Annotated in this window: 56 protein-coding genes and 1 riboswitch; of the genes, 8 read left to right on the top strand and 48 right to left on the bottom strand. The window is 74.2% G+C overall.

The window, feature by feature from the left end:
* From ACFTWP_RS02675 to ACFTWP_RS02710, 8 genes are all read right to left on the bottom strand, one after another.
* Positions 1-3,703: tetratricopeptide repeat protein (locus ACFTWP_RS02675; RefSeq protein ID WP_380261880.1), on the bottom strand; the 3,703-nt coding region annotated here is incomplete at its 3' end.
* A 312-nt stretch (positions 3,704-4,015) separates the two neighbouring features.
* On the bottom strand, positions 4,016-5,167 hold the full coding sequence (locus ACFTWP_RS02680; protein WP_380261882.1) for an FAD-dependent oxidoreductase: 1,152 nt from the start codon (positions 5,165-5,167) through the stop codon (positions 4,016-4,018).
* Between the two features lie 80 nt (positions 5,168-5,247).
* A complete protein-coding gene (locus ACFTWP_RS02685; RefSeq protein WP_380261884.1) occupies positions 5,248-5,958 on the bottom strand; it encodes a TetR/AcrR family transcriptional regulator in 711 nt (236 codons plus the stop codon).
* A gap of 171 nt (positions 5,959-6,129) precedes the next feature.
* Positions 6,130-6,660 carry an HPP family protein gene (locus ACFTWP_RS02690; protein WP_380261886.1) on the bottom strand — a complete coding sequence of 177 codons (531 nt, stop codon included), beginning with the start codon at positions 6,658-6,660 and terminating at the stop codon, positions 6,130-6,132.
* Between the two features lie 219 nt (positions 6,661-6,879).
* Positions 6,880-7,047 carry a hypothetical protein gene (locus ACFTWP_RS02695; RefSeq protein WP_380261888.1) on the bottom strand — a complete coding sequence of 56 codons (168 nt, stop codon included), beginning with the start codon at positions 7,045-7,047 and terminating at the stop codon, positions 6,880-6,882.
* A gap of 41 nt (positions 7,048-7,088) precedes the next feature.
* The gene (locus tag ACFTWP_RS02700; protein WP_380261890.1) at positions 7,089-7,295 is read right to left on the bottom strand and encodes a DUF397 domain-containing protein; all 207 of its coding nucleotides are present in this window, start codon (positions 7,293-7,295) and stop codon (positions 7,089-7,091) included.
* A gap of 25 nt (positions 7,296-7,320) precedes the next feature.
* Positions 7,321-7,527 (bottom strand): DUF397 domain-containing protein, encoded by a 207-nt coding sequence (locus ACFTWP_RS02705; RefSeq protein WP_380261892.1) that lies wholly within the window; start codon positions 7,525-7,527, stop codon positions 7,321-7,323.
* Positions 7,524-8,390, bottom strand: coding sequence for a helix-turn-helix domain-containing protein (locus ACFTWP_RS02710; RefSeq protein ID WP_380262146.1), 867 nt, complete (start codon positions 8,388-8,390; stop codon positions 7,524-7,526). The genes ACFTWP_RS02705 and ACFTWP_RS02710 overlap by 4 nt, the downstream gene beginning before the upstream one ends.
* A 228-nt stretch (positions 8,391-8,618) precedes the next feature.
* Between ACFTWP_RS02710 and ACFTWP_RS02715 the strand changes: the two genes are divergently transcribed.
* Positions 8,619-9,173 carry an ATP-binding protein gene (locus ACFTWP_RS02715; RefSeq protein ID WP_380261894.1) on the top strand — a complete coding sequence of 185 codons (555 nt, stop codon included), beginning with the start codon at positions 8,619-8,621 and terminating at the stop codon, positions 9,171-9,173.
* A gap of 38 nt (positions 9,174-9,211) precedes the next feature.
* On the opposite strand, the gene ACFTWP_RS02720 is transcribed toward ACFTWP_RS02715, so the two are convergent.
* Together ACFTWP_RS02720 and ACFTWP_RS02725 are read right to left on the bottom strand one after the other, a co-directional pair.
* On the bottom strand, positions 9,212-9,694 hold the full coding sequence (locus ACFTWP_RS02720) for a cupredoxin domain-containing protein (RefSeq protein WP_380261896.1): 483 nt from the start codon (positions 9,692-9,694) through the stop codon (positions 9,212-9,214).
* Between the two features lie 156 nt (positions 9,695-9,850).
* Entirely contained in the window at positions 9,851-11,986 is a 2,136-nt protein-coding gene (locus tag ACFTWP_RS02725; protein ID WP_380261898.1) for a SpoIIE family protein phosphatase, read from the bottom strand.
* 354 nt (positions 11,987-12,340) lie between these two features.
* Here ACFTWP_RS02725 and ACFTWP_RS02730 point away from each other — a divergent pair, with 354 nt between their 5' ends.
* The 3 genes from ACFTWP_RS02730 to ACFTWP_RS02740 all read left to right on the top strand — a co-directional run bounded on the left by ACFTWP_RS02730 (position 12,341) and on the right by ACFTWP_RS02740 (position 17,459).
* Positions 12,341-13,921 (top strand): leucyl aminopeptidase family protein, encoded by a 1,581-nt coding sequence (locus ACFTWP_RS02730; protein WP_380261900.1) that lies wholly within the window; start codon positions 12,341-12,343, stop codon positions 13,919-13,921.
* Positions 13,911-15,566, top strand: a complete 1,656-nt coding sequence (locus tag ACFTWP_RS02735; RefSeq protein WP_380261902.1) for an AbgT family transporter — start codon at positions 13,911-13,913, stop codon at positions 15,564-15,566. The genes ACFTWP_RS02730 and ACFTWP_RS02735 overlap by 11 nt, the downstream gene beginning before the upstream one ends.
* Positions 15,567-15,650: 84 nt before the next feature.
* Positions 15,651-17,459, top strand: a complete 1,809-nt coding sequence (locus ACFTWP_RS02740; RefSeq protein ID WP_380261904.1) for an SLC13 family permease — start codon at positions 15,651-15,653, stop codon at positions 17,457-17,459.
* Here ACFTWP_RS02740 and ACFTWP_RS02745 read toward each other — a convergent pair.
* The 10 genes from ACFTWP_RS02745 to ACFTWP_RS02790 all read right to left on the bottom strand — a co-directional run bounded on the left by ACFTWP_RS02745 (position 17,422) and on the right by ACFTWP_RS02790 (position 33,741).
* Positions 17,422-20,220 carry a GH92 family glycosyl hydrolase gene (locus ACFTWP_RS02745; RefSeq protein WP_380261906.1) on the bottom strand — a complete coding sequence of 933 codons (2,799 nt, stop codon included), beginning with the start codon at positions 20,218-20,220 and terminating at the stop codon, positions 17,422-17,424. The two genes, ACFTWP_RS02740 and ACFTWP_RS02745, sit on opposite strands and share 38 nt — an antisense overlap.
* 195 nt (positions 20,221-20,415) lie before the next feature.
* Positions 20,416-21,747, bottom strand: coding sequence for a glutaminase A (gene glsA, locus ACFTWP_RS02750; RefSeq protein WP_380261908.1), 1,332 nt, complete (start codon positions 21,745-21,747; stop codon positions 20,416-20,418).
* 2 nt (positions 21,748-21,749) lie between these two features.
* A complete protein-coding gene (locus tag ACFTWP_RS02755) occupies positions 21,750-23,570 on the bottom strand; it encodes an alkyl/aryl-sulfatase (RefSeq protein ID WP_380261910.1) in 1,821 nt (606 codons plus the stop codon).
* 106 nt (positions 23,571-23,676) lie between these two features.
* Positions 23,677-24,657 (bottom strand): PrsW family intramembrane metalloprotease, encoded by a 981-nt coding sequence (locus ACFTWP_RS02760; RefSeq protein ID WP_380261912.1) that lies wholly within the window; start codon positions 24,655-24,657, stop codon positions 23,677-23,679.
* Positions 24,658-24,825: 168 nt separating this feature from the next.
* Positions 24,826-26,820: a beta-galactosidase gene (locus ACFTWP_RS02765; protein ID WP_380261914.1), complete on the bottom strand. Its 1,995-nt coding sequence runs from the start codon at positions 26,818-26,820 to the stop codon at positions 24,826-24,828.
* An 11-nt stretch (positions 26,821-26,831) separates the two neighbouring features.
* The gene (locus ACFTWP_RS02770) at positions 26,832-28,856 is read right to left on the bottom strand and encodes a TIM-barrel domain-containing protein (RefSeq protein WP_380261916.1); all 2,025 of its coding nucleotides are present in this window, start codon (positions 28,854-28,856) and stop codon (positions 26,832-26,834) included.
* Complete coding sequence (locus ACFTWP_RS02775; protein WP_380261918.1) at positions 28,837-29,922, bottom strand: LacI family DNA-binding transcriptional regulator; 1,086 nt, start codon at positions 29,920-29,922, stop codon at positions 28,837-28,839. The genes ACFTWP_RS02770 and ACFTWP_RS02775 overlap by 20 nt, the downstream gene beginning before the upstream one ends.
* Before the next feature lie 150 nt (positions 29,923-30,072).
* The gene (locus ACFTWP_RS02780; protein WP_380261920.1) at positions 30,073-31,002 is read right to left on the bottom strand and encodes a carbohydrate ABC transporter permease; all 930 of its coding nucleotides are present in this window, start codon (positions 31,000-31,002) and stop codon (positions 30,073-30,075) included.
* A complete protein-coding gene (locus ACFTWP_RS02785) occupies positions 30,999-32,018 on the bottom strand; it encodes an ABC transporter permease (RefSeq protein WP_380261922.1) in 1,020 nt (339 codons plus the stop codon). Before ACFTWP_RS02785 ends, ACFTWP_RS02780 begins: the two co-directional genes overlap by 4 nt.
* A 43-nt stretch (positions 32,019-32,061) precedes the next feature.
* Positions 32,062-33,741: an ABC transporter substrate-binding protein gene (locus ACFTWP_RS02790; RefSeq protein WP_380261924.1), complete on the bottom strand. Its 1,680-nt coding sequence runs from the start codon at positions 33,739-33,741 to the stop codon at positions 32,062-32,064.
* Between the two features lie 347 nt (positions 33,742-34,088).
* Between ACFTWP_RS02790 and ACFTWP_RS02795 the strand changes: the two genes are divergently transcribed.
* Positions 34,089-37,004 (top strand): glycoside hydrolase family 3 C-terminal domain-containing protein, encoded by a 2,916-nt coding sequence (locus ACFTWP_RS02795; protein WP_380261926.1) that lies wholly within the window; start codon positions 34,089-34,091, stop codon positions 37,002-37,004.
* A 97-nt stretch (positions 37,005-37,101) separates the two neighbouring features.
* Here ACFTWP_RS02795 and ACFTWP_RS02800 read toward each other — a convergent pair whose 3' ends face one another.
* Complete coding sequence (locus ACFTWP_RS02800; RefSeq protein WP_380261928.1) at positions 37,102-37,749, bottom strand: MOSC domain-containing protein; 648 nt, start codon at positions 37,747-37,749, stop codon at positions 37,102-37,104.
* A 65-nt stretch (positions 37,750-37,814) separates the two neighbouring features.
* Complete coding sequence (locus ACFTWP_RS02805) at positions 37,815-40,169, bottom strand: glycoside hydrolase N-terminal domain-containing protein (RefSeq protein ID WP_380261930.1); 2,355 nt, start codon at positions 40,167-40,169, stop codon at positions 37,815-37,817.
* Positions 40,170-40,444: 275 nt separating this feature from the next.
* Between ACFTWP_RS02805 and ACFTWP_RS02810 the strand changes: the two genes are divergently transcribed.
* Complete coding sequence (locus ACFTWP_RS02810) at positions 40,445-43,243, top strand: cellulose binding domain-containing protein (protein WP_380261932.1); 2,799 nt, start codon at positions 40,445-40,447, stop codon at positions 43,241-43,243.
* A gap of 113 nt (positions 43,244-43,356) precedes the next feature.
* Here the strand turns inward: ACFTWP_RS02810 and ACFTWP_RS02815 are convergent, their stop codons facing one another.
* The 4 genes from ACFTWP_RS02815 to ACFTWP_RS02830 all read right to left on the bottom strand — a co-directional run bounded on the left by ACFTWP_RS02815 (position 43,357) and on the right by ACFTWP_RS02830 (position 47,430).
* Positions 43,357-44,646, bottom strand: a complete 1,290-nt coding sequence (locus tag ACFTWP_RS02815) for a serine hydrolase domain-containing protein (RefSeq protein ID WP_380261934.1) — start codon at positions 44,644-44,646, stop codon at positions 43,357-43,359.
* Between the two features lie 275 nt (positions 44,647-44,921).
* A complete protein-coding gene (locus ACFTWP_RS02820; protein WP_380261936.1) occupies positions 44,922-45,710 on the bottom strand; it encodes an ABC transporter permease in 789 nt (262 codons plus the stop codon).
* Entirely contained in the window at positions 45,707-46,729 is a 1,023-nt protein-coding gene (locus ACFTWP_RS02825) for an ATP-binding cassette domain-containing protein (protein ID WP_380261938.1), read from the bottom strand. Before ACFTWP_RS02825 ends, ACFTWP_RS02820 begins: the two co-directional genes overlap by 4 nt.
* 32 nt (positions 46,730-46,761) lie before the next feature.
* Positions 46,762-47,430, bottom strand: a complete 669-nt coding sequence (locus ACFTWP_RS02830; protein WP_380261940.1) for a DUF4097 family beta strand repeat-containing protein — start codon at positions 47,428-47,430, stop codon at positions 46,762-46,764.
* 245 nt (positions 47,431-47,675) lie between these two features.
* Here ACFTWP_RS02830 and ACFTWP_RS02835 point away from each other — a divergent pair, with 245 nt between their 5' ends.
* Positions 47,676-48,431, top strand: coding sequence for a helix-turn-helix domain-containing protein (locus ACFTWP_RS02835; RefSeq protein ID WP_380261942.1), 756 nt, complete (start codon positions 47,676-47,678; stop codon positions 48,429-48,431).
* Positions 48,432-48,695: 264 nt separating this feature from the next.
* Here ACFTWP_RS02835 and xylA read toward each other — a convergent pair whose 3' ends face one another.
* Entirely contained in the window at positions 48,696-49,889 is a 1,194-nt protein-coding gene (xylA, locus tag ACFTWP_RS02840; protein ID WP_380261944.1) for a xylose isomerase, read from the bottom strand.
* Positions 49,890-50,211: 322 nt separating this feature from the next.
* Between xylA and xylB the strand changes: the two genes are divergently transcribed.
* On the top strand, positions 50,212-51,648 hold the full coding sequence (gene xylB, locus ACFTWP_RS02845; RefSeq protein WP_380261946.1) for a xylulokinase: 1,437 nt from the start codon (positions 50,212-50,214) through the stop codon (positions 51,646-51,648).
* Between the two features lie 208 nt (positions 51,649-51,856).
* On the opposite strand, the gene ACFTWP_RS02850 is transcribed toward xylB, so the two are convergent.
* The 21 genes from ACFTWP_RS02850 to ACFTWP_RS02950 all read right to left on the bottom strand — a co-directional run.
* Positions 51,857-52,915: a YhjD/YihY/BrkB family envelope integrity protein gene (locus ACFTWP_RS02850; protein ID WP_380261948.1), complete on the bottom strand. Its 1,059-nt coding sequence runs from the start codon at positions 52,913-52,915 to the stop codon at positions 51,857-51,859.
* 327 nt (positions 52,916-53,242) lie between these two features.
* Positions 53,243-53,650: an ASCH domain-containing protein gene (locus tag ACFTWP_RS02855; protein WP_380261950.1), complete on the bottom strand. Its 408-nt coding sequence runs from the start codon at positions 53,648-53,650 to the stop codon at positions 53,243-53,245.
* A gap of 136 nt (positions 53,651-53,786) precedes the next feature.
* Entirely contained in the window at positions 53,787-54,431 is a 645-nt protein-coding gene (locus ACFTWP_RS02860; RefSeq protein ID WP_380261952.1) for a 4'-phosphopantetheinyl transferase, read from the bottom strand.
* A complete protein-coding gene (locus ACFTWP_RS02865) occupies positions 54,428-55,315 on the bottom strand; it encodes a metallophosphoesterase family protein (protein WP_380261954.1) in 888 nt (295 codons plus the stop codon). Before ACFTWP_RS02865 ends, ACFTWP_RS02860 begins: the two co-directional genes overlap by 4 nt.
* Positions 55,316-55,317: 2 nt before the next feature.
* Positions 55,318-57,090 (bottom strand): dipeptide ABC transporter ATP-binding protein, encoded by a 1,773-nt coding sequence (locus ACFTWP_RS02870; RefSeq protein WP_380261956.1) that lies wholly within the window; start codon positions 57,088-57,090, stop codon positions 55,318-55,320.
* Positions 57,087-58,055 (bottom strand): ABC transporter permease, encoded by a 969-nt coding sequence (locus ACFTWP_RS02875; protein ID WP_380261958.1) that lies wholly within the window; start codon positions 58,053-58,055, stop codon positions 57,087-57,089. Before ACFTWP_RS02875 ends, ACFTWP_RS02870 begins: the two co-directional genes overlap by 4 nt.
* 4 nt (positions 58,056-58,059) lie before the next feature.
* Positions 58,060-58,998, bottom strand: a complete 939-nt coding sequence (locus tag ACFTWP_RS02880) for an ABC transporter permease (protein WP_380261960.1) — start codon at positions 58,996-58,998, stop codon at positions 58,060-58,062.
* Between the two features lies 1 nt (position 58,999).
* Positions 59,000-60,661: an ABC transporter substrate-binding protein gene (locus ACFTWP_RS02885; RefSeq protein ID WP_380261962.1), complete on the bottom strand. Its 1,662-nt coding sequence runs from the start codon at positions 60,659-60,661 to the stop codon at positions 59,000-59,002.
* 128 nt (positions 60,662-60,789) lie between these two features.
* A complete protein-coding gene (locus ACFTWP_RS02890; protein ID WP_380261964.1) occupies positions 60,790-61,194 on the bottom strand; it encodes a nuclear transport factor 2 family protein in 405 nt (134 codons plus the stop codon).
* Between the two features lie 167 nt (positions 61,195-61,361).
* Positions 61,362-61,784 (bottom strand): ester cyclase, encoded by a 423-nt coding sequence (locus tag ACFTWP_RS02895; protein WP_380261966.1) that lies wholly within the window; start codon positions 61,782-61,784, stop codon positions 61,362-61,364.
* Positions 61,785-61,914: 130 nt separating this feature from the next.
* Positions 61,915-62,682, bottom strand: coding sequence for an SDR family NAD(P)-dependent oxidoreductase (locus tag ACFTWP_RS02900; protein ID WP_380261968.1), 768 nt, complete (start codon positions 62,680-62,682; stop codon positions 61,915-61,917).
* On the bottom strand, positions 62,667-68,768 hold the full coding sequence (locus ACFTWP_RS02905; RefSeq protein ID WP_380262148.1) for a type I polyketide synthase: 6,102 nt from the start codon (positions 68,766-68,768) through the stop codon (positions 62,667-62,669). The genes ACFTWP_RS02900 and ACFTWP_RS02905 overlap by 16 nt, the downstream gene beginning before the upstream one ends.
* A gap of 173 nt (positions 68,769-68,941) precedes the next feature.
* A complete protein-coding gene (locus ACFTWP_RS02910) occupies positions 68,942-82,009 on the bottom strand; it encodes a type I polyketide synthase (RefSeq protein ID WP_380261970.1) in 13,068 nt (4,355 codons plus the stop codon).
* 15 nt (positions 82,010-82,024) lie between these two features.
* The gene (locus ACFTWP_RS02915) at positions 82,025-91,468 is read right to left on the bottom strand and encodes an SDR family NAD(P)-dependent oxidoreductase (RefSeq protein WP_380261972.1); all 9,444 of its coding nucleotides are present in this window, start codon (positions 91,466-91,468) and stop codon (positions 82,025-82,027) included.
* Positions 91,469-91,746: 278 nt separating this feature from the next.
* Positions 91,747-94,902 carry an AAA family ATPase gene (locus tag ACFTWP_RS02920; RefSeq protein ID WP_380261974.1) on the bottom strand — a complete coding sequence of 1,052 codons (3,156 nt, stop codon included), beginning with the start codon at positions 94,900-94,902 and terminating at the stop codon, positions 91,747-91,749.
* A gap of 157 nt (positions 94,903-95,059) precedes the next feature.
* Positions 95,060-95,155, bottom strand: coding sequence for a putative leader peptide (locus ACFTWP_RS02925; RefSeq protein ID WP_380261976.1), 96 nt, complete (start codon positions 95,153-95,155; stop codon positions 95,060-95,062).
* Positions 95,156-95,185: 30 nt separating this feature from the next.
* A riboswitch (SAM riboswitch) is annotated at positions 95,186-95,298 on the bottom strand.
* A 254-nt stretch (positions 95,299-95,552) separates the two neighbouring features.
* Entirely contained in the window at positions 95,553-95,753 is a 201-nt protein-coding gene (locus ACFTWP_RS02930; RefSeq protein ID WP_380261978.1) for an antitoxin, read from the bottom strand.
* A gap of 197 nt (positions 95,754-95,950) precedes the next feature.
* Positions 95,951-97,003 (bottom strand): LacI family DNA-binding transcriptional regulator, encoded by a 1,053-nt coding sequence (locus ACFTWP_RS02935; protein ID WP_380261980.1) that lies wholly within the window; start codon positions 97,001-97,003, stop codon positions 95,951-95,953.
* A 165-nt stretch (positions 97,004-97,168) separates the two neighbouring features.
* Positions 97,169-97,750, bottom strand: a complete 582-nt coding sequence (locus ACFTWP_RS02940; RefSeq protein ID WP_380261982.1) for a hypothetical protein — start codon at positions 97,748-97,750, stop codon at positions 97,169-97,171.
* 103 nt (positions 97,751-97,853) lie between these two features.
* Positions 97,854-99,248: a DUF1996 domain-containing protein gene (locus ACFTWP_RS02945; protein ID WP_380261984.1), complete on the bottom strand. Its 1,395-nt coding sequence runs from the start codon at positions 99,246-99,248 to the stop codon at positions 97,854-97,856.
* 108 nt (positions 99,249-99,356) lie between these two features.
* Positions 99,357-102,509 (bottom strand): discoidin domain-containing protein (locus ACFTWP_RS02950; RefSeq protein ID WP_380261986.1); only part of this gene is annotated, 3,153 nt, incomplete at its 5' end.

Consider the following 102,509-nt stretch of genomic DNA (forward strand, 5'->3'; position numbering starts at 1 on the left):
ACAGCGGGATGGCAAGAGCCAGATTCCCGTCCTCGTAGTGGGCACTGGCGAGGTTGTTACGAGTGGTCATGCTGTCGGGGTGATCGGAGCCAAGCACTCGCTCCAGGTCCGCGAGGGTCTGCTGGAACAGCGGGATGGCAAGAGCCAGATTCCCGTCCTCGTAGTGGGCACTGGCGAGGTTGTTACGAGTGGTCATGCTGTCGGGGTGATCGGAGCCAAGCACCCATTCCTGGGCCGCGAGGACCTGTTCGAACAGCGGGATGGCGAGAGCCAGATTCCCGTCCTCGTAGTGGGCACCGGCGAGGTTGTTACGAGTGGCCGTGGTGTCGGGGTGATCAGAACCCAGTACCCGATCCTGGGCCGCGAGGACCTGTTCGAACAGCGGGATGGCGAGAGCCAGGTCGCCGTTCTTCCGGTGAGCGCCGGCGAGATTGTTGCGGGTGGCCATGGTGCTGAGGTGATCAGGGCCCAGCACCCGTTCCAGGTCACCGAGGGTTTGCTGGAACAGTGAGAAGGCGAGAGCCAGATTCCCGTCCTCATAGTGGGCACCGGCGAGATTGTTGCGGGTGGCCATGGTGTCGGGGTGATCAGAACCCAGCACCCGTTCCAGGTCCGCGAGGACCTGTTCGAACAGCGCGATGGCAAGAGCCAGATTCCCGTCCTCGAAGTGGGCGCCGGCCAGATTGTTGCGAGTGACCCTGACATCGGGGTGATCAGAACCCAGCACCCGATCCTGACCCACGAGGATCTGTTCGAACAGTCCGATGGCAAGAGCCAGGTCACCGTTCTTCCGGCGAGCGCCGGCGAGATTGTTGCGGGTGGCCATGGTGTCGGGGTGGTCAGGGCCAAGCTTCCGTTCCTGGTCACCGAGGATCTGTTCGAACAGTCCGATGGCGAGAGCCAGGTCGCCGTTCTTGCGGTGCGCGCTGGCGAGATTGTTGCGGGTGGCCCTCGCGTCGGCGTGCTCAGGGCCCAGCACCCGTTCCTGGTCCGCGAGGGTCTGCTGGAACAGTGCGATGGCGAGAGCCAGGTTCCCGTTCTCGTAGTGGGCGCCGGCCAGATTGTTGCGGGCGTTCATGGTGCCGGGGTGGTCTGGGCCCAGCACCCGTTCCTGATCCGCGAGGGTCTGCTGGAACAGCGGGATGGCGAGATCCGAGTTCCCGCCCTCGTAGTGGGCGCCGGCAAGGTTGCCGCGGGTGGTCATGGTGTTGGGGTGGTCGGGACCCAGCACCCGTTCCTGGTCCGCGAGGGTTTGCTCCAGCAATCGGACGGCAAGGTCGAGGTTGCCCCTTTCCCGGTGGGTGCCCCCGAGGTAACCACGGGTGGCCAAGGTATCGGGGTGCTCAGGACCCAGCACCCGATCCAGATCGACGAGGATCTGCTCGAACAATGCGATCGCATGGGCCAGGTCACCTCTCTCCCGGTGGGCACTGGCGAGGTTGCGGCGGGAGGCCAAGGTGTTGGGGTGGTCGGGACCCAGCACCCGTTCCAGGTCAGCGAGGATCTGCTCGAACAAGGGGATCGCGTCGCCCAGATTTCCTCCTTCCTTGCGGGCCATGACGAGATTGTTACGGGCGGTCATGGTGTGGGGATGGTCGGGGCCCAGCACCCGTTCCAGGTCGGCGAAGCTCTGTTCCAGCAATTGGATCGCGTGGGCCAGATTGCCTCGGTCCTGGTGGGCGCCGGCGAGGTTGCTCCGGGTGGCCAAGGTGTCGGGGTGGTCGAAGCCCAGCACCCGTTCCTCGTCGGCGAGGGCTTGCTCGAACAGTGCGATGGCGAGGGCAAGGTCGCCCTTCTCCCGCTGGGCGCCGGCGAGGTCGCCGCGGGAGGCCAAGGTGTCGGGGTGGTCAGGACCCAGAATGCCTTGGAATCCGTCCAGCTGTTGTTGGTAGTGCTTTGCAGCGGCAGCGGGCCGGCCGGTCTTCCTGTCGTAGCGAGCAACGGCACCGAGCAGGTGAAGGGCGTCGAGGGTTCGGGGGTCTGTCGTGAGAGCGCGGGCGTGCGGGGCGATGTCGTCGAGATGGAGGCGCCCGGGCGTGTAGACGGCCTGCATGAGGCGGGTGGTGACGGCGATGGCGATTTTTCGCAGTGCGAGGGCGTGTTCGTCGGTGAGTTGGAGTCTCAGGGTGCGGCTGACGAGCGCGTGGAGAAACCAGGCTGGGTTCTCACCGCCCGTGTCGCGAAGGAGCGAGCGGCGTTTGGCGGCACTGAGTGTCTTGCGGTTGGTGCGGCGCGCGGTCTTCTCGTCGATGCCCTTCAGGGTCGCGGTGAGGTTGGTGAGGAGGCGTTCGGGTAGAGGCGCGGCGGCGAGCAGTGCTGCGGTGAGCAAGAGGAGAAGAGCGTCCACGTCGAGGTGGCGCAGGCTGCGGGTGAAGGTTGCGGCGATGTTGCGGGTGTGGCCGGTGGGGACCTGGGTGACGAGGTCGTCGACGAGTTGCTGGAAGGCGTCGCCGCTCTGGGAATCCGCGAGTTCGTCGAGGAGCTCGCTGTAGGTCAGGCTGGGATCCTCGGCCAGGCAGCCGCGGGCGAGGTCGATGGCCAGGGCGTGGCAGCCGAGGTTGTCGACCAAGGCGTGGGCGGCCTGCTGCTCGACCGCGTCCGTCGCAGGGTTACGGACGCGGGCCGAGGTGAGCAGGTGATGGGCCTCGCGATGGTGCAGGACGTCGACATCGACGATGGGCAGGTGGTCGTAGTTGCGCCAGCGGGTGGTGAACAGGGTGCGGGCGAGTGGGTGGGGTGCGGCGAGTTCTCGCAGGAACTCCGGGGCCAGGCCGCCGGGGATGTCGTCGACCACCCACAGGCACGTCCTGCCGGCCTGTTCGAGGTGTTCGGCGGCGGCCCGGCGGAGGTCGTTCGAGTCGTGCTGCTTGGGGTCGAGGCCGAAGGCGGTCGCGACCTGTTGGTGATGTTGGACGAGGGTCTCGTCGCGGATGTCGTCGGTGACCGCGTCGCCGGGCGTGTGGCTGGCCGCGGCGGTGAACCAGTAGACGCCGCCGGGGTAGTAGTGCGCGAAACGGCGGGCGTAGTGTTCGGCGAGGAGGGTCTTGCCGACACCTCCCAAGCCGATCACCACGGCCTGTCCCGGGCCGGCTTCATCGTGGGTCGCGGGGTACTCGAAGGCGTGCAGGGCACTGTGGATCTGCCAGAACTCGTCGACCCGGCCGACGAAGCGGGTCGATCCGGTGTGTTCGGCCGTATGCCAGCGCGGACGTGCGGTAGGGAGTGCATCGCCGAGCAGCCCTTGTGTGGTCGTGATTCGCTCCCTCACGCGTTCGACGACGTGACCGGTGCTGCCGGGGCCGGTCGGGGCCGTGTAGCGGGCGTCCCGCAACTCGACCGGTTGGACGTGGTCGGGTCCCGCTTCGGGGTTGACGACCAGGATCCGGCGGCGCGGATCACCCAGGGAGGTCGCGGCCCGGTAGGCGGTCAGCAGCTCCCACTGACAGGCCGGGCGCGTCGGGTAGGCCAGCGAGTAGTACGCGACGAACAGCCGGGAGACCGCCAGCGCGTCCCGGATGACCTGGGTGATCCCGTCGAACTCGTCGATCTCGCCCTCGTCGAGGAAGACCCGGAGGCCGGCCTGCGTCAATGCCTGCACCAGCGGTAGGGCATCGGCCCGGTCCGCCCGCGCGTAGCTGAAGAACACGTCATACGAATCCGGTGTCCCGCCGCCTGGCACACCGTGCTGGTCGAAAACTGTCATGGCCTACCCTCCACACGCCCCTGCCTCGTCAGGCGCTCTATCTCACGGCCAGATCAGGCTAGCGAGCGAGGCCGTCCGCAAGGCGACGAACAGTCAGATTCCGTTCCCGGCAGGCGATACGGCTTGGAGTGCGGGCATCCACGCCGGGTGAAGCCCGGCATCCGTGCGGACGGTCGGTGCGCTCCCGGCGAGGGGGGTGGCGTGCAGGCTCGGCGGTCTCGGGTCGAGATCGCCACAGCGTCGGTGGAGGAGATCAGCAGGGAGTGGGAGCCGGACGATGCCGAGCGCAGGGCGGCCTCCGGGCCCTGAAGGTCAGACGGCCCGGTCGGCGTGTCCGGCGAACTGGTCCAGCAGGCCCTGCGGTGCGTCCTCGCGGAAGCAGACCACCAGGCTGTCGGCGGAGGCGGCGGCGGAGAACTCGCTGCGCGGGAAGAGCGCCTTCTCGTAGGCGGCGAGGGCGGCCTCGGTGTCACCGGGGTGGGCGGCCAGCGCCTCGCCGAGCTCGGCCCCGTCGAGCATGGCCAGGTTGGCGCCCTCGCCCGCGAAGGGGGACATCAGGTGGGCGGCGTCGCCGAGCAGGGTGACGCCGGGGGTCCGGTCCCAGCGGTGGCCGACCGGCAGCGCGTGCACCGGCCGGGCGACCAGCGGGCCGTCGGCATCGGTGACCAGCGCGCGCAGTCGCTCGTCCCAGCCGGTGAAGTGCTCCAGCACGGCGGCCTTGGCGGCCGTGGTGTCCGGGTCGGCGAAGTCGACGCCGGAGCCCCACTCGACCGGCACCCGCAGCGCCACGTAGACGTGCAGGCTGCCGTCCGGCTCGCGGTGGGCGAGGAAGCCCCGGTCGGCGCCGAGGGCGAAGAACATGCCGCCGCCGATCAGGGCCGCGCTCCGCGGGTGGCGGCGGTCGGCCTCACGCAGGTCCAGCTCGACGAAGGACACCCCGGAGTAGGCGGGGACGGCGTCGGAGACCAGCGGACGGATCCGCGACCACGCGCCGTCCGCGCCGACCAGCAGGTCGGTGGTGAAGCGCGAGCCGTCCGCGAGCTCCACCTCGTGGCGGCCGTCGCCGAGCGGACGGGCCGCGGTGACCTTCGCGCCCCAGCGGACGGTGCCCTCGGGCAGCGAACCGAGCAGGAGGTCGCGCAGGTCGCCGCGCTCGACCTCGGGGCGGTCGCCGGCGCCGTCGTCCTCCTCGGACATCCGGACCTCGGCGTGCCGGTCCAGGATCCGCATGGCCTGGCCGCCGGGGTGGACGAGCCCGCGGAACTCCTCGTGCAGGCCGGCCGCGGTCAGCGCGACCTGGCCGGAGTCCTCGTGGATGTCGAGCATGCCGCCCTGGGCGCGGGCGTCCGGCGAGGCGTCCAGGTCGAGGACGACGGCCTCGATGCCGTGGACGTGCAGGACCCGGGCCAGGGTGAGGCCGCCGAGGCCGGCGCCGACGACGGTGACGGGGTGGTGGGTGTTCATGGCTGGTCTCCTTGCGGCTGCACGCCCGGGCGGGGCGGGGAAGAGGGAAAGGGAGGGGATGGTGCCGGGGCGGCCGGCGTTCAGTCGAGGGGCCCGGCCGCCGGGCCCGCGGGCGGGACGGGGGTGTGCAGGATGCCGTTGATCAGCATCTGGATGCCCCAGGAACGGCGCTCCGCGGGAGCCCCGGAGACGAGTCCGGTACCGAGGGCCGCGATGTGCGGATGCGTCTTCGCGGAGGTCTCCCGCAGCACCCGGGCCAGGGTGTCCATCTCCTGTCGGGCATCCGGCGCGTCGACCCGGCCGGCGTGTTCGGCGGCGGACGCGGTGGCCTGCTGCAACAGGACGTCGACGCCCCAGGCGGCCTGCCCGGCGGGGACGCCGCCCTCCGCCAGCAGGGCGAGCATCCCCTCGATCAGGTCGAGGTAGTGCGCGCCGCTGGGCCGGGCCACCAGGGCGGCCCGGGCCAGGCTCGGGTGGGCGAAGAGCACCTCGCTGTACGAGGTGAGCAGCTGCTCCAGCCGCTCCCGCCAGGACCCCTCCGCGGTGGGCGGCCCGACCGTCCCGAGGATCTCGTCCAGGATCGCCGCGTGCAGTTCGTCGGCGTTGCGGACGTAGACGTAGAGCGAGGCCGGTCCGGTGTCCAGCTCCTGCGCCACCCGGCGCATGGTGACCTTCTGCAGGCCCTCGGCCCGCATGATCTCCACGGCGGCCGCCACCACGCCCTCCCTGGTGAGGGCGGGCTTCGCCGGGCGCTCGCGGCGACTGCGGGGGGCGTCGGGGTGCGGTGTCATGTCTCCAAGGTAACGAACATGTTCGTTGCGAACAAGGTCGTAGCGAACACAATCGTCACGAACATGTTCGCCCGACGGTGCACGACACCCCGGACTCCACCGTCAGGAATGCCGTTCTCGCAGGTCAGAGACCCTCGGGCAGCGCGCCGCCCGCCACTGCGGACCCCGCCCTCACCACCAGTAGGACGGGTACGCGGGTACGCCGCGCTTCGCCCGGGTGGCCGCCATCGCCGCCAGCACGATCAGGACGTTCGCCGCCAGCAGCAGCGGAAGGAACCGGACCGCCCTCGGCGCCTGGAGCACCACGATCACGGCGGTCGCCACCGCGGGCGTGTGCTGGGTCCGGGTCGCCATCATCACGGCCAGCGCCAGCCCGCCCGCCAGCGCCGCCACCCAGGTCGCACTGCCCAGCACCGCCAGCACCCCGAAGCCGGTCAGCGCCGCCAGCAGGTGCCCGCCGACCAGACTGCGCGGCTGCGCCAGCGGCAGCGCCGGCGTGCTGTGGACCAGGGCCGCACTGGCCGCCAACGGCGGGATCAGCATCGGCTGGTGCAGCAGCGCACCGGCCGCGACGATCAGCAGCAGCACGGATATCGACGAGGTGGTCGCGTGCAGCATCGTGCCGATGCTCGGCGATGCGGGGGCCCGACTCGCCGGCGGCCGCAGGGCGGGGCGCGGACGGGTGGCCTGGTCGGTGCTCATGCGCGGTACTCCGGAGTGCCCGGACGCGAGGGGCCCGGTGGTGGACGGGGATCGGGAAAGGCCCGGCGCCACCGCGACAACGCCCGGCAACACGACCACGTGATCGACACGGTGGGGCCATACGCTCGGCTCCGGATCCCGGACGGCGCAGTCCATTACCGGACAATCTACCCGTACCCCCCGCCTGACCTGCGGCCGGGGTCCCCTCACCCACCACCGCTACCGCTGCGGCAGCTCGGCTCCGCAGCGGTGGCACACCGTGGGCGGCGCGGCATCCAGCACCGCGTCGCACTCCGGGCAGACCCTGTTCAGCCAGCACGCGGCCTCGCCACCCGCCGGCTCCGGCAGCCCGCCCGGACCGTCGCCCGGGCCGTCCTCATCCGTCACACCGCCACCGTACGCCCCGCCACCGGCCCACCACCGGGCCGTCAGGCCTCGGCCGCGAACCGCACGAACGCGGCCCACTCCTCGCGGGCGAACGCGAACTGCGGCCCCTGCCGGTCCTTGGAGTCCCGCACGTGTACGAGCCCGGACCCGACCGCGACCTCCACGCACTCGCCGCCGTCGCCGGCGCTGTAGCTGCTCTTCGTCCACCTGAGTTCGGTGATGCCGTCCGAGGACTTGTCGGCGTTCATCGCTCTCCCAGCGTCTCCTCGGCCCTCACACCTCGGCCGCGAACCGCACGAAGGCGGCCCACTCCTCGCGGGCGAACGCGAACTGCGGCCCCTGCCGGTCCTTGGAATCCCGCACGTGTACGAGCCCGGACCCGACCGCGACCTCCACGCACTCGCCACCCTCACCACCGCTGTGGCTGCTCTTCGTCCACCTGAGTTCGGTGATGCTGTCCGAGGACTTGTCGGCGTTCATCGCTCTCCCAGCGTCTTCTCGATCAGGACCAGGGACTCCCGAGGCGAGAGGGCCTGCCCCCGGATACTTCCGTACCGTGCAGACAGAATACGAACCTCCTCGGGGTCGGTGATGAGGCGGCTGACATTCTGCACCTCCACATACGCCACCTGCGGTCTCCCCTTGGGTGTGAGCAGGATGAACGGCCCGTCCATGCCTGCGTGGTCCTCACAGGCCAGCGGCAGCACCTGAATTGTCGTACTCCGCAGGCCGCCGAGGTAGAGCAGGTGCTTCAACTGGCCCTGATGGACGTCCGGACCACCGATCAGCCGGCGCAGCACGGATTCCTCGATGACCGCACACACCATGGGGGCAGGCCAGCGAGTCAGGATCTGCTGCCTTGCCAGCCGCGCGGCGACCCGCTGCTCAATGGTCTCCTCGTCGAACAGCGGCTGTCGCACCGTGAAGGTGGTGCGCGCGTACTCCTCCGTCTGCAACAACCCGGGAACCGTCAAGGTGCTGTAGAAGTTCAGCTCCACAGCCTCCAGTTCCAGCCGCGCGTAGTCCCGGAACCACTCGGGGTGCTTCACCCTGGCCTTCGCCTTCGCCCGGGCGACGTCCTCCTTCGCCGCCTTCAAGAGGCCGCCCGCGCCGAGGAGTTCGTCCGCCGCGTCGAGGAACTCCGGCTGCGGGGTGCGCCGGCCGCGTTCCAGGGAGGAGATCTGGTCCTCGCCGTATCCGAGCCGGTCGCCGAGTTCCTTCTGCGTCAGCCCGGCGCGCTCCCTGAGCAGCTTCACCTGCTTGCCGATCGCGCGCAGGAAGTCCGTGGCGCCCTCGGGGTCGTCGGGCGGCTCGGGCCGCTGGTCCGGGGTGCGGTCCCGCAGTCCGCCCGCCGCCTGCGCGAACGGGTCCGACCGCTCCACGTCGTCACCGCCGCCCGCCAGTACCACCATCAGCGACCACCGCCTCACAGGCCCAGGGCGAGCCCTCCGTGCCGTCGAACTCCGGTAGGACCGCCGGGCCGGACCGTCAACCGTCCGCGCCCGTACAGTGACGTTCCGTACCGGATCACCTGCTCGCCAGGGTATGCCGACGCGGGCACGCTCTGTGACATGAAGTCCGAAATCGCTCCCGTCAGACCGACCACCACCACGGCTCCCCGCAGCTGGCAGTTCACCTCCAGCTGGCGCGGTGTCCGGCTGGCCCGACTGACCGTCACGGAGCAACTGGCTCAGTGGGGTTGGCCGGTCGAGACCGACACCGCCCAGAACGCGGCCCTGATCGTCGCCGAACTCGCCGCCAACGCCGTCCTGCACGGACGCCTGCCCGGCCGGGACTTCGGGGTGCGAGTGGGCGTCGTCGCTCCGCTCCCGGGCCGGCCGGGCCCGAGCACGGTCCGGATCGAGGTGTCCGACTCCCGCGGCGACCGCCTCCCCGCTCCGCGTACCGGCCCCGCCCCGGACCCGGACCCCGGTGCCGAGTCCGGGCGGGGCCTGGTGCTCGTGGACGCACTGGCCGCCCGGTGGGGCAGCGTCCCGCGCCCGCCCTCGGGCAAGACCGTCTGGGCCGAACTCCACCCGGCCCACCCGCACCCCGCCGACGCCCGTCCCACCGACACCCGGCCCGCCGACACCCGTTTCACCGGAGCCCGCCCCGCCGGGGCGTGACCCGCCGCCGTCGCCCACGGCCGCCCACGGCCCACGGCCTACTGCACCGTCAGGGTGCCGTGCATGTAGGTGTGGATGCTGCAGATGTAGCGGTACTCGCCCGGCTGGGTGGGGGCGGTGAAGGTGGTGGTCTTCCCGGCCGCGATGTCACCGGTGTCGAAGGCGCCGTCCGTGACGGAGGTGACGGTGTGCGTGGTGTCGTCCTGGTTGATCACGGTGACGGTCGCGCCGGGGGCCACCGTCACCGAGACCGGGCTGTAGGCGAAGTCCTTGATGGTGACCGTGACGGCGGTGCTCGGCGAGCCGCTCGGCGAGGCCCCGGCGGTCGTGCTCGCCGAGCCGGCGGAGGGTGACGGCGACCCGGAGGAGCCGGGAGAGGCCGCGCCGGACGGCGAGACCGCGGCCGGCGAGGGGGTGCTCGGCGTGCTCGGCTTGCTGGAGGAGCAGCCCGCCAGGGCCAGCAGGGCCAGGACGGCACCGACCGTGAGGAGGGTCTGCCGGCGGTGGTGGGTGGGCGGCATGGTCGCTCCGGCCTCTCGGATTCCGGGCCCGCCGGGTGAACGGGCCGTCGGCCCAGGCTGCCGCAGGCCGGTCGCTGCGGGCGTCGCCACACACCCGTACGGCGCGGGGGTCACCCGTACGGAGGGCCGCGGGTGGTGCGGGTCGCGCCGATCGGTTCAGCGGGCGGACCGGTCGTGCTCCTCGGGCGGGAGCGGCTGGTCGGACGGCAGCGGCTGTTCGGACCAGATCGTCTTGCCCTCGCGCAGGTAGCGGGTGCCCCAGTGGGTGCTGAGCTGCATGACGATGAACAGGCCGCGGCCACCCTCGTCGGTGCTGCGGGCCTGCCGCAGGTGCGGCGCCGTGGTGGTGTGGTCGGAGACCTCGCAGATCAGGTTGCGGTCGCGGATCATGCGCAGCTGCACGGATCCCTTGCCGTAGCGGATCGCGTTGGTGACGAGCTCGCTGACGATCAGCTGGGTGCTGTACACGAGGTCGTCCAGGCCCCAGGCGACGAGCTGGCGCTCGGCCAGGCGCCGGGCGCTGGAGACGACCGCGAGGTCGTCGGGGAAGGTCCAGACGGCGATGTTCTCCTCGCCCAGGTGGTGGGTGCGGGCGAGCAGCAGGACGGCGTCGTCGCCCGGCCGTTCGGGTACCAGGACGTAGACGGCGGCGTCGCAGAGCTCCCGCAGGGTGCGTCCGGGCTGCGCGATCACCTGGCGCAGGCGCCCGAGGGAGGTGTCGGTGTCGCGATCGCGGCCGGAGACCAGGCCGTCGGTGTAGAGCGCGATGACGCTGCCCTCGGGCAGTTCGACGCCGGCGCTCTCGAAGCCGGCTCCGCCGATCCCGAGGTGCGGGCCGGCGGGCACCTCGAAGGGGATCTCCTCCCCGCTCGGGCCGGTGATCAGGGGCTCGGGGTGGCCGGCCCGGGCGGCGGTGCAGCGGCGCGTCACCGGGTCGTAGATGACGACCAGGCAGGAGGCGAGGAACTCGGAGGCGGCGTCGGGGACGGCCAGCGCGCCGTCCTGGGCGAGCCGGCCGGCGATCGGGTCGAGCCGCTCCAGCAGTTCGTCGGGCGCGAGGTCGAGGACGGCCAGGGTGCGGACGGCGGTGCGCAGCTGCCCCATGGTGGCGGCGGCCTCGACGCCGCGTCCGGCCACGTCGCCGACGACCAGGGCCACCCGCGTGCCGGAGAGCGGGATGACGTCGTACCAGTCGCTGCCGGCGCCGCCGGCGATGTACAGGTGGGCCGCGTCCACGGCGGAGACCGAGGGGGGCTGCTGGGGCAGCAGGTAGCGCTGCAGGGCGGCGGCGACGGTGCGCTCGCGGGCGTAGCTGCGGGCCTTGTCGATGCTCAGGGCGGCGCGGTCGGTGAGTTGGCGGGCGAGGTCCTGGTCGTCCTCGTCGAAGGGTTCGGGCCGGTCGTAGCGGTAGTAGGCGGCCAGGCCGAGGACGTCGTCCTGCACCATGATCGGAATGATCATCATCGAGTGCACGCCGGCGGTCCGCAGCCGTTCGCCGAAGGCCGGGTCGGCCTCCAGCCAGGGCGCGTCGGGGCGCAGCCGGGTGATCAGCCGGGGCCGGGAGTCGGCGAGGCTCTGGGTGAACGGGGTGGGGAACCGGAAGGTCTTGAGCCGGCCGACGGGCACCGGCAGGGTGCCGCCGCGCAGGAGCCGGTAGGCGGCCCGGCGCAGCGGGTGGTCCGGGGAGACCGGCCCCTGGTGGGTGTGGCCGGCCCGCCAGGTCTCGTCCAGCAGGTCGACCGTCATGGCGTCGGCGAAGCGCGGTACGGCGACGTCGGCGAGTTCCTGCGCGGTGGCGGCGATGTCGAAGGTGGAGCCGATGCTCTGGTGCGCGTCGTGCAGCACGGCGAGCCGCTCCGCGGCGGCCTCCCGGTCGGTGACGTCCTCCACGGTCAGGGCGACGCCGAGCGGCCCGCCGGCGGCGGGCCGGGCCGGCGTCCCGTCCTCCGGGGCGGGGAGGTCCTCCAGCCGGTAGACCGAGACGGCGTAGATGCGGGTCCGGCCGGTGCGGGAGGCGGGGCGCCCGCGGACCAGGCGGCCCTTCACGGTGACGCCGGTGGCGAGCACTTCGCCGGCCAGCGCGGTGATCTCCTCCGCCGGGTAGCCCGGGGCGACGTCGCCGAGGCGCTTGCCGAGCGCCTCCTCGCCGGGGAAGGACGGGGCGGCGCGGGCCCTGCGGTTGAGCCGGACCAGCCGGAGGTCCCGGTCCAGGACGTACCAGCGGCGCGGTGCCCCGCCGAAGACCGCTCGCAGCAGCGCGGTCACACCCGCCTCGCGATCCGAGTCCCGCACCGTGGTACCTCCGGGCTGCCGTCCGTGATCGGTCCTGGTCCTTGCTCCACGATGGCAGAGCGGGCCTTCGCGGCAAGTCGCGTACCCCGGGCGCGTCGGCCGTCGAACGGGCCGGCCCGGCACCCGGTGGCAGGCCGCCGACCAGCCGGGATGCCGGGAAGGGCCGGCCGGGCGGGCGGGAGGGTCCGGCGCGGGGGCGGGACGCGGCGACCGGATGCCGGCTCACCCGTCCGGCCCAGCCGGGTGACGTTCCGGCATGCGGGCGGCCCGGGAGTGTGGGGAGTCTGGGTTCTCCTCCTGCTGAAGACGCGTCAGCCCGGAACGGCCGGACCGGGGAGGGCGAGAGGAGCCGCAATGGCAGACCTGCGGGAACGATTCGACCCGATCCCGTCCTGGGAGCGGCCGCCGGAGGTGTCGGTGGCCGCTCCCCCTGCCGGTGGCGGCGCCCTGGACGCGGGGGGCCACGGCCTGCTGGGCGTACCGGTGGCGCCCGACGGCGCTCTCCCCCCGGGCCTGGGGTTGAGCCGCGAACAGCTGGCGGCGGCGGGCCTCACCGGCGCGCCGGGCACCGCGGGAGTCTGCCTGCGCCCCGACGGCGGACCGGTGGTGGTGTTCGGCACCGGTGAGCGGGAGGCCCTGGACGCCGCGGCCCTGCGGGACGCGGCGGCGGCCTTCGCCGGCGCCGCCGCGCGGGAGGGCCGGCTCGCCCTGTTGTTCCCGTCCGGCACCGGGGTGGCACCCGCCGAGGCCGCGCAGGCCCTGGTCGAGGGCGTCCTGCTGGCGCGGTACCGCTTCGAGGTGCTCAAGCGCGAGCCGCAGGCCGTCCCGGTCGAGGCGCTGACGCTGCTGGTGGCGGAGCCGGAGCGGGCCGAGGCCGAGCGCGGCCTGCGGCGCGGCCTGCTGTTCGCGCGGGCCGCCATGCTGGCGCGCGACCTGGCGAACTCGCCGCCGAGCCTGCTGACCGCGGCCGTGCTGGCAGAGTCGGCGACCGGTCTGGCGGCGCGGACCGGTCTGGCGATCGAGGTCTTCGACCAGGCGCAGCTGGTGGCGATGGGCTGCGGCGGGCTGCTCGGCGTCAACGCGGGCAGCGCGGACCCGGCGCGGATGATCAGGTTGCGCTACACCCCCGACGGCGCGGCCGGGAGCGCGCCGGCCCGGGTGACGCTGGTCGGCAAGGGCGTGATGTACGACTCCGGCGGGATCAGCCTCAAGCCGGCCGACGCGGTGCACGCCACCATGAAGAACGACATGTCCGGCGCCGGCGCGATCCTGGCGGCGATGTCGGTGCTCCGGGAGCTGGGCTGCCCGACGGCCGTGACCGGCTACCTGATGTGCACGGACAACATGCCCTCGGGCACCGCGACCAAGCTCGGCGACCTGCTGCAGATCCGCGGCGGCACCACCGTCGAGGTGATCAACACCGATGCGGAGGGGCGCTTGATCATGGCGGACGCCCTGGTGCTGGCCACCGAGGAGCCCACCGACGCGATCGTGGACATCGCCACCCTGACCGGCGCCGCGATGCGGGCGCTGGGCGCGGAGATCGCCGGGGTCTTCGGCAACCGGCAGCCGCTGGTGGAGCAGGTGCTGGCGGCGGCCCGGGCGACCGACGAACCGGCCTGGCAGCTGCCGCTGTCGCGCCGCTACCGCGCCGAGCTGGACTCGGAGGTGGCGGACATCAAGAACATGGGCGGTCCGAACGGCGGCGCCATCCACGCCGCACTGTTCCTGGAGGACTTCGTCGACGGGCGGCCGTGGGCGCACCTCGACATCGCCGGGCCGGCGCAGAACGACTCCGCGTCCTCCTGGCGGCCCAAGGGCTGCACCGGCTTCGGCGCCCGGCTGCTGGCCGAGTTCCTGCTCGGCTTCACCCCGCCCGGCAGCCCCCGGCCGGGCTCCGGCGAGGGCGGCGAGGGGGCCCGCCGTGAGCGGTGAGGCGGCAGCGGCCGACCGGCCCCTGGGGCAGCGGATCCTCGACGGCATCGAGAGGTTCGGCAACCGGGTCCCGCACCCCGCGATGATCTTCCTGTGGCTCTGCGCCCTGGTGATCGTGCTGTCGGCGATCCTGGCGGCGTTCGACGTCTCGGTCACCTACGACGCCGCCGAGCCGCTGCCCGTACCGGTGCACGAGACCTACGAGGGCGGCACCGACTACCCGTCCACCGAGGTCCCGCCGGCCTCCAACTACGAGCACCCCTACGAGGTCCGCCAGGAGACCACGCGGATCGAGAGCCTGCTGACGGGTGACGGCATCAGGTTCATCTTCACGTCCTCGACCAGCAACTTCAACAACTTCGGCGTGGTCGCGGTGATCCTGGTCGCGATGGTCGGGGTCGGCCTGGCCGAGGAGGCCGGCCTGGTCGCCGCCCTGGTCCGCAAGCTGGTGCGGGTCACCCCGCCCGGCAGCCTCACCTTCGTCATCGTGCTGCTCGGCGTCCTGTCCAGCGTGGCCTCGGACGCGGGCTACCTGGTGCTGATCCCGCTGGGGGCGGTGGCCTTCATGAGCGTCGGGCGCCATCCGCTGGCGGGCATCGCCGCCGCCTTCGCCGGCGTCGGCGCGGCCTTCGGCGTCAACGTGCTGATCACGCCGGTGGACGGGATCGTCACCGAGATCACCAACGAGGCGATCGCCCTGGTCGACCCCACCGAGTCGATCAACCTCACCGCCAACCTCTACTTCAGCATCGCCTCGACGCTGTTCCTCGCCGTGGTGATCACCGTCGTCACCGAGAAGCTGGTGGAGCCCCGGCTCGGGGCCTTCACCCAGGCGGTCGAGGCCGAACAGCCCGACGAGGCCGACGAGGCCGGGGTCAGCCCCGAGCGCGAGAGCCGGGGCCTGCGATTCGCGCTCTACGGCCTGCTGGTGGTGGCGGTCGCGGTCGCGCTGCTCTCGTTCCTGCCCGGCTCCCCGCTGCGGAACCCGCAGACCGGCAGCCTCTTCGACGACTCGCCCTTCATGGACGCGCTGATCTTCATCATCATGCTGCTGTTCCTGGTCGCCGGCCTCTGCTACGGGCGCGGGGCCGGGACCCTGAAGGGCACCTCCGCCGCGATGGAGGCCATCACCAAGACCTTCTCCGGCCTCGGCGGGCTGATCTTCCTGCTGCTGATCATCAGTCAGTTCATCGCGTACTTCAACTACAGCAACATGGCCACGATCGTGGCCGTCAAGCTGGCGGACGTGCTGGAGGGGATCGACGTCGGACCGCTCTGGCTGCTGCTCGGGCTGATCCTGGTGACCATCATCCTGGACCTGATCATCCCCGGGGTGATCCCCAAGTGGGCCATCCTGGCCCCGGTGTTCGTCCCGCTGTTCCTGCGGCTGGGCGTCGCACCGCAGACCGTCCTGGCCGCCTACCGGGTCGGCGACTCCCCCGCCAACGTCATCACCCCGCTGATGGTCTACCTGCCCTTCATCGTGCTGCTCACCCAGAAGTACAAGAAGACGTCGGGCGTGGGCACGGTGGTGTCGCTGATGATGCCCTACACGATCGTGGTGGCCGTCGCGTGGGTGCTGTTCTTCGTGGCCTGGTACCTGATCGGCATCCCGCTGGGGCCGGGCGCGCCGGTCGGGACCTGACGCCGGTGCCCGACCGCGCCGCCGCTCCGGCGCCCCCGGTCCGACGCCGCCACCCGTGCCGGCGGCGGGCTCCGGCGGCGCGCCATGAGTGACGCCGCCGTCTGCCTGACCGTCCTCGCGGCCGTGGTGGTGCTGTTCGTCTGGAACCGGCTGCCGGTGGAGGTCGTCGTCTTCGGCTCGGCCCTCGTCCTGTACGCCACCGGCGTGCTGGACGCCGGGCAGGTGTTCGCCGGGTTCGGCGACCCGGTGGTGGCCTTCGTCGCCGCGCTGTTCGTGCTCAGCGCGGCGCTGCAGGCCACCGGGCTGACCGCCTGGGCCGGGCGGCGCCTCGCCGGGCAGGCGGGCGGCGGCCCGGGCCGGCTGGTCGTCCTCACCATGCTGCTCGCCGCCGGCCTGACCTCGCTGATCACCGTCACCGGCGCGGTGGCCGCACTGCTGCCGCTGGTGGTGCTGCTGGCCGCCGGGGCCGGACTGCCGCCCTCCCGGCTGGTCCTCCCGCTCGCCTACGCCGGACACGCCGGGTCGTTGCTGCTGCTGATCGGCTCCCCGATCAACGTGATCGCCTCGGAGGCGGCGGCCGAGGCCGGTGGACACCCCTTCGGCTTCTTCGACTTCACCGTGGTCGGCGTGCCCGTGCTGGCCGGGACGATCGCCCTGACCGTCCTGACCGGGCACCGTCTGCTGCCGGGCCGCACCCCGACCAGCATCCCCGCCGACCTCACCCGGCACGCCCGGACCCTGATCGCCCACTACGGACTGGCGAGCGGCTCGGCGAGCCTCCAGGTCCCGGCCGGTTCGACGGCCGTCGGGCAGGCCGCCGAGGCGCTCGCCGCGAGCGCGCCGCCCGGGCTCGCCGTGGTCGGGGCGCTCACCGCCGACGGTCACGACCCGCGCGGGGACGCCGCCCTGCAGGCCGGCGACATCCTGATCGTCCGCGGGGAGCGGACGGCCACCGAGGAGTTCGCCGCGGCGCACCGCCTCGACCACCTGCCCCCGCCGATGCGCGAGCACCTGGCGGACGTCCTGGTCAACCGGGACGCGGGGCTGGTCGAGGTGGTCGTCAGCCCCCGCTCGACGCTGGTCGGAGCGCGGGTCTTCCCCGGCATGGCCACCGCCGACGGCGACCTCGCGATCCTCGCCGTCCACCGCGCCGGACACGAGGCCGGCCCCGAACCGGTCGTCCTGCGCCCCGGGGACACCCTGCTGGTGCAGGGCGGCTGGCAGGCCCTGCACCGGAAGGCGGAACGCGCGGACGTCCTGGTGGTGGACTCCCCCCGCGAGCTCAGGGCCCAGCTCGCACCGCCCGGGCCGGCCGCCTGGAAGGCGCTGGCGGTCCTGGCCGGCATGGTCGCCCTGCTGGCCAGCGGCGCCGTGCCGGCCGCCGTGGCGGGGCTGCTGGCGGCGCTCGCCATCGTGCTGCTGCGGGTGCTGACGCCGGACCAGGCCTACGAGGGCGTCTCCTGGACCACCGTCGTCATCGTCGGCGGTCTCTTCCCGCTCTCGGTCGCCATCCAGCGGTCCGGCGCCGCCGACGACGTCGCCCACCTGGTCGTCCGGGCCGCCGGCGGCAACGGCCACCTGCTGCTGCTCGGCGTCTTCCTGCTCACCGCCGTCCTCGGCCAGTTCGTCTCCAACACGGCCACCGCCCTGATCGTGGTGCCGATCGCGGTCTCCGCCGCGCACGACGCCGGGATCTCCGTGCAGCCCGTCCTGATGTGCGTGGCGGTCGCCGCGGCCGCCGCCGTCCTCACCCCGGTGGCCACCCCCGCCAACATGATGGTGATGGGCGCCGGCGGCTACCGCTTCGGCGACTACTGGCGCTACGGGCTGCCGGTGCTCGGCTGGTTCCTGGTCGTCACCCTGACGGTGGTGCCGCTGGTGTGGCGGTTCTGAGGCCGGGGGCGACCGCCGCGTCCGGCTCCCCGTAGACCTCCAGCTCGTGGATCCGGGCCGGCTCCGGGCCGTCGGGGGCCAGGTCGGCGGCGGTGTCGACGAGGAGGCGGACGTAGCGGGCCGGCCGGGGGGCGACGGGGTGTTCGGTGCGGCTGGCGCGGGATCCGGTGACGGCGACCGCCGCGTCCCAGGTGACGCCGTCGGTGCTGGTCTCGATCCGGAAGGCCGCGGTGTTGCGGCCGGTGCTCTCGCCGCCGAGCCCGGCGTGCTCGACCACGAACGAGCTGACCGTACGGGTGGCGCCGAGGTCGACCCGCAGCCAGGCGTCCGGCTCGGCGGAGCACCAGCGACCGGTGCTCCCGAGCAGGCCGTCGAAGGCGCGGTCCGCGGCCGTGTCGGCGGAGCAGGGCGCGGATCCGGCCGCGGCCCCGCCCGCCGCCAGGTTCGGTCCGCGCTCGGGTGCGGCGGGCAGCGCGGCCCCGGCGCCGTCGGTGAACGAGGGCGGCACGTCGGCGGCGCCGGTGCCCCAGGCCGCTCCCGGCGCCTCGCCCATCGAGTACTGGAGGACGGCGCCGCCGGCCAGGTCCGGGTAGCGCAGGTGGCTGCGGGTGGTGGCCGCCCCGTCGACCCGCAGGCCCTGGACGTACCGGCCGGTGCCGGTGGCGAGGATCGCGATGTCACCGCCGGGGCGGTGGATCTGCACCGAGGGGAAGAACGGCCCGTGCAGGGCGAGGGTGTCGGCGCCCGGGGTGACGGGGTACATGCCGAGCGCCGCCCAGACGTACCAGGCCGAGGTGGCGCCCAGGTCGTCGTTGCCCGGCAGCCCGCCGGGGCCGGTGGTGAAGGCCCGCGCCGCCCGGCGGACGGCGTCCGCGGCGCCGGCCGGGTGGCGGGCGAAGTCGTACGCCCAGGGGACGCCGTGCTCCGGCTCGTTGCCGATGTAGTAGTACGGCCGGCTCTGCCCGGCGTTGAGCTCGCGGAAGTGGTGGTCCAGGCGCTGCACGGCCGTGTGCCGGCCGCCCATCGCGTCGATCAGGCCGGCGTAGTCGTACGGGACCATCCAGGTGTACTGCGCGGCGTTGCCCTCGGTGAAGCCGGATCCGCTCGCCGGGTCCAGTGGCCAGGCCCAGGTTCCGGCGGCGTCCCGCGGCTGCACGTAGCCGGACTCGGGGCCGTAGGTGTGGCGCCACCACTGCGCGCGGGCCAGGTGCGCGGCGGACGCGGCGGTGTCCCCGAGGGCCGCGGCGAACCGGGCCACCGCGAAGTCCGAGGCGGAGTACTCCAGCGAGTCGGAGGGATCGCCGGCGATGTACTGCAGGCGGACGTACGAGGCCTGCCGGCCGCGGATCGGACCGCCCTGGGTCGTGCCCCCGGCGGAGGACTTCTCCATCAGGGCGAGCGCGGCGGCGGTGTCGAAGTCGCGTGCCCCGAACGCGTACAGGCTGGCGACGACGATCGGCCCCGGGTCGCCGTTCATCACGAAGTCCTCGTTGGTCTGCTGCGACCACTTGGGCAGCAGCCCGCCCTGCTGCCCGTCCAGCACCATCGACCGGGCGATGTCGCTCGCCTCGGCCGGTGCGAGCAGGGCCACCAGGGCGGCCCAGGAGCGGTAGATGTCCCAACCCGAGTAGTTCTGGTAGACGGGGTGGTCCGCGTGGTGCACCGCGCCGTCGAACCCGCGGTAGTCGCCGTCGACGTCGCTGGACACGTTCGGGCTCTGGAACACGTGGTACAGGGCCGTGTAGAAGGTCCGCAGCAGGCTCTCCCCGCCCTCGCCGGCGCCGCCGTCGTCGCCACCGCCGACCCGCACCCGGCCGAGCGCCGCGTTCCAGGCGGTGTCCGCGGCGGCCCGCACCGCGTCGAAGTCCCAGCCGGGGTTCTCCGCCGCGAGGTTGCGCCGCGCGCCCTCGACGCTGACGTAGCTGAGCCCGACCTTGAATCGGACGCTCCGCCCGTCCGTGGTGTCGAAGGTGAGGTAGGCGCCGGTGCCGGTGCCGGTGCCCGCGGCGCTCGCCGAGCCGGGCGCGAGGTCCGCCCCGGACCAGGTGCCGAAGCCGGTCGGCTCCCGGTCGAAGCGCAGGTCGAAGTAGATCCGGTAGGTCTTCGAGGAGCCGCAGAAGCCGCCGGCGGTGACGCTGCCGCTGACCTCGGACCCGTCGATCCGGACGGTGCCGGCCCGGTCGCCGGTGGCGCTGCGGCCGGTGGCGACCAGCAGCCGGGCGGTGTCGGTGGACGGGTAGGTCAGTCGGCCCATGCCGGTCCGGGTGGTGGCGGTCAGCTCGACGTCCGTGCCGTAGCGGTCGAGCCTGGTCCGGTACTGCCCGGGGGATGCGGACTCCTCGGCCTTGCGGTAGCCGGAGGCGTAGTCCGTCCAGGACGTCCCCGGCGAGGCGGCCAGGGCGCCGGTCACCGGGAGCAGCGGGAGGTCCTCGTTGTTGGGGCAGCCGGCCCCGTCGAAGTGCGTCAGGCTGAAGGACTCCACCGAGGTGTCGGAGTAGCGGTACCCGGACGGCGAGGCGGTGGGGGTGTCGGGGCTGAACTGCACCCCGCCGAAGGGCACCACCGCGCCGGGGTAGGTGCTGCCGCCGGCCCCGCCGGGCACCGGGTCGGGGGCGGTGCTGTCGTCGCTGCCGACGAAGGGGTCGACGTACCGGGTGAGCGGGAGGTCGGCCGCCTGCACCGGAGCGGCGACGGTGCCGGCGGGGCCGAGGGCGGCCAGGAGCGCGGCGCTGACCGCGCGGGCGATGCGTGAGCGGAGCACGGCGGACCGCAATCTCGTGAGGACCCGTCACATCGCCCGCAGGGAGGGCCCTGTGGCACGCGGCGGGGCGCTCGGCGTGCGTGTGCACACTAAGCACGGCGGCGGCGGGCCGTCGCGGCGGCGCTCGCCGGCGGGCCGGCAAGTGCAGGCGGATGGCGCAACACGGGCGCCCCGGCCGGGGCCCGGTGCCGTGCGTCAGTCGCCGTACGGCTGCGCGCCGCCCGCCCCGCCCCCGGGCTTCCCGGCACCGGCGTCCGCGGTGCGGTCGGCGCGGGCCGCCGCGCGGGAGCCGAAACGCTCCCAGGGCGCGTCCGGCCGCTCGGGCAGGGCGTCGCCGACCACCGCCACCCGGCGGCCGCGGGCCGCCAGCCGGGCCAGCGTGGCGGTGATCATCGCCTCCGCGACGGCGTCCAGCCGGGTGACCAGGCCGAGGTCGAGCAGGACCGGGCCGCCGGACCCGGCCTCCAGCTCGAACAGCACCCGCTCGGCGGCGGTGAAGTCCAGCGCACCCTGCGCCGCGACCACCGCGAAGGCCCCGGCCCGCGGAGCCGCGTCCAGCGGCGGCTCCCCCACGATCGTCGGGGCGGCCGGGGCCGGACTGAGCATCAGGTGCAGGCCGAAGCGCTCGGACAGCTCCCGCAGCGCGGCCGTGCCCCGGACGGGATTGCCGGCCCCGTCCAGCGGCGGGCTCCAGCAGGCGGCGCCGAACCGGGCCGGGCTCACCGCGATCAACCCGCCCGACACCCCGCTCTTCGCGGGCAGTCCGACCCGCAGCAGCCACTCGCCGGAGGCGTCGTACATCCCGCAGGTGGCCATCACCGACAGCACCTGGACGGCGACCGCCTCGCTCACCGCGCGCCGGCCGGTCACCGGGTTGACCCCGCCGTTGCCGAGCGTCGCCGCCATCACGGCGAGGTCGGCCGTGGTCGCCCGGACGGCGCACTGCCGGAAGTACAGGTCGGTGGCGGCGAGCGGGTCACAGGCCAGCGAGCCGGCCCCGCGCATCAGGTAGGCCAGGGCCCGGTTGCGGTCACCGGTGGCGGCCTCGGAGGCGTACACCGCCTCGTCGACGTCCAGGCGCCGGCCGGCGAAGGCGCTCAGCCGGTCGAGGATCCGCTCGAACCGCTCGTCGGCACCGGCCCCGGGCACCAGCGCGGTGGTCGCGATCGCGCCGGCGTTGATCATCGCGTTGGACGGCCGGCCGGTGCCGTCCTCCAGGCTGATCGCGTTGAAGGCCTCGCCGCTGGGCTCGGCGCCGACCCACCGGCTGACCTCGTCCAGGCCGAGCTCCGAGAGCGCCAGGGCGTAGACGAAGGGCTTGGACACCGACTGCAGGGTGAACGGCTCCTGCGCGTCGCCGGCCGCGTAGCGGTGCCCGTCCATGCTGACCAGGGCCAGCCCGAAGCCGCCCGGGTCGGCCCGGGCGAGCTCGGGGATGTACGAGGCCGGCTCGCCCCCGTCCAGCGAGCCGAGGCGCCGGTGGATGTCCGCCAGCGCCTCGGTGACCACGTCGGGCCCGACCGCCACCGTCAGGGGGTCACGATCGGGAAGGCGCGGTCGGGCTCGGTGAGCAGCCCGAACAGGGTGGCCAGCACGGCCGGGTCGCCCTCGACGGTGACGCCCTCCAGCCCCCGGCCCGCCAGCACACCGAGCAGCCGGGGCTTGGTGAGGGTCAGGGTGAGGGCGGCGGGCTCGCGCGGGGCGGCGTCGAGCGGGTGGGCCAGCTGGGTCAGCGCGCCGTTGCGCAGGGTCAGCCGGAAGCGCCGCCGCTCGTCGGTGACGACCAGGTCCACCACCAGGTGCTCGTGCCAGGCCCGCGGGCCGTCGATCCGGATGGCGATCGAGTCGACCAGCTGCTCGACCGTCAGTGCCGTCACCATCTCCGGGTTCGCCGCGTCCAGCAGGGCGGTGCCCGGGCCCTCCCGCAGCTCCTGCGCCGCCATCAGGTAGAAGTTGCGCCAGGTGCCGTTCTCGCTGCCCTGGCCGAGCAGGTCGTAGACGTGGGCGAGCCGGTCGCGGGCCCGGGCGTTGTCCGGGTCGGCGAAGACCAGGTGGTTGAGCACGGTCGCGGCGAACCGCAGGTCGCCGTCGTCGAGGTACCCGACGGCCTTGACCAGCGCGGCGTCCGGGCCGCCGGCCAGGTCGACGTAGCGCTTCGCCAGCTCCACCGGCGGGTGTTCCCAGAGGTGCGCCGGGTTCCCGTCGAACCAGCCCAGGTAGCGCTGGTAGACGGCCTTCACGTTGTGGCTGAGCGAACCGTAGTAGCCGCGCGCGTGCCAGGCGCCCTCCAGGGCGGGCGGCAGCTGGATCTCCTCGGCGATCTCGGGCCCGGTCAGCCCGGCGTTCAGCATCCGCAGCGTCTGGTCGTGCAGGTAGGCGTAGAGGTCGCGCTGCTCGGACACCAGCTTGACGACGTTCTCCCGGCCCCAGGTGGGCCAGTGGTGGGAGGCGAAGGCGACGTCCGTGGAGTCGCCGAAGAACTCGATCGCCTCGTCCAGGTAGCGCGACCAGATCCGGGCGTCGCGCACCACGGCGCCGCGCAGCGTCAGGATGTTGTGCATGTTGTGGGTGCAGTTCTCCGCCAGGCACAGGGCCCGGCGGTCGGGGAAGAGGAAGTTCATCTCCGAGGGCGCCTCGGTGCCCGGGGTGAGCTGGAAGACGATCCGCACCCCGTCCACCGTCTCCTCCTGCCCGGTGCGGGTGACGTCCACGGTCGGCGGGATCAGCGTGACGGTGCCGGTGGAGGTCGTCATGCCGAGGCCGGCGCCGATCTGGCCGTGCGGGGCCTTCGGCAGCCGGTCCCCGTACATGAACATCGCCCGGCGGGTCATCGCGTTGCCGGCGTAGACGTTCTCGCTGACCGCGTGCTCCAGGAAGCCCTCGGGGGCGATCACCGGGACGGGGGCGTGGCCCTCGGGCAGCACGCCGCGCGCGCCGCCGAAGTGGTCGCCGTGCGAGTGGGTGTAGATCAGGCCGGTGACCGGGCGGGGGCCGCGGTGCTCCCGGTAGAGCTCCAGGGCGGCCGCCGCGCACTCGGCGGAGATCAGCGGGTCGATCACGATGACCCCGCTGTCGCCCTCGACCAGCGTCATGTTGGAGAGGTCGAGGCCGCGGACCTGGTAGATGCCGTCGGTGACCTCGTACAGGCCCTGCTTCGCCACCAGTTGGCCCTGCCGCCACAGGCTCGGGTGCGCGGTGGGCGGGCAGTCGGCCTTCAGGAAGTCGTAGGCGTCGTTGTCCCAGATCACCCGGCCGTCGGCGGCCTTCACGACGGCGGGCGACAGGGCTCCGACGAACCCGCGGTCGGCGTTCTCGAAGTCGGTGGTGTCCTCGAACGGGAGGGTGCTCATGCTGCGCCTTTCGGAGGTGGCGGGAACAGGCGGTGCAGGGGAACAGGCGGTACGGGGGCGGACGGCTCGGGGTGCGGGCTGCCCACGGCTCCGGCGCGGGGCGGCTTCAGCGCCGGGACGGTGCGGCGTGCGCCGCGCCGGGCACGGGGGCCGGCTGCGGACGGCCGGCCAGGGCGCGCAGCCAGAGCACGGCGACGGCGGAGACGACGATCCAGCCGACCACCTGGAGCGCCAGGATCAGGTTGACCTGCGCCTGGCTGGGCTGCGGCAGGTAGCCGGTGTCGATCAGCCTCCACTGCCAGGCCGTACCGGTGAGGTTCAGCGCCACGGCGATGGCGATGCCGTGCATGGAGTCCCAGAGCGCGTGCAGCACCGAGACCCCGAGGAAGGCGCCGACCAGGCCGCCGGTGAGCCGCGGGCGCCCGCCGCGGGCCGCGGTGGAGAACAGGACGGCGCCGATGATCGCCGTCCACAGCCCGTGGCCGAAGGGGGCGAGCAGCCCGCGCAGGACCTCGGTCTGCACCAGGCTGGTCAGCGACAGGCCCTTCACCGTGACCAGTGCCGTCAGTGCGTAGCCCGAGGACTCCAGGGCCGCGAAACCGAAGCCGACGGCGGCGCCGAGCACCATGCCGTCGCGCCGGGTGTAGTGGGTCAGGTGCAGGGCCATCAGCCAGAGGGCGGCCAGCTTCACGCCCTCCTCGATCAGGCCGACGCCGACGTACATCCACACCGAGGGGTGCAGGAAGTAGCTCTCCAGCACGGAGGCGCCGAGCACCCCGAGGGTGCCGCCGACCATGAAGGCCGCGAGTATTCGGCGCGGCGTCAGCGCCGTCGAGGGGCCGAGCCGGTCGTACGCCCAGGCCACGAAGGTGACCGGGACGAGGAAGCTGCCCAGCAGGACGAGGGTGGGCAGCAGGTTGGCGTTGCCGGTGGCGAAGGTGACCAGCACGGTCAGGCCCCACAGGGCGAGCCCGACGAAGAAGACCACCAGCCAGGAGCGGTCGGGCGCCGGCCGGGCGCCGACCCGGGCGGTCGCGGGTGCCGGGCCGTCCGCGGGATCTCCGGTCGGGGACGGGTGGGTCGTCATCTGGCTCCTCCGCACGCCGGGGAGGCCCGTACCGACGGTACGGGCCATGAACCAGAACAAACCTATAGAAATGCCCGTGATTCGGCATGTTGGCGAGCGAAACGGCCGGGGCTCGGGGCCCCGACCGCCGGACGAGCACTCAGGTGGTGAGCACGACGAGCGCTCGGCTCAGGAAGCCGCCTCCGGCGCCTCCCGGACCACGGCCGCGCAACCCGCCGGCACGCACAACCCCTCCGCCGGAACGGGCCGGGCCGCCAGCAGCTCGTGGCCCACCGCGGGCAGCCGCACCTCCGTGTCCGTGTTGTTGATGACGAACAGCCAGCTGCGGCCGTCCGCCGAACGCCGTCGGACCGCCTCCACCCCGGGCGGCAGGCCCGGCACCTCCGGTCGCACGCCGCTCTCCTCCAGGATCCGGCCGACCAGCGCCCGGTACGCCGGGTCGTCCAGTCGGGTCGAGACGTACCAACCGGTGCCCGCGCCGAAGCCGTACCGGGTGACGGCGGGCGCACCGGCGAGCGGCCCCGCCGCGTACGAGACGACGGTCTCGGCGCCCTCGGTGCGCAGCAGCTCGCTCCAGACCCGGCCGGTGGAGCCGTCGGACAGTGCCAGCCCGGCGCCAGCGGCGAGCGGGCGGTGCTCCTCGCCGCGGATGCCCAGCACCTCGCGCAGCGCCCCCGGGTGGCCGCCGGTGCGGACCCGGTGGTGCTCGTCGACCACGCCGCTGAAGTACTGCACCAGCAGCGTGCCGCCGCCCTCGACGTAGCGGCGCAGCGAGGCGGCGCCCGCGTCCGAGACCAGGTACAGGCTGGGCGCCAGGACGAGGCGGTAGCGGGACAGGTCCGACTCCGGGTGGGCGAAGTCGGTCGTGACACCGGCGTCCCACAGCGCGCGGTGGGCGCGCCTGAGGGTGGCCGGGTAGTCCAGTTCGGAGGACGGCAGGCCGTCGGTGTCCAGCGCCCACCAGGCGTCGGCGTCGTGCAGGACGGCCACGGCGGCCGTGACGGTGGAGCCGGCGATCTCGTCCAGTGCGGCGACGGCCTCCCCGGTGGCGGCGGTCTCCCGGAAGATCCGGGTGTCGGGCCCGGCGTGCGGCACCATCGCCGAGTGCCACATCTCGGCGCCCGCCCGGGACTGCCGCCACTGGAAGAACAGCGCGCCGTCCGAGCCGCGGGCGATGTGCGCGAGCGAGCTGCGCAGGATCCGGCCCGGATCCTTGGGGAGCACCCGGTCGGGGAGGTAGACGGTGTTGGTGCCCTGCTCGATCAGCAGCCAGGGCTTGCCGCCGCCGAAGGAGCGGGCCCGGTCGGCGCCGAAGGCGGTGTCGGCGTCGCCGTCGACACCGGGGGCGTCCATGTAGTGGTCGATGCCGACGAAGTCGACCTCCCGGCCGAACGCCCACAGGTCCAGGTTCTGGTAGCCGGGCAGCATCAGGTTGGTGGTGACGGGCACGGTGGACGGGATGTGGCGGCGCACGACGTCGCGCTGCTCGCGGTACGCCGCGAGCGCCTCGTCCGACCAGAACCGGCGGAAGTCCAGGGTGTGGCCGGGGTTCGGGTGCCACTGGGTGGCGCGCGGGGGCGTGATCTGCTCCCACGAGCCGTAGCGCTGGCTCCAGAACGCCGTGCCCCAGGCCTCGTTGAGCGCCTCCAGGCTCCCGTGCCGAGCCCGCAGCCAGACCCGGAAGGCCGCCGCGGACTGCTCGCAGTGGCACACGGTCGCGTACTCGTTGTGGATGTGCCACATCGCCACCGCCGGGTGGTCGCCGTAGCGCTCGGCCAGCGCCCCGGCGATCCGGGCCGCCGCCCGGCGGTAGGCCGGGGCGGCCAGGCAGTAGGTGTCGCGGCTGCCGTGGGTCAGCCGGGTGCCGTCGGCCGTCACCGGCATCGCCTCGGGGTGGGCGAGGGTGAACCAGGGCGGCGGCGAGGCGGTGGGCGTGGCCAGGTCGACCCGGACGCCGTTCGCGTGCAGCCGCTCCAGCTGGGCGTCCAGCCAGCCGAACTCGTAGCGGCCCTCCTCGGGTTCGAGCAGCGCCCAGGAGAAGACGCCCACGGTGACGAGGTTGACGCGGGCCCGCCGCATCAGCTCGTCGTCCTCCTTCCAGGTCTCCTCGTCCCACTGCTCGGGGTTGTAGTCCCCGCCGAAGGCCATGCCGGTCAGGGGCATCCGTTCGTCCCTCACGCTCGGATCGGGAGGTCGGCGCCGTCCCGCAGGAAGAGCGGGATCCGCTCCAGCGGGGCGTCCACCCGCACCGTCCGGCCGCCGCGGTGGCGCTCGCCCGTCCAGGCGTCCGTCCAGTCGGCGCCGGCCGGCAGGTGGACCTCGCGCTCGCGGGCGCCGGCCTCGGTGACGGGGGCGACCAGCAGGTCCGGGCCGAGCAGGAAGGCGTCGTCCACCTGCCAGGCGGCCGGATCCGCCGGGAACTCCACGAACAGCGGGCGCATCGGCGGCAGACCCTCGGCGGCGGCCGTCTCCATCTGCCGCATCAGGTACGGGCGCAGGCGCTCGCGCAGGTGCAGGTATCCGCTCAGGATGCCGTAGGCCTCCTCGCCGTACGACCAGACCTCGTTCGGCAGGCCGGTCATCGCCGGCTCCAACTTCTGTTCCGGGCCCCGGAATCCGTGCAGCCGGAAGAGCGGGCAGAACGCGCCGTACTGGAACCAGCGGACGAGCACCTCGCGGTAGGCCGGGTCGTCCGGGTCCCCGCCGTGGAAACCGCCGATGTCGGTGGTCCACCACGGGATGCCGGAGACGGCGACGTTCAGCCCCGCCTTGATCTGGGTGCGCAGGCTGGCGAAGTCGGTGCCGATGTCGCCCGACCACAGGGCCGCGCCGTAGCGCTGCGCCCCCGCCCAGCTGGAGCGGTTGAGCGAGATGATCTCGCTCTCCCCCTCCGCCGTCATGCCCTCGTGGATCATGCGGGCGTTCTCGCGGGGGTAGAGGTTGCCGACCTCCAGGCCGGGGCCGGCGTGGTAGCGCAGGTTGGCCGGGTACCCGGGCTTGAGTTCGGGCTCGCAGGCGTCCAGCCACCACACCCTGACGCCGAGGGCGTGGTAGTTGCGCCTGATCCGGTCCCAGACGAAGGAGCGGGCGTCGGGGTTGGTGGCGTCGTAGAAGGCGACCTGCGCGGAGTAGGCGTCCAGGCCCTTGTCCGGCCAGTCGGCGTGGGCCACCGGCCCGTACTCGGTGTTGATCAGGAGGCCCTCGTTGAGCAGCTCGTGGTAGTTCTCGCTGAGCGGGCTGACCGACGGCCAGACCGACACCATCAACTTGACGCCCATCTCCTCCAGTTCGGCGTTCATCGCGGCCGGGTCGGGCCACTCGGCCGGGTCGAACCGCCAGTCCCCCAGGTGCGTCCAGTGGAAGAAGTCGCTGACGATGACGGAGAGCGGCAGGCCCCGGCGGCGGTACTCCCGGGCGACCTCCAGCAGTTCGGCCTGGGTGCGGTAGCGCAGCTTGCACTGCCAGAACCCCGAGGCCCAGGACGGCAGGACGGGCGCGTGGCCGGTGGCGTCGGCGTAGTGGCGCAGGACGTCGGCGGGCTCGCCCGCCGTCACCCAGTAGTCCAGCTGCCGTGCGCTGTCGGCCACCCAGCGGGTGCCGGTCTCCGCCAGCTCGACCCGGCCGATCGCCGGGGAGTTCCACAGCAGGCCGTAGCCGCGGTCCGAGAGCAGGAAGGGGATGGTCACCTCGCCGTTGCGCTGGACCAGGTCGATCACCGCGCCCTTCTGGTCGAGCAGGCCGTGGGTGTGCTGGCCCAGCCCGTACATCCGCTCACCGGGGTAGCTGCGGAAGCGCTGCTCCAGGCGGTGGTAGCCGTTGCCGGTCGCGGTGTACAGCCGCGGCCCGGGCCACCAGAAGTGGTGCGGCTCCTCGGCCAGCAGCTCGACTCCGTCGGCCGTCCGCAGGAAGGTGATCCGGCCGGCGGCCGGGTGCAGCTGCGGGTCGCTCGCGTCGAGGGCGTTGCCGTCGATCCGGACGGTGATCGCGCCGTTCACCAGGGTGGCGGCACTGCCCTCGATCTTGACCACGGCCCCGCCCGGCGGCCGCTCCAGCAGGGCGCCGGGCAGGTCCTCCAGCAGCGGGCCGCCGGGCGTCGCCCTGACCCGGACCGAGTCGCGGCCCCACGGTTCCACCCGCAGGGTCTCACCCCGGGCGCGCCATTCGAGGGCGCCGCCGAGGTCATGGAAGTGGTTGGGCATGGCTGTTCTCCACGTCTGCGGGGGTCTGCGGGGCGGGAAGGCGCGGGGAGGGGGCCGCCGCGAGGGGGGCGGGGCCCGTGCTCTCCCTGGGGGTCAGGACGGGGGTGAGCAGGGTGACCTCGGGGGTCGAGCCGCCGTCGATGCGGCCCAGCACCAGCTCGACGGCCCGCCGGCCGAGGTCCTGGGCCGGGCCGGTCACGGCGGTCAGGCGCGGCGAGCTCTGCTCGGCCAGCTGCTCCGGGCAGAGCGCGACCACCGAGGCGTCCTCCGGCACGATCCGCCCGGAGGTGCGCAGCAGGCTGAGCAGCGGACCGAGCGCGCCCTCGTTCTGGACCACGAAACCGGTGGTGGCCGGCCGGTCGTCCAGGATCCGGCCGAGGACACCGGCGGTGCTCTCGAAGGTGCCCTCGCACGGCCGGTGCAGGATCCGCAGGCCGCGCTCCCGGGCCCGCTCGCGAAAGCCCGTGAGCGTGCGCTCGGCGTAGCCGGCGTGCCGCAGGTAGACCTGCGGCGCGTAGCCGACGAACGCCACGTCGCGGTGGCCGAGGTCGGCGAGGTGGTCGGCGCACAGGGCGCCGGCGGTGGCGAAGTCGTGGTCCACGCAGGAGAGTCCGGTGGTGTCGGCGGGCAGCCCGATCAGCGCGGCGTGGCTGCCGAGCTCGCGCAGGACGGGGATGCGCTCGTCGTCCAGCTCGACGTCCATCAGGATCACGCCGTCGGCGAGCCCGCTGGCGGCGACCCGGCGCACGCCGTCCGGGCCCTCGTCGTTGGTGACGAGCAGGACGTCGTAGCCGTAGCTGCGGGCCGTCATGGTCACCGCGATGGCGATCTCCATCATGATCGGGACGTAGACGTCGGTGCGCAGCGGCACGACCAGCGCGATGATGTGCGAGCGCTTGCCGGCCAGCGCCCGGGCGCCGGCGTTGGGGTGGTACCCGAGGTCGCTGATGGCGCGTTCCACCCGGCGGCGGGTGGGCTCCGAGATGCTGCGCTTGCCACTGAGGACGTAGCTGACCGTGCTCGGGGACACGTTTGCGCGCCGGGCCACTTCGGCGAGTGTCACCATTGGATCGGTATCCCCCTGTGCGGTGTCGGACGTTGGTGGTGCTGGGCGGTACTGGGTGGTGCTGGGCGGTACTGGGTGGTGCTGGGTGTGCTGTGCCGGGTGTGCTGTGCAGGGCCGGAGCCCGCGGGCGTCAGCACAGCGTAGAGAGTGTCAGCCCTTGACGGCGCCGGTCAGCACGCCCTTCGCGAAGTGCTTCTGCACGAACGGGAACGCGATCACCACCGGCACCAGGGTCAGGACCACGACGGCCATCTGCAGCGAGAGCGGCGCGGTGGCGTTGGCGGCGTTGCCGAAGCCGGAGTTGACCTGGCCGGGCATGTTGGTGCCGAGGTTGACGTACTGGTAGAGCACGTACTGCAGCGGCCACTTCTGGCTGCTGGTCGGCATGTAGAGCATGACGTTGAAGAACGAGTTCCAGTAGCCGACCGCGTAGAACAGCGTGGTCACCGCGGTGACCGCCCGGGAGGTGGGCAGCACCACCGACCAGAGGATGCGCCAGTCGCCCGCGCCGTCCATCCGGGCGGCGTCGATCAGCTCCCCGGCGGTGCTGCCGTAGAAGGACCGCAGGACGAGGATGTTGAACACGCTCACCGCGCTGGGCAGGATCAGCGCCCAGTACTGGTCGAAGCCGCCGAGGCCGGTGACCACCAGGTACGAGGGGATCAGGCCGCCGCTGACGAACATGGTGACCACCAGCAGCATCAGCAGGAAGCGGTGGCCGAGCGAGCGCGAGCGCGACAGGCCGTAGGCGCAGAGGACCGAGACCACCATCGAGAAGACGGTGCCGACCACGGTGACCCCCAGGCTGACGAACAGCGCCCGGGTGACCGGGCCGTCGCCGAGCATCGTCCGGTAGGCGTTGAGGGTCAGCCCGTGCGGCACGATCACCAGGCCGCCGGCCCGGTTGATCGACCCCTGGGTGGAGAAGCTGGTGATCACCACGCACCAGAGCGGCCCCAGGACGAGGACCAGGATGCCGGCCAGCGTGACGCCCTTGACGCCCTGCCCCACGGCGGTCGGCTGCTCCTCCCAGACGGGGCGCGCGGACGGGCGGCGGGCCTTCAGGGTGACGTCGCTCATTTCCGGTACAACCCGTCCTCGCCGAAGGAGTGCGCCAGCTTGTTGGCCCCGTAGATCAGGAGCAGCGAGATGACGCTCTTGAAGATGCCGGCCGCGGCGCCGTAGCCGTAGTTGTTGGTGCCGATGCCGTAGAAGTACGAGAAGGTGTCCAGGACGTCGGCCGCGTCGTGGCCCACCGCGTATCGCTGGATGAGCAGTTGCTCGAAGCCGACGTTCAGGACGTTGCCGAGCCGGAGCACCAGCATCAGCACGATGACGCCGCGCAGGCCCGGCAGCGTGATGTGCCACGTCCGGCGCCACCGGCCGGCACCGTCCATCGCGGCGGCCTCGTAGAGGTTCTCGTCGATGGCGGCCAGAGCCGCCAGGAAGACGATGATCCCCCAGCCGGCGTCCTTCCAGATCACCTGGGAGGTCACCAGCAGTTTGAAGATCGACGGATCCGTCATGATGTTCCACGGCGTCATGTCGTGCTGGCGCAGGAACTGGTTGAGCAGCCCCGCGCCGCCGATCATCTGCTGGAACAGGGTGATGACCAGCACCCAGGAGAAGAAGTGCGGGATCAGCGTCACCGACTGGACGAAGCTGCGGATCCGCGGGCTGAGCACCGAGTTGAGCAGCAGCGCCAGGGCGATGGGGACGGGGAAGAACAGCACCAGCTGGACGGCCGCCAGCTCCAGGGTGTTCCACACCGATCCCCAGAACAGCGGGTCCCCGAGCAGCTGGCGGAAGTTCTCCAGCCCGATCCACTCGCTGTTCACCACCCCGACGATGGGGTCGTAGTACTCGAAGGCGGTGACCGTGCCGAACAACGGCAGGTAGTTGAAGACCAGCAGCAGGACGACGACCGGGACGGTCATCAGCAGCAGCGAGCGGTCCCGGCGCAGCCGGATCCGCCGGTTCAGCCGCCGCGGGCTCGGCTCGGGCCCGCCGGGCGGCGGGGGTGTCCCCGGGAGTCCGGGGGGTGCCTCTTCCGCTCGGCCGGGCACGTCGGCGCTGTTCGTGGTGACTGCCGCCACGACCACCGCACCTCCTAGGTAGGTCGGACTGGGAGCGGTCGGGCTACTGGCCGGAGCCCTGCTTGTCGTAGATCTCGCTCTGGTACCAGGCGGTGAGCTCGTCGCCGCCGCTGCGCTTCCACGAGGTCAGCGCGTTCTGGTAGTCGGCGACGGTCTTCAGGCCGTGCTGGACGTCCTTGACGGTGTCCTCCAGCGCCTGGGCGGCGCTGGCGGTGGCGAGCCGGCTCGGCACGGTGATGTTCATGTTCCAGAACACCGGCTTGTAGGCGTACTTGACGGCCTGCGCCTCCCATGCCGTGCGGTCCTTGGTGATCTGGTCGAAGCCGGGGTTGCTGGTCGCCTGCGGGCTGGAGACCAGGAAGGGGTAGGTCTGCTGCTGGACGGACTTCTGGCCGGCCGCGGTGAAGGTCGGCGTGCCGCTGACCCGGGTGTGGTCGACGCCCTCGACGCCGTAGTTGATCAGCGTGTACTCGGCCGAACCCCACGGGGCCGCGAGGTAGTTGGCGACCGCGAGGAGCTCCTTGATCTGCTCCGGCTTCAGCTTGGCGTTGAGGTAGCTGACCAGGCTGGTGGAGGAGCCGAGGAAGATGCTCGGGGCGGACTTGCCGTCCGCGGCGAACAGCGGCAGCGCGCCGCGCCGGTACTTCGGGTCGGCCGCCTGGCCGGCCTGGGCGTCGGCCATGTTCCACGAGCCGGTGCCGTCACCGGTGACGAGCACCTTGCCGGCGTAGAACCGGGCCTTGGCGTCGTTGTTGTTGCCGGCCAACGCGTCCGGGTGGATGTAGCCGGACTTGGCCAGCCGGTACGCCCAGTTGAGCGCCTCCAGGTACTCCGGCTGCTCGTACTTGTGGACGAGCTTGCCGTCCTTGGCGGTGAACAGCTGCGCGATCCCGAAGGGCTGCGTGAGGTACGTCCACATGTCGTCGAAGGCCCAGACGCCGGCGCTCGCGCTGGTCAGCTCCTTGCCGAGGTTCATCAGGTCGTCGGCGGACCTCACGCTGTCCGCGGCGATGCCCTTGGCCTCGAAGACGTCCTGGCGGTAGTAGAAGGCGCCGGCGAAGGCGGTGCCGGAGGCGAAGGACGGGATCCCGTAGAGCTTGTCGCCCCAGACGCCGGCCTGCCACGCACCGGTCGGCAGGGCCGCCAGGTTCGGGTACTCCTTGATCTTGTCGCCGGCCAGGTACGGCGTGAGGTCCGCCAGTTGGGTGCCGACCAGGCCGCCGACGTTGAACAGCGCGTTCCACCAGGTGGGCAGCTGCACCCAGTCGGGGAGCTTCTGGGCCGCGGTCAGGGTGGGGATCGCGGTGTTGTAGGTGGTGCCGTTGGCCGGCTGCATGGTGAGCTTGACGCCCAGTGCGGCGTTCACGGCCTGGTAGAACGGGTTGTCGGCCGCCGGGATCGTCCCCCAGAGCGGCGTCACGGCGGAGTAGCTCCCGCCGGAGCCGGGCGTCTTGGTGACGGTCTTCACCGGGGCGGCCGGATAGGTCAGGAAGCCCGGGTCGCTGAACCCGCCGCTGGGGCCGGTCACCGAGGGGATGTCCGCGGTGACCGCCGTGCTGGCGACGTAGGCGGGCAGGGCGCCGGCCAGGCCGGCCTTGCTGTTGGAGCCGCTCTTCGCGGCGCCGCCGCTGCCGCAGGCACTGAGCAGCGGAGCCGCCACGGCGGCTCCGGCGACGGTGACGGCGGTTCTGAGCAACGTTCGGCGGCTGATCTGGGAGCTCATGGTCGGTGCGGCCCTTCATCGTTGAGGATCCGGTTCGTCGAATCGCTTCGATGTTGCGGTGACACTAGCGGCGGGTCACCTGTTCGACAAGGGGATGAACAAATCATTTCCGCGGGATCACCAGGGCCCGTCACAGGGCCTCCCAGGGCTCAACCACCCTGCCCACAAGCCCTGATGAGGGAGGAAGCCGGTCTCATGGTTGACAGCCCCCACCCGGCGTGCGACTTTCGAAGCGTTTCACCACGCGGCCCGCCGGGATGCCCGTCCCTGCCGTCGACGGACCGGATCTCCCCCCTCCCCGCGCCGCGCCACTACCTCCGCACGCCCATCCCCAAGGGGTTTCCCAGGTGACGACCACCGCTGTGCCCGCCGAATCGCCCATCGAGCCGCTGCCCTTCCTCGACACCACGCTCGCGCTGCGGATACGCGTCGGGGACCTGCTCGCCCGGCTCACCCGGGAGGAGCGGATCGCCATGCTGCACCAGTACTCCCCCGCCGTCCCCCGGCTCGGGGTGGCGGCCTTCCGCACCGGCACCGAGGCCCTGCACGGGGTGGGCTGGCTGGGAGCCGCCACCGTCTTCCCCCAGGCCGTCGGCCTCGGCGCGACCTGGGACGAGGAGCTGGTCCACGAGGTCGCCACCGCGACAGGCACCGAACTGCGCGCCTTCCACCACCACCGCGCACCGGCCGCCGGGGAGGGCCGGATCAGCCTCCAGGCCTGGGCCCCCGTGGTGAACCTGCTCCGCGACCCGCGCTGGGGCCGCAACGAGGAGGGCTACGCGGAGGACCCGCTGCTCACCGCCCGACTGGCCGACACCTTCTGCCGGGGCCTCGCCGGCGACGACCCCGAACACCTGCGCACCGCGCCGATCCTCAAGCACTTCCTCGCCTACAACAACGAGGACGAGCGCTGCCTCACCTCCTCCGGGCTGCGCCCGCGCGTCCTGCACGAGTACGACCTGGCGGCGTTCCGCACCGCCATCGCCAGCGGCTCGGCGACCGGCGTGATGCCGGCGTACAACCTGGTCAACGGCCGCCCCTGCCACGTCAGTCCGCTGATCGAGGCCGAGCTGCGGCGCTGGGCCCGGCCGACCGGCCACGAGCTGTTCGTCTGCAGCGACGCCGAGGCGCCGTCCAACCTGGTCGACCCGGAGGAGTACTTCGACGACCACGCGCAGTCGCACGCCGCCGCGCTGAGGGCCGGCGTCGACAGCTTCACCGACCACGCGGACGACCCCGGCACCACGATCGCCCGGATCACCGAGGCGCTGGAGCGCGGCCTGCTCACCGAGGCGGACATCGACCGCGCGGTCGGCCGCCAGCTCTCGATCCGGTTCCGGCTGGGCGAGTTCGACCCCGCGCAGGACCCGTACGCCGGCACCGGGTGGAGCGTCGTCGACTCCCCCGCGCACCGCCGGCTCGCGCTGCGCGCGGCCACCGAGTCCGTCGTCCTGCTCCGCAACGAGCGGCGGCTGCTGCCGCTGGCCCCCGCCGAGGGCCGCCGCGTCGCCGTGCTCGGCCCGCTCGCCGACTCGCTCTTCGAGGACTGGTACAGCGGCACCATGCCGTACCGGGTCACCGTCGCCGCCGGACTCGGCGCCGCCCTCGGTGCCCGCGGCGGTGAGGTGGTCCGCACCGAGGGCGTGGACCGCGTCGCGCTGCGCGCCGCCTCCACCGGCGGACTGCTCGCCGTGCCCGCCGGTGACCCGACCGGGCCGATCCACGCCGCCGAGGCCGACGGCAAGCCCGTTGACGAGGCCTGCTTCGACCTGTTCGACTGGGGGAACGGCGTCCTGACGCTGCGCAACGCCGCCTCCGGCCGCTACGTCACCCTCAAGGACGCCGACCTCGGCCTCGCCGCCGACCAGACCCAGCCGAACGGCTGGGACGTCCACGAGACCTTCCGGCTGGAGCCGCAGGAGGACGGCAGCGAGCTGCTCCGCAACGTGCACAACGGCGCGTACGCGGTCGTCGACCCGGCCACCGGGCTGGTCACCGTCTCGGCCGCCGAGCCGGCCGCCGCCGAGCGCTGGACCAGGACCGTCGTCCGCGACGGCGCGGCCGACGCGCTGGCCGCCGTCCGCGCGGCCGACACCGCCGTCGTCGTCCTCGGCAACGACCCGCACATCAACGGCCGGGAGACCCAGGACCGCGCCGACCTGCGGCTCCCGCCCGCCCAGGAGGCGCTGCTGCGAGCCGTCGCCGCCGAGTGCCCCGACACCGTGCTGGTGCTGATGAGCAGCTACCCGTACGCCGTCGACTGGGCGCAGGCCAACCTGCCGGCCGTGCTCTGGACCTCGCACGGCGGCCAGGAGACCGGCCGCGCGCTGGCCGCCGTCCTGCTCGGCGACAGCGACCCCGCCGGGCGGCTGCCGCAGACCTGGTACCGCGGCGACGAAGCGCTGCCGGAACGCCTGGACTACGACATCATCAAGGCCGGCTGGACGTACCAGTACCACCGGGGCGCACCGCTCTACCCGTTCGGGCACGGGCTCTCCTACACGTCCTTCGACTACCGCGCCCTCACGGCCGAGCTGGTCGGCGAGCAGATCACCGGCAGCGTGGAGGTCGCCAACTCCGGCCCGCGGGCAGGGGTCGAGACCCTGCAGCTGTACACCCGGGCGCTCGACGCCCGGTACGAGGCGCCGTCGTTGCGGCTGGCCGACTACCGCAAGCTGCGGCTGGCACCCGGCGAGAGCCGGCGGGTGGAGTTCACCGTTCCGCTGTCGGCACTGGCGCACTGGGACGTGGCCGAGGGCCGGTTCACCGTCGACCCGGGTGCGTACGAGATCCTGGCGGCCCGCTCGGCCGGGGCGGTCGAGCTGTCCGTACCGATCACCGTCGGCGGAGCGACGCCGGGGCCGCGCCGGGTGACCGGCCGGAGCGTCCGGGCGGCCGACTTCGACGACCACGCCGGCGTCACCCTGGTGGACGCCCGCCGGGAGGACGGCGACGCCGTCAGCCCGCTGGCGGGTACGACCGGCCGGCTGCTCTTCCGGGCGGCCGAACTGCCGGGCGGACCCGTCCTCTTCAGCGCCGAGGTGTCACGCACCGAGCCCGGCGCGGCGGTGCTGGAGCTGCGCACCGGGGACCCGGAGAGCGGCCCGCTGCTGGCGAGCCTCTCCGTGCCGTCCACCGGCGGGCGCTACGCCTGGACCACGGTCTCCACCGAGGTGCCGGACAGCCCGGGCGGCGTGCACGACCTCTACCTGGTGCTGCGCGGCGAGCAGCGGCTGGCGGCGTTCACGGTGGACCGCGCCTGATCCCGGCCCCGGCAGGAGGGTGCCCCGGCCGGTGACCGGCGGGGCGCCCTCCTACCGACGCCTGGCCTGCCGGGGCCCCGCCACTGCGGGTACCCCGTCAGGCCAGGCGTCGGCGGATCAGTTCCAGGTCCTCCGCCGGGAGCGCGTCGGCGACCGGCAGCAGGGGCAGCAACTCGGGTTCGAGGGTCAGTGCGCGGAAGGCGAGGGCCACCGTGACCCGGTGGTCCGGACGCCGGACGATCGCCACCGGGTCGCCCGCGGCGATCTCGCCGGGCTCGATCACCCGCAGATAGGCCCCCGGCCGGACGGCCCGGGTGAACTCCTTGATCCAGCCGGCGCGTTCCAGCCGGCCCTGGAAGGTCGCACAGGGGATCCGCGGGCAGGATACCTCCAGGACGACGTCCGCGCCGATCCGCCAACGCTCCCCGATCAGCGCCCCGTTGACGTCCAGGCCGGTCGTGGTGAGGTTCTCGCCGAAGAGTCCGTCCGCCAACGGCCGGCCCAACTCCCCCTCCCAGTGGTCGAGATCCTCCCGCGCGTAGGCGTACACGGCCTGGTCGGCGCCGCCGTGGTGCTTCACGTCGTACGCCCGGTCGCCGGCCAGGCCGACCGCCCCGGTGCCCTTGGGGCCGGGCGCCGAGACGGCGACCGGGCCGGCCACCGGGCGCTTGTCGATGCCGGTCGCCCGCAGGCCCTTCCACGGGTTGGGCACGGGTACGCCGACGTTCACGGAGAGCAGCTGCATGCGGCGACGGTACGCCGCCGCCCGGGGCCGGGCCAGGCGATTTCCGCCCGGCCCCGGCCGCGGCGTCAGACCCCGTCGAAGACCACCGCCTCCGCCGTCCCGGCCACCAGGGGGACGCTGCGCCGGGCGCCCCGGCAGTGCACGGCGAGGGTCTGGTCGACCGCGGAGCGGAGCACCGCCCGTACCGTGCCGGCCGCCGAGTCCCAGGCCAACTCCTCGACGGTGACCCGGCCCTGGCAGGTGACGCCGCGTACCGCGCCCCGGGCCAGCTCCGCCGGCAGCGCCGGGAGCAGGTCGAGCCGGCCGGGCCGGGCGTCGACCAGGAGCTCCAGGACCAGGCCCGGAAGGGCGATGGCGGCGTCCGCGTTGTAGATCTCCAGGCCCGGGTTGTGGGAGGACATCAGCGAGCGGAACAGCATGTCGCCGCCGAGGACCTTCAGCAGGTTGGCGCGGGCCAGTCCGGCGTCCCGCAGCCGGGCCGCGGCCAGCGCGCGGTGCAGGCTGCCGTGGGCGGAGAGGTTCTCGTCGCCGCGGTCGACCAGCGCGCGGTGGGCCGCCTCGGCCAGCTCCGGGGCGGAGTCGCGGGTGATCTCGTGCAGCGGCCAGACCGGGTACAGGTGGCTGACGTGGCGGTGGTCGAGGTTCCCGTCCAGGCCGGGCCAGGCCCATTCGGTCAGCCGGCCGGCCGAGTTGACCAGGTACGGCGGGAACCGCAGCAGCAGGGCCCGCCAGCGGGCGACGGCCGCCGGCTCGACGGCGAGGTGCTCGCAGACCTCGATGGCGCTCTCCAGCGCGTGCCGGCCGGCCGACACGTCCATCACGGCGTTCACGGTGGCGGACCCGGCCACACCCTCGGGAGCGATCTCCGGGGAGTAGGAGGGGACGAAGACGACGTGGCCCCGGTCGTCGGTGCGGGTCAGGAAGTCCTCGAAGAACTCGGCGGCCTCGACCAGCCAGCCGGCCAGCTCCGCGCGCAGGAACGCGTCGTCGCCGGTGGTGCGCCAGTACTCGTGCAGCGGGTGCAGCAGCCAGTCCGCGCCGGCCAGCCAGGCGGGCCACGGCCAGTCGTCGTCGAGGTGGAACAGGTGGCCGTGCTCGCCGTCCGTCCGGCCGGGGGCGAGCAGGCCCCGGACGCCGTACAGGGCGCGGGCGTTGGCCCGCCAGTCGGCGACCTGTCCGCGGACCAGCGCGGCGTGGGCGTGCACCGCCTCGGGCAGGGCGGCCAGATTGGCGCCGGCCAGTTGGAGGTTGAGGTTGGCGTCGGTGGTGAAGTCACCGCACCAGGCAACCCCCCAGGCGGCGATCCAGAGCCCGGTGAGGCGCGGCGGCAGCACGCCGCTGGCGGAGAGCAGCAGGTAACGGCCGCTGTGGAAGAGGAGTTCGAGCAGGGCCGGATCCAGGGCGTCCGGTGACTTCCGCTGGCGTTCGACGAGGTCCGCGGCCGATGCGCCCGCGGGGGCGGTGGACGGTGGGGCGGCCTCGGCCGGGGCGGTGGCGGTGGACGGCCGGGCGGCTTCGGCGGACCCGGCGCCGGTGAGGTCCAGCGCGGCGCGGCGGTAGGCGGGGGTGTGCAGGGCGGTGTGGGCCGCCAGCAGGGTGTCGTAGTCGGCGGGGAGCCGGTCGAGCGATCCGTGCAGCGCGCCGGTCTGCCAGCCGGGCCGCTCGTGGCGGTCGAGCCTGCCGAGCAGCAGGACGCGGCGGGCTCCGCGCAGGATCAGCACGTCGCCGTCGGTGTCGATCCGGGCGCCGGGCGCGTGCACCAGCAGCACCGCCTCGAATCCGTACGCGCCGAGCCCCGGCGGGTACGTGGCACGGGCGTTGAGCAGTGCCCGCTCGGGGTCGAGGCCGGCGGCGGTGCACGTGTGCAGGACGTCGTCCGGGCAGTCGGGGAGGTCGCCGGTGAGGCGCAGTCGCAGTTCGGCGGGCGGGCCGGTGAGCTCGTGGACCAGGACGGCGTCCGCGCGGGAGACGAAGGAGCGGCGGCGGTGCGCGCCGGCGTCGTCCTGCCATACGACGATGATCTCGCCGGTGTCGAAGTCGGTGCGGCGCAGGTAGTCACGGACGGGTCCGCGGGCGGGGTCGCCGATCTCCAGGGCGTGGCCGGGGTGGAACGACTGGGTCCAGCGGAGTTCCTCGCCGCGCGCCCAGATCCGTTGGGCCTCGGGGGCGCGGCCGGCCAGGACGAGGTCGCGGATCTCCTCCAGCCGGTCGGCGGTCTCGGCGGCGCGGAGGTGGCGGGTGCCGTTCGGCAGGACGTAGCGGTGGTGGGTGAGCACGATGCGCTCGCGCTGCGGGCCGCCCTCGACCATGATCCCGTACTCGCCGTTCCCGGCGAGGAAGGCGTCCTCCCAGCGGGCCGCGGGGGCGGTGTCGTGGATCGCGTGGCTGCCGCGAACGTCGTTGGTGTGCAGGGGATTCACGGATGCTGCTCCTTCTGCGGCTCTCCCGGCGGGCTCACGGCGGGGCTCATCGCGGGGCTCGCGGCATCCTAGTTTGTTGCCCGCCCGTCCGAATAGATGTCGAAGCGCGTCGAAGCCTGTCACCGCCCTTGACGGGCGCCTGCGGCCGGTCAACCATGGGAGCGCTCCCACCGCTGTGCCCCGTTCCGCGCCCCCTTCCGTACCCACCTCCGTGCTCCCACCTCCCCACCCGACCGGCCCCCACCCGCCGGCCCGCCCCGAGGAGTTCACCCCCCATGCTCACCACCCGTTCCAGAGCCGCCCTCACCGCCGTGGCGGTCAGTTGCGGTCTGGCGCTGACCTCGCTGACCGGCCTCGGCGGCACGGCCGCCGCCTCCACCGACGCGGCCACCGCCGACACCTACAGCTGGAGCAACGCCAGGATCGACGGCGGCGGCTTCGTCCCCGGCATCGTCTTCAACCAGACCGAGAAGAACCTGGTCTACGCCCGCACCGACATCGGCGGCGCCTACCGGCAGGACCCGGCCACCAAGAAGTGGATCCCCCTGCTCGACTCGGTCGGCTGGGACGACTGGAACCTGACCGGCGTGGCCAGCCTCGCCACCGACCCGGTGCAGACCAACCGGGTGTACGTCGCCGCGGGCATGTACACCAACAGCTGGGACCCCAACAACGGCGCCATCCTGCGCTCCACCGACAAGGGCGCCACCTGGGCGCGCACCGCCCTGCCGTTCAAGATCGGCGGCAACATGCCGGGCCGCGGCATGGGCGAACGCCTGGCGATCGACCCGAACAACGACAAGGTGCTGTACTTCGGCGCGCCCAGCGGCAACGGCCTCTGGCGCAGCACCGACTACGGCGTCACCTGGGCGCAGGTCACCGCCTTCCCCAACGTCGGCCACTACGCGCCGGATCCGAGCGACACCAACGGGTACCTGAGCGCCGAGCAGGGCGTGCTCTGGGTGACCTTCGACAAGACCTCGGCAGCCGCCGGCTCGACCACCCAGACCATCTACGTCGGCGTCGCCGACAAGGACAACAGCGTCTACAAGTCGGCCGACGGCGGCGCCACCTGGACCCGCCTGGCCGGCCAGCCCACCGGCTTCCTGCCGCACAAGGGCGTCCTGGACCCGGTCAACGGCTACCTCTACATCGCGACCAGTGACACCGGCGGCCCGTACGACGGCGGCAAGGGCGACATCTGGCGCTACGCCACCGCGACCGGCGTCTGGACCAGGATCAGCCCGCTGCCCTCCACCGACTCCGGCGCCTACTTCGGCTACAGCGGCCTGAGCATCGACCGCCAGCACCCCAACGTCCTGATGGCGACGGGCTACAGCTCCTGGTGGCCGGACACCCAGATGTACCGGAGCACCGACTTCGGGGCGACCTGGAAGCCGATCTGGGAGTACAGCTCCTACCCGACCCGGGTCGACCACTACACCATGGACGTCTCCAGCTCCCCCTGGCTGACCTGGGGCGCCAACCCGAGCCCGCCGGAGGAGACCCCGAAGCTCGGCTGGATGACCGAGGCCCTGGAGATCGACCCGTTCAACTCCGACCGGATGATGTACGGCACCGGCGCCACGCTCTACGGCACCGACAATCTCACCGCCTGGGACGCCGGCACCAAGGTCACCATCAAGCCGGTCGTCCAGGGGCTGGAGGAGACCGCGGTCAACGACCTGATCAGCCCGCCGACCGGCGCCAACCTGCTCAGCGCGCTGGGTGACATCGGCGGGTTCCGGCACACCTCGCTGACCACCGTGCCGGCGATGATGTACACCTCCCCCAACTTCACCACCAGCACCAGCCTGGACTACGCACAGTCCAACGCGAACATGGTGGTGCGCTCCGGGAACCTCGACAGCGGCAGCACCGCCAAGCGGATCGCCTTCTCCAACGACAACGGCGCCAACTGGTACCAGGCGAACAGCGAACCGGCCGGCACCACCGGCGGCGGCACCGTGGCACTGGCGGCGGACGGCAGCCGGGTGCTCTGGGCACCGGACGGCGGCGCGGTCTCCAGCTCCACCTTCGGCGGCAACTCCTGGACGGCCGCCACCGGCGTGCCGGCGGGCGCCCGGGTCGCCTCCGACCGGGTCAACCCGAAGAAGTTCTACGCCTTCTCGGCGGGCAGGTTCTACACCTCCACCGACGGCGGCCTGACCTTCACCGCCAGTGCGGCCACCGGCCTGCCGGCCACCGGCAACGTCCGCTTCAAGGCGCTGACCACGACCGAGGGCGACGTCTGGTTCGCGGGCGGCACCACCGGCGCCGGCGCGGCGTACGGCCTGTGGCACTCCACCGACTCGGGTGCGACCTTCACCCGCGTCGCGGCGGCCGACCAGGCCGACAGCATCGGCTTCGGCAAGCCCGCCCCCGGCCGGACGTACCCCGCGCTCTACACCAGCGCGAAGATCGGCGGCGTCCGGGGCGTCTTCCGCTCGGACGACGCCGGGGCCAGCTGGGTGCGGATCAACAACGACGCCCAGCAGTGGGGTTGGACCGGCGCCACGATCACCGGCGACCCGCGGGTGTACGGCCGGGTGTACATCGGCACCAACGGGCGGGGCATCATCGTCGGCGACACCAGCGCCACCCCGCCGAGCCCGACCGCCACCGCCTCCCCGTCCGCCACGGCGACCCCGACCGGGACGGCCTCACCCACCGCGACGAGTTCGCCGACCGCCACCACCAGCCCGACGGCCACCACCAGCCCGACCGCCACCACCAGCCCGACGGCCGGCGGGAGTTGCGAGATCACTTACGCGGTCTCCAGCCAGTGGGGCGGGGGCTTCGGCGCCAACGTGACGGTGAAGAACACCGGCGCCACCGCGGTCAACGGCTGGACGGTCAAGTGGTCCTTCGCCAACGGCCAGCAGGTCACCTCGCTGTGGAACGGCGCGTACACCCAGTCCGGGGCCAACGTCACGGTGAGCAGTCTGGGGTACAACGGCTCGCTGCCCGCCGGCGGCGGCAGCACGTCCTTCGGCTTCAACGGCAGCTGGTCGGGCACCAACACCAACCCGACGGCGGCCACCCTGAACGGCACCGCCTGCACGGTGAAGTGACCGGGCCCGCCCGACCGGACCGGCCGAGAGGTCCGGCTGACCGGCCCGACGGGTGACCCGTGACCCCTGCACCGCACCCGCGGCGCAGGGGTCACGGTCGTCGCGCCGTACGGTCAGATCCGGGTGTCCTCCACCACGGGGACCTCGACGCGGCCGGTGTCCGCGCCGTTCTCCTGCTGCGCACCGGCCCCCGGCGAGGTCAGGCTGCGGGGCGTGGCGGCGGGAGCGGGCTTCTTGCCGCAGAAGGCCGGCTCCAGCGCACCCATCAGCCCCGCGGTCACGCTGCCGTTGTTGGAGGCGTTGGCGAAGACGACGACGCTGCGCCGGCCGTCCGGCGTGGTGAACGACTGGGTCTGGTAGCCCTGGACGATCCCGCCGTGACCGAAGACCTTGCCGCAGGACAGCGTGATCTGCCGGAGCCCGAGTCCGTAGCTGACCGTCGCGGACGGCGTGGGGAGCACGCTGGTCATCTGCTTCAGCGAGTCGTCCGACACCAGGCCGCCGGCGCTGCCCGCCATCAGCGCGGTGAGGAAGCGGTCCATGTCGCGGGCGGAGGAGGTGACCCCGCCGGCGCTCCACAGCCAGGAGGCGGTCTGCTCGGTGGAGTCCAGCAGCGGCTTCGAGCGGTCGTCGTTGGTCAGGTACCCGGTGACGTGCCGGCCCGCGATCTCCTGCTCCGGCACCACGAAGGACGTCCGGCGAAGGTCCAGGGGATCGATGATCCCGTCGCGCAGCACCTCCGCGTACGGCCGGCCGGTGAGGTGCTCGACCGCCATGCCCATCAGCACGAAGTCGGTGTTGGAGTACGCGTAGCGCGTCCCCGGCGGGTACTGCTGGCCGTGCGCGACCGACATCGCCACCAGCTGGGCGGGGTCGTAGACCTTGGTGCGGATGCGGGCCTCGAAGGCGCTGGTGGTCTCCTCGCCGGCCTGCTCCAGAAGGTCGTTGGTGTGGTCGTAGACGCCCGCGCGGTGCTCCATCACCTGACGGCCGGTCATCGTCCAGCCCTCCGGCAGGGTGCCGGCCGGCAGGTAGTCCCGCAGCGGCCTGTCCAGGTCGATGCGCCCCCGCTCCACCAGCTGCATGACCAGTACCGCGGCGAACATCTTGCTGTTGCTGCCGACCCTGAACCGCCAGTCGGCGTTCATCGGCGTCCCGTCCAGGTCGGCCTTGCCGAGCGTCAGCGCGACCTTGGTCTCCGCGACGCCGTGGTCCCTGATCACGGCGAACGCACCGGGCGCCCCCGCGGTCACCGCGTTCTGCAGTGCGGCGCGCACCCCGGCCGTGTCCGGCACCGGGCCCGCCGCAGCCGGCGCCGCGGTCGCGCCGGTCGCCCCCGTGGCCACCAGCACCACACCGGCCGCGGTCGCGGCCAGTGCGCGCATGAATCCAATTCCCGCCATGTGAAGATCCCCTGACTTCTCGTCATCCGACGTAGCGGCCCCCTTGGACCAAGATCCAATATCCCCGATACAAGGACATCCGACAAATTCGCCGCCTGCCCCCCGGCCCAGGTCGGCAGTGGAGGAGACGACCCGACGGTGGATGCGGCCCGGCGGTGGATGCGGCCCGGCGGGCGGCCGGGAACGCCGAGGGGCGGCGTACTCCGACGGGGTGTCGGACTACGCCGCCCTCGGGGGTGGCGACTTGCGGGATGCGGCCCGCGGTGTCACGGGGGCTACTTCGGGTCCTGGTTGAAGGTGGAGGTGGACCAGCGGTAGCCGAGGGCGGCGAGGGCGAGGCACCAGAGGATGGTGATCCACCAGTTGTTGCCGATGTGGGTGCCGAGGAGGAGTCCGCGGAGGGTTTCGATGGCGGGGGTGAACGGTTGGTACTGGGCGATGGGTTGGAACCAGCCGGGCATGGAGTGGACGGGGACGAAGGCGCTGGAGATGAGGGGGAGGAAGATCAGGGGGAGGGCGTTGTTGCTGGCGGCTTCGGCGCTGGGGCTGACCATTCCCATGCCGACGGCGATCCAGGTGAAGGCGAGGGCGAACAGGGCGAGGAGTCCGAGGGCGGCGAGCCATTCCAGGGCGGTGGCGTCGGTGGAGCGGAAGCCGATGGCGACGCCGACGGCGCCGACGAGGATCACGCTGAGGAGTGCTTGCAGGACGCTGCCGACGACGTGTCCGACGAGTACGGAGCCGCGGTGGATGGCCATGGTGCGGAAGCGGGCGATGATGCCTTCGGTCATGTCGTTGGAGACGGAGACGGCGGTGCCGACCAGGGTGCCGCCGATGGTCATCAGCAGGATGCCGGGGACGAGGTAGGCGATGTACTGGGAGCGGTCGGCGTCGCCACCGCCGATGCCCGCGCTCATCACGTCGCCGAAGACGTAGACGAAGAGGAGGAGCAGGACGACGGGGGTGAGCAGCAGGTTGAGGGTGAGTGAGGGGTAGCGGCGGGCGTGCAGGAGGTTGCGGCGCAGCATGGTGGAGGAGTCGCGGACGGCGAGGGAGAGGCTCATCGGTGGGTCTCCTTGCTCTGGGTGGGCTGGGTGGGCTGGGTGGGCTGGGTGGCCTGGACGGGGAGGGCGCTCGGGCCGGGCCGAGTGGTCCGGGTGGTGGCGGTGAGGGCGAAGAAGACGTCGTCGAGGTCGGGGGTGTGGACGGTGAGTTCGTCGGCCTCGATGCCGGCGGAGTCCAGTCGGTCGAGGACGGCGCGCAGGTCGCGCTGGCTGCCGTCGCTGGGGAGTTGCAGGGTGAGCGCTTCGTCGTTGCGGGTGGCGTCGGGGAGGGTGCTGGTGGCGGTGCGGTAGGTGGTGGGGTCGGTGAAGCGCAGGCGGACGTGGCCGCCGGGGATCAGTCGTTTGAGTTCGTCGGGGGTGCCCTCGGCGGCGATCCTGCCGTCGTTGAGGACGGCGATGCGGTCGGCGAGTTCGTCGGCCTCCTCCAGGTACTGGGTAGTGAGGAAGACGGTGACGCCGCCGGCGACCAGGTCGCGGATGATCTGCCACATGGTGTGGCGGGAGCGGGGGTCGAGGCCGGTGGTCGGTTCGTCCAGGAAGATGATCCGCGGGTCGCCGACGAGGGTCATGGCGATGTCCAGGCGGCGTTTCATGCCGCCGGAGTAGGTGGAGGCGGGCTTCTTCGCGGCGTCGGTGAGGTCGAAGCGGGCCAGCAGGTCGGTGGCGACCCGGCGCCCCTCGGCCTTGGGCAGGTGGTGCAGGTCGGCCATGAGGAGCATGTTCTCCTCGCCGGTGATGAGGCCGTCGACGGCGGAGAACTGGCCGGTGACGCCGATCGCGGCGCGCACCGCCTGGGGAGCGGTGGCGAGGTCGTGGCCGCCGATGCGGATGGCACCGGAGCCGGGGTCGGCGGTGACGAGGGTGGAGAGGATCTTGACGGCGGTGGTCTTGCCGGCGCCGTTCGGGCCGAGCAGGGCGAAGACCGTGCCCGCCGGGACGGCCAGGTCGACGCCGTCCAGCACGGTCTTGTCGCCGTAGGACTTGCGCAGCCCGTTCGCCGCGATGGCCAGGTTGGTCATGATGAGGTGCTCCTTCTTGTGGGCTGTGGGCCTTACAGGCTGCGGGCGGTGATGTCGCCGAGGGCGGTGGTGGCGTGGATGGTCAGGGTGGCGGCGCCGTCGGTGTTCCTGAGCGCGTTGTGGACCCGGCCGAGGGCGGTGCCGGCGTCGAGGGAGGCGGATACGCCGCGGGCGGCGCCGACCTCGATGTGGCCGGCGTCGGTGCGCAGGGTGACGGTGCCGCGGACGGCCTCGGTGATCCGCAGGTCGCCCTGCCGGGTGCTGATCCGGGCGGGGCCGCCGAGGCGGCCGACCGCGATGTCGCCGGCGTGCAGGGCGAGCTCGGCGGCGGCGGTCTCGTCGAGCTTGACCGTGCCCGCGGCGGCCTCGAAGGTGACGTCGCCCAGGCGTCCGACGCCGCGCAGTTCGGCGCTGGCGGCCTTCGCCTCGACCCGGGAGCCGGCGGGCAGCTGGACGGTCACCTCGACGGATCCGGGGTTGCCGAGGATCCGGTTCGCGGCCGGCGCGGCCTCGATCCGCAGGACACCGTCGCCGTAGCTGACCTGGACCCGCTCCGCCGCCTTCACGTCGCGGCCCTTGGAGGCGTCCGCGGGCAGGACCTCCACCGTGGTGTCGGGGCGGTCGGCGGCGATGAACCGGATGCGGCCCGCGGGGACGTCGAGGACGGCGGCGATCGGGGCGGGGGTGTCGAACTTCTGCATCGTGCTCTCTCCTTCTCCAGCGGCGGACTCCCTGTCGGCCCGCCGTTTCTGATGATGGAAAAGCTACGTTGCATTCAGACTTCTGGCAACAGACTCGTTGCATGGAATAGCTGTTATTGCAGGCCAGAGCGGAGATTTCGTTGCAATGGATTGGAATCTAATGCAACAGGCGCCAGGGCATTCGTTGCAATGGATTGACAGTGAACGCTATAGTGAGGGCACCACGGACCACGAAGGAGACCCCGATGCCGGGAGGCAGGCTCACCCAGCAGGAACGTCAGCAGATCGCCCTGGGGCTGGCCGACGGCGACGCCTACGCGGAGATCGCCAGACGCCTCGACCGCCCGACCTCGACCGTCACGCGCGAAGTCATGCGCAACGGCGGCCCCACCGCCTACCGCTCCGACCTGGCCCACCGCGCCACCGAACGCCGCGCCCACCGCCGCAGGCAGACCGCACCCCAGGGGGCGGAGGCGTCCCAGCAGCCGTACGGCCGGGACCCCGAAGCGGTGCGCGAGTACGAGGAGGTGTTCACCAACGTCATCATGGCCACGGGTGCGCCCAGGATGATGTCCCGGGTGATGGCCTGCCTCACCCTCGCCGACACGGGCAACCTCACCGCGTCCGAGCTCGTCCAGCGTCTCCAGGTCAGCCCGGCGTCCGTCTCCAAGGCGATCACGTTCCTGGAGAGCCAGGGCCTCGTCCGCCGGGAACGCGACGACCGCCGCCGCGAGCGCTACGTCGTCGACGACGACGTCTGGTACCAGTCCATGATGGCGAGCGCCCGCTCCACCGCCCAACTCGTCGAAACCGCACGGCAGGGCGTCGGCGTCCTCGGCCCCGACACCCCCGCCGCGACCCGCCTGGAGAACATCGCCCGCTTTCTCGACTTCGTCAGCGAGAGCATCATCCGCGCCGCCGAGCAGGCCCGCGAGATCCTCTACCGGAAGGCCGAACCGCCCTCCGACGGCGCCACCGAGCACCCTGCGGACCGCGAATAGCCAACTGCCCCCACGGTCAAGGCCGGTGGCGCCCGCGCCGGACCCCTCCCGCGGGGCGCGGCCGGCCCCGGGTGGTACGCGGCCTCAGGTGACACGGGCTCGACGTCAGGTGGTGCCCGCTCAGGGGCACCCGACGCCCGACGTCCGCAACGAGGCGTCCGGCGAAGGCCGTTCGGACCGGACGCGAGGTCGGAAGGGCGCTCAGGCCGGACCGGCCCGGGCGCGAGGTCCGCGTCCGGGCCGGTCCGTTGCCTGCGGGGTCGGTCAGCGGGCGCCGAGGAGGTGCTCCATGGCGAGCTGGTCGAGCTGCTCGAAGGCCATGCCGCGGGCGGCGGCCGCGTCCACGTCGAAGTCCTCGAAGGAGGCCCGGTCGGCCAGCAGGCCGGCCAGGCCCTCGCCCTCGGCCACCGTGGGGAGGGCGAGCTGGTCCAGCCGCGAGGCGCGCAGGGCCTGCTGCACCTCGGGGTCGGCGCGGAAGGCGGCCGCGCGCTCCTTGAGCATCAGGTAGTTGGCCATGCAGCCGGCCGCCGAGGCCCAGACGCCGTCGAAGTCCTCGGTGCGCGGCGGCTTGAAGTCGAAGTGCCGCGGGCCGGTGTAGCCGGCCGACTCCAGCAGGTCGACCAGCCAGAAGGCCTGCCGCAGGTCGCCCGCGCCGAAGCGGAGGTCCTGGTCGTACTTGATGCCGGACTGCCCGTTGAGGTCGATGTGGAAGAGCTTGCCGGACCACAGCGCCTGGGCGATGCCGTGGGTGAAGTTCAGGCCGGCCATCTGCTCGTGGCCCACCTCCGGGTTCACGCCGACGAGTTCGGGGTGCTCCAGGCGGTCGATGAACGCCAGGGCGTGGCCGATGGTGGGCAGCAGGATGTCGCCGCGCGGCTCGTTCGGCTTGGGCTCGATCGCGAACCGCAGGTCGTAGCCCTGCTCCAGGACGTAGGCGCCGAGCAGGTCGAACGCCTCCTTCATCCGGTCCAGCGCCACCCGGACGTCCTTGGCGGCCCCGGACTCGGAGCCCTCGCGGCCGCCCCAGGCGACGTAGACCTCGGCGCCGAGTTCGGCGGCGAGGTCGATGTTGCGGATGGTCTTGCGCAGCGCGTAGCGGCGGACGTCGCGGTCGTTGGCGGTGAACGCGCCGTCCTTGAAGACCGGGTGGGTGAAGAGGTTGGTGGTGGCCATCGGCACCTTGAGGCCGGCGCCGTCCAGGGCCTGGCGGAACCGCTTGACGTGCGCCTCGCGCTCGGCGTCGGTGGAGCCGAAGGGGATCAGGTCGTCGTCGTGGAAGGTCACGCCGTACGCGCCGAGCGCCGCCAGTCGCTGGACCGAGGCGACCGGGTCGAGGGCGGGACGGGTGGCGTCGCCGAAGGGGTCGCGGCCCTGCCAGCCGACGGTCCAGAGGCCGAAGGTGAACCTGTCCTCGGGGGTGGGGGTGAGGGCGGCGGGTGCGGTGCGGTCGGTGCTCATCAGCGGGCTCCTGGCGGTTCGGTGGGAGGGTCGCCGGCCCCCGCGCTCGGGCGGGGGCGGCGTCGGTGCGGTGGGATGGGGTGGGGTGGGGTGGGACCGGGGTGGGGCGGGCCCGGTGTCGGGCCGAGCCGGGAAGGATTCGGGTTCGGGTTCGGGCGGGCGGGGGGAATCCGTCGGGGAATCGCCGTCACCCTATTTGCAATGCCGAAAAACAAACTAGTATGCGGATGCGGTTCCGCGAAACCCCCCGACCGGTCCGGATCCCGCCCCGCCGCCCCGAGCGGCCGACCACCCACCGCAGCAAGCGAAGGACGCAGCAGCCATGACAGCAACCGCCCGCGTGGTGATCGGCGTGGACAGTTCGACCCAGACCACCAAGGCCCTCGCCGTGGATCTGGACACCGGAGCCGTGCTCGGCGAGGGCCGCGCCCCGCACACCGTCACCGGGACGGGCGGCGCCCGGGAGAGCGACCCCGAGCAGTGGTGGCAGGCCCTCTGCATCGCACTGGCCGGCACCGGGCACGCCGGCACCGCGGCGGCCGTCTCGGTGGCCGGACAGCAGCACGGACTCGTCACCCTGGACCGGGGCGGCCGGCCGGTCCGCCCGGCGATGCTCTGGAACGACGTGCGCTCCGCCCCGCAGGCGAGGGAGCTGGCCGCGCTGCTCGGCCCGCAGGAGTGGGCCCGGCGGACCGGCAGCGTGCCCACCGCCGCCTTCACCGTGGCCAAGTGGGCCTGGCTGGCGGCGCACGAGCCCGAAGCGGTCCGCGCCACCGCCGCCGTCCGGCTCCCGCACGACTACCTCACCGGCCGGCTGACCGGCGAGGCCGTGACCGACCGCGGCGACGCCTCGGGCACCGGCTGGTGGACCGCCGACGGCTACGACCCCGAGATCCTCGCGGCGGTCGGACTCGACCCGGCCGCGCTGCCCGCCGTGGCACCCCCCGGGCAACCGGCCGGCCGGGTGCTCGCCGGCGGCCCGCTGCCCGCCGGCACACCCGTCGCGGCCGGCACCGGCGACAACATGGCCGCCGCCCTCGGGCTCGGCCTCGGCGCCGGGTCCACCGCCGGCCTCCCGGTGCTCAGCCTCGGCACCTCGGGGACGGTCTACGCCGCCACCCGGGGCCGCCCGGCCGACCCGAGCGGCACCGTCGCGGGCTTCGCGCACGCCTCGGACGGCTGGCTCCCGCTCGCCTGCACCCTCAACTGCACCCAGGCCGTGGACCGGATCGCCGCCCTGCTCGGCCGCGACCGCGGCGCGGTGGAACCGGGCGGCACCGCCGTCGTGCTGCCGTTCCTCGACGGCGAGCGCACGCCCGACCTGCCCGAGGCCGCCGGCCTGCTCTACGGCCTGCGGCACGACACCACCCCCGGACAGATCCTGCAGGCCGCGTACGACGGCGCCGCGTACGCGCTGCTCACCGCGCTGGAGGACGTGCTGCGGGCCGGCGGCGAGGCGGCCGACCCGGACGTACCGCTGCTGCTGATCGGCGGCGGGGCCCAGGGGACGGCCTGGCGGGACACCGTCCGCCGGCTCTCCGGCCGGGCCGTCCGGGTGCCGGCCGCACGCGAGCTGGTCGCTCTCGGCGCCGCCGCCCAGGCGGCCGCGCTGCTCACGGGCGAGTCCGCGGAGGAGGTGGCCCGCCGCTGGCGGACGGCCGACGGGCCGCTCCACGAGCCGGTGGAGCGGGACGACGCGGCGCTGGCCCGCCTGGCGGACACCCTCACCCGGGCGGATCCGCTGCTCCGGGAGAAGTGACACCCGGACGCGACCCCGCGGACGCCCGGCCCGGGGCGCGGCCCCGCCCCCGGCCGGGCCCGCCGTCCGTCGGGCGCAGCGGGGGCGCACGGACACGGGTGCGGGCGGGTGTGCGGGCAGTTACGCGGGCGCTCGACCGGGCGCGGCGGCGCGGCGCCCGGCCCGTGCGCGGGGCGGCCGGACGCACGGCCGGGGCGGACGGCTCCGCTCAGGGCCCGCAGTCCCCGCCCTGGGCCACCGGCGGCGCGGCGGCCAGCGGCGATCGGGAGAGCGGCGGCGACTCGGGCGGTGCCCCCGGCGGCCCGGGCGGAGCGTCCGACGACGGCCCGCCCGGGGCGTGCGGGCCGGGCTGCTCCGGCGGCACCGCCGCCGACGTCCCGGCCGCCGACGACGGCGACTGTGACTGTGACTGTGACTGTGACTGCGGCACGGCGGTCGGCGTCCCGAGGTACCGGGCCAGGAAGGGCTCCCCGGCCAGCACCGCGCCGACCGTGAGGCACCCGGTCACGACGGCGCAGAGCGCGATCAGCCAGGAGAGCAGGGTGAAGACCGGCCCGAGCCCGCCGTACTCGGCCAGGCTGCGGTTGAGCGCGGCCGGGATGTAGAGCCTGGCCGTGATGGACAGCACGCTCATCGCGATCCCGGTGAGCACCGCTCCCGGCAGCAGCGGCAACCAGCGCATCCGACCGCCCAGCAGCAGGTGCTGCGTCCACCACCAGACCAGCGTGCTGGAGAGCACCGACAGCGGGATCCCGAGGACCTGTCCGAGCCCGAAGCCGTTCCGCAGGGGCCCCTGGACGGCCAGGATGAAGAACCAGGACGCCACCCAGACCAGCCAGCGCCAGGCCACGATCCGGGTACCGGACTTGCCCAGCTGCCAGGCCCGTTCGCACACCCGCTGCATGGCGCGGCTGAACGCGGTCGCCGACAGCAGGGCCATCAGCGCGCTCGCGGCACCGACCGCCTCCCGCAGGTCGTTGCTCTGGCCGCCTCGGTAGAGGGCCCGCAGCTGGTCCTCGGAGCCGCCGTACAGGCCGAAGGCCGAACGCAGCGAGCTGATCACCTGGTCCTGGAAGCCCTTGGGGGCGACCGCTGCCGCCACGAAGAGCAGGGGCACGGCCGTGAGGAAGCACTGGGCGGCGAGCCTGGTCCCGGCCTCCAGCAGGTTCACCTCCAGCAGCTGGCCGGCGACCCGGGTGATCACGGGCAGGCGCTCCTCCAGCTGCCGGCGAAGGCGCTGGGCGGTGGCGACCGGATTGCCGGTCATCGGGCGGCTCCGGCCGGCCCCCGCCGGCGGGCCGGCCCAGGGGCCCCGCCGCTTCCCTCGCGTCCGCCGGCATCGGCCCACCCGGCGCACCCGGCGACCGTGACCCGTGCGGACCGGGGGGTGGGTACGGACCCGGGGGCGGCTGCCGTCCGCGTTCCTTGCGTCATGCGGTCCGCGCTCCTCGACTCGGCGGCGTGCTCGGTGGCCGAGGGGCTCCGGACTCCCGGAGTTCGGACCCGTACGCCACCGAAACGGACATACCGGATCATAGGGGAGGCCGGTCGGACAACCGTCGCTCGACGCGGGCCGGGGCCGCCGCCCCGCGCCTCAGACCAACCGGAAGCGCTCGGCCACGACCAGGGTCTCGTCGTCCACGGTGAAGTCGGCCCCCATCTCCTCGCGCATCTCCGGGCTGTGCCAGAACCCCTCGTGCCCCGTGCGCCACTGGGCGACCGTCTCGAAGCCCTCGCCCTCGTCGAGGGCGTGCGGCAGGTCGACGTCGGCGAGCCGGACCACCCGGACCTCGGTCACCTCGATCACGGCGACCCGCCGGCCGGCGGAGTCGATCACCGCCGCCCGCTCCCCCGCCTCCGGCAGGGGCTTGCCCTCCCGTTCGTACTCCGCCACCAGGCCGGAGGTCGAGGTCTTGACGCCGGACAGGATCGCGGCCACCAACTGGTCGCGCAGCGGGCCGGGGAACGCGAACTCGGCCACGGGCAGGTCTTCGATGCTCATGGCGGGCACGCTACCGAGCGGGCGGCCGGACCGCAGGTGGGTTTCGGTCCGCACCGCCCGGCACCGCGCCGGCCGTCGACCGGACGGTGCCCGGGTACGGACACCGGCCGGTCGGCGGCCGGACGCGGACTCCCGCTCAGTCGGCGGCCGGACGCGGATGCACGATCGCCGTCAGCAGGTGGCTCTCGCCGGTCAGCCAGCGCCCGGTGAACTCCCCCACCGGGGCCGGGACCAGGATCCGTGCGGTGAACCCGCCGTCCGGCTCGAACTCGACCTCGGCCTCCTCGAACTCCAGCCGGCGGCCGGTCAGCGGGTACCAGGTCTTGTAGACGGACTCCTTGGCCGAGAACAGCAGCCGGTCCCACGCGGTGGCCGGGAACCGCCGGGCCAGCCGGGCCAGGTGGGCGCGCTCCGACGCCCCGGTGACCGCCTCCTCCACCCCGGCCGGCAGCGGCAGGTGCGGCTCCGCGTCGATCCCCAGCGAGGCGACCGCGTCCGACCTGGCCACGGCGCAGGCCCGGTAGCCGTCACAGTGGGTCATGCTGCCGACGATGCCCGGCGGCCAGCCGGGCGCGCCGCCGGCCCCGGGCACCAGCGGCACCGGCGGCCGCCCGAGCCGGGCCAGCGCCCGGCGGGCGCAGACCCGTACCGAGGTGAACTCGCGGCGGCGCTTGTCCACGGCGTGCTCGATCACCGCCGCCTCCTCGGGGTAGAGCACCGCCACCGAGTCGCCGAAGAGTTCGGCGGTCATCACCGGGCCGTTCAGCAGGTCCTCGATCATGCCGGTGCCACCGCCGGCAGGATCTCGCGCAGCAGCGGACGCCGCGCCGGGCGGGCCCGCCACTCGCGCGGGTAGCCGAGCGAGACCTCCTCGAACCGCACGCCGTCGTACCAGGTGGTGCGCGGGATGTGCAGATGCCCGTAGACCATCGCGGCGACCGGGAAGCGCCGGTGCCAGTCCGCGGTGGCCTCGGTGCCGCACCACTGGGCGAACTCCGGGTAGCGCAGGACGTTCATCGGGTCGCGCACCGTCGGGTAGTGGTTGACCAGGACGAGCGGCACCTCGGGCGGGCAGTCCGCGAGCTGCTGCTCCGTCCACTCGACCCGGGCCCGGCACCAGGCCTCCCGGCTCGGGTACGGGTCGGGGTGCAGCAGGTACTCGTCGTTGCAGACGATCCCGGTCCGGTGGGCGTAGGCCAGCCCCTCCTCCTTGTTCCGCGTCCCCGGCGGCCGGAAGGTGTAGTCGTACAGCAGGAACAGCGGCGCCACCCGGACCGGGCCGCCCTGGCCGGTGAACACCTCGTACGGGTCCTCCGGGGTGAGCACGCCCAGACGGCGGCAGAGCGCCACCAGGTGCTGGTAGCGCTGCTCGCCGCGCAGCCCGACCGGATCGCTGTCGTGGGTCCAGAGTTCGTGGTTCCCGGGCACCCACACGACCTTGGCGAAGCGGCTCGCCAGGAGTGCGAGCACCCACTCGATGTCGGCGGTGCGCTCGCCGATGTCACCGGCCACCAGCAGCCAGTCCTCGGGGCCGGTGGGCTGGATGCCCTCCACTATCGCGCGGTTCTCCTGGTAGGAGACGTGCAGGTCGCTGACCGCCAACAGGCGCCCGGCGGAGGGCGGATGGCCCTGGGGGTTCGGTCCGTGGCCGGGCGTCGTCGTCACTGTCAGCTCCTCAGCAGGTTGCCACCGGGGACGGCCGCGAGCAGGTCGCGGGTGTAGTCCTCGGCCGGGTTCGAGAAGACCTCGCTCACCTCGCCGGTCTCCACCACGCGGCCGCCCTTCATGACGACCACGCGGTCGCTGACATGGTGCACCACTGCGAGGTCGTGGGAGATGAACAACAGGGCCAGATTCAGGTCATGTTGTAGATCCGCCAGCAGATCGAGGATCTGCGCCTGGACCGAGACGTCGAGCGCCGAGACCGGCTCGTCGCAGACCACCACGTCGGGCTCGGGCGCGAGGGCGCGGGCGATCGCCACCCGTTGGCGCTGGCCACCGGAGAGTTCGGCCGGCCGGCGCTCCAGCAGAGTGGCCGAAAGGCCCACCCGGTCGAGCAGTTCGGTGACCCTGGCCCGGCGCGCCCGCCCGCGCGGGACCCCGGCCCTGGCGACGGCCTCGCCGACCACCCGCTCCACGCCGAAGCGCGGGTCGAAGGAGCCCAGCGGGTCCTGCTGGACCGCCTGGATGCGCAACCGGGCGGCCCGGCGCCGCCGTTCGGGAACGCCGCTCCACGGCTCGCCGGCGAAGCGCACGGTGCCGGCGTCGGGTTCCAGCAGGCCGAGGACGATCCGGGCCGCGGTGGTCTTGCCGGAGCCGGACTCCCCCACCACCCCCAGGGTCTCGCCGGCCCGCAGGGTCAACGAGACCTCCCGGACGGCGTCGTAGGTGCTGCCGTCCGGCCCGCGGAAGCGCTTGGAGATCCGCTCGGCCTCGATCAGCACCGGCCGCTCCGGCTCCGACTCCGGCTCCCTGGCGCGCAGCCGGACGGGCTCCGGCGGCAGGCCGGCCTGTTCGCCCGGGTGCCAGCACAGGGTGCCCTGGTCGTCCGGCGCCGGCAGGGAGGCCAGGCAGCGGTCGTCGGCGGCGGCGCAGCGCGTCGCGTACGGGCAGCCGTCCGGGCCGGCGGCCGGCCGGGCCGCGGGCGGCGCGGCGAGCCGGGTGCCCTTGGCCCGGGCGACCGGCACGGCGTCCAGCAGCGCCCGGGTGTAGGGGTGCCGGGGGTCGGCCAGCACGGCGGCGGTGGGGCCGGTCTCGACGATCCGGCCGCCGTACATCACCGCGACCCGGTCCGCGAGCCTGGCCACCACGGACAGGTCGTGGCTGATCAGCAGCAGTGCGGTGCCCTGCTCCTTGAGCCGGCCCAGCAGGTCGAGCACCTGGGCCTGCACGGTGACGTCGAGGGCGGTGGTGGGCTCGTCCGCGATCAGCAGTTCGGGCCCGCCGGCGATCGCGGAGGCGATCAGCGCCCGCTGGCGCAGGCCTCCCGACAGCTGGTGCGGGTACTGGGCGGCCCGGCGCCCGGCGTCCGGGATGCCGACGTCCTCCAGCAGGCCGAGCACCCGGGGGCGGGTCTCGGCGCGGGTCAGCAGGCGGTGGGTGAGCAGCGGTTCGGCGACCTCGGCCCCGACGGTGCGCAGCGGGTCCAGGGAGACCAGCGCGTCCTGCAGGACGAGCCCGATCCGGCGTCCGCGGACGGCGCGCCACTCGGTCTCGGTGAGCGCGGCGAGGTCGAGGCCGTCGAAGTCGAGCACCCCGGCGGTGATCGCGGCGGTGTCCCCCGCCAGGCCGACCAGGGTGCGGGCGGTGACGCTCTTGCCGGAGCCGGACTCGCCGACGATCGCCAGGCACTCGCCGCGGTCCAGGGTGAAGGAGACGTCCCGGACGGCTCCGACCGCCCCGAAGGAGACGTCCAGGCCGCCGACGCGCAGCAGAGTCATCGGGTGGTCCTCCTGGTGAAGCGGGCCTGCGCCCGGCGGCCGACGGCGTTGACGACGAGGGCCGTCAGGGTGATCGCGGCGCCGGGGAAGACCCCGATCCACCAGGCGGTGGCGAGGAAGCCGCGCCCCTGGGAGAGCATCGCGCCCCACTCCGGCGAGGGCGGTTCGGGCCCGAGGCCGAGGAAGCTGAGCCCGGAGGCGGCGATCAGCGAGGACCCGAACCCGACGGTGGCGAGGACCAGCATCGGGCCGAGCGCGTTCGGCAGCACGTGCCGGACGATCAGCAGGGGTCGCGGCAGGCCGAGTCCGACCGCCGCCTCCACGTAGCCGGAGCGGCGCACCACCAGCGTCTCGGCCCGCACGATCCGGGCGTAGCCGGGGATGAAGGCGATGGCGATGGCCACCGTCACGTTGCCCGAGCCGGTGCCGAGCACGATGACGGCGAGCAGTGCGAGCAGGATCGGCGGCAGGGACAGCAGGATGTCGGCGAGCCGCATCAGGGCCTGGTCGGCGTACCGGCCGCCGAGGGCCGCCGCGACGCCGAGGACGGCGCCGCCGGCCACCGCGAGCAGGGTGGCGCCGATGCCCAGCAGCAGCGAGGGCCGGGCGCCGTAGAGCACCCGGGCGAACAGGTCCCGGCCGAGCTGGTCGGTGCCGAACCAGTGCTCGGCGCCGGGTGCGGCGAACGCGTGCACCGGGTCGGTCTCGATGGGCGAGGTGCCGGTGAACAGGCCGGGCGCCAGCGCGGCGAGCGCGATCAGCGCGAGCACGGCGGAGGCGAGGACCAGGGTGGGACGGCCGGACGCGCGCGGCGACCGGCGGCGGGGGCGGACCGCGGGCGGCGGCGGGGCGTTGTCGGGTGCCGTGGCGTTGTCGGGTGCCGCGGCGGTGTCGGGCGCCGCGGTGTCGGAGTCGGGTACCGGCGGAGCGGTGTCGGGCGCCGGGGCGGTGTCGGGTGAGCTCATGTGATCAGCCGGTCCTCAGGCGCGGGTCGATGACGGTGTACAGCAGGTCCACCAGCGTCGACAGCACCACGAAGACGAGGGCGGAGAGCAGGACGACGCCGATGACCAGCGGCATGTCCTTGTTGGTGGTGCCCTGCAGGGTGAGCGCGCCGATGCCCGGGCGGGCGAAGACGGTCTCCACCAGCACCGCCCCGCCCAGCAGCGAGCCGGTCAGCCAGCCGACCAGCGTCACCAGCGGTACGGCGGCGTGCCGCAGGGCGTGCCGCAGCCGCACCGCGGTGACGCTCAGCCCGCGGGAGCGGGCGGTGAGCGCGAACGGCTGGCCGAGCGCGGCCTCCAGCCCCTCCCGCAGCACCTGGGCGAGCACGCCGGTCAGCGGCAGCGCCAGGGTGAGCGCGGGCAGCACGAGGGCCGAGAGGTCCTGGTCGCCCGCGACCGGGAAGACCCGCAGCTGGAAGGAGAAGGCGGTGAGCAGCAGGATGCCGATCCAGTACGGCGGGCTGGACACCGTGAGCAGCTCCAGCAGGGTGGCGACGGCCCGCAGGGCGGGCCGGCGGCCGGCCGTCGCCACCGCGGCGGTCACCGCGAGGACGACGGCCAGCGCCAGCGCGGCCAGGGCGAGTTGGACGGTCGGCCAGAGCTGCTCGGCGATCAGGTCGGCGACCGGCCGTTGCAGCTGGTACGACTCCCCGAAGTCGCCCCGGACCAGGTTGCCCAGGTAGTGCAGGTACTGCAGGGCCACCGGCTGGTCCAGCCCGTACTGCGCCCTGATCTGCGCCTTGATCTCGGGGGTCGCCGCGGTGCCCGGGCCCAGCATGACCGTCACCGGGTCGCCGGGGATCAGCTGCAGGGCCGTGAAGGCGACCGTCGCGGCGCCGAGGAGTACCGCGGCGGCGCCGGCGAGCCGCTTGGCGACGGCGCGGAACAGGGGTGCGGGCGTCATGTCACTTACCGAGCCAGGTGTCGTAGAAGTTCAGCCAGGTGTTCGGGTCGGAGCGCAGGCCGTGCACGTTGCTGCCGGCGCCGGCCACCGCGGTGCGGACGTAGAGCGGCACGAACAGGGCCAGGTCGATCGCGCGCTTCTGGGTCTTGGCGTAGACGTCCTGGCGGACCGCCTTGTCCAGGGTGGCCTTGCCGGCGTCGGTCCAGGTGTCGAGGTCGGCGTCCTTGTAGAAGGTCGCGTTCTGGCCGCCCTTGCGGGGGTCGCTGGCGCTGTTGAAGTAGAGCCGCAGCACGTCCGGTTCGAAGCGGGCCCAGCTGTAGTCGGCGATGCCCTCCTCGCCGGCGTAGACCTTCTTGATGTAGGTGCCGATGTCCAGCCGGGGGCGGGTGATCTCGACGCCGATCTTCTTCAGGTCGGCCTGGATGGCGGTGCCCAGGGTGTCGCGCTGGTCGCGGACGTACTCGGCGGGCATCAGCGGCCACTCGATGGTGAGCCGCTTGCCGTCCTTGGTGCGGTAGCCCTCGGCGTCACGGGTCGTCCAGCCCGCCTGGTCCAGCAGCGAGTTGGACTGGGCCTGGTCGTACGGCCAGCTCTTCTCCAGCGAGGCGTCGTAGTACGGCGTGGTCGGGGAGATCGGGCTCCAGGCGCGCTCGTACACGCCGAAGTAGACGCTCTTGATGTCGGTGTCCACGTCGATGCCGCGCTGGATGGCCTTGCGGACCAGCGGGTCGCCCAGCGGCGCCTGGGTGGTGTTGAGCACCAGGCCGTAGTTGGCGCCGGGGGTGGCCTTGGTGATCAGCTGGATCCGCGAGTCGGCCTTGAGCGCCTTGACGTCGGCCGGCGGCACGGCGTCGGCGACCTGCACCTGGCCGCTGTTCAGCGCGCCGATCCGGACGGAACTCTCGTTGAGGAAGCGGACGGTGAGCTTGTCGAGGTAGGGCGCGCCCTGGTGCCCGGAGCCTTCGGGGGCCCAGGCGTAGGCGGGGTTCTTGGTGAAGACCGCGCTCTGGCCCTTGGTGTAGCCGCTGAAGACGAAGGGGCCGGTGCCGATGTCGACCGCGCCGCCGGAGCCGAGCTTGGAGCCGTTCTCCTTGATGGTGGCCGGCGAGTAGAAGCCCAGGAAGGGCGTGCTGGCCGCCTGGAGGAACGGCGCGAACGGCTCGGAGAAGTTGACCTTCACGGTGTGCGGGTCCAGGACGTCCGTGCCGGTGTACGGGCCGAGCAGGCTGGAGGCGTACTGCGACTTGGTCTCCTTGGCCACGATCCGGTCGAAGTTGATCTTCACCGCCTCGGCGTCGAAGACCGTCCCGTCGGTGAACTTGACGTCCTCGCGCAGGTGGAAGGTGTAGCTCTTGAGATCGGGGGCGATCTCCCAGGTCTTCGCGAGCCAGGCGTGGAACTCGCCCTTGTCGTCCTGCCGGACGAGCGAGTCGAAGACGTTGCGCTGGATGGCGCCGGTGATGTCCTGCGAGCTGGCGTGGATGTCGAAGGACACCGGCTCGGTGTCCACCGCGTAGGTGAGAGATCCGCCCTCGACGGGCTTGGCCGCGGCGTCGCCGCCGGAGCCGGCCGAGCCGGCGCCGGAGGCGCACCCGGCGAGCAACAGGGTCCCGGCCGCGGCGGCGGCGATCAGGGCGGACGGTCTGCGGACAGATCTGGGCATGCCGGTGACTCCGTAGGTCTCAGGGGACTGTGCGTCGGGGGGATGATCAGAAACTAGCGATCCGCGGATCGGCGCCGCACCCCTAGCGGGCCCCTAGCGAACCCTTAGAGCGACCGGCCCGGCCCGGATCAGCCCAGACCGGGGAGCGGGTAGCGCGGGACGGACCGGCGGTGGGCGATCCGCCAGCCCTGCGCGGTCAGCGCCAGGACGTCGAAGTAGTCGCCGTTGTGCACGCTGCCGTCGGGCAGGACGGCCAGGTAGCGGCTGCGGGCCCGTACGGTGCCGTCCTGGTCGACCGACAGCACGGTGTCCAGGGTGTGGTGGTCCGGCGAGTTCGCACCCAGGTTCCGGTTGAACGCGCGGATGGCGTCCAGCCCCCGGAAGACCGACCCGGTGCGGGCCAGCTCGATCACGCCGTCCTCGGTGAAGACCTGGCCGAGCGCGTCGACCTCGCCGTTGTCGAAGACGTGCGCGAAGAGCGCGAACAGGCTCCGGATCTGCACTTCCTGATGAAACGTCAGTTCCTGTGTCATGGTGACTCCTCGTTGCCGGCGGGACGCGGGTGATGGTGGGCAGGAGAACGCCCGGCCGGGTGGGGCCGGCCGGGCGGCGGTGCCGGGGTGGGGGCGTGGGGGGTGTCAGGACGGAGGATGTCGGGAGGTGGGGCCCGACGGGCCGTACGGGGCGGCGGCGGCCGGGGTCAGTGCGCCGCGCCGGCCAGCTGGGTGATGATGCCGAGGCGGTCGGGCAGCACGTTGTAGCGGACCACCCGGCCGTCCCGGATGGTCAGCGTGCTGATGCTGAAGCCGCTGAACGGCTTGCCGGTGGCCGGCACTCCGAAGACCGGGCCCGCGTGGGTGCCCTCGATCCGCCAGAAGGCGATCACCCGGTCGTCCTCGGCCACCAGGTCCTCGACGGTGGCGCGGACGTCGGGGACATTGGCCCAGAGCACCCGCAGGTGCCCGACGAAGTCCTCCCGGGTGCCCGATCCTCCGGGGCCCACCACGGTCTCGTCGGCGGCGTCCTCCGCGATCAGCTCCTCCAGCAGCTCGATCCGCTGCTCGCTGACCAGCTCGTGGTAGTAGCGGCGGACCAGGGCCTTGTTGTCCTCGATGGTGCTCATGACTCTCCTAGGCGATCGGATGGCTGGACGGATGTCCGGGGTGGGCGGGGGTCGGACGGTTGGTCCGGGGTGGGGCGGTCGGTGCGGGGTGGGGCGGTCGGTGCGGGGTGGGGCAGGTGCTGCGGGACGGTCAGGCCGTACGGGCGGGCGGCGGCGGCAGGATGCCGCCGTTGGCGCTCAGTCCGCCGTCGACCGGCACGGTCACCCCGGTCACGTACGAGGCGGCCGGCGAGGTCAGGAACCAGATCACCTCGGCCTGCTCACGGGCCGCCGCCCAGCGCTGGGCCGGGATCCGGCTGGTGATCAGCCGGGAGAACTGCGGGTCGGCGACCTGGCTGCCGGTCATCGCGGTCACCGTCCCGCCGGGCGCGATGGCGTTGATCCGGATCTGCTCGGCGGCGTAGTCGATCGCGGCGGCGCGCACCAGGTTGATCACCGCGGCCTTGGTCGCGTTGTAGCCCCAGGTGCCCGGGTCGCCGCGCAGCCCCGAGACCGAGGAGGTCGCCACGATGGACCCGCCGCCGGCCGCCCGCAGTGCGGGCACCGCCGCCCTGATGCCCAGCGCGACGCCGCGAACGTTCACCGCGAACAACCGGTCGAAGCGCTCGATCGAGCCGGGCGACTCCAGCGGGCCCGCCCCGCCGATGCCGGCGTTGAGCACCGCCGCGTCCAGCCGCCCGAACCGCTCCAGGGCGAGCCGCACCGCGCCGACGTTCGTCTCCTCGGTCGAGACGTCGCCCACCAGCGTCGCCACCCCGTCCAGCTTCGCCAGCACGTCGAGGCCCTGCTCGTCCACGTCGACCGCGACCACGCTGTGCCCGCGCTCGGCGTACAGCCGTACCGTCGCCTCGCCGATACCGGATGCCGCGCCGGTGACCAGAACTACCGGGTTGACCATTCCTGCTCCTTCTTGTCGATCCACTGCCGGACGGCGTCCGCAGTCGTCGGGGTGTGCTGCTCCAGCAGCGTGAAGTGGTCGCCGGGGACGTCGACCACCTCGTGCGGGACGGGCCAGTACGCCCGCCAGTCGAAGCGGCCGGTCGGGTCGACCACCGTGCCGCGCAGCGGGGTGTCCGCCCGCAGCGACAGGATGGGTGCCGCGATCGGCTCGGGCTTCCAGTCGGCGAAGACGGTGTTGTAACCGCCCATCGAGGTCAGGCTGGCATCGCTCCAGACCATGTCGTACTGCTCGATCCGGTCGAGCATGCCGCTGAGCATGGCCGTCAGCCACCAGTCGCCCATGCCCTCCCGGACGGCGCTGTCGATCGGGTAGGCGTCGATCAGCGCCAGGCCGGCCACCGGGCGGCCCTCGCGCTCCAGCCGGTCCGCCACCGCATGCGCGACGCAACCGCCCATCGACCGCCCCACGATCACGAACGGCCGCTCGTCGCCGAGCAGTTGCCGGACGCTGTCGACCTGCATCCGCAGGTAGGTGTCGAGGTCGTCCGGCAGCCGGTCCTCCGGCGCCCACCCGGGCGAGGGCAGCACGAACACGTCCCGCTCGCCCTGGAACCCGTGCCCGAACCGGGCGTACTCGTGCGGCCCGGAGATGGCGCTCAGCGCCGGGAAGCAGACCACGGCCAGCTCGCCGTCGCCGGAGGCCAGCCGGATCGGCGCCGGGGTGTGGGCGGCGCGCTCCTCGGCCGGGAACCGGGTCCGCAGCGCGGAGGCGACACCGATCAGGGCGGAGGCCTCGGCGAAGCTGCCCTGCGCGGCGAGCGCGCGGTACAGCGCGGAGAGCGGGTGCTGCGGCTCGGCGGCGGGCGCCCCGGCCGGGCGCGGAGCCGGCTGCTCGGCCGGCTCACCCAGCAACTCCCGCAGGTGCGTGGCGAGTACGGCCGGGGTCGGGTGGTCGAAGGTGACCGTCGGAGGCAGCCGCAGGCCGGTCTGCGCGGTGAGGCGGTTGCGCAGTTCGACGGCGGAGAGCGAGTCCAGCCCCAGGTCGTTGAACGGACGCCCCGCGGTCACCGATTCGGTGTCCGCCCCCAGTACACCGGCCACCTCGACCCGCACCAGCTCCAGCAGGACGGCCTCGCGCTCCGGTTCGCCGAGCCCCGCGAGCCGGGCCGGCAGGCTCGACTCCCGGGTGGCGGCCGCCCGGGCCACCCGCCGGCCGGGCCGGACGAGCCCGCGCAGCAGGGCCGGCACGGGCTGCCCGCCGCGCTGCACGGCGGCCAGGTCCAGCGGCGCCGGCACCAGGTAGGGGGTGTCCAGCAGCGCTGCGGCGTCCAGGAGTTCGCCGCCCTGCCGGTCGGAGATCAGCCGGACGCCGGCCCGGGCCGCGCGCCGCAGGTCGGCCTCACCCAGGTGGGCGGTGACGCCGCTGGCCCGGGCCCACTGGCCCCAGGCGAGGGACTGCGCGGGCAGGCCCTCGGCACGCCGGTGGACCGCCAGCGCGTCGAGGAAGGTGTTCGCCGCCGCGTACGAACCCTGGCCCGGCCCACCGAAGACGGCCGCGACGGAGGAGTAGAGGACGAAGGCGGCCAGGTCCGGGTTGTCCCGGGTGAGTTCGTGCAGGTGCCAGGCACCGTCGGCCTTCGGACGCAGGACGGTGTCCAGCCGCTCCGGGGTCAGCGCCCCGATCACGCCGTCGTCCACCACACCGGCCGTGTGCACCACCGCCGTCAGCGGATGCTCCACCGGAATCCCCGCCAGCACCGCCGCCAACGCCTCCCGGTCCGCACCGTCCGCCGCCGCGAACGACACCCGCGCACCCAGCTCCGCAAGCTCCGCAGCCAACTCGACAGCCCCAGGAGCCTGTTCACCACTACGCGAGACCAGCAGCAGATGCCGCACCCCGCGCTCCACCACCAGATGCCGCGCCAGCACACCACCCAGCACACCCGTCCCACCGGTGATCAACACCGTGCCCGCCGGATCCCACGGACGGGCGGCCGCCTCGGCCGGAACCGTCCGGGCCAGCCGGGGCACCCACACCGTCCCCGCACGGACGGCGAGTTGGGGCTCCTCGGCGGCGATCGCGGCGGCCACCGCGGCCGGCAGCGCGTTCACCGAGTCGGGGTGCTCGTCCAGGTCCAGCAGGAGGATCCGCCCCGGGTGCTCGGCCTGCGCGGAACGCAGCAGGCCCCAGACCGGGGCCAGGCCCAGGTCGGGCCGCTCGCCCTCGGCCACCGCGACCGCGCCACGGGTGACCACCACCAGCCGGGAGGCCTGCCAACGCTCCTCGGACACCCACTCCTGGACCAGCGCCAGGGCCTCGCCGAGCGCCGCCCGGGGCTCCCGGCCGGCGTCGAGGCCGACCGCGAGCCAGGGACGGCTCTCGGCACCGGGCTCGACCGAGCCGAGGCCGGGGTAGGGCCCGGCTCCCGGCACCGCCGCGGTCGGGCCCGCGGCCGGCGGGAGGACCGCCCAGTCCAGCCGGAAGAGCGCGTCCGGGTGGGCGCCGGGGGCCGGCTCCAGCTGCGCGGCCGACACCAGCCGGGCGCGCAGCGCCTCCACCGAGGCGACCGGGGCCCCGGACTCGTCGGCGACCTCCACCGAGATCGCCTCCGCCTCGGTGTAGCGCAGCCGCACCCGCAGCGCGGCGGCGCCCGCCGCGTGGAGCCGGACACCCGTGTAGGCGAAGGGCAGCCGGCTGAGGCCGGCCGGGGTGTCGGACAGGCCGTGGTGGGCGGTGACGTGCACGGCCGCGTCCAGTAGCGCGGGGTGCAGTCCGAACGCGCCGGCCTGCTCGCGCTGGCCCTCCGGGAGGGCCACCTCGGCGTAGAAGGTGTCGCCGTCCCGCCAGGCGGCGCGCAACCCCTGGAACGCGGGCCCGTAGGCCAGTCCGGCGGCGGCGAGGTCCTGGTAGACGTCGTCCACCGGGAGTTGTTCGGCGCCGGCGGGCGGCCAGGCGACCAGGTCGAACGCGGCCTGCTGCGGGGCGGCGGGCAGGAGGCTGCCGGAGGCGTGCCGCTGCCAGGGGCCGTCGGCGCTGCGGGAGTGCACGGCGACCGGGCGGGCGCCGCTCTCGTCGGGCGCGCCGGCGGAGACCTGGATCTGCACGGCCTCGCGCTCGGGCAGGACCAGCGGGGTCTCGATGACGAGCTCGTCCAGGGAGCCCGCGCCGACCTCGTCGCCGGCCCGGATCGCCAGCTCCAGCAGGGCCGTGCCCGGGACGATCACGGTGCCCTGGACGGCGTGGTCGGCGAGCCAGGGGTGGGTGCGCAGCGAGAGGCTGCCGGTCAGCAGCACGCCGTCCGAGTCCGGCTGCGCGACGACCGCGCCCAGCAGCGGGTGCGCGGGGGCGCCGAGGCCGAGGCCCGCGGCGTCCGCGGACTGTGCGGAGCCGGGCTCCAGCCAGTAGCGGCGCCGCTGGAACGGGTAGGTGGGCAGATCGACCCGGCGGGGCCGGGCGGCGGCGAACAGCGAGGTCCAGTCGACGGTGCGACCCTGGACGTGGATCCGTCCGAGTGCGGTCAGGGCCGTCTCGGTCTCGGGCCGGTCGCGGCGCAGGGCGGGGACGGCGACCGGGTCGGTGAGGGTCTCCTGGACCAGGGCGGACAGCGTGCCGTCCGGCCCCAGCTCCACGAACGTCGTCACACCGTTCGCGTCCAACTCCCTTACCACATCGGCGAAACGCACCGCCTCACGGACATGCCGCACCCAGTACTGCGGATCCGTGATCTCCTGCGCCGAAGCGACCCGACCCGTCAGATTCGACACCACCGGAATCCGCGGCGCAGCGAACGACAACGAAGCCGCCACCGCACCGAACTCCGCCAACATCCCGTCCATGTGCGCCGAGTGGAACGCGTGACTCACCCGCAACCGCCGCGTCCGACGACCCTCAGCAGCGAAACCCTCCCCGAGCGCCACCACCGCGGCCTCGTCACCCGACACCACCACCGACGACGGCCCGTTCACCGCCGCCACCGACACACCCTCCGACAGCGCCGCCAGCACCTCCTCCTCCGACGCCTCCACCGCCACCATCGCCCCACCCGACGGCAACGCCTGCATCAACCTCGCCCGCGCCGCCACCAGCACCGCCGCATCCGCCAACGACAGCACCCCCGCCACATGCGCCGCCGACAACTCACCGATCGAATGCCCCGACACGAAGTCCGGCCGCACCCCCCACGACTCGAACAACCGGAACAACGCCACCTCGACCGCGAACAACGCCGGCTGCGTCAACCCCGTCTCGTTCAACCCCGCACCCGACTCGACCACCTCGGCCAACGACACACCCAGCAGCGGATCCAACTCCGCCGCCACCGCCCCGAAAGCCTCCGCGAAAACGGGATAGGCCTCGGCCAACTCCCGTCCCATGCCGATCCGCTGACTGCCCTGCCCGGTGAACAGGAACGCCAGCGACCCCGCCCCCGCCGCCGAACCGGTCAGTCCGCCGCCGGTCGCCGTCGCGTCCAGTCCGGCGAGGTAGCCGGCGCGGTCCCGGGCGACGACCACCGCCCGCTCGTCCAGCCGGGCGCGGGAGGTGGCCAGGGTGAATCCGACGTCCGCCAGCCCGAGCCCGTCATCGGCGTGGACCCGCTCCGCCAGCCGGGCGGCCTGCTCCCGCAGCGCCTCCGGCGTCCGCGCGGACAGCACCCACGGGCGCGGCACCCCGGTGTCGGCCGCCGCCGGGGGCGCCGGGGCCTGCTCGGCGGGCGACTCCTCCTCGGCGTCCGGGGCCTGCTCGATGACCACGTGCGCGTTGGTCCCGCTGGCGCCGAAGGCCGAGACCCCCACCCGGCGCGGGGCCTCGCCCTGCGGCCACGGCCGGGCCTCGGTCAACAGCCGGACGGCGCCCGCCGACCAGTTGACGTACGGGGTCGGCTCCTCGGCGTGCAGGGTCTTGGGCAGCACGCCGTGCCGGATCGCCTGCACCGACTTGATCACACCGGCCACCCCGGCCGCGGCCTGGGTGTGGCCGATGTTGGACTTCAACGAGCCCAGCCAGAGCGGCTCCTCGGCGGGCCGGTCCTGCCCGTAGGTGGCCAGCAGTGCCTGCGCCTCGATCGGGTCACCGAGCGAGGTGCCGGTGCCGTGCGCCTCCACCGCGTGGACGTCGGCCGCCGTCAGCCGGGCGTTCTCCAGCGCCTGCCGGATCACCCGCTGCTGGGCCGGACCGCTGGGCGCGGTGAGGCCGTTGGACGCGCCGTCCTGGTTCACCGCCGAACCGCGCAGCACCGCCAGCACCTGGTGCCCGTTGCGGCGTGCGTCGGAGAGCCGCTCGACCAGCAGCAGGCCCACGCCCTCCGCCCAGCCCGTCCCGTCCGCGCCGGCCCCGAAGGCCTTGCAGCGGCCGTCCGCCGACAGGCCGCGCTGCCGGGAGAACTCCACGAAGCCCTGCGCGCTGGCCATCACGCTCACCCCGCCGGCGAGCGCCAGGTCGCTCTCGCCCGAGCGCAGCGACTGCGCCGCCAGGTGCAGGGCCACCAGCGAGGAGGAGCAGGCCGTGTCCACCGTCACCGCCGGGCCCTCGAACCCGAAGGTGTACGAGATCCGCCCGGAGGCGACGCTGTCCAGCCCGCCGATGCCGAGGTAGCCCTCCAACTCGCCCGGAGCGTCGTGGAGTCGGGGGGTGTAGTCGCCGCCGGCAATGCCCGCGAAGACCGCCGTCCGGCTGCCCCGGAGCCCGGTCGGGTCGATGCCGGCCCGCTCGAAGGCCTCCCAGGCGGTCTCCAGCAGCAGCCGGTGCTGGGGGTCCGTGGCGAGCGCCTCGCGCGGGGAGATGCCGAAGAACTCGGCGTCGAAGTCGGCCACCGTGTCGAGGAATCCGCCGTGCCGGGTGTACGAGGTGCCGGTGTGGTCCGGGTCCGGGTCGTAGAGGCCGGCGAGGTCCCAGCCGCGGTCGTCCGGGAACTCGGAGACCGTGTCCACGCCGCCCGCGACGACCTGCCAGAGATCCTCGGGCGAGCTGATCCCGCCGGGGAGCCGGCAGGCCATGCCGATGATCGCGATCGGCTCCCGACGGCCGGACTCGACCTCCTGGAGGCGCTTCTGGGCCTGCCGGGCGTCGGCGAGTGCCCGCTTCAGGTACTCGCGGAGCTTCTGGTCGTTGGACATTACTGCCTCTCACATCTCACGTCGGGCACAGCACACTTCGGGATGGGGCTGCGGGATGGGGCTGCGGGGTGGGGCCGGTCGGGTACGGCTGTGGGGTACGGCCCGGCCGGGCCGCCTCGGAGGGGCGGCCCGGCCGGCCGCGCTCAGGCGTTGCCGTCCATCAGGGCGAACAGCTCCTCGTCGGTCGCGGAGTCCAGGTCGAGTTCGCCGTCCGCCGAGAGCAGGCCGTCACCGGTGTCCCAGCGGTCCACCAGGGCCCGCAGGCGGGCCAGGACGGAGTCGCGGTCCTCGTCGCCGCCGCCCGGCACGGCCAGCGCCTCCTCCAGCGCCGAGAGCGAGGCCAGTACCGTCAACGGCGCCGACTCCTCTCCCACGGAGGGCAGTTCCGCCAGGACGTAGGCGGCGACGGCCGCCGGGGTCGGGTGGTCGAAGACCAGCGTGGCGGGCAGCTCCAGGCCCGTCGCGGCCCCGATCCGGTTGCGCAGCTCGACCGCGGTCAGCGAGCTGAGCCCGAGGTCGCGGAACGCACGGTCCGCCGCCACGCCGGCGGCGCCGGTGTGGCCGAGCACCACGGCCGCCTCCGCCCGCACCAGTTCCAGCAGCGCCGGCTCGCGCTCGTCCGCCCCCAGAGCGGCCAGCCGGCCGAGCCAGGCCGGTTCGGCCGGGGCGCCCGGCAGCACCTGGGCCTGACCGGGCACGGAGCTGACCGTCGTGTTGGTGACGGTCGCGTCCAGCCAGTAGCGCTGCCGCTGGAAGGCGTACGTCGGCAGCTCCACCCGGCGGGCGCCGGAGCCGGCGAAGACGGCCGGCCAGTCCACCGGCACGCCGCGCACGTACAGTTCGGCCGCCGAGGTGAGGAAGCGGTCCAGGCCGCCCTGGTCGCGGCGGAGCGAGCCGACCGCCGCCGTGCCGCGGGCCGCGCCGGCCGACTCCAGGGTCTCCTGGAGCGGGACGGTGAGCACCGGGTGCGGACTGGCCTCGACGAAGGTGCTGAACCCCTGCGCGGCCAGCGCCCGGGTGGCCTCCTCGAACCGGACGGTCTCGCGCAGGTTGGTCACCCAGTACTCCGCGTCCAGCCCGGCCGTGTCGAACCAGTCGCCGGTCACCGTGGAGAGCAGCGGCACCGTGCCGGTGCGCGGCCGGACGGGTGCCAGCAGGGCGAGCAGTTCCTCCCGCAGGTCGTCGACCTGGGCGGAGTGCGAGGCGTAGTCCACCTGGACCAGCCGGGCCCGGACGGCCTGCGCCCGGTACTCGGCGACCAGTTCGGCCAGCGCGTCCGGTTCGCCGGACACCACCACCGAGGACGGGCCGTTGACCACCGCGACGGAGAGCCGGCCGGACCAGCGGGCGATCCGCTCGGCGACCTCGGCGGCGGGCAGCGCGACCGAGGCCATCCCGCCGCGCCCGGAGAGGGCGAGGATCGCCCGGCTGCGCAGCGCGACCACCCGGGCGCCGTCCTCCAGGGTGAGGCCGCCCGCCACCACGGCGGCGGCGATCTCGCCCTGGCTGTGGCCGACCACCGCGTCGGGGCGCACCCCGTAGGACTTCCACAGTTCGGCGAGCGAGACCATCACCGCCCAGAGCACCGGCTGCACCACGTCCACCCGGTCCAGGCCGGGGGCGCCGTCCGCGCCGCGCAGCACGTCCAGCAGCGACCAGTCGGTGTGCGGGGCGAGGGCGGCGGCGCAGGCCTCGATCCGGTCGGCGAAGACCGGCGCGGTGTCGAGCAGTTCGAGCGCCATGCCGGCCCACTGCGAGCCCTGGCCGGGGAAGACGAAGACCGTCCGGCCGGCGAGGTCCGCGGTGCCCCGCACCAGGCCGGCGGCGGAGTCGCCGCGGGCCAGGGCGGCCAGGCCGGCCGGGTCACCGATCAGCACCGCCCGCTCCTCCAGGGCGGCCCGGGTGGTGACCAGGGAGTACGCGGTGTCCACCGGATCGGCGACGACCGGGTGACCGGCGAGCCGGTCGGCCTGGGCCTGGAGCGCCTGCGGGGTCCGGGCGGACAGCACCCAGGGCAGGACCGGCGGGGTGGCCCGCCCGGCCGGCTCCGGCGCGGGCTCGGGGGCCTGCTCGATGATGACGTGCGCGTTGGTCCCGCTCACGCCGAACGAGGACACCCCGGCCCGGCGCGGGCGGCCGGTGCTCGGCCAGTCCCGTGCCTCGGTGAGCAGTTCGACCGCGCCGGCCGACCAGTCCACGTACGGCGAGGGCTCGTCCACGTGCAGGCTCTTCGGCAGGACGCCGTGCCGCAGCGCCTGCACCATCTTGATCACGCCGGCGGCTCCGGCGGCGGCCTGGGTGTGACCGATGTTCGACTTCAACGAGCCCAGCCAGAGCGGCTCCTCGGCCGTCCGGTCCTGCCCGTAGGTGGCCAGCAGCGCCTGCGCCTCGATCGGGTCGCCCAGCGTGGTGCCGGTGCCGTGGCCCTCGACGGCGTCCACCTGCGCCGGGCTGAGCCCGGCGTTGGCGAGCGCCTGCCGGATCACCCGCTGCTGGGCCGGACCGCTGGGCGCGGTCAGACCGTTGGACGCACCGTCCTGGTTGACGGCGGAGCCGCGGACCACGGCCAGCACCCGGTGCCCGTTGCGGCGCGCGTCGGAGAGCCGCTCGACCAGCAGCAGGCCCACGCCCTCGGCCCAGCCGGTACCGTCCGCCGCCCCGGCGTACGCCTTGCAGCGCCCGTCGGCGGAGAGCGCCTGCTGCCGGCTGAACTCCACGAAGGTGGTCGGCGTGGACATCACCGCGACGCCGCCCGCGAGGGCGAGGTCGCACTCCCCCGAGCGCAGCGACTGCGCCGCCAGGTGCAGGGCCACCAGCGAGGAGGAGCAGGCGGTGTCGACGGTGACCGCCGGGCCCTCGAACCCGAAGGAGTACGAGATCCGCCCGGAGGCGACGCTGCCGGCGGTGCCGTTGCCCAGCCAGCCCTCCAGCTCCGCCGGGATCTCCCGCACCCGCGGGGCGTAGTCGTGGTACATCACGCCGGCGAACACGCCCGTCCGGCTGCCGCGCAGCGCGTTCGGGTCGAGGCCGGCGCTCTCCAGCGCCTCCCAGCCGGTCTCCAGCAGCAGGCGCTGCTGGGGGTCGGTGGCGAGCGCCTCGCGCGGCGAGATGCCGAAGAACTCGGCGTCGAACTCGGCGGCCCGCTCCAGGAATCCGCCGTGCCGGGTGTAGGAGGTGCCGGGGACGGTCGGGTCCTCGGAGTAGAGCGCCTCCAGGTCCCAGCCCCGGTCGTCGGGGAACTCCGAGACGGCGTCCCGGCCTTCGGTGACCAGCTGCCAGAGCTCGTCCGGCGAGGTGACCCCGCCGGGCAGCCGGCAGGCCATCCCGACGATGGCGATCAGGTCGTCCTCCGGCCGTGCGGCGGCCGGGACGGCGACCGCGGCGGCCGGCGCGGGGGCGCTGCCGAGGAGCTCCCCGCGCAGGTGGGCGGTGAGCGCCTGCGGGGTCGGGTGGTCGAACACCAGGGTCGCCGAAAGTCGGAGCCCGGTGGCCGCGTTGAGCCTGTTGCGCAGCTCGACGGCGGTCAGCGAGTCCACCCCGAGCGAGGTGAAGGACTTGCCGGCGCCGACCGCCGCGGCGCCGGTGCCGAGCACGGTGGCGACCTCGGTCCGGACCAGCTCCAGCAGGGCGGCGTCCCGCTCGGCGTCGCCCGGCAGGGCGGCGAGCCGCTGCGCGAGCGAGGTCTGCGCGGCGGCGTCCACGCCCGCCCGGGCGGCCCGGCGGGCGGGTCGCACCAGCCCGCGCAGCAGTGGCGCGACGGGTTCGCCGGCCGCGGCGAGCGCGGCCAGGTCGAGCGGGGAGGGCACCAGGACGGGTGCCTGGGAGCGCAGCCCGGCGGCGTCGAACAGCTCGGCCCCCTCGGTCGAGGAGAGCGGACGGATGCCGAGCCTGGCCAGCCGCGCCAGGTCGGTCCGGCTGAGCCGGCCGGTGATGCCGCTGGCCTGCTCCCACTGGCCCCAGGCGAGGGACTGCGCGGGCAGGCCCTCGGCGTGCCGGCGGGCCGCCAGCGCGTCGAGGAAGGTGTTCGCCGCCGCGTAGGCCGCCTGCCCCGGCGAGCCGAGCACTCCGGCCACCGAGGAGTAGAGGACGAAGGCGGCCAGGTCCGGGTTGTCCCGGGTGAGTTCGTGCAGGTGCCAGGCACCGTCGGCCTTCGGACGCACGACGGTGTCCAGCCGCTCCGGGGTCAGCGCCCCGATCACGCCGTCGTCCACCACACCGGCCGTGTGCACCACCGCCGTCAGCGGATGCTCCACCGGAATCCCCGCCAGCACCGCCGCCAACGCCTCCCGGTCCGCACCGTCAGCCGCCGCGAACGACACCCGCGCACCCAGCTCCGCGAGCTCCGCAGCCAACTCGACAGCCCCGGGCGCCTGTTCACCGCTACGCGAGACCAGCAGCAGATGCCGCACCCCGCGCTCCACCACCAGGTGCCGGGCCAGCACACCACCCAGCACACCCGTCCCACCGGTGATCAACACCGTGCCCGCCGGATCCCACGGACGTCCCGGCGTCTGCGCGGCGCCCACCCGTGCCAACCGCGGCACGTGGACGGCACCGGCGCGCAGCGCGAGCTGGTTCTCGCCGGCGGCCAGGGCGGCCGCCACCGCCTCGGACAGCAGGTCGGACGAGGCGGGGGCCTCGTCGAGGTCCAGCAGCAGGAAGCGGTCCGGGTTCTCGGTCTGCGCGGAGCGCAGCAGGCCCCAGACCGAGGCCGCCACCGGGTCGGGGCTCTCGCCCTCGGTCACGGCGACCGCGCCGCTGGTGACCACCACCAGCCGGGAGTCGGCCCAGCGCTCGCCGGCGAGCCACTCCTGGGCGAGCGCGAGTGCGCTGCCGAGGGCCTCCCGGACCAGGACCGGGGTGTCCGCCCCCACGGGGGACGGCCCGGCGGCGCGGACGGCGACCCACTCGGGGGTCTCGCCGGCCGGGTCGGGCCCCGTCAGGTCGGCGTGGACGGGCCGGCGCGGCGTGTCCGTCCCCGTCAGGGGCAGGGCGGACCACTCCACCGCGAACAGCGAGTCGCCCTGCACCGGCTTCGGCGCGGCGAGCCGGTCGGCGGTCACCGCCCGGGTGACCAGCGAGCCGATCGAGACCACCGGCCGGTCGGCGGCGTCGGTGGCCAGGAGGGCGAACTCCTCCGGGCCCGCGACGGTCAGCCGGACCCTCAACTCGGCCGCGCCGGCCGCCTGCAGGTCCACACCGCGGTAGGCGAACGGCAGTCGGCTCCCGCCGCCGGGCACCTCGGACAGGCCGGGCAGCTGGAGGGCGGCGTCGAGCAGCGCGGGATGCAGGCCGAAGCGGTCGGCCTGCTCGCGCAGGCCCTCCGGCAGGGCGGCCTCGGCGTAGAAGGTGTCACCGTCCCGCCAGACCGTCCGCAGCCCGCGGAACGCCGGACCGTACGCCAACCCGGCTTCGCCCAGGGCCCGGTAGACCTCGTCCACCGGGAGTTGTTCGGCGCCGGCGGGCGGCCACGCGCCGAGGTCGAACGCGACCTGCTCCGACGCCGGTCGCAGGGAGCCGGAGGCGTGCCGCTGCCAGGGGCCGTCGGCGCTGCGGGAGTGCACGGCGACCGGGCGGGCGCCACTCTCGTCGGGCGCGCCGGCCGAGACCTGGATCCGGACGTCGCCGCGCTCGGGCAGGACCAGCGGGGTCTCGATGACGAGCTCGTCCAGGGAGCCCGCGCCGACCTCGTCGCCGGCCCGGATCGCCAGCTCCACCAGTGCCGCGCCCGGCACGATCACGGTGCCGAGGGCGACGTGGTCGGCGAGCCAGGGGTGGGTGCGCAGCGAGAGGCTGCCGGTCAGCAGCACGCCGTCCGAGTCCGGCTGGGCGACGACCGCGCCCAGCAACGGGTGCGCGGCGGTGCCGAGGCCGAGGCCCGCGGCGTCGGCGCCGCGGGCGGAGCCGGGCTCCAGCCAGTAGCGGCGCCGCTGGAACGGGTAGGTGGGCAGATCGACCCTGGCGGGACGGGCGCCCTCGAACAGGGCCGTCCAGTCGACCTGGTGACCGCGTACGTGGACCTGGGCGAGCGCCGTGACCGCGCTGACCGCCTCGGGCGCGTCGCGGCGCAGGGCGGGGACGGCGACCGGGTCGGTCAGGGACTCGCGCACCAGGGCGGACAACGTGCCGTCCGGCCCCAGCTCCACGAACGTCGTCACACCGTTCGCATCCAACTCCCTTACCACATCGGCGAAACGCACCGCCTCACGGACATGCCGCACCCAGTACTGCGGATCCGTGATCTCCTGCGCCGAAGCGACCCGACCCGTCAGATTCGACACCACCGGAATCCGCGGCGCAGCGAACGACAACGAAGCCGCCACCGCACCGAACTCCGCCAACATCCCGTCCATGTGCGCCGAGTGGAACGCGTGACTCACCCGCAACCGCCGCGTCCGACGACCCTCAGCAGCGAAACCCTCCCCGAGCGCCACCACCGCGGCCTCGTCACCCGACACCACCACCGACGACGGACCGTTCACCGCCGCCACCGACACACCCTCCGACAGCGCCGCCAGCACCTCCTCCTCCGACGCCTCCACCGCCACCATCGCCCCACCCGACGGCAACGCCTGCATCAACCTCGCCCGCGCCGCCACCAGCACCGCCGCATCCGCCAACGACAGCACCCCCGCCACATGCGCCGCCGACAACTCACCGATCGAATGCCCCGACACGAAGTCCGGCCGCACCCCCCACGACTCGAACAACCGGAACAACGCCACCTCGACCGCGAACAACGCCGGCTGCGTCAACCCCGTCTCGTTCAACCCCGCACCCGACTCGACCACCTCGGCCAACGACACACCCAGCAGCGGATCCAACTCCGCCGCCACCGCCCCGAAAGCCTCCGCGAAAACGGGGTACGAGGCGGCCAACTCGGTGCCCATCCGTACCCGCTGACTGCCCTGCCCGGTGAACAGGAATGCCAGCGACCCCGCCCCCGCCGCCGAACCGGTGACGACTCCGGGGGCCGATTCACCCAGCGACAGCGCCCGCAGGCCGGCCGGGTCGCCGACGACGACGGCCCGCTCCTCCAGCGCGGCCCGGGTCGAGACCAGCGCGTACCCGGTGTCCACCGGGTCGGCCCCGCCGGCCAGGTGGTCGGCGAGCTGCCCGGCCCGGGCCCGCAGGGCCTGCGGGGTGCGCGCGGAGAGCACCAGCGGCAGGACCGCCGGCGCCTCGGCGGGCGGCTGCCCGCCCTGCTCGGCCGGGAGTTCGGGGGCCTGCTCGATGATGACGTGGGCGTTGGTGCCGCTCACGCCGAAGGCGGACACCGCGGCGCGGCGCGGCCGGTCCAGCTCGGGCCAGTCCTGGGCCTCGGTGAGCAGCCGGACGCTGCCGGCCGACCAGTCGACGTGCGGCGAGGGCGCGTCCACGTGCAGGGTCTTGGGCAGCACGCCGTGCCGGATCGCCTGCACCATCTTGATCACACCGGCCACCCCGGCCGCGGCCTGGGTGTGGCCGATGTTGGACTTCACCGAGCCGAGCAGCAGCGGCCGTTCGGCCGGGCGCCCCTGCCCGTAGGTGGCGATCAGGGCCTGCGCCTCGATCGGGTCGCCCAGCGTGGTGCCGGTGCCGTGCGCCTCCACCGCGTCCACGTCGCCGGCGCCCAGGCCGGCCACGGCCAGCGCCTCGCGGATCACCCGCTGCTGCGAGGGGCCGCTCGGCGCGGTCAGGCCGTTGGACGCGCCGTCCTGGTTCACCGCCGAACCGCGCAGCACCGCCAGCACCTGGTGCCCGTTGCGGCGCGCGTCGGAGAGCCGCTCGACCAGCAGCAGGCCCACGCCCTCCGCCCAGCCGGTGCCGTCCGCCGCCGCGGCGAAGGCCTTGCAGCGGCCGTCGGCCGACATGGCGCGCTGGCGGGAGAACTCGACGAAGGTGGTCGGCGTGGACATCACCAGCACGCCGCCGGCCACCGCCAGGTCGCTCTCGCCCGAGCGCAGCGACTGCGCCGCCAGGTGCAGGGCCACCAGTGAGGAGGAGCAGGCGGTGTCGACGGTGACCGCCGGGCCCTCGAACCCGAAGGAGTACGAGATCCGCCCGGAGGCGACGCTGCCCGCGTTGCCGATGCCGAGGTAAGCCTCCAGTTCGTCCGGGACCCGCTGCGCGGTGGTCGCGTAGTCGCGGCCGGAGATGCCGGCGAAGACGCCGGTCCGGCTGCCGCGCAGCGCCTCGGGGTCGATGCCGGCCCGCTCGAAGGCCTCCCAGGTGGTCTCCAGCAGCAGCCGCTGCTGGGGGTCTATGGCCGGGGCCTCGCGCGGCGGGATGCCGAAGAACTCGGCGTCGAAGTCGGCCACCGTGTCGAGGAATCCGCCGTGCCGGGCGTAGGAGGTGCCGGGGCGGTCGGGGTCCGGGCTGTACAGGCGCTCCAGGTCCCACCCGCGGTCGTCCGGGAACTCGGTGAGGGCGTCGACCCCGTCGCTGACCAGCCGCCAGAGGTCCTCCGGCGAGGCGACCTGGCCGGGGTAGCGGCAGGCCATGCCGACGATGGCGATCGGGTCGTCGTCCACCGGCCGGCCGGCCGCCGGTACGACGGGCGCGGCGGCCTCGGCGCCCCACAGTTCACCGGCCAGCCAGTCGGTCAGCGCGGCGGGCGTCGGGTGGTCGAAGACCAGGGTGGCGGGCAGCCGGCGACCGGTGGCGGCCCCCAGGCGGTTGCGGAACTCGACGGCGGTCAGCGAGTCGAATCCCTGGTTGCGGAAGGCCTTGGCCGGGTCGACGGCCTCGGCGGAGCGGTGGCCCTGGACGGCGGCGGCGGTCGCACGGACCACGGTCAGCAGCCCGCGCCGGCGCTCGGCGGCCGGCAGGGCGGCCAGCCGGGCGGCCGGGTCGTCGCCGGCCGGGGCGTCCTGGGTCCGCGCCGGATCCTGCCGGACGCCCGGGAGTTCGGCGGCCAGCGGGTGGGTGCGCCCGCGGTAGAAGACCGGCCAGTCGACGTCGGCGACCACCAGGTGGGACTCGCCGTGGTCGAGGATCTGGCCGAGCACGGCGACGGCCGGCTCCGGCGGCAGCGAGACCAGCCCGTGCCGCAGCAGCTGGGCGTCGGCGCCCGCGTCCGCGATGCCGGCGCCGGCCCAGTGGCCCCAGGCCACCGAGGTGGCGGGCAGTCCGGCGGCGGTGCGCTGGGCGGCGAGCGCGTCCAGGTAGGCGTTGCCGGGGGCGTAGTTGGCCTGCCCGGGGATGCCGGAGAGGCCCGCCACCGAGGAGAACAGCACGAAGGCGGAGAGGTCCAGCCCGGCGGTCAGCTCGTGCAGGTGCCGGGCGGCGCCCACCTTGGCGCGCAGCGCCAGGTCGAGCTGCTCGGGGGTGAGGGTGGGGATCAGGCCGTCGTGCAGCGCGGCGGCCGTGTGCACGACCGCGCGGAGCGGGTACTCGGCGGGGACGGCGGCCAGCACCGCGGCCAGTTCGGCGCGGTCGGCGACGTCGGCGGCGGCGAAGCTGACCGCGGTGCCGAGTGCGTCGAGTTCGGCGGCGAGCTCGGCGGCGCCGGGGGCGTCCGCCCCGCGCCGGCTGACCAGCAGCAGGTGTTCGGCTCCGCGGCCGGCCAGCCAGCGGGCGACGTGCCCGCCGAGGGCGCCGGTGCCGCCGGTGATCAGGGTGGTGCCGCGCGGGCTCCAGGGCTCGCGCCCGCCGGCGCCGCCGAGCGGCGCCGGTACCAGGCGGCGGGCCAGCACGCCGGCCGGCCGCAGGGCCACCTCCACCTCGCGGTCGGGGCCCCGGGCCGCCAGCAGGCCGGCGAGGCGCTGCCAGGCGCGCTCGTCCGGCTCCTGCGGGAGGTCGACCAGCCCGCCCCACTGAGCCGGGCTCTCCACGGCGAGGATGGCGCCGAAGCCCCAGACCAGCGCCTGGGCCGGGTCGGTGACCGCGTCCGAGGGGGCGGTGGCGACGGCTCCCCGGGTGGCGAACCAGAGCGGCACGGCGAGGCCGGCGTCGTCCAGGGACTGCGCCAGCGTGACGTTGGCCGCGTACGAGCGGGGGACGGCCTCGAAGGCGGGGTGGCTGCCCTCGGCGAGGGACAGCAGGGAGAGCACGCCGGCGATCGCGCCCGGGCCGGCCGCCGATCGGAGCGCCTCGGCGGCGGCCGCCCGGTCGGTGCCGACCGTGACCGGGACGACACGGGCGCCGCGGGCGGCCAGTTCCCCGCTCAGCGGGGCGATCCAGGCGTGGGCGGTGTGCTCCTCGGGGACGGCCAGCAGCCAGGTGCCGGTGAGCCGGTCGGCCGCCGCGCCCAGGACGGGCCGCCAGCGCACCCGGTGGCGCCAGGCGTCGGCCGCCGAGGCGTTGCGCCGGCGCTCCCACCAGGAGGCCAGTGCGGGCAGCACCGGGCCGATCTGGGTGTCGTCCACGCCGATCGCCTCGGCGAGGCGGCCGGCGTCCTGACCGTTGACGAGGTCCCAGAACGGGTCGTCGGCCGCGCCGGTGCCGGCCGTGACCAGCTGCTCGGGGGACCGCGTGGCGGCCAGCCAGTAGCGCTGCCGCTGGAAGGCGTAGGTGGGCAGCTCGATCCGGCGCGGGTCCGCGCCCGTGAAGGCCGCCGTCCAGTCGACGGCGACACCGCGGACGTACAGCTCGGCCACCGAGGTCAGCCAGCGGGTCCGGCCGCCCTGGTCGCGGCGGAGCGAACCGGTCACGGCCGCGGCCCGCACGCCCGCCGACTCCAGGGTGTCCTCGATCGCGCCGGTCAGCACCGGATGCGGGCTGACCTCGACGAAGACGGTGTGCCCGTCGGCGACGAGGGCGCGGGTGGCCTCCTCGAAGCGCACGGTGCGGCGGAGGTTCTCGAACCAGTAGGCGGCGTCCAGGGCGGCGGTGTCCTGCCAGTCCCCGGTGACGGTGGAGACCAGCGGGATCTCACCCGCCCGCGGACGGACCGGGGCGAGCAGCTCGGCGAGTCGGCCGCGCAGCGGGTCGGTCTGCGCCGAGTGCGAGGCGTAGTCGATGGCGACCGGGCGGACCCGGACCCCCTCGGCGGTGTACTGCTCGGTGAGCTCGGCCAGCGCGTCCAGGTCGCCCGAGACCACCACCGAGGACGGGCCGTTCAGCACGCCGATGGAGAGCCGGCCGGCCCAGGCGGCCAGCCGCGGCTCGACGGCGGCGAGCGGCAGCGGGACGGCGACCATGCCGCCCTTGCCGGAGATGGTGGCCAGGGCCTGCGCCCGGAGGGCGACGATCCGGGCCGCGTCCTCCAGGGTCAGGGCGCCGGCCACGTAGGCGGCGGCCACCTCGCCCTGGCTGTGGCCGACCACGGCGTCGGGGCGCACCCCGTAGGACTTCCAGAGTTCGGCGAGGGAGACCATGACGGCCCACAGGGCGGGCTGCAGGACGTCCACGCGGTCCGGGTCGGGTCCGCCCTCGGCGCCGTGCAGCACGTCCGGCAGCGACCAGTCCGTCCAGGGCGCCAGGGCGGCCGCGCAGGCCTCGATGTGCGCCGCGAACACCGGCTCGGTGGCGAGGAGTTCGGAGGCCATGCCGGCCCACTGGGAGCCCTGGCCGGGGAAGACGAAGACCACCTTGCCGTCCGCGTCGGCCCGCCCGCGCACCACCCCGGGGACGTCCTCGCCCTCGGCGAGGGCCCGCAGGCCGGCCGGGTCGCCGCCGATCACCACGGCGCGCTCCTCCAGGGCGGCGCGGGTGGTGGCCAGCGAGAAGGCGGTGTCCAGCGGGTCACCGCCGGCCGCCAGGCCGTCCGCCACCCGGGCCGCCTGGGCGCGCAGCGCCTCGGGGGTACGGGCGGAGACCGCCCAGGGCAGCACCGCCGGGGCCTCGGCGCGCGGCCGGTCGCCCTGTGCGGCGGGCTGCTCGGGGGCCTGCTCGATGATGACGTGGGCGTTGGTGCCGCTCACGCCGAAGGCGGAGACCGCGGCGCGGCGCGGCCGGTTCAGCTCGGGCCAGTCGCGGGCCTCGGTGAGCAGTCGGACGGTGCCCTCGGACCAGTCCACGTGCGGGGACGGCTCGTCCACGTGCAGGCTCTTCGGCAGCACGCCGTGCCGCAGCGCCTGCACCATCTTGATCACACCGGCGACCCCGGCCGCGGCCTGGGTGTGGCCGATGTTCGACTTCAACGAGCCGAGCCAGAGCGGCCGTTCGGCCGACCGGCCGGACCCGTAGGTGGCGATCAGGGCCTGCGCCTCGATCGGGTCGCCGAGCCTGGTGCCGGTGCCGTGCGCCTCGACCGCGTCCACGTCGCCGGTGCCCAGGCCGGCGGCGGCCAGCGCCTCCCGGATCACCCGCTGCTGCGAGGGGCCGCTGGGAGCGGTCAGCTGGCTGCTGCGGCCGTCCTGGTTGACGGCGGAGCCGCGCAGGACGGCGAGCACCGGATGGCCGAGGCGCTGCGCGTCGGAGAGCTTCTCCAGCACCAGGACGCCCGCGCCCTCGCCCCAGCCGGTACCGTCCGCGGCGCCGGCGAAGGGCTTGCAGCGGCCGTCCGGGGCCAGACCCCGCTGGCGGCTGAACTCGATGAACATGCCGGGCGCGGCGAGCACCGTCGCGCCGCCGGCCAGCGCCAGCGAGCACTCGCCCGAGCGCAGTGCCTGGGCGGCGAGGTGCACGGCCACCAGGGAGGAGGAGCAGGCGGTGTCGACGGTGACCGCCGGGCCCTCCAGTCCGAGGGTGTAGGCGATCCGGCCGGAGGCGACGCTGGTGGTGGTGCCGGTGAGCACGTACCCGTCGGTCTTCTCGGCCGGCAGGTGGTGCAGGCTCGGACCGTACTCCTGGGCGATGACGCCGGCGAAGACGCCGGTGCGGCTGCCGCGCAGCGCCTCGGGGTCGATCGCGGCGTGCTCCAGCGCCTCCCAGGCGGTCTCCAGCAGGATCCGCTGCTGCGGGTCCGCGGCGAGCGCCTCGCGCGGCGAGATGCCGAAGAAGCCGGCGTCGAACTCGCCCGCGTCGTAGAGGAATCCGCCCTCCCGGGCGTAGGTGCGGCCGGGCCGGTCCGGGTCGGGGTCGTACAGGTTGTCCAGGTCCCAGCCGCGGTCGGCGGGGAACGGACCGACCGCGTCGCGCTCCTCGGTCACCAGCCGCCACACGTCGTCCGGGGTACGGACCTCGCCGGGCAGGCGGCAGGCCATCCCGACGATCGCGATCGGCTCGTCACCGGTCTCCTGCGGCTGCGACTTCGCCTCGGCCTCGGCCAGTCGGCGGCGGGTCTGCTGCAGCTCGGCGGCGACCCGGTTGAGGTAGTCGCGGAGCTTCTCCTCGTTGGTGGTCATGTGGTGTCGCCTCTCTCAGGAGATTCCGAGCTCGTTGTCGATGAAGTCGAAGATGTCGTCGTTGCTGACGGCGGAGATCTGCTCCGTGATGTCCTCGACGGGGGCGGCCGGCCGGCCGCCCAGGGCGCTCAGCAGCGCGGCGAGCCGCTCCACGGCCCGGCTGCGGGCTTCGTCGTCGGCCGCGGCCTGGGCGAACGAGGCCTCCAGGCGGTCGAGTTCGGCCAGCAGGTCGGGCCCGGTGGGGTGCTCGAGTGCGGTCGGTGCGGCCGGCTCGGGGGCGAGCCGCTCCCGCAGGTGGGCCGCCAGCGCGACCGGGGTCGGCTGGTCGAAGACGACGGTGGTGGGCAGCCGCAGCCCGGTGGCCGCGTTGATCCGGTTGCGCAGTTCGATCGCACCCAGCGAGTCGAACTCCGCCTCCATGAAGCCGATCTGCGGCCGGATCGCCTCGGCGTCCGGGTGCCCGAGGACGGCGGCGGCGGTGGAGCGGACCAGCGCCAGCAGCACCCGCTGCTGCTCGGCGGCCGACTTGCCGGCGAGCCGGCGCAGCAGCGCAGCCGGGCCGTCCGCGCCGGGCGCGGAGGCGCGCCGCGGCCGGGCCTTGACCAGGCCGCGCAGCACCGGAGCGGGCCGGTCGGCGCCGGCGGCCGCCGGATCGATCCGGGCGGGGGCCAGGGCCGGGTACGGCGAGTCGAGCGCGGCGTCGAACAGGGCCAGCGCGTGTTCGGTGGCCATCGGCGCCAGGCCGGTCCTGGCCAGCCGGTCCGCCTCGGCGGCGCTGAGCTTGGCCGCCATGCCGCCGGCCTCCGCCCAGTGGCCCCAGGCGAGCGAGACGGCGGGCAGGCCGCGGACCCGGCGGTGCTGGGCGATGGCGTCCAACTGGGTGTTGGCGGCGGCGTAGTTGGCCTGGCCGGGGTTGCCCAGCAGGCCGACCGCCGAGGAGAACAGGACGAAGGCGGCCAGGTCGAGGTGCTCGGTGGCCCGGTGCAGGGCCTGCGCGCCACCGGCCTTGGGCTGCTGCACGGCGCGCAGCCGCTCGGCGGTGAGCGAGTCGAGCAGGGTGTCGTCGAGGACGCCCGCCGCGTGCACCACGACGGTCAGCGGGTGCTCCGCCGGTACCGCCGCGATCAGGGCGGCCACCGCCTCGGGGTCGGCGACGTCGCAGGCCGCGATGGTCACCTCGGCGCCGAGCGCGGTGAGTTCGGCCGCCAGCTCGGTGGCGCCGGGGGCGGCCGGGCCCTGCCGGCCGGTGAGCAGCAGGTGTCGGACACCGTGCCGGACGACCAGCCGGCGGGCGATCAGCCGGCCCAGGGTGCCGGTGCCGCCGGTGACCAGCGCGGTGCCGGCGGCGGCCGGCGCGGCGGGCAGGGTGAGGGCGAGCTTGCCGGTGTGCCGGGCCTGGCTGAGCCGGCGCAGCGCCTGCGGGGCCTGCCGGACGTCCTGGGCGTGTACGGGCAGCGGCCGGATGGCGCCGCTCTCGAAGAGGGCGGCGAGTTCGGTGAGGATCTCGCCGATCCGGGCCGGGTCGACGTCGAAGAGGTCGAAGGCGAGGTAGGCCGCGCCGTCGTGGGCGGCGGCGACGGCCGCCGGGTCCCGCTGGTCGGTCTTGCCCATCTCGACGAACCGGCCGCCGGGGGCCAGCAGTCGGAGCGAGGCGTCGGTGAACTCCCGTGCGAGCGAGTTGAGTACGACGTCCACGCCGCGCCCGCCGGTGGCCGCCCGGAACTCCTCCTCGAAGTCGAGGGTGCGGGTGGAGGCGATCCGGCCGTCGGCCAGGCCCTGCGCGCGCAGGGTGTCCCACTTGCCGGGGCTCGCGGTGCCGAACACCTCCGAGCCGCCGTGCCGGGCGAGTTGGACGGCCGCCTGGCCGACGCCGCCGGTGGCGGCGTGCACCAGCAGGCTCTCCCCCGGCCGCAGGCCGGCCAGGTCGTAGAGGCCGTGGTAGGCGGTGAGGAAGGCGACCGGGACGGTGGCCGCCTCGGCGAAGCCCCAGCCGGCCGGGATCCTGGTCAGCAGGCGGTGGTCGGTGACCGCGACCGGGCCCAGGGTGCCCTGGACCAGGCCCATCACGCGGTCCCCGGCGGCGAGCGCGGTGACGCCCGGGCCGGTCTCCAGCACGATGCCGGCGCCCTCGGCGCCGATCCGGGCGCCGCCCGGGTACATCCCCAGGGTGATCAGCACGTCGCGGAAGTTGAGGCCGGCGGCGCGCAGCGCGAGCCGGACCTCGCCCGCCGCGAGCGGCCGGTCGGCCTCGGGTGCGGGCAGCAGCCGGAGGCTGTCCAGGGCGCCGGGCGTCTCGGTGTCCAGGCGCCAGGCGGCGGATCCGGGCGGCGGGGCCAGGGTGTCGGCGGCGCGGACCCGGGCCAGCCGGGGCACCGTCACCTCCTCGCCGCGGACGGCGAACTGGGCCTCTCCGGTGGCGAGGGCGGCGGGCAGCGCGGCCCCGGCGGCGGCGCCGTCGAGGTCGGCCAGCACGAAGCGGTCCGGGTGTTCGGCCTGCGCGGTGCGGACCAGGCCCCAGACGGCGGCGGCGGCCGGGTCGGGGACGTCCTCGCCGTCGTGGGTCGCGACGGCGTGGCGGGTGAGCAGCACCAGGCGGGTGTCGGCGAGCCGTTCGTCGGCGGTCCAGGCGTGGAGCAGGTCCAGTGCCGATGCGGCGTCCCGGACGGGGGCCAGGACCGTGCCCCGGCCGCCCACCGGGGGCCGGGCGGCCGGGTGGGCCGGGACGGGCCGGCCGGTGGCCGCGGCGAGCGCCGCCCGCAGCGGCTCGTCCTCGCCGAGCAGGCTCCACGCGTCGTCGGCGGAGGCGGTCTCGGGCAGGGCCAGCGGCACCCAGTCGAGGCGGTGCAGCGAGTCGGCCTCGGCCGGGGCGGCGGCCCGCAGGGTCAGGGCGCCGATCTCGGCCACCGGCGCGCCGGTGTCGTCGGCGGCCAGCAGGGTGACGGCGTCCGGCCCGGCGGCGCGGACCCGGACCCGCAGCGTGCGGGCACCGGACCGGTACAGCGCCACCGCGCCCCAGGCGAACGGGATTTCAAGGGCGTCGGAGTCGCGCAGGACGCCGACCACGGCGTGCAGCGCGGAGTCCAGCAGCGCCGGGTGCAGGCCGAAGCCAGCGGCCTCGGCGGCCGGGCCGACCTCGGCGTAGACCTCCTCGCCGAGCCGCCAGGCGGCGGTCAGGCCGCGGAAGGCCGGGCCGTAGGCGTAGCCCCGGTCGGCCAGCCGCTCGTACAGCTCGGCGGTGTCGACGGCGACGGCGCCGGCCGGCGGCCAGACCTCGGCCACGGCGGGCTCGACGGGCGGCGCGTCGGCGGCGGCGGTGGTGCCGGCCGCGTGCCTCGTCCAGGGGTCGTCGCCGCCCTCGGGGCGGGCGTGCACCTCGACGGGCCTGCGCCCGGAGCCGTCGGCGGCGCCGACGGACACCTGGAGCTGGACGGCGCGGGTGGTGAGGGGCAGCGGGGCCTCGATGGCGAGGTCCTCCAGCGCGGCCGGGCCGGTACGGGCGGCGGCGTGCAGGGCGAGCTCGACGAAGGCGGTGCCGGGGAGCAGCACGCTCCCGCCGACCGCGTGGTCGGCGAGCCAGGGGTGGGTGCGCAGCGAGATCCGACCGGTCAGCACCCAGCCGGCGTCACCGGGGCGCTCGACGGCCGCACCGAGCAGCGGGTGACCGGCGGCGAGGAGCCCGGCGGCGGCCGGCGCGGCCGTGGCGGGCTGGTCGAGCCAGTGCCGCACCCGCTGGAAGGGGTAGGTGGGCAGGTCGACCCGGCGGGCGCCGCCGTCGGGGGCGGCGGCGGTCCAGTCGACGGATGCGCCCTGGACGTACAGCCGGGCCAGGGCCTCGGTGAGGGTGTCGGCCTCGGGCCGGTCGGCCCGCAGCACGGCGGCGGTGGTGCGGTGGGGTCGGTCCTCCTGCTGCCCGTCGAGCGTCTCCTCGGCGAGTGCGGTGAGGGTCGCGCCCGGCCCGAGCTCCAGGTAGCCGTCGACCCCGAGGGCGTCCAGGGCGCGGATCCCGTCGTGGAACCGGACCGCCTCGCGGATGTGGCGCACCCAGTACTCGGGGTCGCGCAGCTGCTCGGCGGTGGCGGGCGCGCCGGTGAGGTTGGAGACGACCGGGATGCGGGGCTCGGCGAACTCCAGGCCCTCGGCCACCCGTCGGAATTCGTCCAGGACGGCGTCCATGTGCGGGGAGTGGAAGGCGTGGCTGACCGGCAGCAGCTTGCTGCGGCGGCCCTGCTCGCGCCAGGCGCCGGCGATCCGCCGGACCTCCGCCGCGTCACCGGAGATCACCACGGAGGTCGGGCCGTTGACCGCCGCGATGCCCACCGAGCCGTCCAGGCCCGCGAGCAGCGGCAGCACCTCGGCCTCGGCGCCCTGCAGGGCGGCCATCGCGCCACCGTCGGGCAGCGCCTGCATCAGCCGACCGCGGGCGGCGACCAGCGTGACGGCGTCCGGCAGCGAGAGCACCCCGGCGAGGTGCGCCGCGGTGAGTTCGCCGATCGAGTGGCCGATCAGGTGGTCGGGGCGGACGCCGAAGGACTCGACGAGCCGGAACAGCGCGACCTGCAGGGTGAACAGGGCGGGCTGGGTGTAGGCGGTGCGGTCGAGCAGGGCGGCCTGCGGCGTACCGGGCTCGGCGAACAGCACCTCGCGCAGCGGCGTCCCGAGGCCTCCGTCGGCCTCGAACGGCTCGGCGTCGAACAGCTCGGCGGCCGCGTCCAGGGCGCGAGCGAACACCGGGTAGCGGTCGTACAACTGGCGGCCCGCACCGGCCCGCTGGCTGCCCTGGCCGGAGAGCAGGACGGCGAGGCCGCGCCCGCGGGCGGCGACGCCGGTGACGAGTCCGGGGGCCGGCTCGCCCGCCGCCAGTGCGGTCAGCAGCTCGGTCCGCCGGTCGAGGTCGCCGCCGGTCAGGACGGCCCGGTGGTCGAACCGGGCGCGGCCGGCGGACAGCGCGCGGGCGATCCCGGCGGTGTCGGCCGGGGCTCCGGCCGGAGCGTCGAGGTGGGCGAGCAGCCGGCCGGCGGAGTCCCGCAGCGCCTGCTCGTCGCGGGCCGAGAGCACCCACGGCTGCGGGGCGCCGGGATCGGCCGACGGGGTCGGGGCCGGCGGCTCGGCCGGCGGGGCCTGCAGGATCAGGTGCGCGTTGGTGCCGCTGATGCCGAAGGAGGAGACGGCGGCCCGGCGCGGGCGACCGGTGTCGGGCCACTCGGTCGGTCCGGTGGGCAGCGCGACCGTGCCGGCGGACCAGTCGACGTGCGGGGAGGGCCGGTCGAGGTGCAGGGTGCCGGGCAGTTCGCCGTGCCGCAGCGCGTGGACCAGCTTGATCACACCGGTGACCCCGGCGGCGGCCTGGGTGTGGCCGATGTTGGACTTCAGCGAGCCGAGCAGCAGCGGTCGCCCGGCCGGGCGCCCCGGCCCGTACGCGGCGATCAGCGCCTGGGCCTCGATCGGGTCGCCCAGCGCCGTCCCGGTGCCGTGCGCCTCCACGGCGTCCACCTCGGCCGGGGTGAGCCCGGCGTCGGCCAGCGCCTCGCGGATCACCCGCTCCTGGGAGGGGCCGTTGGGGGCGGTCAGCCCGTTGGACGCGCCGTCCTGGTTGACGGCGGAGCCGAGCACCAGCGCGAGCACCTCGTGGCCGTTGCGCCGGGCGTCGGAGAGCCGCTCCAGCAGCACCAGCCCGGCGCCCTCGGCCCAGGCGGTGCCGTCGGCGGCAGCCGCGAAGGGCTTGCAGCGGCCGTCGGCGGCGAGGCCGCGCTGGCGGCTGAACTCGGTGAACATGCCGGGGCCCGACATCACGGTGGCGCCGCCCGCCAGCGCGAGGTCGCACTCGCCCCGGCGCAGCGACTGGGCCGCCAGGTGCATCGCCACCAGCGAGGAGGAGCAGGCGGTGTCGACGGTGATCGCGGGCCCCTCCAGGCCGAGCACGTACGCGAGCCGCCCGGACGCCACGCTGGTGAGGCTCCCGGTCAGGGCGTGCCCCTCGTGCCCCTCGGGGGTCTCGTGCAGCCGGGGGCCGTAGTCCTGCGGCATCACCCCGACGAAGACCCCGGTGCGGCTGCCGCGCAGCTCGTCGGGCGCGATGCCGGCCCGCTCGGTCAGCTCCCAGGCGGACTCCAGCAGCAGCCGCTGCTGCGGGTCCATGGCGGCGGACTCGCGCGGGCTCAAGCCGAAGAAGGCGCCGTCGAAGCGGTCGGCGTCGTACAGGAACCCGCCCTGGCGGGTGTACGAGGTGCCCGGGCGCAGGCCCTGCGGGTCGTAGAGGGCGTCGAGGTCCCAGCCGCGGTTCTCGGGGAAGCCGCCGATCGCGTCCCGGCCTTCGCGCAGCAGCTCCCAGAGCGCCTCGGGGGTGTCCGCGCCGCCGGGCCAGCGTCCGCTGAGCGCGACGATCGCGATCGGGTCGCGGTCGTCCTCGCCGTCCCGGGTCCGCCGGGGCGCGGCGGGCTCGGCCTGGGCGCCGCCGCCGGACAGTCCGTGCAGGTGGGCGGCCAGGGCGCGCGGGGTGGGCCGGTCATAGGTGAGGGTGCTGGACAGGGCGAGACCGGTGGCGGAGGCCAGCCGGCCCCGGAACTCCACCGCGGAGACCGAGTCGAAGCCGAGGTCCTTGAAGGTGCGGTCGGGGTCGACGTCAGCGGCGGAGGCCTGGCCGAGGACGAGCGCGGCGCTGGTGCGGACGGCGTCCAGCACGGCGCTCTCGCTCAGTGCCGCCGCCGGGGCCCCGACTGCCCGGTCCTCCACCGGGGAGGCCTCGACCGGGCGGGCGTCGGCCGCCGCGGCGGCCGGCGAGGTGCGGCCGGGGGCCGCATCGATCCAGAGCCGGCGCCGCTGGAAGGCGTAGGTCGGCAGCGCCACCCGCCGGGCCGCGGGCCCGTAGAACGCGTCCCAGTCCACCGCGGCGCCCTGTACGGACAGCTCGGCGAGGGCCCGGTGGAACTGCGGCAGGCCGCCGTGCTCGCGCCGCAGGGTGCCGGCCACGGCCGCCGCGCCGTCCAGGATCTGGCCGAGGCCGACGGTCAGCACCGGGTGGGCACTGACCTCGACGAAGGCCAGGTGGCCGTCGGCCTGCGCGGCCCGGACGGCGCTGCTGAGCTCGACGGTCTGCCGGAGGTTGCGGTACCAGTACGCGGGGGTGAGCTCGGCGGTGTCCAGCAGGCCGCCGGTGACGGTCGAGTAGAAGGCGGTCCGGCCGGCGCGGGGGCGGATCCCGGCGAGCAGTCCGGGCAGGGTCTCGCGCAGCGGCTCGACCTGCGGCGAGTGCGAGGCGTAGTCCACCGGGACGAGCCGGACCCGGACGTCCTCCTCGCGGTAGCCGGCCAGCAGCTCGTCCAGCGCGGCGCGCTCGCCGGAGACGACCGTCGCGGACGGTCCGTTGACCGCCGCCACGCCGATCCGCCCCTCCCAGGCCGCCAGCCGGGCCCGGACCTCGGCCTCCGGCAGCGGGACGGCGGCCATCGCGCCCGAACCCGGCCGGGCCAGGCCGGCGATGGCCTTCGCCCGCAGCGCGACGACGGCGGCGGCGTCCTCCAGCGAGAGGGCGCCGGCGACGTGCGCGGCGGCGATCTCGCCCTGCGAGTGGCCGATGACCGCGTCCGGGCGCACTCCGGCGGACTCCCACAGCGCGGCGAGCGAGACCATCACCGCGAACAGCGCCGGCTGGACGACGTCCACCCGCTCCAGGGAGGGCGCGCCCGGCCGGCCGAGCAGGACGTCCGTGAGCGACCAGTCGGTGTGCGGGGCCAGCGCGACCTCGCAGGCGGCCAGCTTGTCGGCGAACGCCGGCGCCGTGGCGAGCAGTTCGCGCGCCATGGCGTCCCACTGGGAGCCCTGTCCGGGGAAGACGAAGACCGTGCGTCCGGCGGCGCGCGCGGTGCCCCGCGCCAGGTTGAGCGCCTGCTCCCCGCCGGCCAGCGCCCGGAGCCCGTCGAGCAGTTCGGCGCGGTCGGCGCCGGTGACGGCGCCGCGGTGCTCGAAGGCCGTCCGGCGGGTCGCCAGCGAGTGGCCGACGTCGACCGGGTCGAGGCCGGGCCGCGCCTCCAGCAGGCCGAGCAGCCGCCCGGCCTGGCCCTGCAGTGCCTGCGGGCTCCGCGCGGAGAGCGGCCAGAGCAGCGGACCGGCGGCGGGCCGGTCTTCGGCGGGCTGCTCGGCGGTGGGCCGGTCAGCGGTGGTGGCGGCGACCGGGCCTTCGGCCACGACGACGTGGGCGTTGGTGCCGCCCACCCCGAAGGAGCTGACTCCGGCGATCAGCGGGGCGTCCTGGTCCGGCCAGGGGCCCGACTGCGCGTGCACCCGCAGGGCGAGCCGGTCGAAGGGGATCGCCGGGTTGGGCTCGCGGAAGTTCAGGCTCGCCGGCAGCCTGCGGTGACGCACGCTCAGCACCGTCTTGAGCAGCCCGACGATGCCGGAGGCGCCCTCCAGGTGCCCGACGTTGGTCTTGGCCGATCCCACCAGCAGCGGCCGGCCGGGCTCGCGCCCCGCGCCGAGGGCGGCGCCGAGCGCGGCCGCCTCCACCGGGTCCCCGACCGGGGTGCCCGTCCCGTGCAGTTCGACGTACTGGACCTGGTGCCCGGCCACCCCGGCGCGCTCCACGGCCGCCCTGACGACGGCCTCCTGGGTCAGCCGGCCGGGCACCGTGAGGCCCTCGCTGGCGCCGTCGCTGTTGACCGCGCTGCCCAGCAGTACGGCCTGGACGTCGTCGCCGTCGGCGAGGGCCCGGGCCAGCGGCTTGAGGACGAGCAGCACGCCGCCCTCGCCGCGGGCGTAGCCGTTGGCCCGGGCGTCGAAGGTGAAGCAGCGGTCGTCGGGGGACAGCGCCCCGAAGCGGTCCACGGTCAGGGTGCTGTCCGGCGCGAGGTTGAGGTTCACCCCGGCGACCAGCGCGAGTTCGGACTCGCCGCTGCGCAGGCTCTCCAACGCCAGGTGTACGGCGACCAGCGAGGAGGACTGCGCCGAGTCCACGGTCAGGCTCGGACCGCGCAGGTCCAGCGCGTAGGAGATCCGGTTGGCGATGAGGCCGCGGTTGAGGCCGGTCAGCGTGTGCCGGGTGACGGCGGCGGGTGCCTGGGCCACCAGGGTGGCGTAGTCGCTCGCGATCGAACCGACGAAGACGCCGGCCGGGCGGCCGGCCAGGGTGCGGGGCAGCACGCCCGCGTCCTCCAGGGCCTCCCAGGCCAGTTCGAGCACCAGCCGCTGCTGGGGGTCGGCGGCGGCGGCCTCGGCGGGTGAGATGCCGAAGAACTCGGGGTCGAAGCCGTCGACCTGGTCGAGGAACCCGCCGGCGCGGGCCCGCTCGCCCTCGGCGAACCGCCCGGGAGGGAAGGTCCCGACCGCGTCGGCGCCCTCGTCCAGCAGTCGCCAGAAGGCCTGCGTGTCCGCTGCTCCGGGCAGCCGGCACGCCGATCCGATGACGGCGGTCGCTGTCGCGAGCACGTTCTCCGGCAAGGACGGGTGCAACTGTTCCTGGCGCGCCATCGTGAGCTTCCACCTCTGAGAAAGGGTTCTTCCGGCGCTCCCCAGTCTGGTTTTCCGGCCCTGGGCGGCTAACCCCTAGCGGGCCCCTGCGAAACCCCTAGGCCTCCTAGGGGGCCGCCGGGGCCCGCTCCTCCTCCCGTCTCCGGGGTGTGCTCCGCACCCGGTCGGACGGTGCGCCCGCGCGTCCGGATGCCGGGGTGCGGCCGCGCCCGGTCACCCGGTCCGCGCGCAGCCCGCGGCCCGGGACCCGCTACCCACAACCCGCTACCCGCTACCCGCTACCCGGCCAACTCCGATCCGAGGTAGGGGGAGTAGCGCAGGTCGACCCTCCGCCGCACGCCGAGCTTGCGGTACACCCGGGTGAGGTGCTGCTCCACCGTGCTGACGGTGATGTAGAGCTTCCGGGCGATCTCGCGGTTGGTCAACCCGTGCGCGGCCAACTCGGCGACCCGGCGTTCGGCGTCGCTCAGCCGGTCCGCCGCGGGCGGTTCGGCCGGGTGGTACCCCCAGGGTCCGGCGGGCGGCGGCAGCGGCCCGTCCGGGTGGGCGCCGTACGGCCCGCCGGGCCCGCCGCCGGCCCGCCGCTCGGCGAGCCGGGCCCGGCCCGGGTCGCCCTCGGCCCGGTGGGCGGCGCTCAGTTCGCCCAGTGCGGCGGCCAGTTGTGCGCCGTCGCCGGCGGTCTCCAGAGCGGTGACGGCCTGCTCCAGCAGCGCGGTCCGCTCGACCGGCTCCCCGGCGGCCGCCCGGATCCGCAGGGCCATCCCGCGCACCCGGACGTTCCCGGCCGGCCCGAGGGCGGCCAGCTGCCGGTCGGCCAGCACGAGCGCCGACTGCCGCCGCCCCAGCGCCAGTTCGGCCCGGGCGGCGCCGATCCGCCAGGGGACGAGACCGGGCAGGTGGTCGATGTCCCAGCCGGCCATCAGCTCGCCGCAGGCCCGGAAGTCGGCGAGCGCCTCCTCGGGCCGGCCGACCGCGAGCAGGTGGTTGCCCCGGGCGTCCAGGTAGTGCAGCCCGGCCGGGGTCCGGAAGGTCTCCGCCGGCACGGGGACGGTGAGGTACCGCGCGGCCTCGTCGTGCCGACCGAGCGCGGTCCGTACGGCGATCATCGTGGCGAGCGGGTAGCCCACCGCCACGCCCCAGCCCTCCGGGCGGATCCGGGCGAACGCGGCCCGGGCGGCCTCCTCGGCGGTGCGCAGGTCGCCCTGGCGCAGGGAGACCTCGGCGCGGAGCGCGGAGAACAGCGCGTGCCAGGTGGAGCTGCAGTTGGCGGTGGCGGTCCGGGCGGCGATCGGCTCGCACCAGCGGGCCGCGCGGTCCGAGCGGTCCGCGTACACCAGCACGGTGAGGGCGGAGGTGAGCGACTCCACCGAGCCCCCGCCGAGCCGCCCGTCGCGCAGGATCCGCTCCGCCCTGAGCACCAGCTCCTCCGGGGGCAGCCCGGCCAGCAGCCCGGCCAGGACGCCCAGTCCGTCCTCCCCGGGGCGGCCGGCGGACGGCTGGGGCACCGGCTGCGGGAACAGCGAGCGGAACCAGTACCCGAGCCAGGCCCGCAGCTCGCGCAGGCCCGCCGGCTCGGCGCCGGGCGGCTGTTCCGCCTCGAAGCGCTCCAGGGCCGCCATGCCCTCCCCCACCCGACCGTGCCAGAACAGGTAGCGGACGGCCTTCAGCCGGCGCCGTACGTCCGCCTCGGCGGACTCCTCCTCCGTACCGGGCAGCCAGGGCACGCACTGGATCTGCACGGGCTCCGCCGGCCCGGGTTCGGCGGCCGATGCCGGGCCGGTCACCCACGGCAGCGCCGTGAGGGGGACGGGGCCGGACGGCGCCGGCTCGGTGGTGTCGGGCCCGACGGCGTCCGGCCCGGCGGTGAACTGCCCGGCGGTGAAGTCCTCCACGGTGTACTGCTCCGCGCTGTACTGCTCCGCGGTGAACGGCCCCTGGGTGAACGGCCCCTGGGGGTCGGGTTCCGCGCTGAACACCCGCGCGGCCAGGGGCGACGCGGCCGGGGACGACGCGGGCGGCTCGGCGCCGGCCGGCCACGCGGTGGCGGCGGGCGGCATCGCCGGGTGCACCGGATCCGGGTGGGCGGCGAACGCGCCGACCCGGTCCGGGTGTTCGGGGGCCTGCCGCTGGAGGAGCGGATGCCCCGGAGCCCGGTGCGGGACGGTCGGTGCCGTCCCGCCCGGTGCCCAGAGCTCCGCCCAGCCGGCCGGCTCGCCCGGGTCGCAGTCGCTGAGCACCTCCTCCAGCGCCTCCCCGAGGCCGGCGGCCGGCTGCGCCGGCACCGCCCACGGTGCCCGGACGTGCCCTTCGGCCGCGCGCAGCTGCTCCGACACCACCGCGGCGGGTGCGCCGGACGCCCGCAGCAGCAGGGCCGCCCGGTGGTGCAGCGCCGCCAGCTCCTCCGGGGTCATGGCGGCCAGCAGGTCCCCGCCGGCCGTCTGGTGACGGAACCCGCCGTCCCGGAAGAGCCCGGCGGAGTGCAGCAGGTAGGACGCCCGGGGCAGTGACTGCGGTGCGAGCAGAAGCAGTTCGGCCAGCAGCTCGGGCTCGGCGGCCCGGCCGAGCACGGCCACGCCGCGGGCGTAGCGCAGGGCCAGCGGGTCCATCCGGTGCAGGCAGTTCATCAGCCCCCGCCGGTAGTTCTCCCCCACCACCAGCTCGTGCCGTGCCCCGTCGGCCTCCTGGTCGGCCAGCAGGGCCTGGACGAGCAGGGGGTTGCCCCCGGTCAGCGTGTGCGCCTCGGCCGTCAGGCGCAGTGCGGCATCCGCGCCGAAGCGCTCGCGGAGCAGGTCGCTGATCAGGCCGGCCGGCAGCAGGGCGAGCCGGAGCCGTTCGTGGTGCGGCTGGCTGGCCAGTTCGACCTCGAAGAAGGGGTTCGGCGGCGTCATGGTCTCGCGCGAGCCGAGCACCGTCAGCACCCGCGAGGTGCGGGTGCGCCGGACCAGGTAGAGCAGGAACTCCAGCGAGCGGGCGTCGGCGTCCTGGCGGTCGTCGACGGCGAGCAGCAGCGGCACCCGCTCGGCGAGTCTCAGGATCAGCGAGCAGAGCCCGTGCAGCGCGCGGGGCGTGAGCCGGGGGCTGCCGTCGTCGGCCGGGGTCGCGGTGGTGTCCAGCAGGCGTGCGGCCTCGGCGTCGGCGGCCGGGTCGAGTCCGGCGCTCTGGAACAGCTGGTGGACGATCCCGAACGGGAAGTCCCGCTCCAGCGGCGATCCGGCCGCCGACAGCACGCGGACCCCGTGGTCGGCGGCGGTGTCGGAGAAGGCGTGCAGCAGTTCGGTGCGGCCCGTCCCCACTGCTCCGCCCAGGGCGACGACGCCGCCCCGGCCGCGCAGCGAGCGGTCCAGGGCATCGTGAAGAAGCCGCAACTCGCCGTCACGGCCTGAGAGTTCGGATCTATGGACAGGACGCGCGGGGCGCGCGGGGGACGTGAGCATCCGCTCTCCTGGAGCAGGGCGCACGACCGGGCCGCGCAACGCTGCGCTACCCGTCGTACGAGAGGCCGGAAACGAGGTGCGTCAGTGGCCCGACAGGGCCCGTGGGCATGACGCGCGAACCGGACCGCGACCCTCTACGGGGTGCGGCCGAGTGGCCTCAACGACAGAGTGAGCTGGCACTGCGGACGAGGTCGACGGCCAGCCTGGCCACCAGTCTGAGCTGAACGGCACGGCTGCCGTGCACGCGCTGCATGACCGTCTCCATCCCCCTGTGTAGCCGGGGCACCTGTGCTTGCGGCATGACACCCATGCCACCCGGCTTATCCCCGGCGGCACCCCGCCACAGTGGAGGGTTGCCAGTCAGCCGGCCGGGGCCCAAAGCTGACATTCTTCGCCGCTGCGAGTGTACGAATGCCCGAACGGCCCCGTCAATCGATGTTCGGTCACGCCCTGTCACGCAACAGGGCTTTGACCCGCCGGTAACACGGCCGACCATCCCGGCGGGCGGGGGAGCACGAGCCCACGGCGACCCGGGCCCGAGGTGCCGGCCGCTCGGGGCAGGAGCCGCCCGGGCACCACTCGTCCCCCGCCGGCGGGGCCGGCGGGGGGAGCGGGTGGGTACGGCGCCCGCGGCACCGACGTCCGTGCCGTCAGGGCTGCGGCGGCTGGTCCTCGCCGGGCATCGACTGGTTGCCGAGCTGGTCGTTGATCTTCTGCTGAGCGGTGTCGACGTGGCCGCTGTACTTGCCGCCGGTCTTGTCGTCGACCATGTCGCCGGCCTTGTCGACCCCCTTCTGCGCGGTGTCCTCGTGCCCCTTCATCATGCTTTTGAGCTTGTCGAGCATGGACATGATGTGACCTCCGTCTTCGGTGACCAACTACGTCCATGGTCGACACGAGATCCGGAATCGGCATCCCGGCGGGCTGCGCCGCCCCGGCCCGCGGTCCGCCGGCACCCCCGGCGGAAGGCCGCCGACCAGCCCGTTTCCCCGCACTCCGGCCGCCCTCCGCCCATGGCGGGCCCGGCCGGGCGCCCCCGCGCGCGCCCTCAGGCCGACTGCCGGACCACCAGCGAGGGCTCGAAGATCACCGAGGTGGCGCCGCGCTCGGGCCGGGCGATGTGGTCGAGCAGGATCCGGGTCATCTCCGCGGCCATCTCCTCCACCGGCTGGCGGACGGTGGTCAGCAGCGGCCGGCCCGCGGTGGCCGCGCTGCTGTCGTCGAACCCCACCACCGCCACGTCCTCCGGGACCCGCCGCCCGTGGTCGCGCAGCACCGCCAGCGCGCCCTGCGCCATCAGGTCGTTGGCGGCGAACACCCCGTCCACGTCCGGGTGCTCGATCAGCAGCCGGGTGATCGCCCGCTCGCCGCCGGCCTGGGTGAAGTCCGCCTCGGCGTGCGGCAGGTACGGCAGCCCGTGGCGGGCCATCGCGTCGTGGAAGCCGGCCAGCCGGTCCCGGGCCGCCCGGACGTCCGAGGGGCCGGCGATGGTCACCACCCGGCGGCAGCCCCGGGCGTGCAGGTGGTCGGCCGCCAGCCGGCCGCCGTCCCGGTTGGCGAGGTCGACGCAGCTGATCGGCAGCGGACTGTCGGGCCGGCCGAACAGCACCGTGGGGACACCGGCCTCCAGCAGCAGGGCGGGCAGCGGGTCCTCGGCGTGGGTGGAGACCACCATCGCGCCGTCCGCGTTGCCCTGCCGCAGGTAGGCGAGGGCCTGCTCGCGGGCCTCGGGGGCGTCGGCGAGCATCAGCACGGGGTGCAGGCCCTGCGGGCGCAGCGCGGTGAAGACCCCGCTGACCACCCGCCCGAAGAAGGGGTCGGTGAAGACCTCGGTACCGGCCTGGCCGTCCGCCTCGGCGCCCGCGCCGGAGACGACCAGCGCCAGGGCCCCGGCCCGCCGGGTGACCAGCGAGCGGGCGGCGCCGTTGGGCACGTACCCGGTGCTGGCGATCGCCAGTCGGACGCTCTCCTGGATGGCGGGGTCGACGTTGCGGATGCCGTTGATGACCCGGGAGACGGTGGCCCGGGAGACGCCCGCGACCCGGGCCACGTCCTCCAGGGTCGTGGACCGGTTGACGGCGGACCGGAGGGCTTCGCTCATGGTGACTTTTATAGCACGATGGGAGAGCGCTCTATCCATGAAAGTCACAGCTCGGAGCCGTTCCTCCGGAGCCGATCGGGCCCGGGCGGGCAGCGCCGGAGCGCGCTCCGGCACCGGAATGCGCCCGGACAGCCCCGGTACGGGCCCGCCGGGAAACGTTTCCCGTCACGCGACGTGCTCCTTCCAGCAGATCATCACGGTGGTCGCGACCGTCACCGAGACGTTCGGCCGGCTCCGCGGCGGCCTCCCGAAACGCTCCGGGAGCCCGTGCACGTCGACCGTCAGCACGAAGTCGTCCTTGCGCACCACCGTCGAGCCGTCCGCCCGGGTGAAGGCGGCCTCGCCGAGGCCGTCGACGGTCGTCACCGGCCCGGCACTGCCGCGCAGGCCCTCGAAGTGCGCGCCGGCGGTGGCCCGGTCGGCCAGCTCCTTCACCGTGAGCAGCAGCGTGCCCTCGGGGTAGGCGTACGTGCAGGTGTACAGGTGCTGTGCCCAGGTCCCGCTGGGCGGGGTCGTGGTCTCGGTGCCGAAGGCCCCGGCCAGCTGGGTGGGCACGCTGCCCGCGCAGACCATCAGGGCGGCGGGCGAGGGGCCGAGGTCCACGCCCCCGGCGGTACCGGGCGCGGCGGCGCCCGTGGTCGGCGCCGGGCCCGCGCCGGGCCCGGCCGGTGCGCCGCAGGCGGCGGCCAGGGAGAGCAGGAGCACGGCGGCGGCCCGTGACAGCGGCCGGCGGGGCCGGGTGGTCATGAGGTCTCCTTCGGAGCGGGTGGGGCCGCGGTACGGGCCGTGCCCACGACCGGCCCCGCCGGAGCGGGGGCGGTCGCGGGCACGGGTCGGGCGGTGGGGACCGTCAGGGGAGCAGGTACTGCGCGTTGAGCACGGCGCCCTTGGCGGGCTGGTTCTGGTCGTAGCCGCGCGGGTCGCACTGGAGTCCACCGACGATGCAGTGGTTCACCATCGCGGCGAGCGTGGGCGCCTCCCAGGCGTTGAAGAAGTCGTAGTGGAAGGAGAAGCCCCGTCCACTGGACAGGTGGAGCTGAGACATGTTCGCGGTGTTCACCGGGAACGCCACCTTGAACTCGATCATCGGCAGCGCCACCGGGTGGGTGGCCGGGCAGACCCCGCCGACCGGGTAGGCCATGTGGCTCTTGTGGTCGGGGGTGTCCAGGTAGAGCCCGTTCCAGCAGCTCGGTGCCTGGTAGCGGACGCCGACCTGGCCGCCGCCGGGGCAGTCGACCGGCAGGTCGACGCTGTGGTAGCCGGTGCCGCACTCCCAGCCCGCGACGTAACCGGGGTCGGTGGCGAACTGGGTGGCGGTGGCCGACGGGCTGCCGACCACGAACCGCAGGCCCGGCGGGAACGGCCGCACGCTGGTGTAGTCGTTCACCGAGCTCTTGTAGTAGATGGTCTGGAGACCGACCGGGTTGACCACCGTCGCCCCGTCGTACATGGAGGGCATCCAGTAGCCGGAGCGGTCGGCGGGGGCCAGGCAGCTGCTGGCGCTCGTGTTCAGCGAGGCCAGGGTCGAGGCGGCGTTGGTGTTGGTGGCCCCCATGAAGGTGTGCAGGTGGGAGGCGCCGGCCTGGCCGGGGAAGACGATCGGGTCGTCCGGCAGGTTGTGGGACGCCGAGCAGTTCGCCTGGAACTCGTGGAAGTAGGCGTGCGGCGGGTTGTTGGTCGACGGGGTGACCCCGGTGACCTGCGGGTTGGCCAGCACGTAGCCGCTGGTCGAGGTGCTCACCTGGCCGAACACCTTGAACTCCAGCAGCGAGTACCCGTACTGGGTGCCGCGGGCGGTGGCGTACAGCCGGATGTAGCGGCCGCTGCCGGTGACGTTGAGGTTCTGCACGCCGCCGGTGGCGGTGGTGGTGGAGTAGACCGTGCTCCAGTTGCTGGCGTCCGGGGACACCTGCAGCTGGAAGGCGCTGGCGTAGGCCGCCTCCCAGTCCAGCTCGACCTTGCTGACGGCGGCGGTGCCGCCGAGGTCGATCTGGATCCAGGACGGGTCGGTCCAGGTGCTGGCCCAGCGGGTGTTGAGGTCGCCGTCGACGACCGCGCCGGCGGGGAAGTTCAGGCTCTCGATGGACGAGGCCGTCACCGGGCGGGACGCGGAGATCAGCGGGTCGCCGGCCGCGGCGGCCTGCTGGGCCGTTCCGGAGAGGCCGGTCAGGGCGAGGACGGCGGCGAAGGCCACCGCCAGGGACGTGCGGCGCGGTCGGCCGCGGGACAGGAAGCGGGGTCGCATCGGACCTCCAGGTCGAACGGATGGGTGGGGGCCCTCGGGGCCGGGAGGAGTGGGGATCGCCCCGGCCCCGAGGGGGTCTGGATCAGGCGTGCGCCGGGCCGTCGGGGCCTAGGCGTAGACGCCGAACTCGTAGAGCGAGTCGCCGTAGGCGGTGCCCCGCTGCGTGATGTTGATCCGGACGTACCGTCCGCTGCCGGTGGCGTCGAAGTCGTCGATGCCGCCGGTGCCGGTGGTGGTGGAGTAGACGGTCGCCCAGTTGGTGCCGTCGTTGGAGGTCTGGATCTGGTACGCCTTGCCGTAGGCGCCCTCCCAGCCCAGCTGGATGTGCTTGAACGAGGTGACGGCGCCGAGGTCGATCCGCACCCACTGCGGGTCGGCCCACTCGCTGGCCCACCGGGTCGACCAGTTGCCGTCGGTGGCGTTCGACGCCGGGTACGGCGCGCCGTTGCCGACCGCCTGGAAGGTCGAGGCGGTGGTCGGCTTGTTCAGCGCCACGTTCGTCCCGTTGACCACCGGGGCCACCACGCGGAAGGACTTCGTCTCGATGCCCACGTTGCCGTGGCCGTCGTACGCGTAGACGTAGACCTTGTACACGCCCAGGTTCTTCGGGGCGGTCGCGGTGAACCGGCCGTCGGCGGTCTGGGTGAACCTGACCTGGTCGAACCCGGTGCCGCCGCCCGCGTACTTGGCGCAGTAGAGCAGCTGGTAGCGGATCAGGTCGCCGTCGGGGTCGGTGGTGGTGGTGCTGATGTTGAACGTGCCGCCGGCCGGGACGGTCGCGGTGTTGCTCAGCGTCATGTCGGAGATCACCGGAGGCGTGTTGGTGCCCACGTTGCCGTTGTAGTCCTTGGCCACCGAGTAGAAGCTGAGGCGCTTCCAGCCGGACGGCACGGTGTTGTACCAGACGCCGCCGAAGTCGTTCTCGGTGCCGTAGTGGAAGACCGTGGCGCCGAGCGCGACGCCCTGGTGGCCGGTGATGCAGCCCCAGTTGGACAGGTAGGCGTCACGCTTCTTGATGTCCGAGGGCTCGGTGGGCACGCCGTTGGCGTCGTTCGGGACCTCCCACTCGCCGTCCTCGCCGGACTCGGTGATGATGTACGGCTTGGTGTAACCGCCGCTGATCCAGTCCGCCTTGACGTTGCAGACCGAGCCGTAGGAGTTGACGGCCAGCAGGTCCAGGCTCGGGGTGTAGTCCTTGTAGTACTTCCAGGCCGCGGTGTACGCGTCGGTGGAGGTCACCGGGTGGTTGGTGTCGATCGCGTGGATCGCCTGGGTGACCCGCTCCACGTACTTGGCGTAGGCGACCCGCTGCTGCTCGACCGTGGTGCCGTTGTAGGCGTGGTCCTGGGTGGTGAGGATGACCTCGTTGCCGACGTCCCACATCAGCACGCCGGGGTGGTTCCGGTAGGTGGTCACCCACTGCTTGATCTGGTCGAGCGTGCTGTCCATGTACGCGGTGTCGTTGACGTAGTCGGCGCCCTGGTTCAGCCAGAAGCCGTTGACGACCTTGATCCCGTGCGCGGCCGCGGTGTCCAGCAGCGGCTTGCTGCCGGCGTCGGTGCCCCAGGTGCGCAGGGTGTTGACGCCCATCGCCTTGAGCTCGCGGACGTGCGCGTCGATGGTGGTGTTCGCCGGGCCCCAGGTGATGCCCTTGACCTGGTACGGCGCGCCGTTGACGGTCAGCGCCCAGTTGCCCTGGCCGCCGGTGACCTTGACGGTGGACCCGCCGGCCGGGACGGCCGGGTCGGTGAGCGGCGCCGGCGCGTTGCCGGTGGTGGTGGAGACCGTCACCTTGTCGATGCTCAGCACGCCGCCGGACGTGGTGTTCGCGGTCGGCGAGGTGCAGTTGCAGTTCCCGTTCGGGAACCCGCCGCCGATGCCGAGGTTGAACACCAGGTAGAAGCCGTGGTGCACGGCCGCGTCCCAGGTGGCGACGCCGACCTGGGACTCACTGACCTGCCAGACCTGACGGCCGTCGAGGTACCAGCGGATCTGCTCGTCCGAGGTGGTGCGGTCCAGGATCTGCGAGTACGTGTGGTAGTCGCTCTGGCAGCCGGTGCAGCTGGCCAGCCCGCTGGTCATGCCGTTGTACTCGTTGCAGTTGCCGCCGGGGGCGGTGCCGCAGTGCAGGGTGGTGGAGAGCTGGCTGCGGCCGTTGACGTTCTCCAGGATGTCCGACTCGCCGGCGCCCGGCCAGACGGTGAAGTTGCCGCGGTTTCCGGCGCCCATCGCGCGGAACGAGGGCCAGTAGCCGGTGCCGTCGGCGACGTTCGGCTGCTTGACGGTCGCGGAGATCTGGAGCTGGCCGCCGGCCGGGGCGGCGAAGTCGGAGCGCTGGCTCTCGACCCGGCCCGACGTCCAGGCGGCGCCGTTCTTCAGCGCGGTGAGGTTGAGCGCGCCGTTGCCGTTGAGCGAGACGTTGGCGGGCGCGTTGGTGTTCGTCTGCACCTCGCTGGTGCCCCAGTTGGCCGGACCGCCCGGGTAGGAGGTGCCGGTCTGGGTGATCCAGTTGGCGGCGGACGGCGCGGTGCCGGCGTTACCCGTGAAGTCCTCGTTGAACACGGTGGTCCAGTTGCCCGGCGGCGGGGTCACCGGCGGGGTGGTCGGCGGCGTGGTGGGCGGCGTGGTCGGCGGCGTGGTCGGCGGGCTGGTCGGGTCGCCGCCGGTGCGGACCTGGAACTCCCAGAGCGAGTAGCCGTAGCCGGTGGCGCGGGCGGTGCCGTTCATCCGCACGTAGCGGCCGGAGCCGGAGACGGCGAGCGTCTCGGTGCCGCCGGCGCCGGTGGTGGTGGAGTACGCGGTGGTCCAGTTCGTCCCGTCGTTGGAGAGCTGGATCTGGTACGCCTTGCCGTACGCGGACTCCCAGTTCAACACGACCTGGCAGACCGGCTGGGCCGAGCCGAGGTCGACCTGGATCCACTGCGGGTCGGTGTTGGCGCTCGACCACCGGGTGCCGGTGTTGCCGTCCACGGCGTTGGCGGCCGTGGTGCCGTAGTTCTCCTCGCTGGAGGCGGTGGCCGGGTGACCCTGGGCGGCGTTGGCGCTGCCGCAGCCGGTGGCGGCGGCGGTGCCGAAGACCTGGAACTCCCAGAGCGAGTAGCCGTAGCCGGTGGCGCGGGCGGTGCCGTTCATCCGCACGTAGCGGGCGGTGCCGGAGACGGCGAGGGTCTCGGTGCCGCCGGCGCCGGTGGTGGTGGAGTACGCGGTGGTCCAGTTCGTCCCGTCGTTGGAGAGCTGGATCTGGTACGCCTTGCCGTACGC

Origin of the sequence: Kitasatospora sp. NPDC057015, from assembly GCF_042673745.1 — a bacterium.
Lineage (GTDB): Bacteria > Actinomycetota > Actinomycetes > Streptomycetales > Streptomycetaceae > Kitasatospora.

What these genes read in the sequence shown, in the direction of transcription:
- ACFTWP_RS02895 (WP_380261966.1), bottom strand. Translation starts at nt 61,784, where the DNA reads ATGAGCACCATCGAGGACAACAAGGCCCTGGTCCGCCGCTACTACCAC.
- ACFTWP_RS02930 (WP_380261978.1), bottom strand. Translation starts at nt 95,753, where the DNA reads ATGTCCATGCTCGACAAGCTCAAAAGCATGATGAAGGGGCACGAGGAC.
- ACFTWP_RS02890 (WP_380261964.1), bottom strand. Translation starts at nt 61,194, where the DNA reads ATGACACAGGAACTGACGTTTCATCAGGAAGTGCAGATCCGGAGCCTG.
- xylB (WP_380261946.1), top strand. Translation starts at nt 50,212, where the DNA reads ATGACAGCAACCGCCCGCGTGGTGATCGGCGTGGACAGTTCGACCCAG.
- ACFTWP_RS02935 (WP_380261980.1), bottom strand. Translation starts at nt 97,003, where the DNA reads ATGAGCGAAGCCCTCCGGTCCGCCGTCAACCGGTCCACGACCCTGGAG.
- ACFTWP_RS02945 (WP_380261984.1), bottom strand. Translation starts at nt 99,248, where the DNA reads ATGCGACCCCGCTTCCTGTCCCGCGGCCGACCGCGCCGCACGTCCCTG.
- ACFTWP_RS02685 (WP_380261884.1), bottom strand. Translation starts at nt 5,958, where the DNA reads ATGACACCGCACCCCGACGCCCCCCGCAGTCGCCGCGAGCGCCCGGCG.
- ACFTWP_RS02910 (WP_380261970.1), bottom strand. Translation starts at nt 82,009, where the DNA reads ATGACCACCAACGAGGAGAAGCTCCGCGACTACCTCAACCGGGTCGCC.
- ACFTWP_RS02830 (WP_380261940.1), bottom strand. Translation starts at nt 47,430, where the DNA reads ATGCAGAAGTTCGACACCCCCGCCCCGATCGCCGCCGTCCTCGACGTC.
- ACFTWP_RS02825 (WP_380261938.1), bottom strand. Translation starts at nt 46,729, where the DNA reads ATGACCAACCTGGCCATCGCGGCGAACGGGCTGCGCAAGTCCTACGGC.
- ACFTWP_RS02730 (WP_380261900.1), top strand. Translation starts at nt 12,341, where the DNA reads ATGGCAGACCTGCGGGAACGATTCGACCCGATCCCGTCCTGGGAGCGG.
- ACFTWP_RS02860 (WP_380261952.1), bottom strand. Translation starts at nt 54,431, where the DNA reads ATGATCGAGGACCTGCTGAACGGCCCGGTGATGACCGCCGAACTCTTC.
- ACFTWP_RS02690 (WP_380261886.1), bottom strand. Translation starts at nt 6,660, where the DNA reads ATGAGCACCGACCAGGCCACCCGTCCGCGCCCCGCCCTGCGGCCGCCG.
- ACFTWP_RS02770 (WP_380261916.1), bottom strand. Translation starts at nt 28,856, where the DNA reads ATGCCCAACCACTTCCATGACCTCGGCGGCGCCCTCGAATGGCGCGCC.
- ACFTWP_RS02790 (WP_380261924.1), bottom strand. Translation starts at nt 33,741, where the DNA reads ATGAGCTCCCAGATCAGCCGCCGAACGTTGCTCAGAACCGCCGTCACC.
- ACFTWP_RS02800 (WP_380261928.1), bottom strand. Translation starts at nt 37,749, where the DNA reads ATGCAGCTGCTCTCCGTGAACGTCGGCGTACCCGTGCCCAACCCGTGG.
- ACFTWP_RS02740 (WP_380261904.1), top strand. Translation starts at nt 15,651, where the DNA reads ATGAGTGACGCCGCCGTCTGCCTGACCGTCCTCGCGGCCGTGGTGGTG.
- ACFTWP_RS02875 (WP_380261958.1), bottom strand. Translation starts at nt 58,055, where the DNA reads ATGAGCTCACCCGACACCGCCCCGGCGCCCGACACCGCTCCGCCGGTA.
- ACFTWP_RS02900 (WP_380261968.1), bottom strand. Translation starts at nt 62,682, where the DNA reads ATGGTCAACCCGGTAGTTCTGGTCACCGGCGCGGCATCCGGTATCGGC.
- ACFTWP_RS02815 (WP_380261934.1), bottom strand. Translation starts at nt 44,646, where the DNA reads ATGGCGGGAATTGGATTCATGCGCGCACTGGCCGCGACCGCGGCCGGT.
- ACFTWP_RS02780 (WP_380261920.1), bottom strand. Translation starts at nt 31,002, where the DNA reads ATGAGCGACGTCACCCTGAAGGCCCGCCGCCCGTCCGCGCGCCCCGTC.
- ACFTWP_RS02880 (WP_380261960.1), bottom strand. Translation starts at nt 58,998, where the DNA reads ATGACGCCCGCACCCCTGTTCCGCGCCGTCGCCAAGCGGCTCGCCGGC.
- ACFTWP_RS02765 (WP_380261914.1), bottom strand. Translation starts at nt 26,820, where the DNA reads ATGCCCCTGACCGGCATGGCCTTCGGCGGGGACTACAACCCCGAGCAG.
- ACFTWP_RS02715 (WP_380261894.1), top strand. Translation starts at nt 8,619, where the DNA reads ATGAAGTCCGAAATCGCTCCCGTCAGACCGACCACCACCACGGCTCCC.
- ACFTWP_RS02920 (WP_380261974.1), bottom strand. Translation starts at nt 94,902, where the DNA reads ATGCTCACGTCCCCCGCGCGCCCCGCGCGTCCTGTCCATAGATCCGAA.
- xylA (WP_380261944.1), bottom strand. Translation starts at nt 49,889, where the DNA reads ATGAGCACCGACCGCACCGCACCCGCCGCCCTCACCCCCACCCCCGAG.
- ACFTWP_RS02850 (WP_380261948.1), bottom strand. Translation starts at nt 52,915, where the DNA reads ATGACCGGCAATCCGGTCGCCACCGCCCAGCGCCTTCGCCGGCAGCTG.
- ACFTWP_RS02705 (WP_380261892.1), bottom strand. Translation starts at nt 7,527, where the DNA reads ATGAACGCCGACAAGTCCTCGGACAGCATCACCGAACTCAGGTGGACG.
- ACFTWP_RS02835 (WP_380261942.1), top strand. Translation starts at nt 47,676, where the DNA reads ATGCCGGGAGGCAGGCTCACCCAGCAGGAACGTCAGCAGATCGCCCTG.
- ACFTWP_RS02855 (WP_380261950.1), bottom strand. Translation starts at nt 53,650, where the DNA reads ATGAGCATCGAAGACCTGCCCGTGGCCGAGTTCGCGTTCCCCGGCCCG.
- ACFTWP_RS02760 (WP_380261912.1), bottom strand. Translation starts at nt 24,657, where the DNA reads ATGACGACCCACCCGTCCCCGACCGGAGATCCCGCGGACGGCCCGGCA.
- ACFTWP_RS02680 (WP_380261882.1), bottom strand. Translation starts at nt 5,167, where the DNA reads ATGAACACCCACCACCCCGTCACCGTCGTCGGCGCCGGCCTCGGCGGC.
- ACFTWP_RS02925 (WP_380261976.1), bottom strand. Translation starts at nt 95,155, where the DNA reads ATGCAGCGCGTGCACGGCAGCCGTGCCGTTCAGCTCAGACTGGTGGCC.
- ACFTWP_RS02775 (WP_380261918.1), bottom strand. Translation starts at nt 29,922, where the DNA reads ATGGTGACACTCGCCGAAGTGGCCCGGCGCGCAAACGTGTCCCCGAGC.
- ACFTWP_RS02870 (WP_380261956.1), bottom strand. Translation starts at nt 57,090, where the DNA reads ATGACTCTGCTGCGCGTCGGCGGCCTGGACGTCTCCTTCGGGGCGGTC.
- ACFTWP_RS02720 (WP_380261896.1), bottom strand. Translation starts at nt 9,694, where the DNA reads ATGCCGCCCACCCACCACCGCCGGCAGACCCTCCTCACGGTCGGTGCC.
- ACFTWP_RS02885 (WP_380261962.1), bottom strand. Translation starts at nt 60,661, where the DNA reads ATGCCCAGATCTGTCCGCAGACCGTCCGCCCTGATCGCCGCCGCCGCG.
- ACFTWP_RS02820 (WP_380261936.1), bottom strand. Translation starts at nt 45,710, where the DNA reads ATGAGCCTCTCCCTCGCCGTCCGCGACTCCTCCACCATGCTGCGCCGC.
- ACFTWP_RS02700 (WP_380261890.1), bottom strand. Translation starts at nt 7,295, where the DNA reads ATGAACGCCGACAAGTCCTCGGACGGCATCACCGAACTCAGGTGGACG.
- ACFTWP_RS02940 (WP_380261982.1), bottom strand. Translation starts at nt 97,750, where the DNA reads ATGACCACCCGGCCCCGCCGGCCGCTGTCACGGGCCGCCGCCGTGCTC.
- ACFTWP_RS02915 (WP_380261972.1), bottom strand. Translation starts at nt 91,468, where the DNA reads ATGGCGCGCCAGGAACAGTTGCACCCGTCCTTGCCGGAGAACGTGCTC.
- ACFTWP_RS02810 (WP_380261932.1), top strand. Translation starts at nt 40,445, where the DNA reads ATGCTCACCACCCGTTCCAGAGCCGCCCTCACCGCCGTGGCGGTCAGT.
- ACFTWP_RS02755 (WP_380261910.1), bottom strand. Translation starts at nt 23,570, where the DNA reads ATGAGCACCCTCCCGTTCGAGGACACCACCGACTTCGAGAACGCCGAC.